The 110,776-nt window shown below is 68.1% G+C and carries 107 protein-coding genes and 3 tRNA genes (1 of these 110 cut by a window edge); 58 read left to right on the top strand and 52 right to left on the bottom strand.

From position 1 onward, the window contains the following. Positions 1 to 64, bottom strand: partial view of a glycine zipper 2TM domain-containing protein gene (locus RHOOR92_RS0100555; RefSeq protein ID WP_007508956.1) — the 5' portion only. It extends 518 nt beyond the left edge of the window; only the first 64 of its 582 coding nucleotides appear in the window; the start codon lies at positions 62 to 64; its stop codon lies beyond the left edge, outside the window. A 157-nt stretch (positions 65 to 221) separates the two neighbouring features. Between RHOOR92_RS0100555 and RHOOR92_RS0100550 the strand changes: the two genes are divergently transcribed. From RHOOR92_RS0100550 to RHOOR92_RS0100450, 21 genes are all read left to right on the top strand, one after another. Beyond that, positions 222 to 1,007 carry a TatD family hydrolase gene (locus RHOOR92_RS0100550; protein WP_027489296.1) on the top strand — a complete coding sequence of 262 codons (786 nt, stop codon included), beginning with the start codon at positions 222 to 224 and terminating at the stop codon, positions 1,005 to 1,007. 80 nt (positions 1,008 to 1,087) lie between these two features. Then, a complete protein-coding gene (locus tag RHOOR92_RS0100545) occupies positions 1,088 to 1,612 on the top strand; it encodes a MarR family transcriptional regulator (protein WP_027489295.1) in 525 nt (174 codons plus the stop codon). 11 nt (positions 1,613 to 1,623) lie between these two features. Further along, the gene (locus tag RHOOR92_RS0100540; protein ID WP_027489294.1) at positions 1,624 to 3,102 is read left to right on the top strand and encodes an efflux transporter outer membrane subunit; all 1,479 of its coding nucleotides are present in this window, start codon (positions 1,624 to 1,626) and stop codon (positions 3,100 to 3,102) included. Further along, positions 3,089 to 4,297 carry an HlyD family efflux transporter periplasmic adaptor subunit gene (locus tag RHOOR92_RS0100535; RefSeq protein WP_027489293.1) on the top strand — a complete coding sequence of 403 codons (1,209 nt, stop codon included), beginning with the start codon at positions 3,089 to 3,091 and terminating at the stop codon, positions 4,295 to 4,297. The genes RHOOR92_RS0100540 and RHOOR92_RS0100535 overlap by 14 nt, the downstream gene beginning before the upstream one ends. Positions 4,298 to 4,308: 11 nt before the next feature. Continuing rightward, on the top strand, positions 4,309 to 5,871 hold the full coding sequence (locus RHOOR92_RS0100530) for a DHA2 family efflux MFS transporter permease subunit (protein ID WP_007508967.1): 1,563 nt from the start codon (positions 4,309 to 4,311) through the stop codon (positions 5,869 to 5,871). A 76-nt stretch (positions 5,872 to 5,947) separates the two neighbouring features. After that, the gene (phaR, locus tag RHOOR92_RS0100525; protein ID WP_007508969.1) at positions 5,948 to 6,445 is read left to right on the top strand and encodes a polyhydroxyalkanoate synthesis repressor PhaR; all 498 of its coding nucleotides are present in this window, start codon (positions 5,948 to 5,950) and stop codon (positions 6,443 to 6,445) included. A 115-nt stretch (positions 6,446 to 6,560) separates the two neighbouring features. Next, on the top strand, positions 6,561 to 7,322 hold the full coding sequence (phbB, locus tag RHOOR92_RS0100520; protein WP_007508971.1) for an acetoacetyl-CoA reductase: 762 nt from the start codon (positions 6,561 to 6,563) through the stop codon (positions 7,320 to 7,322). Positions 7,323 to 7,400: 78 nt separating this feature from the next. Next, the gene (locus RHOOR92_RS0100515; protein ID WP_007508973.1) at positions 7,401 to 8,804 is read left to right on the top strand and encodes an NAD(P)/FAD-dependent oxidoreductase; all 1,404 of its coding nucleotides are present in this window, start codon (positions 7,401 to 7,403) and stop codon (positions 8,802 to 8,804) included. Beyond that, positions 8,797 to 9,204, top strand: coding sequence for a DUF3293 domain-containing protein (locus tag RHOOR92_RS0100510; RefSeq protein ID WP_007508975.1), 408 nt, complete (start codon positions 8,797 to 8,799; stop codon positions 9,202 to 9,204). The genes RHOOR92_RS0100515 and RHOOR92_RS0100510 overlap by 8 nt, the downstream gene beginning before the upstream one ends. A gap of 61 nt (positions 9,205 to 9,265) precedes the next feature. Then, positions 9,266 to 9,901, top strand: a complete 636-nt coding sequence (ccmA, locus tag RHOOR92_RS0100505; protein ID WP_027489292.1) for a cytochrome c biogenesis heme-transporting ATPase CcmA — start codon at positions 9,266 to 9,268, stop codon at positions 9,899 to 9,901. A gap of 51 nt (positions 9,902 to 9,952) precedes the next feature. Beyond that, the gene (gene ccmB, locus RHOOR92_RS0100500) at positions 9,953 to 10,639 is read left to right on the top strand and encodes a heme exporter protein CcmB (protein WP_027489291.1); all 687 of its coding nucleotides are present in this window, start codon (positions 9,953 to 9,955) and stop codon (positions 10,637 to 10,639) included. A 6-nt stretch (positions 10,640 to 10,645) separates the two neighbouring features. After that, positions 10,646 to 11,404, top strand: a complete 759-nt coding sequence (locus tag RHOOR92_RS0100495; protein WP_007508981.1) for a heme ABC transporter permease — start codon at positions 10,646 to 10,648, stop codon at positions 11,402 to 11,404. After that, positions 11,401 to 11,637, top strand: coding sequence for a heme exporter protein CcmD (gene ccmD, locus RHOOR92_RS0100490; protein ID WP_007508983.1), 237 nt, complete (start codon positions 11,401 to 11,403; stop codon positions 11,635 to 11,637). The genes RHOOR92_RS0100495 and ccmD overlap by 4 nt, the downstream gene beginning before the upstream one ends. Positions 11,638 to 11,661: 24 nt before the next feature. Next, the gene (gene ccmE / locus RHOOR92_RS0100485) at positions 11,662 to 12,111 is read left to right on the top strand and encodes a cytochrome c maturation protein CcmE (protein ID WP_027489290.1); all 450 of its coding nucleotides are present in this window, start codon (positions 11,662 to 11,664) and stop codon (positions 12,109 to 12,111) included. 108 nt (positions 12,112 to 12,219) lie between these two features. Next, positions 12,220 to 14,205: a heme lyase CcmF/NrfE family subunit gene (locus RHOOR92_RS0100480; RefSeq protein WP_027489289.1), complete on the top strand. Its 1,986-nt coding sequence runs from the start codon at positions 12,220 to 12,222 to the stop codon at positions 14,203 to 14,205. Beyond that, positions 14,202 to 14,744: a DsbE family thiol:disulfide interchange protein gene (locus RHOOR92_RS0100475; RefSeq protein WP_007508988.1), complete on the top strand. Its 543-nt coding sequence runs from the start codon at positions 14,202 to 14,204 to the stop codon at positions 14,742 to 14,744. Before RHOOR92_RS0100480 ends, RHOOR92_RS0100475 begins: the two co-directional genes overlap by 4 nt. 140 nt (positions 14,745 to 14,884) lie before the next feature. After that, positions 14,885 to 15,325 (top strand): cytochrome c-type biogenesis protein, encoded by a 441-nt coding sequence (locus RHOOR92_RS0100470; RefSeq protein WP_027489288.1) that lies wholly within the window; start codon positions 14,885 to 14,887, stop codon positions 15,323 to 15,325. Next, complete coding sequence (locus RHOOR92_RS0100465) at positions 15,322 to 16,374, top strand: tetratricopeptide repeat protein (RefSeq protein ID WP_027489287.1); 1,053 nt, start codon at positions 15,322 to 15,324, stop codon at positions 16,372 to 16,374. The genes RHOOR92_RS0100470 and RHOOR92_RS0100465 overlap by 4 nt, the downstream gene beginning before the upstream one ends. A 2-nt stretch (positions 16,375 to 16,376) precedes the next feature. Then, positions 16,377 to 17,486, top strand: coding sequence for a homoserine O-acetyltransferase (locus RHOOR92_RS0100460; protein ID WP_027489286.1), 1,110 nt, complete (start codon positions 16,377 to 16,379; stop codon positions 17,484 to 17,486). Positions 17,487 to 17,535: 49 nt separating this feature from the next. Next, entirely contained in the window at positions 17,536 to 18,117 is a 582-nt protein-coding gene (locus RHOOR92_RS0100455; RefSeq protein WP_007508998.1) for a cysteine dioxygenase family protein, read from the top strand. A 27-nt stretch (positions 18,118 to 18,144) separates the two neighbouring features. Then, a tRNA-Leu gene (locus RHOOR92_RS0100450) sits at positions 18,145 to 18,230 on the top strand. 121 nt (positions 18,231 to 18,351) lie between these two features. Here RHOOR92_RS0100450 and RHOOR92_RS0100445 read toward each other — a convergent pair. The 4 genes from RHOOR92_RS0100445 to RHOOR92_RS0100430 form a co-directional block, all read right to left on the bottom strand. Next, positions 18,352 to 21,699, bottom strand: a complete 3,348-nt coding sequence (locus RHOOR92_RS0100445; protein WP_027489285.1) for a DEAD/DEAH box helicase family protein — start codon at positions 21,697 to 21,699, stop codon at positions 18,352 to 18,354. After that, positions 21,699 to 25,016, bottom strand: coding sequence for a site-specific DNA-methyltransferase (locus tag RHOOR92_RS0100440; protein ID WP_027489284.1), 3,318 nt, complete (start codon positions 25,014 to 25,016; stop codon positions 21,699 to 21,701). Before RHOOR92_RS0100440 ends, RHOOR92_RS0100445 begins: the two co-directional genes overlap by 1 nt. Positions 25,017 to 25,019: 3 nt before the next feature. Next, positions 25,020 to 26,144 (bottom strand): Fic family protein, encoded by a 1,125-nt coding sequence (locus RHOOR92_RS0100435; protein ID WP_027489283.1) that lies wholly within the window; start codon positions 26,142 to 26,144, stop codon positions 25,020 to 25,022. A gap of 333 nt (positions 26,145 to 26,477) precedes the next feature. Beyond that, positions 26,478 to 28,412, bottom strand: coding sequence for a formylglycine-generating enzyme family protein (locus RHOOR92_RS0100430; protein WP_015448082.1), 1,935 nt, complete (start codon positions 28,410 to 28,412; stop codon positions 26,478 to 26,480). A gap of 100 nt (positions 28,413 to 28,512) precedes the next feature. Here RHOOR92_RS0100430 and rnd point away from each other — a divergent pair, with 100 nt between their 5' ends. Both rnd and RHOOR92_RS0100420 read left to right on the top strand, forming a co-directional pair. Next, positions 28,513 to 29,628, top strand: a complete 1,116-nt coding sequence (gene rnd, locus RHOOR92_RS0100425) for a ribonuclease D (protein ID WP_015448083.1) — start codon at positions 28,513 to 28,515, stop codon at positions 29,626 to 29,628. Between the two features lie 60 nt (positions 29,629 to 29,688). Further along, positions 29,689 to 29,764: transfer RNA gene (locus tag RHOOR92_RS0100420), tRNA-Ala, on the top strand. A gap of 58 nt (positions 29,765 to 29,822) precedes the next feature. Here the strand turns inward: RHOOR92_RS0100420 and RHOOR92_RS20035 are convergent. Both RHOOR92_RS20035 and ppk1 read right to left on the bottom strand, forming a co-directional pair. Next, positions 29,823 to 29,954: a hypothetical protein gene (locus tag RHOOR92_RS20035; protein ID WP_255326658.1), complete on the bottom strand. Its 132-nt coding sequence runs from the start codon at positions 29,952 to 29,954 to the stop codon at positions 29,823 to 29,825. A gap of 242 nt (positions 29,955 to 30,196) precedes the next feature. Next, positions 30,197 to 32,362, bottom strand: coding sequence for a polyphosphate kinase 1 (gene ppk1 / locus RHOOR92_RS0100410; RefSeq protein ID WP_027489282.1), 2,166 nt, complete (start codon positions 32,360 to 32,362; stop codon positions 30,197 to 30,199). A 240-nt stretch (positions 32,363 to 32,602) separates the two neighbouring features. On the opposite strand from ppk1, the gene RHOOR92_RS0100405 reads away from it, so the two are divergent. Then, a complete protein-coding gene (locus RHOOR92_RS0100405) occupies positions 32,603 to 33,853 on the top strand; it encodes an MFS transporter (RefSeq protein ID WP_027489281.1) in 1,251 nt (416 codons plus the stop codon). Positions 33,854 to 33,992: 139 nt separating this feature from the next. Here the strand turns inward: RHOOR92_RS0100405 and murB are convergent, their stop codons facing one another. The 6 genes from murB to RHOOR92_RS0100375 all read right to left on the bottom strand — a co-directional run bounded on the left by murB (position 33,993) and on the right by RHOOR92_RS0100375 (position 39,541). Continuing rightward, on the bottom strand, positions 33,993 to 35,021 hold the full coding sequence (gene murB / locus RHOOR92_RS0100400; protein WP_027489280.1) for a UDP-N-acetylmuramate dehydrogenase: 1,029 nt from the start codon (positions 35,019 to 35,021) through the stop codon (positions 33,993 to 33,995). Between the two features lie 10 nt (positions 35,022 to 35,031). Beyond that, positions 35,032 to 36,069, bottom strand: a complete 1,038-nt coding sequence (locus RHOOR92_RS0100395; RefSeq protein WP_027484210.1) for a quinone-dependent dihydroorotate dehydrogenase — start codon at positions 36,067 to 36,069, stop codon at positions 35,032 to 35,034. A gap of 3 nt (positions 36,070 to 36,072) precedes the next feature. Continuing rightward, on the bottom strand, positions 36,073 to 36,852 hold the full coding sequence (locus RHOOR92_RS0100390) for a class I SAM-dependent methyltransferase (RefSeq protein ID WP_027489279.1): 780 nt from the start codon (positions 36,850 to 36,852) through the stop codon (positions 36,073 to 36,075). After that, a complete protein-coding gene (locus tag RHOOR92_RS0100385) occupies positions 36,845 to 37,606 on the bottom strand; it encodes an SDR family oxidoreductase (protein ID WP_027484208.1) in 762 nt (253 codons plus the stop codon). The genes RHOOR92_RS0100390 and RHOOR92_RS0100385 overlap by 8 nt, the downstream gene beginning before the upstream one ends. A gap of 7 nt (positions 37,607 to 37,613) precedes the next feature. Further along, positions 37,614 to 37,916 (bottom strand): DUF4190 domain-containing protein, encoded by a 303-nt coding sequence (locus tag RHOOR92_RS0100380; protein ID WP_007509126.1) that lies wholly within the window; start codon positions 37,914 to 37,916, stop codon positions 37,614 to 37,616. 89 nt (positions 37,917 to 38,005) lie between these two features. Continuing rightward, positions 38,006 to 39,541, bottom strand: coding sequence for an aldehyde dehydrogenase family protein (locus RHOOR92_RS0100375; protein WP_027489278.1), 1,536 nt, complete (start codon positions 39,539 to 39,541; stop codon positions 38,006 to 38,008). 154 nt (positions 39,542 to 39,695) lie between these two features. Here RHOOR92_RS0100375 and RHOOR92_RS0100370 point away from each other — a divergent pair. Further along, positions 39,696 to 39,772: transfer RNA gene (locus RHOOR92_RS0100370), tRNA-Arg, on the top strand. A 47-nt stretch (positions 39,773 to 39,819) separates the two neighbouring features. On the opposite strand, the gene RHOOR92_RS0100365 is transcribed toward RHOOR92_RS0100370, so the two are convergent. After that, positions 39,820 to 41,379, bottom strand: a complete 1,560-nt coding sequence (locus tag RHOOR92_RS0100365; RefSeq protein WP_027489277.1) for a YdiU family protein — start codon at positions 41,377 to 41,379, stop codon at positions 39,820 to 39,822. A gap of 73 nt (positions 41,380 to 41,452) precedes the next feature. Next, a complete protein-coding gene (locus RHOOR92_RS0100360; RefSeq protein ID WP_155950182.1) occupies positions 41,453 to 42,112 on the bottom strand; it encodes a transglycosylase SLT domain-containing protein in 660 nt (219 codons plus the stop codon). Between the two features lie 753 nt (positions 42,113 to 42,865). Between RHOOR92_RS0100360 and RHOOR92_RS0100355 the strand changes: the two genes are divergently transcribed. Both RHOOR92_RS0100355 and RHOOR92_RS0100350 read left to right on the top strand, forming a co-directional pair. Further along, complete coding sequence (locus tag RHOOR92_RS0100355; RefSeq protein ID WP_027489275.1) at positions 42,866 to 43,456, top strand: DUF1415 domain-containing protein; 591 nt, start codon at positions 42,866 to 42,868, stop codon at positions 43,454 to 43,456. A gap of 57 nt (positions 43,457 to 43,513) precedes the next feature. After that, a complete protein-coding gene (locus RHOOR92_RS0100350) occupies positions 43,514 to 43,846 on the top strand; it encodes a YkgJ family cysteine cluster protein (protein WP_007509138.1) in 333 nt (110 codons plus the stop codon). A gap of 7 nt (positions 43,847 to 43,853) precedes the next feature. On the opposite strand, the gene RHOOR92_RS0100345 is transcribed toward RHOOR92_RS0100350, so the two are convergent. The 5 genes from RHOOR92_RS0100345 to RHOOR92_RS0100325 all read right to left on the bottom strand — a co-directional run bounded on the left by RHOOR92_RS0100345 (position 43,854) and on the right by RHOOR92_RS0100325 (position 49,165). After that, complete coding sequence (locus RHOOR92_RS0100345) at positions 43,854 to 44,555, bottom strand: pseudouridine synthase (RefSeq protein WP_027489274.1); 702 nt, start codon at positions 44,553 to 44,555, stop codon at positions 43,854 to 43,856. After that, the gene (locus RHOOR92_RS0100340; protein WP_027489273.1) at positions 44,552 to 45,622 is read right to left on the bottom strand and encodes a class I SAM-dependent methyltransferase; all 1,071 of its coding nucleotides are present in this window, start codon (positions 45,620 to 45,622) and stop codon (positions 44,552 to 44,554) included. The genes RHOOR92_RS0100345 and RHOOR92_RS0100340 overlap by 4 nt, the downstream gene beginning before the upstream one ends. Before the next feature lie 68 nt (positions 45,623 to 45,690). Continuing rightward, positions 45,691 to 46,032 carry a carboxymuconolactone decarboxylase family protein gene (locus RHOOR92_RS0100335; RefSeq protein WP_007509145.1) on the bottom strand — a complete coding sequence of 114 codons (342 nt, stop codon included), beginning with the start codon at positions 46,030 to 46,032 and terminating at the stop codon, positions 45,691 to 45,693. A gap of 151 nt (positions 46,033 to 46,183) precedes the next feature. Next, positions 46,184 to 48,187 carry an oligopeptide transporter, OPT family gene (locus RHOOR92_RS0100330; protein WP_027489272.1) on the bottom strand — a complete coding sequence of 668 codons (2,004 nt, stop codon included), beginning with the start codon at positions 48,185 to 48,187 and terminating at the stop codon, positions 46,184 to 46,186. A 90-nt stretch (positions 48,188 to 48,277) separates the two neighbouring features. Next, positions 48,278 to 49,165, bottom strand: a complete 888-nt coding sequence (locus tag RHOOR92_RS0100325; protein ID WP_007509150.1) for an RluA family pseudouridine synthase — start codon at positions 49,163 to 49,165, stop codon at positions 48,278 to 48,280. Positions 49,166 to 49,266: 101 nt separating this feature from the next. Between RHOOR92_RS0100325 and RHOOR92_RS0100320 the strand changes: the two genes are divergently transcribed. The 3 genes from RHOOR92_RS0100320 to RHOOR92_RS0100310 all read left to right on the top strand — a co-directional run bounded on the left by RHOOR92_RS0100320 (position 49,267) and on the right by RHOOR92_RS0100310 (position 50,956). After that, positions 49,267 to 49,824: a YaeQ family protein gene (locus RHOOR92_RS0100320; protein WP_007509152.1), complete on the top strand. Its 558-nt coding sequence runs from the start codon at positions 49,267 to 49,269 to the stop codon at positions 49,822 to 49,824. A gap of 6 nt (positions 49,825 to 49,830) precedes the next feature. Continuing rightward, positions 49,831 to 50,436 carry a cation transporter gene (locus RHOOR92_RS0100315; protein ID WP_027489271.1) on the top strand — a complete coding sequence of 202 codons (606 nt, stop codon included), beginning with the start codon at positions 49,831 to 49,833 and terminating at the stop codon, positions 50,434 to 50,436. 85 nt (positions 50,437 to 50,521) lie between these two features. Beyond that, on the top strand, positions 50,522 to 50,956 hold the full coding sequence (locus RHOOR92_RS0100310; RefSeq protein ID WP_007509156.1) for an FKBP-type peptidyl-prolyl cis-trans isomerase: 435 nt from the start codon (positions 50,522 to 50,524) through the stop codon (positions 50,954 to 50,956). A gap of 57 nt (positions 50,957 to 51,013) precedes the next feature. Here RHOOR92_RS0100310 and RHOOR92_RS0100305 read toward each other — a convergent pair whose 3' ends face one another. Both RHOOR92_RS0100305 and RHOOR92_RS0100300 read right to left on the bottom strand, forming a co-directional pair. Further along, on the bottom strand, positions 51,014 to 51,871 hold the full coding sequence (locus RHOOR92_RS0100305; protein ID WP_007509158.1) for a PA4780 family RIO1-like protein kinase: 858 nt from the start codon (positions 51,869 to 51,871) through the stop codon (positions 51,014 to 51,016). Positions 51,872 to 51,955: 84 nt separating this feature from the next. Further along, entirely contained in the window at positions 51,956 to 52,954 is a 999-nt protein-coding gene (locus RHOOR92_RS0100300) for an LLM class flavin-dependent oxidoreductase (protein WP_027489270.1), read from the bottom strand. 103 nt (positions 52,955 to 53,057) lie between these two features. On the opposite strand from RHOOR92_RS0100300, the gene RHOOR92_RS0100295 reads away from it, so the two are divergent. Together RHOOR92_RS0100295 and RHOOR92_RS0100285 are read left to right on the top strand one after the other, a co-directional pair. Further along, positions 53,058 to 53,780: an rRNA pseudouridine synthase gene (locus RHOOR92_RS0100295; RefSeq protein ID WP_015448098.1), complete on the top strand. Its 723-nt coding sequence runs from the start codon at positions 53,058 to 53,060 to the stop codon at positions 53,778 to 53,780. A 309-nt stretch (positions 53,781 to 54,089) separates the two neighbouring features. Further along, positions 54,090 to 55,109 carry an HDOD domain-containing protein gene (locus tag RHOOR92_RS0100285; protein WP_231378270.1) on the top strand — a complete coding sequence of 340 codons (1,020 nt, stop codon included), beginning with the start codon at positions 54,090 to 54,092 and terminating at the stop codon, positions 55,107 to 55,109. A 24-nt stretch (positions 55,110 to 55,133) separates the two neighbouring features. Here RHOOR92_RS0100285 and RHOOR92_RS0100280 read toward each other — a convergent pair whose 3' ends face one another. From RHOOR92_RS0100280 to RHOOR92_RS0100260, 5 genes are all read right to left on the bottom strand, one after another. Continuing rightward, positions 55,134 to 55,847 (bottom strand): ion channel, encoded by a 714-nt coding sequence (locus RHOOR92_RS0100280; RefSeq protein ID WP_007509168.1) that lies wholly within the window; start codon positions 55,845 to 55,847, stop codon positions 55,134 to 55,136. Between the two features lie 221 nt (positions 55,848 to 56,068). Next, complete coding sequence (locus tag RHOOR92_RS18210; protein WP_007509171.1) at positions 56,069 to 56,593, bottom strand: Ig-like domain-containing protein; 525 nt, start codon at positions 56,591 to 56,593, stop codon at positions 56,069 to 56,071. A 135-nt stretch (positions 56,594 to 56,728) separates the two neighbouring features. After that, entirely contained in the window at positions 56,729 to 57,217 is a 489-nt protein-coding gene (locus RHOOR92_RS0100265) for a GNAT family N-acetyltransferase (protein ID WP_007509173.1), read from the bottom strand. Positions 57,218 to 57,220: 3 nt separating this feature from the next. Beyond that, a complete protein-coding gene (locus RHOOR92_RS19070; protein WP_007509176.1) occupies positions 57,221 to 57,406 on the bottom strand; it encodes an oxidoreductase-like domain-containing protein in 186 nt (61 codons plus the stop codon). Between the two features lie 99 nt (positions 57,407 to 57,505). After that, on the bottom strand, positions 57,506 to 58,279 hold the full coding sequence (locus RHOOR92_RS0100260; RefSeq protein ID WP_007509179.1) for a class I SAM-dependent methyltransferase: 774 nt from the start codon (positions 58,277 to 58,279) through the stop codon (positions 57,506 to 57,508). 222 nt (positions 58,280 to 58,501) lie between these two features. Between RHOOR92_RS0100260 and RHOOR92_RS0100255 the strand changes: the two genes are divergently transcribed. From RHOOR92_RS0100255 to RHOOR92_RS0100240, 4 genes are all read left to right on the top strand, one after another. Continuing rightward, positions 58,502 to 59,908, top strand: a complete 1,407-nt coding sequence (locus RHOOR92_RS0100255; RefSeq protein WP_015448103.1) for a hypothetical protein — start codon at positions 58,502 to 58,504, stop codon at positions 59,906 to 59,908. 4 nt (positions 59,909 to 59,912) lie between these two features. Further along, on the top strand, positions 59,913 to 62,216 hold the full coding sequence (locus RHOOR92_RS0100250) for a transferrin receptor-like dimerization domain-containing protein (RefSeq protein ID WP_007509183.1): 2,304 nt from the start codon (positions 59,913 to 59,915) through the stop codon (positions 62,214 to 62,216). Between the two features lie 147 nt (positions 62,217 to 62,363). Then, entirely contained in the window at positions 62,364 to 64,370 is a 2,007-nt protein-coding gene (locus RHOOR92_RS0100245; RefSeq protein ID WP_007509186.1) for an alpha/beta fold hydrolase, read from the top strand. 209 nt (positions 64,371 to 64,579) lie between these two features. Beyond that, entirely contained in the window at positions 64,580 to 67,324 is a 2,745-nt protein-coding gene (locus RHOOR92_RS0100240) for a M14 family zinc carboxypeptidase (RefSeq protein WP_027489268.1), read from the top strand. A 21-nt stretch (positions 67,325 to 67,345) separates the two neighbouring features. On the opposite strand, the gene RHOOR92_RS0100235 is transcribed toward RHOOR92_RS0100240, so the two are convergent. From RHOOR92_RS0100235 to RHOOR92_RS0100195, 9 genes are all read right to left on the bottom strand, one after another. Next, positions 67,346 to 69,025 (bottom strand): M28 family metallopeptidase, encoded by a 1,680-nt coding sequence (locus tag RHOOR92_RS0100235; RefSeq protein WP_027489267.1) that lies wholly within the window; start codon positions 69,023 to 69,025, stop codon positions 67,346 to 67,348. Positions 69,026 to 69,153: 128 nt separating this feature from the next. Beyond that, positions 69,154 to 70,920 carry a GGDEF domain-containing protein gene (locus tag RHOOR92_RS0100230; protein WP_231378269.1) on the bottom strand — a complete coding sequence of 589 codons (1,767 nt, stop codon included), beginning with the start codon at positions 70,918 to 70,920 and terminating at the stop codon, positions 69,154 to 69,156. Between the two features lie 52 nt (positions 70,921 to 70,972). Then, positions 70,973 to 71,269 carry a hypothetical protein gene (locus RHOOR92_RS0100225; RefSeq protein ID WP_007509195.1) on the bottom strand — a complete coding sequence of 99 codons (297 nt, stop codon included), beginning with the start codon at positions 71,267 to 71,269 and terminating at the stop codon, positions 70,973 to 70,975. Positions 71,270 to 71,495: 226 nt separating this feature from the next. Then, entirely contained in the window at positions 71,496 to 73,280 is a 1,785-nt protein-coding gene (locus tag RHOOR92_RS0100220) for a GGDEF domain-containing protein (protein WP_007509197.1), read from the bottom strand. Between the two features lie 31 nt (positions 73,281 to 73,311). Beyond that, complete coding sequence (locus tag RHOOR92_RS0100215) at positions 73,312 to 73,611, bottom strand: hypothetical protein (protein ID WP_007509199.1); 300 nt, start codon at positions 73,609 to 73,611, stop codon at positions 73,312 to 73,314. Between the two features lie 88 nt (positions 73,612 to 73,699). After that, positions 73,700 to 73,966 (bottom strand): hypothetical protein, encoded by a 267-nt coding sequence (locus RHOOR92_RS0100210; RefSeq protein WP_007509202.1) that lies wholly within the window; start codon positions 73,964 to 73,966, stop codon positions 73,700 to 73,702. Between the two features lie 140 nt (positions 73,967 to 74,106). Beyond that, positions 74,107 to 74,928, bottom strand: coding sequence for an SAM-dependent methyltransferase (locus tag RHOOR92_RS0100205; protein ID WP_196801989.1), 822 nt, complete (start codon positions 74,926 to 74,928; stop codon positions 74,107 to 74,109). Positions 74,929 to 74,989: 61 nt separating this feature from the next. After that, entirely contained in the window at positions 74,990 to 75,766 is a 777-nt protein-coding gene (locus RHOOR92_RS0100200; RefSeq protein WP_027485709.1) for a slipin family protein, read from the bottom strand. A gap of 37 nt (positions 75,767 to 75,803) precedes the next feature. Continuing rightward, the gene (locus RHOOR92_RS0100195; RefSeq protein ID WP_027489264.1) at positions 75,804 to 77,183 is read right to left on the bottom strand and encodes a nodulation protein NfeD; all 1,380 of its coding nucleotides are present in this window, start codon (positions 77,181 to 77,183) and stop codon (positions 75,804 to 75,806) included. A 106-nt stretch (positions 77,184 to 77,289) separates the two neighbouring features. Between RHOOR92_RS0100195 and RHOOR92_RS0100190 the strand changes: the two genes are divergently transcribed. Continuing rightward, positions 77,290 to 77,745, top strand: coding sequence for a cupin domain-containing protein (locus tag RHOOR92_RS0100190; RefSeq protein ID WP_027489263.1), 456 nt, complete (start codon positions 77,290 to 77,292; stop codon positions 77,743 to 77,745). Here RHOOR92_RS0100190 and RHOOR92_RS0100185 read toward each other — a convergent pair. The 3 genes from RHOOR92_RS0100185 to RHOOR92_RS0100175 all read right to left on the bottom strand — a co-directional run bounded on the left by RHOOR92_RS0100185 (position 77,736) and on the right by RHOOR92_RS0100175 (position 80,657). Further along, entirely contained in the window at positions 77,736 to 78,368 is a 633-nt protein-coding gene (locus tag RHOOR92_RS0100185) for a 2'-5' RNA ligase family protein (protein ID WP_027489262.1), read from the bottom strand. The two genes, RHOOR92_RS0100190 and RHOOR92_RS0100185, sit on opposite strands and share 10 nt — an antisense overlap. Before the next feature lie 111 nt (positions 78,369 to 78,479). Next, complete coding sequence (locus RHOOR92_RS0100180; protein ID WP_027489261.1) at positions 78,480 to 79,592, bottom strand: HD domain-containing phosphohydrolase; 1,113 nt, start codon at positions 79,590 to 79,592, stop codon at positions 78,480 to 78,482. Positions 79,593 to 79,805: 213 nt separating this feature from the next. Then, on the bottom strand, positions 79,806 to 80,657 hold the full coding sequence (locus RHOOR92_RS0100175) for a DUF3014 domain-containing protein (RefSeq protein WP_027489260.1): 852 nt from the start codon (positions 80,655 to 80,657) through the stop codon (positions 79,806 to 79,808). Between the two features lie 266 nt (positions 80,658 to 80,923). On the opposite strand from RHOOR92_RS0100175, the gene RHOOR92_RS0100170 reads away from it, so the two are divergent. Beyond that, entirely contained in the window at positions 80,924 to 81,421 is a 498-nt protein-coding gene (locus RHOOR92_RS0100170) for a hypothetical protein (RefSeq protein ID WP_027485703.1), read from the top strand. An 8-nt stretch (positions 81,422 to 81,429) separates the two neighbouring features. Here the strand turns inward: RHOOR92_RS0100170 and RHOOR92_RS0100165 are convergent, their stop codons facing one another. Both RHOOR92_RS0100165 and RHOOR92_RS0100160 read right to left on the bottom strand, forming a co-directional pair. Next, positions 81,430 to 82,191 (bottom strand): ABC transporter permease, encoded by a 762-nt coding sequence (locus RHOOR92_RS0100165; RefSeq protein ID WP_027489259.1) that lies wholly within the window; start codon positions 82,189 to 82,191, stop codon positions 81,430 to 81,432. Continuing rightward, the gene (locus tag RHOOR92_RS0100160; RefSeq protein WP_027489258.1) at positions 82,188 to 83,114 is read right to left on the bottom strand and encodes an ABC transporter ATP-binding protein; all 927 of its coding nucleotides are present in this window, start codon (positions 83,112 to 83,114) and stop codon (positions 82,188 to 82,190) included. Before RHOOR92_RS0100160 ends, RHOOR92_RS0100165 begins: the two co-directional genes overlap by 4 nt. A gap of 134 nt (positions 83,115 to 83,248) precedes the next feature. Between RHOOR92_RS0100160 and RHOOR92_RS0100155 the strand changes: the two genes are divergently transcribed. Next, positions 83,249 to 84,889, top strand: coding sequence for a Na+/H+ antiporter (locus tag RHOOR92_RS0100155; RefSeq protein WP_007509227.1), 1,641 nt, complete (start codon positions 83,249 to 83,251; stop codon positions 84,887 to 84,889). Positions 84,890 to 84,955: 66 nt separating this feature from the next. Further along, a complete protein-coding gene (locus RHOOR92_RS0100150) occupies positions 84,956 to 85,495 on the top strand; it encodes a lipocalin family protein (protein ID WP_007509229.1) in 540 nt (179 codons plus the stop codon). A gap of 169 nt (positions 85,496 to 85,664) precedes the next feature. Here the strand turns inward: RHOOR92_RS0100150 and RHOOR92_RS0100140 are convergent, their stop codons facing one another. Continuing rightward, entirely contained in the window at positions 85,665 to 85,952 is a 288-nt protein-coding gene (locus RHOOR92_RS0100140; protein ID WP_027489257.1) for an asparaginase domain-containing protein, read from the bottom strand. 856 nt (positions 85,953 to 86,808) lie between these two features. On the opposite strand from RHOOR92_RS0100140, the gene RHOOR92_RS0100130 reads away from it, so the two are divergent. The 5 genes from RHOOR92_RS0100130 (at position 86,809) to RHOOR92_RS0100110 (ending at position 91,743) form a co-directional block, all read left to right on the top strand. Continuing rightward, positions 86,809 to 87,276, top strand: coding sequence for a MarR family transcriptional regulator (locus RHOOR92_RS0100130; RefSeq protein ID WP_027485697.1), 468 nt, complete (start codon positions 86,809 to 86,811; stop codon positions 87,274 to 87,276). A gap of 95 nt (positions 87,277 to 87,371) precedes the next feature. Beyond that, on the top strand, positions 87,372 to 87,797 hold the full coding sequence (locus RHOOR92_RS0100125) for an organic hydroperoxide resistance protein (RefSeq protein WP_015448116.1): 426 nt from the start codon (positions 87,372 to 87,374) through the stop codon (positions 87,795 to 87,797). 150 nt (positions 87,798 to 87,947) lie between these two features. After that, positions 87,948 to 89,330 (top strand): GGDEF domain-containing protein, encoded by a 1,383-nt coding sequence (locus RHOOR92_RS0100120; protein ID WP_037114610.1) that lies wholly within the window; start codon positions 87,948 to 87,950, stop codon positions 89,328 to 89,330. A gap of 140 nt (positions 89,331 to 89,470) precedes the next feature. Then, entirely contained in the window at positions 89,471 to 90,238 is a 768-nt protein-coding gene (locus RHOOR92_RS0100115) for an ATP-binding cassette domain-containing protein (RefSeq protein WP_027489254.1), read from the top strand. Then, positions 90,235 to 91,743: a glycine betaine ABC transporter substrate-binding protein gene (locus RHOOR92_RS0100110; protein WP_027489253.1), complete on the top strand. Its 1,509-nt coding sequence runs from the start codon at positions 90,235 to 90,237 to the stop codon at positions 91,741 to 91,743. The genes RHOOR92_RS0100115 and RHOOR92_RS0100110 overlap by 4 nt, the downstream gene beginning before the upstream one ends. A gap of 7 nt (positions 91,744 to 91,750) precedes the next feature. On the opposite strand, the gene RHOOR92_RS0100105 is transcribed toward RHOOR92_RS0100110, so the two are convergent. Beyond that, positions 91,751 to 92,095, bottom strand: coding sequence for a zinc ribbon domain-containing protein YjdM (locus RHOOR92_RS0100105; protein WP_027485693.1), 345 nt, complete (start codon positions 92,093 to 92,095; stop codon positions 91,751 to 91,753). Positions 92,096 to 92,220: 125 nt separating this feature from the next. Between RHOOR92_RS0100105 and RHOOR92_RS0100100 the strand changes: the two genes are divergently transcribed. Both RHOOR92_RS0100100 and RHOOR92_RS0100095 read left to right on the top strand, forming a co-directional pair. After that, positions 92,221 to 92,775, top strand: a complete 555-nt coding sequence (locus RHOOR92_RS0100100) for a sulfur transferase domain-containing protein (protein WP_007509248.1) — start codon at positions 92,221 to 92,223, stop codon at positions 92,773 to 92,775. 45 nt (positions 92,776 to 92,820) lie between these two features. Next, positions 92,821 to 93,786 carry a DMT family transporter gene (locus RHOOR92_RS0100095; RefSeq protein WP_051281094.1) on the top strand — a complete coding sequence of 322 codons (966 nt, stop codon included), beginning with the start codon at positions 92,821 to 92,823 and terminating at the stop codon, positions 93,784 to 93,786. A 19-nt stretch (positions 93,787 to 93,805) separates the two neighbouring features. Here the strand turns inward: RHOOR92_RS0100095 and RHOOR92_RS0100090 are convergent, their stop codons facing one another. Next, positions 93,806 to 94,477 (bottom strand): hypothetical protein, encoded by a 672-nt coding sequence (locus RHOOR92_RS0100090; RefSeq protein ID WP_007509253.1) that lies wholly within the window; start codon positions 94,475 to 94,477, stop codon positions 93,806 to 93,808. A gap of 107 nt (positions 94,478 to 94,584) precedes the next feature. Further along, positions 94,585 to 94,851, bottom strand: coding sequence for a DksA/TraR family C4-type zinc finger protein (locus RHOOR92_RS0100085; protein ID WP_007509256.1), 267 nt, complete (start codon positions 94,849 to 94,851; stop codon positions 94,585 to 94,587). A 192-nt stretch (positions 94,852 to 95,043) separates the two neighbouring features. Here RHOOR92_RS0100085 and RHOOR92_RS0100080 point away from each other — a divergent pair, with 192 nt between their 5' ends. The 6 genes from RHOOR92_RS0100080 (at position 95,044) to RHOOR92_RS0100055 (ending at position 100,604) form a co-directional block, all read left to right on the top strand. Then, positions 95,044 to 96,813 carry an acyl-CoA dehydrogenase family protein gene (locus RHOOR92_RS0100080; protein ID WP_007509260.1) on the top strand — a complete coding sequence of 590 codons (1,770 nt, stop codon included), beginning with the start codon at positions 95,044 to 95,046 and terminating at the stop codon, positions 96,811 to 96,813. A gap of 23 nt (positions 96,814 to 96,836) precedes the next feature. Further along, a complete protein-coding gene (locus RHOOR92_RS0100075) occupies positions 96,837 to 97,253 on the top strand; it encodes an OsmC family protein (protein WP_007509262.1) in 417 nt (138 codons plus the stop codon). A 157-nt stretch (positions 97,254 to 97,410) separates the two neighbouring features. After that, a complete protein-coding gene (locus tag RHOOR92_RS0100070) occupies positions 97,411 to 97,959 on the top strand; it encodes a cytochrome oxidase (protein WP_027489251.1) in 549 nt (182 codons plus the stop codon). Next, positions 97,956 to 99,443, top strand: a complete 1,488-nt coding sequence (locus RHOOR92_RS0100065; protein ID WP_027489250.1) for a cbb3-type cytochrome c oxidase subunit I — start codon at positions 97,956 to 97,958, stop codon at positions 99,441 to 99,443. The genes RHOOR92_RS0100070 and RHOOR92_RS0100065 overlap by 4 nt, the downstream gene beginning before the upstream one ends. Further along, entirely contained in the window at positions 99,415 to 100,029 is a 615-nt protein-coding gene (locus RHOOR92_RS0100060) for an SCO family protein (protein ID WP_027489249.1), read from the top strand. The genes RHOOR92_RS0100065 and RHOOR92_RS0100060 overlap by 29 nt, the downstream gene beginning before the upstream one ends. Then, positions 100,026 to 100,604 (top strand): hypothetical protein, encoded by a 579-nt coding sequence (locus RHOOR92_RS0100055; RefSeq protein WP_027489248.1) that lies wholly within the window; start codon positions 100,026 to 100,028, stop codon positions 100,602 to 100,604. The genes RHOOR92_RS0100060 and RHOOR92_RS0100055 overlap by 4 nt, the downstream gene beginning before the upstream one ends. 18 nt (positions 100,605 to 100,622) lie before the next feature. Here the strand turns inward: RHOOR92_RS0100055 and RHOOR92_RS0100050 are convergent, their stop codons facing one another. Together RHOOR92_RS0100050 and RHOOR92_RS0100045 are read right to left on the bottom strand one after the other, a co-directional pair. Further along, a complete protein-coding gene (locus RHOOR92_RS0100050; RefSeq protein ID WP_007509273.1) occupies positions 100,623 to 100,934 on the bottom strand; it encodes an AzlD domain-containing protein in 312 nt (103 codons plus the stop codon). After that, entirely contained in the window at positions 100,934 to 101,650 is a 717-nt protein-coding gene (locus RHOOR92_RS0100045) for an AzlC family ABC transporter permease (RefSeq protein WP_196801988.1), read from the bottom strand. The genes RHOOR92_RS0100050 and RHOOR92_RS0100045 overlap by 1 nt, the downstream gene beginning before the upstream one ends. Before the next feature lie 133 nt (positions 101,651 to 101,783). On the opposite strand from RHOOR92_RS0100045, the gene RHOOR92_RS0100040 reads away from it, so the two are divergent. From RHOOR92_RS0100040 to RHOOR92_RS0100025, 4 genes are read left to right on the top strand one after another with little or no spacing between them, the layout of a single operon-like run. Continuing rightward, the gene (locus tag RHOOR92_RS0100040) at positions 101,784 to 102,278 is read left to right on the top strand and encodes a MarR family transcriptional regulator (RefSeq protein ID WP_027489247.1); all 495 of its coding nucleotides are present in this window, start codon (positions 101,784 to 101,786) and stop codon (positions 102,276 to 102,278) included. Next, the gene (locus tag RHOOR92_RS0100035; protein WP_007509279.1) at positions 102,275 to 104,422 is read left to right on the top strand and encodes an FUSC family protein; all 2,148 of its coding nucleotides are present in this window, start codon (positions 102,275 to 102,277) and stop codon (positions 104,420 to 104,422) included. Before RHOOR92_RS0100040 ends, RHOOR92_RS0100035 begins: the two co-directional genes overlap by 4 nt. Then, entirely contained in the window at positions 104,412 to 104,612 is a 201-nt protein-coding gene (locus RHOOR92_RS0100030; protein ID WP_007509282.1) for a DUF1656 domain-containing protein, read from the top strand. The genes RHOOR92_RS0100035 and RHOOR92_RS0100030 overlap by 11 nt, the downstream gene beginning before the upstream one ends. Positions 104,613 to 104,624: 12 nt before the next feature. Beyond that, on the top strand, positions 104,625 to 105,626 hold the full coding sequence (locus tag RHOOR92_RS0100025; RefSeq protein WP_015448126.1) for an HlyD family secretion protein: 1,002 nt from the start codon (positions 104,625 to 104,627) through the stop codon (positions 105,624 to 105,626). Between the two features lie 3 nt (positions 105,627 to 105,629). Here RHOOR92_RS0100025 and ubiM read toward each other — a convergent pair whose 3' ends face one another. Next, the gene (gene ubiM, locus RHOOR92_RS0100020) at positions 105,630 to 106,853 is read right to left on the bottom strand and encodes a 5-demethoxyubiquinol-8 5-hydroxylase UbiM (RefSeq protein WP_015448127.1); all 1,224 of its coding nucleotides are present in this window, start codon (positions 106,851 to 106,853) and stop codon (positions 105,630 to 105,632) included. Positions 106,854 to 106,948: 95 nt separating this feature from the next. Beyond that, positions 106,949 to 107,188 carry a hypothetical protein gene (locus RHOOR92_RS0100015; RefSeq protein WP_007514864.1) on the bottom strand — a complete coding sequence of 80 codons (240 nt, stop codon included), beginning with the start codon at positions 107,186 to 107,188 and terminating at the stop codon, positions 106,949 to 106,951. 163 nt (positions 107,189 to 107,351) lie between these two features. Here RHOOR92_RS0100015 and RHOOR92_RS0100010 point away from each other — a divergent pair, with 163 nt between their 5' ends. Continuing rightward, positions 107,352 to 108,011 (top strand): glutathione S-transferase family protein, encoded by a 660-nt coding sequence (locus tag RHOOR92_RS0100010; RefSeq protein WP_015448128.1) that lies wholly within the window; start codon positions 107,352 to 107,354, stop codon positions 108,009 to 108,011. A gap of 12 nt (positions 108,012 to 108,023) precedes the next feature. Here RHOOR92_RS0100010 and cycA read toward each other — a convergent pair whose 3' ends face one another. The 3 genes from cycA to RHOOR92_RS19435 all read right to left on the bottom strand — a co-directional run bounded on the left by cycA (position 108,024) and on the right by RHOOR92_RS19435 (position 110,568). Continuing rightward, a complete protein-coding gene (cycA, locus tag RHOOR92_RS0100005) occupies positions 108,024 to 109,421 on the bottom strand; it encodes a D-serine/D-alanine/glycine transporter (RefSeq protein ID WP_015448129.1) in 1,398 nt (465 codons plus the stop codon). 158 nt (positions 109,422 to 109,579) lie between these two features. Further along, positions 109,580 to 109,870 carry a hypothetical protein gene (locus RHOOR92_RS19060; protein WP_015448130.1) on the bottom strand — a complete coding sequence of 97 codons (291 nt, stop codon included), beginning with the start codon at positions 109,868 to 109,870 and terminating at the stop codon, positions 109,580 to 109,582. Positions 109,871 to 109,944: 74 nt separating this feature from the next. After that, a complete protein-coding gene (locus tag RHOOR92_RS19435; RefSeq protein ID WP_015448131.1) occupies positions 109,945 to 110,568 on the bottom strand; it encodes a hypothetical protein in 624 nt (207 codons plus the stop codon). Positions 110,569 to 110,776: the final 208 nt, after the last annotated feature.

Here is a 110,776-nt window from a genome sequence, read left to right as displayed (position 1 = left end):
AGAGGCCAGTCGCGAGTACCGCCGCAATGGCGACATTGAGTACATTGGCTGTCAATCTGTTCATTACGATCCTCTCCTCTGTTTTTTGTTTGGCGGCATGGCGGGATGCCCCCGGCATCGCGCAATTACCTGCGTGGCCATTGAACCGTTGTTCAACTGAATCGCAGCTAGCTCACGCTCGTTACATTATCTTCACGCCACCGACGCAGGACTCTCTGCCAGTGCACGAAAAACGAACCCGGGTACCGCTCGTCGACAGCCACGTGCATCTCGACGACCAGGCGTTCGCTGGTGATCTCGAGGCGGTCATCGAACGCGCCCGCCAGAGCGGCGTCGACACGCTGGTCGTTCCTGCCGTCGATGCCCGGAGCTGGCTGGAAATCCGCCAGCTCTGCGCCCGTCATGCCGGGGTGCACCCCGCCTATGGGCTGCACCCGCTGTTCCTGTCGCAACATGCGCCGGAGCATGTCGACGCCCTGTCTTCCTGGCTGAACGAGAACCGTCCAGTGGCGGTCGGCGAGATCGGGCTGGACTTCCACCGGGACGACCTCGACCGGGAATTGCAGCGGCACTGCTTCTGGCGTCAGCTGCAGCTGGCCGGCGAGCACGACCTGCCGGTGATCGTGCATGCGCGCAGCGCGCTGGAGGAAGTCACCCTGACCTTGCGCCGCAACAGCAGGTTGCGCGGCGTGGTGCACAGCTTCTCCGGCAGCGAGCAGCAGGCGCGCCAGCTGTGGGATCTGGGTTTCCACCTCGGCATCGGCGGCCCGGTGACCTACGAACGCGCGCAGCGCCTGCGCCGGATCGTGGCGCAGATGCCGATCGAGTTCCTGTTGCTGGAAAGCGACGCGCCGGACCAGCCCGGCGCCGCCCATCGCGGCGAGCGCAACGAGCCGGCCCATGTCGTCGAAGTCCTGCGCTGCATCGCTGCGCTGCGCAACGCGCCGGAAGCGGACATCGCCGCCGCCACCAGCGCCAACGCCCGCCGCCTGTTCAGGCTCAACTGACGCCCAGGCCATCCGTCACTTGCCAACGGTGACCCCGGTTTGCTATTTTTTATTTCACTGGTGAAATATGAGTCAGTGAAATGGCACGCCTGGCAAACTGCATCACGATGATGGACGAAGGCGTCGGCCGGGTCAGCCAGATCATCCCGCAGGTACCTGCGCTCGAAGCGCGGCTGTGCCGGCTGATGCTGATGCTCGGCGACGACATCGAGGAAGAGCTCGAATTCAAGCTGAAGGCGCACAAGCTCAACCACAGCGAATTCCTGACCCTGATGATCCTGTACAGCCGCCCGGACGGCAGCTCGACCCCGGGCGAGCTGTGCGAGTACACCTCGCAGGGCGCCACCAACATGACCCGCATCGCCAACGCGCTGGTCAAGCGCGGGCTGATTACCCGCGGCGGCAGCGAAGCGGACCGCCGCCGCGTGCTGATCCGCATCACCGCAGCCGGGCGGCGCTTCGTGCAGAAGATGCTGCCGCCGATGTTCCCCCGCGTCGCCACCATGTTCGCCGGCTTCAGCGACATCGACAAACGCCATTTCGATCGCCTGCTGCGCAAGCTGGCGGGCAACCTCGACCAGTTGGGCGAAAGCCGCCTCCCATGAAGGACACCCCGATGAAACATGCCCCGCTCCGCGGTCGCACGGTGCTGGTCGCCGCGATGGTGCTGGCGCTGGCCGGCTGTGCCGCTGCACCGGCCAGGCTCGGCACACCGGCGCTGCGCGACGATGTGCCGCTGGCCGGCCTGCAGGCCCCGGTCCGTGCCGGCTGGCCAACCGCCCAATGGTGGCGCCAGTACGACGACCCGCAACTGGACGGCCTGATGGATCGCGCCATGCAGCAATCACCGGACCTGGCGCTGGCGCAGAGCCGCGTGCGCAACGCCGAGCAGTCGGCGAAGCTGGCCGCGGCGCAGCTCGGGTTGTCGGTCAACGGCAGCGCCCAGGTGACGCGCGAGCGGCTGAGCGACCACGGCCTGATCCCCAGCCAGTTCCTCGGCTTCAGCTGGTACAACCAGGCCGACCTCGGCGTGCAGTTGCAGTACGACTTCGACTGGTGGGGCAAGAAACGCGCGACGATGGAAGCCGCGCTGGACCAGGCGCACGCGGCCGAGGCGCAGCGCAGCGCCGCCGCGCTGGCAATCCAGTACGCCGTCGCCGACACCTACTTCGGCTGGCAGGCCGACCAGGCGCGGCTGCAGCTGGCCGACCGCTTGCTGGCCACGCAACAACAGTTCGCCGATATCGCCGAGTTGCGCGTGCGCCAGGGCGTGGACCTGCCCGACGAGGCGCAGAAGGCCCGGGCCCAGCTGGCTGCGGTGCGCGAGATGCGCGTGGCGCTCGACGGCTCGGCGCAGATCCGCCGCGCCGCGCTGGCCTCGCTGCTCGGCGTCGCACCGACCGAGCTGCCCGAGCTTCGGGCGCGGCCGCTGCCGGCGATCGAACGCGGCGTGCCGGCGAACGGCGGCCTGGACCTGATTGCGCGCCGCCCCGACATCGCCGCCAGCCGCTGGCAGGTCGAGGCCGCGCTGAAGCAGACCGACGCCGCGCGCGCCGAGTTCTTCCCCGACATCAGCCTCACCGCCCTGGCCGGCCTGTCCAGCATCGACATGGGCAAGCTGCTCACCGCCGGCAGCCGCACGTTCGCGCTGACCCCGGCGCTGCACCTGCCGATCTTCAACGGCGGCGCGCTCGAGGCGAATTACGGCGTCAGCAAGGCCCAGCTCGACGCGGCCGTGGCGCAGTACGATAGCGCCGTGCTGGCCGCCGCGCGTGAAGTGGCCACGCAGGCCCTGAGTGCCGAGCAGGTCGCCGCCCGCCGGCACGAGCAGCAGGCCCAGCTCGACGCCGACCAGCGCCTGCTGGCGAACGCGCAGGCGCGGGCCCGCCAGGGCGTGCGCGACCTGCGCGAAAGCCTGGGCGCGCAAGCCGCGCTGCTGCAGCAACGCGACGCCGCCGCCCAGTTGCAGGCGCAGGCGGTAAGCACCGACCTGGCCCTGATCAAGGCCCTCGGCGGCGGCTACCGCGCCACCGACGCCGCCACCTCCCCTTCCTCTTCCGTTACCGCCGGAGCCGCCCCGCATGAGCGCCACTGAATCCGCCAAGACCTCCGCCGACGCCAACGACAGCGGCATGGCCGCGAAGGATCCGGCCAAGCGCCGGCGCACGCTGCTGATCGTGGCCAGCGTGTTCATCCTCGCCGCGCTGCTGTGGTTCCTGCTGTGGTTCTTCGTGCTGTCGACCCGGGTGAAGACCGACAACGCCTACGTCGGCGGCAACCAGGTGGCGATCTCGGCACAGGTACCGGGTACCGTGGTGGCGATCCTCGCCGACGACACCCAGCACGTCGAGGCCGGTCAGGTGCTGGTGAAGCTGGACAGCACCGATGCCGACACCCGCCTGGCACAGGCGCGCAGCGCGCTGGCCCAGGCCGTACGCGGCGTGCGCCAGCAGACCAGTTCGGCGACCAGCGCCGATGCGCAGGTGGTCGCCGCGAAGCTGGACCTGAAGAAGGCCGAGGCGGACCTCAAGCGGCGCCTGCCGCTGATCGCCGCCCAGGCCGAATCGCCGGAGATCGTGCAGCACCTGCGCGACGGCGTGGAGCAGGCGCGTGCCGCGGTGAATGCCGCCGAGGCGCAGGCCGCCGCCGCGCATGCCGCGATCGAAGGCACCGACGTGGCGCAGAACCCGGTGGTGCTGCAGGCCCGCGCGAACTTCCGCGCCGCCTGGGTCGCCGCGCAGCGCAACGCGATCTACGCGCCGGTGTCCGGCTACGTGGCCGAGCGCAGCGTGCAGTTGGGCAACAGCGTGCAGCCGGGCCAGCAGCTGATGACCGTGGTGCCGCTGCACGACCTGTGGATCGACGCGAACTTCAAGGAGAGCCAGCTGCGCCACATCCGCATCGGCCAGCCGGCGAAGATCGTCTCCGACCTCTATGGCAGCGATGCCGTCTACCACGGCAAGGTGGTCGGCCTGGGCGCCGGCACCGGCAGCGTGTTCTCGCTGCTGCCGGCGCAGAACGCCACCGGCAACTGGATCAAGGTGGTGCAGCGCGTGCCGGTGCGCATCGCGCTGGACAACCAGGAGCTGGACCGGCATCCGCTGCGCATCGGCCTGTCCACCGACGTCACCGTCGACATCCGCCATGACCAGGGCAGCGTGCTGGCCAACGCGCCGACGCAACAGCCGGTGGCGCAGACTGGCGTCTACGACCAGATGGCCAGCCAAGCCGACGCGGAGGCCGACCGCATCATCCGCGCCAACCTGTCCCACGCCACCGCCGCGAACTGAGCCGGACCATCATGGCCGCCACGCCGAACGACGCCACACCCGACGCTCCGTTGAAGCCGCTGCACGGCGGCCCGCTGGCGTTGCTCACCATCGCCGTCGCGTTCAGCACCTTCATGGAGGTGCTGGACATGACGATCGTCAACGTCGCGGTGCCGCACATCGCCGGCAGCCTCGGCGTGAGCCCCAGCGAAGGCACCTGGACGATCAGCTCCTACGCGCTGGCCAGCGCGATCATGCAGCCGCTCACCGGCTGGCTGGCGCGCCGCTTCGGCGAGGTGAAGACCTTCGTCGGCTCGGTGCTGCTGTTCGTGATCTTCTCGATGCTGTGCGGCCTGGCCACCAGCATGCCGATGCTGGTGATCGGCCGCCTGCTGCAGGGCGCCGGTTCCGGCCCGATGGTGGCGCTGTCGCTGACCCTGCTGCTGTCCAACTACCCGAAGGAGAAGCAAGGCATCGCGCTGGCGCTGTGGGCGATGACCGTGGTGGTGGCGCCGATCTTCGGGCCGATCCTGGGCGGCTGGCTGACCGACAACTTCTCCTGGCCGTGGATCTTCTACATCAACCTGCCGGTCGGGCTGGCTGCGGCGGCCGTCACCTGGGGCTTGCTGCGCAAGCGCGAGACGAAGACCTTCAAGGCGCCGATCGACATGATCGGCCTGGCCTTGCTGGTGGTCGGCGTAGGCGCGCTGCAGTTCATGCTGGACAACGGCAACGACCACGACTGGTTCGCCTCGCCGATGATCCTCACCCTGGGCCTGGTCGCGCTGGTCTGCCTCACCTTCCTGATCGTGTGGGAACTGCACGCGAAGCATCCGGTGGTGGATCTGTCGCTGTTCAAGCAACGCAACTTCACTGTGGGCGTGGTCAGCCTCTCGCTGGGTATGTTCGCGTTCTTCGGCATCAACGTGGTGTTCCCGCTGTGGCTGCAGATCACCCTGGGCTACACCGCCACCTGGGCCGGGCTGGCCACCGCGCCGGTCGGCGTGCTGGCGTTCCTGATCGCGCCGGTGCTGGGCAAAAACATGCATCGGCTGGACCTGCGCGCGGTGGTGACGTTCGCGTTCCTGGTGTTCGCCGGCACCGCGTACTGGTTCTCCACTTTCGACAGCTCCGCCTCGTTCTCCGCCCTGGTGATTCCGCGCTTCGTGATGGGCCTGGCGATCCCGTGCTTCTTCATCCCGTTGAACCAGGTCTACCTGTCCGGCCTGCCGGTGGACCAGATCGCCAGCGCCTCGGGGCTGTCCAACTTCTGCCGCACGATCGGTTCGAGCGTATCTACCGCGGTCATGGTGACGTTGTGGCAGCACCGCGGCGAATCCCACCACGCCACGCTGACCGAGTACGTCAGCCCCGGCCACCCGGCCACCACCGGGTTCGTCGGCCAGCTGACGCATGGCGGGCTGTCGCACACGCAGAGCCTGGGCCTGATCGACCAGCTGCTGACGCGCGAGGCGCTGACACTGGCAGTGAACGACGTGTTCTGGGCCTGCGCGATCCTGTTCGTGCTGCTGATCCCGGTGCTGTGGTTTGCCAAACCGCCATTCGGCAGCGCCGGCGGCGCAGTGGGTCATTGAGCATGCGGACATGCTGCACCGGCGGGTGCAGCATATTGGCTGGTGCGGCGCAATATCTTCTGCTAGCGTTCGCCGCATGGCACAAACAAAGCGCACCATCAAGAAGTATCCGAACCGGCGTCTCTACGACACGGAGATCTCCAGCTACATCACGCTGGAGGAAGTCCGCCAGCTGGTGCTGGACAACGAGGACTTCGAAGTCCGCGACGCCAAGAGCGGCGAGGACCTGACCCGTTCGGTCCTGCTGCAGATCATCTCCGAGCACGAGGACAAGGGGCAGCCGATGCTGTCGCCGCAGTTGCTCAGCCAGATCATCCGCTTCTACGGCGATTCGCTGCAGGGCTTCATGGGGCCTTACCTGGAGCGCAGCCTGCAGGTCTTCCTCGACCAGCAGACGCAGTTCCGCAGCCAGCTCAACAGCCTGATGGGGCAAACCCCCTGGAACACGCTGAACGACCTGACCGAGCGCAACCTCGCGGCGTTCCAGGCGCTGCAGCGCGGGTTGATGGACACCGCCGCGCAAGTGATGCCGCCCTCCGGCGCCGGCAGCCGCAGCAGCAAGAAATCCGGCTGATCCCAGCCCGGCCGACGGCGCGCATCGACGCGCCGTCCGTTTTTTCTCCCGATCCGATCGCTGCAGCACAACACGTGCTGCCTTGCGGCATGATCGAACCATCGGATGCACAAGCATGAGCCGTTCCGCCCTCCCCACGCGCGTCGCCCTGGTCACCGGCGGCATCGGCGGCATCGGCACGGAGATCTGCCGCCAGTTGGCCCGTGCCGGCCGCCAGGTGATCGCACTGGACCTGGCTTCGCGCGAAGAACGCGTGGCCGCCTTCCGCGATGAAGTGGCCGGTTTCGGCGGTGCCATCGTGTTCGAGCCGATCGACGTCAGCGACTTCGACAGCTGCCGGCAGGCGGTCGAGCGCATCGGACAACGCCACGGCAGCGTCGACATCCTGATCAACGCCGCCGGCATCACCCGCGACGCCAGCTTGCGCAAGATGACGCCGCAGCAATGGCACGAACTGATGCGGGTGAACCTGGACGGCGTGTTCAACATGTGCCGCCACGTGGTCGAAGGGATGACTGCGCGCGGCTTCGGCCGCATCGTCAACATCAGCTCGGTCAACGGCCAGACCGGCCAGTTCGGGCAGACCAACTACTCCGCCGCCAAGGCCGGCGTGCACGGCTTCAGCATGGCACTGGCGCGCGAGACCGCGCGCAAGGGCGTTACCGTCAACACCGTCTCGCCCGGCTACTGCGACACTCCGATGGTCGCGGCGGTGCCTGTCGACATCCGCGCGCAGATCATCGCCGGCATCCCGGTCGGCCGGCTCGGCGCGCCCGCCGACATCGCCCGCGCCGTCGCCTTCCTCGCCGCCGACGACGCCGGCTACATCACCGGCGCCAACCTGCCGGTGAACGGCGGCTACTTCATGAGCTTCTGAGGAACGTTCCGGCCGTGCGGGATTGCAGTCGCGCGGCGCTTGCGGAACAGTGGGCGGGTTCCCCTGCCGGATCGCAGCATGGCGCAGCAACCCATCACCCTCATCGGCGGCGGCCTGGTCGGCGCGCTGCTGGCGCAGCAGCTGGCCGGACGCGGCTTTACCGTCGACGTCTACGAGAAGCGGCCTGATCCGCGGCTGGCCGGCTTCATCGGCGGCCGCTCGATCAACCTGGCGCTGGCCGAGCGCGGCTTGCAGGCGTTGCGCACGGCCGGCCTGGCCGAGGACGTGCTGCAGCGCGCGGTGATGATGCGCGGGCGCATGGTGCACGACCGCGACGGCCACAGCGGCCTGCAGCGCTACGGCGTGGACGACAGCGAGGTGATCTGGTCGGTCTCGCGCGGCGCGCTGAACATGCTGCTGCTGGATGCGGCCGAGGCGGCCGGCGCGCGCTTTCACTTCGGCCAGTCGCTGGTCGGCGCCGACTTCGGGCGGCAGCGCATCCGGCTCGCCGACGAAGCGGGCGTGCAGCACGAACGGGATGCCGGGCTGTTGATCGGTGCCGACGGCGCCGGCTCCACGGTGCGTGCGGCGATGAACGCGCATGCGCCGCTGGGCGAGCGCATCGAGTCGCTCGGCCACGGCTACAAGGAGCTGGAGATCCCGCCGGCCGGCGAGTTGCCGGCCGCGGTGCTGTCGCACAGCGGCGGCCGCGACCAGTTCGCGCTGGAGCCGCACGCGCTGCACATCTGGCCGCGCGGCGGCTACATGTGCATCGCCTTGCCGAATACCGAAGGCAGCTTCACGGTGACCTTGTTCCTGCCGGCACAGAGTGCCGCGCCGAGCTTCGCCAGCCTGCCCGACGCCGCGGCCGCGGCCGCGTTCTTCCGCGAACAGTTCCCGGGCCTGCTGCCGCTGATTCCGCGCTTCAATGAAGATTTCGACAGCCACCCGGTCGGCACGCTGTCCACGCTGTACCTCGAGCGCTGGCACCTGGACGGCCGCGCGCTGCTGCTCGGCGATGCAGCACACGCGATCGTGCCGTTCCACGGCCAGGGCATGAACTGCGGTTTCGAGGACACCGTGGTGCTGGCGAACCTGCTGGCCGAGGCGCCGGGCGACAGCGCCGACGTGTTCGCCGAATTCCAGCGCGTGCGCCAGCCGAACGCCGACGCGATCGCCGCGATGGCGCTGGAGAATTACGTGGAGATGCGCGACTCGGTGGCCGACCCGCACTACCTGGCCAAGCGCGAACTGGGCACGAAGCTGGCCGAACGCATTCCCGGCCACTACATGGCACGCTATCGCATGGTGACGTTCACCCACGTGCCCTACGCCTACGCGCTCGAACGCGGCCGGGCGCAGGATCACTTGCTGGAACAGCTGCTGCGCGACACGCCGCGCGTGGCGGACATCGACATCGAGGCCGCCGCGCGGCTGTTCCAGTCGACACTGGAGCCGCTGCCGCGGCTGCGCCATGGATGAGGCCCTGCTGGAGGCGTTCCGCGCCACCGCCTACCACGTCTGCCTGGACAGCGTGACATGGGCCACGATACGCGTGGACCTGCCGCTGCCGGCCGTGCTCGCCGAGGCGGTCGGTGCACGCCCCTGGGCCTTCGTCACCGCATGGAATCCGCAGGCACGCCGGCGCCCGCCGGCGGAAAACCTGGCCGCACAGCACGAACTGCTGGCCGCATTGCAGGCCCAGTCCGGCGTCGCCATCCACCCTGCCCTCGGCGTAGGCACCTCCGGCTGGAGCGAACCCAGCCTGTTCGTCGCGGGGTTGGGCGTCGATGTGCTGGACCGGCTGGCCAGAACCCACGGGCAACTGGCCTACGTGCATGGTGAGGCCGGCGGCGTCGCCCTGCTGCGGGTGCTGGATTGACCTGCGCAGCGGCAGCGCGCCGCATGGACAAGCGCCCTCGGCATTGCGGACAATCAAGGCAATGACTGCCGCCAGCACCGCCGTGCCCCTACTCGAAGCGCGGGCCCTGAGTTTCCATCGCCAGGACGAACCGGTGTTCGCACCGCTGGATTTCCAGCTGCGCGCGGGCGAACTGGCCCTGGTCGAAGGCGACAACGGCAGCGGCAAGACCACCTTGCTGCGCATGCTGGCCGGCTTGCTGCACACCAGCGCCGGGGAACTGCGCTGGCGCGGCGAGCCGCTGCAGCGCGAGCGCTGCGCCGGCGAAATCCTGTTCCTGGGCCATCAGCTCGGCCTCAAGGCCGACCTCAGCCCACGCGAGAACCTGCGCATCGCCGTCGGCCTGCACGGTGCTCGCGAGGGAGCCAGCGTGACCACGGTACTGGCCCGGATCGGCCTGCGCGGCTACGAGGACGAGCCGGTGCGCCGGCTCTCCGCCGGCCAGAAGAAGCGCGCCGCGCTGGCCCGACTGCTGTTGCTGCCGGCCAGCCTGTGGTTGCTCGACGAGCCGTACGCAAACCTCGACCGCATCGGTATCGCGCTGGTCAACGACTTGCTGGAAAGCCACACCGATGCCGGCGGCGCAGCCATGGTCACCAGTCACGGCACGGTGAGTTTCCATGGCGGCGAGCCGCGACGGATCCGCATGCATGATTGACGCACAGCACCTCATGCACAGGCTCCTCTCCCTGCCGGCGGAAGCAAGGCCATGAGCCGTCCAGGCCTCACCCCCGCCTGCGCCGCGATGCTGCGGCGCGACCTCACCCTCGCCTGGCGCCGGCGCGGCGACATCGCGATGCCGGTGCTGTACGCACTGATCGTGACCATGCTGTTCCCGTTCGCGCTGGGGCCGGAAGATACCCTGCTGCAGCGGATCGCCGGCGGCGTGGTGCTGGTCACCGTGCTGCTGGCGATGCTGCTGGCGCTGGACGCGATGTTCGCCAGCGACATCGAGGACGGTTCGCTGGAACAGCTGGTGCTTTCGCCGCAGCCGCTGGCGCTGCTGCTGGGCATGAAGATCCTCGCCCACTGGATCACCACCGCGCTGCCGCTGATCGTGATCGCGCCGCTGATGGCCGCGATGCTGCACCTGCCCGGCGCGGTGATTCCGGTGCTGCTGCTGGCGCTGGCGCTGGCCACGCCGCTGCTCAGCCTGCTCGGCGCGGTGCTGGTGGCGCTGACGGCCGGTACCCGGCGCTCTGGTATGCTGCTCGCCTTGATGTTGCTGCCGCTTTGCGTGCCAGCCGTGATCTTCGCCGCCGGCGCGGTGGCGGCTGCCCAGCAGGGCCTGCCGTGGTTGGCGCCGGTCGCCTGGCTCGCGGCCGCGTTGGTGCTGGCGGTGGTGCTGGCGCCACTGGCCTGCGCGGCGGCCCTTCGCATTGCCCTGGACGCATGACCGTTTATGTCTGACTGGATTCCGCTCTGGTTGCACAAGCTCAGCTCGCCGCCGACGTTCTACCGCTTCGCCGGCGCGCTGCAGCCGTGGGCAATGGGCCTGGCCCTGCTGCTCGGTGCAGTCGCGCTGTACGGCGGCCTGGTGCTGGCGCCGGCCGACTACCAGCAGGGCGACGCCTACCGCATCATCTTCATCCACGTGCCCAGCGCGTGGATGAGCATGTTCATCTACGCGGTGATGGGCGCGGCCTCGTTCGTCGCGCTGGTGTGGCGGATCAAGCTGGCCGAGGTGGTGGCGATGGAGTCGGCGCCGATCGGTGCCGCATTCACCTTCATCACCCTGGTCACCGGCTCCTTGTGGGGCAAGCCGATGTGGGGCACCTGGTGGACCTGGGACGCACGGCTCACCTCCGAGCTGGTGCTGCTGTTCCTGTTCCTCGGCGTGATCGGGCTGTACCACGCGTTCGAGGATCGCCGCCAGGGCGCGCGCGCCGCGGCCTTCCTCGCCATCATCGGCATCATCAACGTGCCGATCGTGCATTTCTCGGTGAACTGGTGGAACACCCTGCACCAGGGCAGCACGGTCAACCTGTTTGGCCAGTCGAAGATCTCCGCCGCCATGCTGTGGCCGCTGCTGACGATGACCCTGGCGACCAAGTTCTACTATGCCGCCAGCCTGTTCCGCCGCGCTCGCACTGATCTGCTGGCGCTGGAAGGCGGCAAGGACTGGGTGCGCAAGATCGCCGAAGACGAGGCCGACCGATGAGCGCCCTGCAACACTTTTTCGCCACAGGCGACGGTGTCGCCGCTTTCTTCAGGATGGGCGGCTACGCCGCCTACGTGTGGCCGGCCTATGCGCTGTTCTTCATCGTGCTGATCGCCGACACCCTCGCGCCACGCCTGCGCCGTCGCCGCGTGCTGGCGGAACTTCGCGCCCGCCTGGCGCGTCAGAGCGCGCGACAGGAACGCAAACCCCTTTCCACGCCAGCATCCCCCTGACCGGGGCGGTCGACCACCATGCCCATGAATCCCACCCGCAAGCGCCGGCTCACCATCGTGCTGGCCATCCTCGCCGCGGCGGCTATTGCGGCCGTGCTGGTCGCGCTGGCGCTGCAGAACAACATGAACTACCTGCTCACCCCGAGCCAGGTGCAGTCGGGCGAGGCGGCCAGCTACCACACGTTCCGCCTCGGCGGCATGGTCAAGGCCGGCTCGATCCAGCGCTCCGGCGATTCGCTCAAGGTCACCTTCACCGTGGTCGATGCCGGCGGCGCGATGCCGGTGGAGTACACCGGCATCCTGCCCGACCTGTTCCGCGACAACCAGTCAGTGATCGCCACCGGCCACATGGACGGCGCCCGCTTCGTCGCTACCGAAGTGCTGGCCAAGCATGACGAAACCTACATGCCGAAGGAACTCAAGGACGCCATGGCGAAGGCGCACGAGCATAAGGGCATCGAGAATCGGGAGTAGGAAAACGGAAAAGCTTCGCAAACCGTCCCCTGCCCACCGCGCCATCGCACATAACGCCATGCTTCCGACACATCCCGAATTCCGTATCCCGAACTCCGGCACCCAATCATGACCCCCGAACTCGGCCAGCTCGCGTTGATCCTCGCCATGCTGCTGGCGCTGGCGCAAAGCATCCTGCCGCTCATCGGCGCCTGGCGCGGCAATCGCGCGCTGATGGCGGTCGCGCGCCCGGCGGCGGCCGGCCAGGCGGTGTTCGTCGCCATGGCGTTCGCCATCCTGGCGTGGGCGTTCCTGCGCTTCGACTTTTCGGTGCAGTACGTGGCCGACAACTCGAACCTGGCACTGCCGTGGTACTACCGCATCGCCGCGGTATGGGGCGCGCACGAGGGTTCGCTGCTGCTGTGGATCCTGATCCTCAACGTGTGGACCATGGCATTGGTCACGTTCAGCCAGAAACTGCCCGAGGTGTTCGCCTCGCGCGTGATCGCGGTGATGGGGCTGATCGCGGTGGGCTTCCTCGCCTTCATCATCTTCACCTCCAATCCGTTCGGGCGGCTGCTGCCGATGCCGGGCGACGGCGCGGACCTCAACCCGGTGCTGCAGGATCCGGGCATGACCATGCACCCGCCGATGCTGTACATGGGCTACGTCGGCTTCTCGGTGGCGTTCGCGTTCTCGATCGCCGCCCTGCTCGGCGGCGAGCTGGAGCAGGCATGGGTGCGCTGGGCGCGGCCCTGGACGAACCTGGCCTGGGCCTTCCTCACCTGCGGCATCGTCGCCGGCAGCTGGTGGGCCTATGCCGAACTGGGCTGGGGTGGCTGGTGGTTCTGGGACCCGGTGGAGAACGCCAGCTTCATGCCGTGGCTGGTCGGCGTGGCGCTGATCCACGCGCAGGCCGTGACCGAAAAGCGCGGCTCGCTGCGCGCCTGGACCATCCTGCTGTCGATCTTCGCGTTCTCGCTGTCCCTGCTCGGCACCTTCCTGGTGCGCTCGGGCGTGCTCACCTCGGTGCATGCGTTCGCCTCCGACCCGCGCCGAGGCGTGTTCATCCTGGCCTTCCTGACCATCGTGGTCGGCGGCTCGCTGCTGCTGTATGCGCTCCGGGCACCGAAGGTGCTGGGCGGCAAGCCGTTCCAGGTGGTGTCGCGCGAAACCGCGCTGCTGATCAGCAACCTGATGTTCGCGGTGGCCGCGGCGATGGTGCTGCTGGGCACCCTGTTCCCGCTGATCGGCGACGCGCTGAACCTGGGCCGGATCTCGGTCGGCCCACCCTACTTCGGTTTCCTGTTCCCGCTGCTGATGCTGCCGATAGTGCTGCTGCTGCCGTTCGGGCCGTTTCTGCGCTGGGGCAAGGGCGACGCGCCGGTGCTGAAGCAGCTGGTGCTGCGTGCCGGGATTGCCGCCGCGGCCTGCGCGATCGTGGCGGCGTTCCTGGTCGACGGCCAGCCAAAGGCGATCGCCGGCGTGGCGGCGCTGGTCTGGCTCACCGTCGGCGTGCTGCTGTACGCGCTCAAGCGCTGGCGCGAGATGCCGCGCGGTCGCCGTTACCCGGCCGAGATGGCCGGCATGCTGCTGGCGCACCTGGGCGTGGGCGTGTTCGTGGCCGGCGTGCTGCTGTCCGAGTCGCTCAGCGTGACCCGCGACGTGCGCATGGCACCGGGCGAGAGCCAGCGCATCGGCAACTACGACTTCCGCTTCGACGGCGTGCACCACACCACCGGGCCGAACTGGACCGCCGACCAGGGTACGGTCACGGTCGCCCGCGGCGACAAGACGATCGCCGTGATGCACCCGCAGAAGCGCACCTACCCGCGCGGCCAGGTGCAGACCGAATCGGCGGTGGATGCCGGCGTCACCCGCGACCTGTACGTGGCGCTGGGCGAGCCGATGGACGCGAACGACATCGAGGGCGCCTGGGCGCTGCGGCTGTACTACAAGCCGTTCGTGCGCTGGATCTGGGCCGGCGGCCTGCTGATGATGCTGGGCGGCCTGGTCTGCGCCACCGACAAGCGCTTCCGACTCAAGCGCAGCGCCGACGTCGCCGCCGAGGCCCCCACGGCCGACGGCCTGCTGGTACGGGAAACGCGCGCATGAGCCGGCTGCTCCCCTTCATCGGTTTCATGCTGCTGGTCGGGCTGTTCGGCTTCGGCATCTGGTGGAACACCCAGCACGACCCGAACGCGATTCCGACGCCGCTGCTGAACAAGCCGGCGCCCGCGTTCAACCTGCCCAAGCTATATGAGCCCGCGCAGACGGTCAGCAAGGCCGACCTGCTGGGCAAGCCCTACCTGCTCAACGTGTTCGCCAGCTGGTGCATCGAATGCGGCGTGGAGCACCCGGTGCTGACCGCCGAAGGCCCGACCCTGGGCGTGCAGCTGGTCGGCTACAACTACAAGGACGCCCCGGACGACGCCAAGGGCTGGCTGGCCAAGCACGGCAACCCGTACGACCTGCTGATCGCCGACGAACCCGGCCACACCGCGATCGACTTCGGCGTGTACGGCGCGCCGGAGAGTTTCCTGATCGATGCCAGGGGCGTGATCCGCTACAAGCACATCGGCCCGCTGACCCAGGACGTGGTGGCGAAGGAACTCAAGCCGGCGATCGCGGCGATGCTGAAGGAGGCGCCGTGATGCGCCACCGCCCTTGTAGGAGCCCGCTTGCGGGCGATGCTCCTGCTTCTGCAGAGCCCGGCTCTCAACAGACTAACGTCTGGCCATCCCAAATCCCGAATCCCGTGAAGAGGGCATCGCCCGCAAGCGGGCTCCTACGGATGATCTTCGTGGTGTTGCTGGCGTTCATCGGTGTCGCGCACGCGCAGGCGATCGAGCCGATGCCGTTCCGGGACCACGCGCAGGAGCTGCGCTTCCAGCACCTCACCCACCAGCTGCGCTGCCCGATGTGCCAGAACGAGACGCTGGCCGATTCCAACGCGCCGATCGCGCGCGACCTGCGCAACCAGATCTTCCGGATGATGCAGCAAGGCAAGAGCGACGAGCAGATCAAGCAGTACCTGGTCGCGCGCTATTCCGACTTCGTGCTGTACGACCCGCCGCTGAGCGCGCGCACCTGGCTGCTCTGGTTCGGCCCGCTGCTGATCCTGCTCGGCGGGGCCGGCGTGGTGCTGGTGGCGATCCGCCGGCGCAACCGCGCCGGCAGCAGTACTGAAGCACCGGCCGACAAGGGGCCGATCGACAACGGGGACGACTGGTGAAGACCGCTTTTCTGATTGCCGCCACCGCGATGGTCGCGGTGGCGCTGGCCGTGCTGTTGCTGCCGCTGCTGCGCCAGGGACGCCAGTCCGGCCGCCCGCGCAGCGTGTTCGCCGTGGCCCTGCTGATCGCGCTGGCACTGCCGCTGGGCACCGGCGCGCTGTACCTGCTGGTGGGCACGCCGGCCGCTTTGAACGGGGTGACCGCCGAGGCCTCCTCGCCGATCAGCATGCAGCAGGCGCTGACCGAACTGCGCGCGCACCTGAAGCAGCAGCCGGACGACCTGCAAGGCTGGATGCTGCTGGCGCAGACCAGCAGCGCGCTGCGCCAGCCGGCCGAGGCGCGCGATGCGTTCGACCAGGTGCTGCGGCTGGCCCCGAACAACGCCGAGGCGATGGTCGGCTGGGCCGAGAACGACTCGATGACGCGCAGCGATCACCTGATCGAAGGCCGCGCGCTGGAGCTGCTCAAGCGCGCGGTGCAGTTGCATCCGGACAGCCAGCGCGGGCTGTGGCTGCTCGGCATCAGCGACTTCCAGCGCGGCGCCTACCGCGAGGCCGCCGCCACCTGGCGCCTGCTGCAGCCACAACTGGCACCGGGTTCGAACGTGGCCAAGGCGGTCGCCGAGCAGATCGCCGTGGCCGATGCCCGCGCCGGCGGCGCCCCCGCCGACGCGTCGAGCGCCGCCGCCGCTGCCGCGCCGCAGGGTGCCGCACTGCAGGTCCAGGTGACGCTGGCGCCCGCGCTGAAGGACAAGCTGGCACCGGGCGACGCCTTGTTCGTCTACGCCCGCGCACCGGACGGCCCGCCGATGCCGCTGGCCGTGGCCCGGCTCGACCCTGCCCAGCTGCCCACCACCGTCACCCTCTCCGACGCGATGGCGATGGCGCCGGCCTACCGGCTGTCCTCGGTCCAGCGCGTCTTCGTCGGCGCGCGGATCAGCCACAGCGGCCAGCCGGTCGCCCAGCCCGGCGACCTGGAAGGCGACGCCGGCGTGGTTGCGGTGGACAGCAAGACGCCGGTCAGGATCAGCATCGACAAGGTGCACTGACGATGGGCGACGCGCGCCGCTATTTCGCCCTGCCCTCGCCGTTCGCGATGAAACGCGGCGGCGAACTGCACGGCGCGCACGTGGCCTACGAGACCTGGGGCACGCTGAACGCGGCGCGCGACAATGCCGTACTGGTGCTGACCGGGCTCTCGCCCAGCGCACACATGACCTCCTGCGAGGAGGACCCCTCGCCGGGTTGGTGGCAGGAGATGGCCGGCCCCGGCAAAGCCATCGACACCACCCGCTGGTTCGTGATCTGCGTGAACTCGCTGGGTAGCGACAAGGGCTCGACCTGCCCCGCCTCGGTCGACCCGGCCACCGGCGAAGCGTACCGGCTGCGCTTTCCCGAGCTGGCGCTGGAAGACGTGGCCAATGCCGCGCACGGCGTGGTCGTCAGCCTCGGCATCGCCCGGCTGGCCTGCCTGATCGGCTGCTCGATGGGCGGCATGAGCGCGCTGGCCTACATGCTGCTGCACCCCGGCAGCGTGCGCACGCACATCAGCGTGGATACCGCACCGCAGGCGCAGCCGTTCGCCATCGCGATCCGCTCGCTGCAGCGCGAGGCGATCCGCCTCGACCGGCACTGGAACGAGGGCGTCTACGACGACGACAACTACCCCGACATCGGCATGAGCATCGCGCGCAAGCTCGGCGTGATCACCTACCGTTCCGCCATGGAATGGAACGGCCGCTTCGCGCGAATTCGGCTCGACCCCGAGCAGCGCGAAGACGAGCCGTTCGGCCGCGAGTTCCAGGTCGAGTCCTACCTCGAAGGCCACGCCCGCCGCTTCGTGCGCCACTTCGATCCGAACAGCTACCTGTACCTGTCGCGCGCCAGCGACTGGTTTGACATCGCCGAGTACGGCCACGGCAGCGTGCTGGAAGGTCTCAAGCGCATCCACATCGAGCAGGCGATGGTGATCGGCGTGAGCACCGACATCCTGTTTCCGCTGCAGCAGCAGGAGCAGATCGCCGAAGGCCTCGAAGCGGCCGGCGCCCGGGTGGAATTCGTGGCGCTGGATTCGCCGCAAGGTCACGACGCGTTCCTGGTCGACATCGACAACTACAGCCGCGCCATCGGCGGCTTCCTGAACCGGCTGCCGGCTTCCTGATTCCAGCGCTGCTAAGATCCATCCCGTCACGCACCATCCCGAGATCATCATGCTTACCCTGGATTTCCCCGGCAGCCGCACCCTGATCGACGCGATCGACGCCGCCGTGGTCAAGCCGACCACCCACGAGCTCACCGACAGCCTGCGCCACAGCCTGTGCAAGCTGATCCGCGACAACGCCGTCACCCTGCCCGAGTGCGTGTTCGAGGCCAACCCCGACCATTACGCCCGCCGCGAGCTGTACCGCAGCGAGGAACACGGCTACTGCGTGGTGGCGATGACCTGGGGGCCAGGCCAGGGCACGCCGATCCACGACCACGACGGCATGTGGTGCGTCGAGGGCGTGTGGAACGGCGCACTGGAAATCGTGCAATACGAGCTGCTGGAGCACGACGCGCAGCGCTACTGCTTCCAGCCGGTCGGCTCGATCCAGGCCGGCGCCGGCTCGGCCGGCAGCCTGATCCCGCCGCACGAATACCACAGCATCCGCAACCCCAGCGACAGCGCGGTCACCGTCAGCCTGCACGTCTATTCCGGCCCGATGACCCGCTGCTCGGTGTTCCAGCCGCTGCCGGAAGACCGCTGGTACGGCCGCGACGTGCGCCAGCTGGGTCTCGACCGCGTGCACTGAACCCGGCATAATCGCCTGCTCGCACATGCCGGTGTGGCGGAATGGTAGACGCGGCGGACTCAAAATCCGCTTGTGGTGACACAGTGGAGGTTCGAGTCCTCTCACCGGTACCAATGACCAAGGCCCCGTTCGGGGCCTTTGTTTTTGTCCCGCAAATCCTGTCCGCGGCACTTAACCGTCCCAGGTTCGGCCAAGACCCGGACCTCGGCTTACAAGTCGAACATACCCAGACGATCACGCAGGCACGGTCTCCGACGCCAGGCGATCCACGTAATACTCATCCTCGTCGAACAGGATGTTGCGATCGGCCATTTCCTTGGCGGTAACGCCCCAGTGCCGCGCCATCTCCGCCGCTGACGTGACCGACACGATGAAGCTGCGCAGGCTGACATTCGCGTCGCCCATGCGCGTCTCCATCTCGCGGATGGTCTGGTGGAAATCGAGCTTGGGCTCGTTCGCCCAGCTCAGCTGGCGGATGCCCTTGGGATCAACGAAGGTGATCCGTTGCTTGTCGCCGTCGATGCGCCAGACGATGAAGTCCGGATAGAAGTTACCGGCCTCGAAGAAGCCGACGCCACGACCCTTGCTCATGTTGCGCAGCAGGAACAGCGGTTTGTCCACGAACTCATCAGCATGCGCAGCGCAATAGTCCTTCAAGCGATGCACGAAGCGCATCTCGCCGTCGTTCAACGCCACAGGCTTGACGCTGATGGTCGCACCGCTGGCCTTGATCAGTGGCTCGTACAGGTGGCCCTTGAACGACAGCACTTCCAGCTTCGCCTGCGCGCCGTTGTACGCCTTGTCGGCCAGCCCCGAGCGTTTGCGCAGTTCCTCGCCCAGTTGCTTGAGCTGGGTGATCAGCGTCGCTTCGGATTTCTCCACCGACACGCGGTACACACCCTGGTCCTCGCCGATGCCGGTGCCGGCTTCCGGAAAGTTCGGATCGTCCGCGGTCAGCTCGGCGTACTCCAGGTGCGGTTCCTCCCAGCCCTTCTTGCGAAAGCTGTAATAGCGCTCGGCGTATTTCTTGAGCAGCGTTTCCGCGATCTGCTGCCACGCCATCACCTTGCTGAAATCGTCCAGCGCCAGCATCGACGCGGGAATCAGCAGCTCGTACCAGTCGTCGTCAGCCAGCAGGACTTCGACGGCACTGCGCGGAATGTTGTAGTTGTGCCAGCCACGCTCGTTCTTGTAGCTCAGCAGCTCGTACCAGGCACGATCGATGTCGAGCAAGGCGACATGCCGGGCGGTGAGCTTGCCGTGCTCCAGTGCGGCGGCGCCGTCGCCGCCGGCCAGGCCCGCCGCCTTCATCGCCTGTATCTTGGGGTACCAGTTGAGCTGCACCTTGTTGCGCAGCAGCCACAGGTCGCCCTCGTCCTGCGGCGGTGCCAGCTCGGGGATCGGTGCGAGCTGGCGGAAGGCCGTGCCGAAGGCGGTCTGGACGCCATTGATCTCCGGCTTCAGGCGAATGACCTTGAGCTTGTGCGTGCCCAGGTTGCGCAGCACCGGCAGCACGATTTGCTCGGCATCCTGATCCGGCGGCAGGCCTTCGTCTTCGAGGAATTGCTTGAACTGGGCCATGTAGCCGGCATGGATGCCGAATACATTCAAGGTCTCCAGCAGTTCGATGTGGCGCGGCCGCTCAGCGCCAGTCGGAAGCCGCAGCGCCTTGCTGCGTTTCAGGCTGTGGCCGTAGCCCTTCAGGCGCACGCCACGACCGAACAACTGGATGATCTGCGCACCTTCGCTCTGGCCGATCTTCATCAGGCCCAGCGTGCTTACACGCCAGCTGTTCCAGCCTTCGGTGAACTTGCGCGAACCGATCAGCAGGCTGATCTTGTTGTCGCGATCATTGATGCGACGGAACATCGAACCGGCGAAGTCGCGCTCCTCGGCCACCAGGCCGGGCGTGGCATCGCACAGGTCGTAGAGCTTCTTCGCGTCGCCGACGTTGATGACGCCGAAGGGATCGTTGTTGCCCAGCTTCAGCGCCAGCTCGCCGTCCGCACCCTTCAGGTACTCCACGTGCAGCGCACCACCGCCGGGGGCATTGAACAGCCGCGCGCAGATGTCGGCGAAGGCCTCGGCCGGCGACAGGTTCAGCTCCGCGAGGTAGCCGAAGCGGTTGGCGAACGGGTTCTGGCTCGTGGCGGTGGCCAATCCACCGCCGAGAATCTCGCCGATGGCCCGCTCCGACTTCGCCCGCTCGCCGGTGAACCGCGACAGGAACAGCAGGATCTCGGTGACGTCGGAGACCGTACGCCGATTCTCGGTGCGCACGGCATTGACGCTACCGCCGACAAAAATCCACAACGGCCGCGCGATGTTGAACGGCTGCAACGCGACCTGCCGATCGTCGAACAGTCGCCGTTGCTGCCAGGCTGCCAACAGGCAGGCGGTCAGGTAGCGATCCAGGCTGGACTGCTCTATGGCGTCGTCCAGGTTGAGGATCTGGTAATCCTTGCCGTAGCCGTCGTTGTAGAAGTAGCGATAGGAATAGTCGAACACGATGCTGCGCGCGTAGCGGCGCGACAGTGGCACATTGCCCTTGACCGCCTGCTTGAAGGTGGCCGAGTACTCGAACGAAAAACCCTTCTCGCAGAGCTGGTCGCGCCGGACCAGCCACTTGCCTTCCTCGCCGCCGGAGGCGCCGCGGTGGCCTTCGTCCACCAGCACCAGATTGCCGCTCTCGAAGGCATCCACCGCGACGGTCTTGTCGCCCATTTCGTCGGCCAGTTTGTGGATGTCGATGATCTCCACCGCCCTGCCGACGAACAGGCCGCGCGCATTCTTGTCGAACAGCTCGGCCTCGATGCCGGCGGCGCTGAACTCCTGAAGGTGCTGGTTGCTCAGGCCCTCGTTGGGGGTCAGCAGCAGGATGCGATTCAGTTCACCGCCGCGCCCCGCCAGCGCCAGATGATGCTGGTACTGGCGCAGGTTGACGTGCATCAGCAGGGTCTTGCCGCTGCCGGTGGCGCACCACAGCGCCAGCTTGTTCAGGCCCGGCGCGGCATCGCGGCCTTCGTCCAGCGCCGGCAGTTGCTGGCCTTCCTCCTTGCCCTCGTTGAACTTGGCGATATGGACGTTGAGTGCCTGCGCCAATGCCTGCGGATCGCGGAAGTAGCGGTCCAGATAGATCTCGACGAACAGCAGGGCCAGGTACTGGTAGTACTTCCACACCACCGGGCGCTCGCGGCGCAGCTCGCGCTGCGCGTTCATCGCCAGGGTATGGCGCACGATGTTCTGGTCGAAGGCCAGCAGCTCGTCCTTGCCGATGCCCGGCAGCTCGCCGGTGATCTGGTTGACCAATGCGTGGTGGAAGCGGTGGACGTTGTTCTCGTCCAGTCCTTCCTCGCTGTGCTCGTTGAGCTGGAAGCGCTGCTTGAACGCCTCCAGCAGCGACACCCGGCGGCCATCGAGCGTGTACGCGCCGTCGGTACTATCCAGCCCGAACAGGCTGAACAGCCACTGGTTCAGCACCAGCGACTGGGTGAACTCGATCGCCTGCGCAGCGCGGGTGCGCGGCGCGCGTGCGGCGCGTGCAGGTGTGGCGGCGGTGCCGCGTGGGCGTCCGCGTGGCATCAGTCCGTCCCCTCGAACATCAGGCGCTGGAAGTCTTCCTCGGTCAGGCGCACCTTCCAGGACTCGTCGGGCAGGCGCAGGTTTTCCAGCGTGTTGTCGCCATTGACGTAGATCAGGTCGAACTCGGTGTCGCGCACGGAGAAGGCCTGCTTGTCGCGGAACCAGGTTTCCAGCACCAGGTTGTCCTGTTCCGCGTCGCCGGTGAGCTTGCGCCAGATCACCAGGGTCTTGCGGCCTTCCGGCGTGGTGCCAGTGACGGTGCGGAACCACCACTGTTTTTCTCCCTTTCCCGCATGCGGTAGAGGGCCGGGGTGAAGGCCGCTCTTGCTTTGCTTCAACCGCCCCTTGAGCCGCAACCGCCCTTCGCTGTCGCGCTCGAACTCGGCACTGAAGCTACGCGGTGCGGCGATGTGCTGCACGGTCAAGCCCAGCAGCCAGTTGAAGGTTTCCAGCAGGTCGACGTTGACCTCGCGGCTTTCGTCGCTGCCAGGGGGCTTGACCAGCAGCTTGTAGGCGGTGGGGTCGGAGAATGCCTGGATGTCCAGCAGCGAGGCACTGCTGCGGGATTCCATGTCCAGCTGATAGCGCAGCAGGTATTGCTCGCGCAGGCCGTCGGCGCCTTGGGCAGCGTTGAAGTCCAGCGCGGCCTGTTGATGGGTGCTGCGGGACAGTGTGAGGTTGTTGAGGGTGTCTTCGTAGGATTCGAGGCGCAGGACTTTGATCAGGCGCGGGCTGCGTTCGGCTTCTTCGGCGGTGGCCGCACGAACCGGCTTGCCATCCTTCCATTCCGGCGTGAACCCCACCTTCTTTAGGCGCGGAACGAGCACGGAATCAAAGTGTTCACCCGATTCAATCAAGACAAACTTCCTTGAGCCTGCATCTTCGCGGTTCATGTTGATAATCGCGTGACCGGTCGTTCCAGAACCTGCAAAAAAATCAGCAAGTAGCGCATCTCGCGTCGTCATGAAGGGAACGACGTAAGTAATAAGCTCAACGGGCTTTGGGTTCTTGAATATGTCGCGCGCACCGAACAGTCGATCGAGATCATTTGACCCCTTTCGCGCGTCGAGCGAGAACATGCTTCGCAACGGGAACTTCACCTCCGACAAGTAGACCTTGAGCTCCGGGAGCTTTTCTTCGGTGTCTCCAAAAATAATTCGGTCTTCGACGAGCATCCGCTCCATAGTCTTTGGCGGAAACCGCCAGCCCCAATAGGGGCGCGCGCATGGCTTCTTCGTCACCGGATGTATGACGTCGTAGTCGTATCCACGCTTGCCTGGGTTATCCATATTCCTTCTGGCCGCATATGGGCCGACGTCATCAACGCGTCGATAGCGATATAGATCGCCGAGCTCTTCTCTATTCTCCGCTGCAAACTCCGCAAACTTCTCTGCAATCTCATCTACCGATGTTGCGGATTTCCGTATACGTGAATACGCATCAAGCATTAGCTCCTTTTGCTGGCTCGTTCTTGTACTCCAATGCTCATCGACATTCGTCTTGTCTTTTGCAAAACAGAGCAAGTACTCATGCTCGATAGCGATGCGCGTTGGATTATTGTCAGTTGCACCCTTCCAAACGAGCGAGCCGATGCGATTCTCTGGATTAAAATACTGATCCAAAATTAGGCTGAGACGCTCGTATTCGTGTTCATCAATATTGGAGATGAATGTCCCATTGTCCGCGAGGATGTCGTGAGTCAACACCAGCCGCGAATCGAGCATAGCCAGCCAACTCGAGTGTTGATAGGCATCCTTATACGCAAATCCGTCGCCACCGGTGTTGTAAGGAGGATCAATGTAAAAGCATTGCACTTTCTCCCGGTAACGCGTTTGAATCAGCGACAATGCCTGAAAGTTCTCGCTGCTCACCAGTACACCATCGGCCTTTTCATCGATATCACCAAACGCCTCCCTTAACCGCGCTACGAATGCGGCATCGAAGTACTGGGTATCCACCGTCAGGCTCGGATGCGCCCGCAGATACTCCGGCGTCAGCGGTTCGCTGTACGCCGGCCGGGTGAGATCCGCCGGCAGCTCATGCAACGAATGCAGCGCCCTCCATTCCTCGAGCTGCGCGGCATTCGCGCACACCTCCGGCAACAGTTCTTCCGGCACCTGCGAGATCGCTACCAGCCAGTCCGAACCGACCACGAACTTCTTCTTCAACCACAGCTTCTTCTGGAAGTTCTCCAGCTGCGCCAGGAAGTCGATGATCTTGCCGGCGATGCGGCGGATCACCTTGATCTTCGACAGGTACTGCTCGACCTTGGCCGCAGTTTCGCTTTCCACGTCATCGAGGTGCATCACCTCGTTCTTGATGTAGAAATCCAGCTCGCGGCGCAGAAAGCCGCCCAGGTCCCTGTGGATGAAGTAGTCGAAGGTGTTGCGCGCGGCATAGCGGCGCAGGTGCGCTTCCAGGCGGGTGTAGTCGGCCGGTTCGCCGTCGGCCTTGATGTGCGGCCTGGTCAGTTCATCCAGCCAGGACTGCAGCGTGCTGTGCGACGCTGCGCGTCGCACAGCGGCGACGGTCTGCGCGATCAGGTCCTTCTGCGCCGGCGGCTTCTTCTTGCCTTCGCGCTGGTCGGCGGACCAATCGTCCAACATGGCCGGACGGTATTCGTAGCGGATTTCCAGCTCGCCGTTTGCGATGCCAATGAAGTCCTCGGCCGTCAGCACGAACACCCGATCCTTGCCCTCGGCAGCCTTGACGTTGCCGTGCTCGCCCTCGGCGGCATCCACCAGCTTGAAGTGCACGCGCAGTGGGTCTTCGCCTTCGCCGGCCTCGGGCTTCAGGCGGAAGGCGTAATCGCGCAGGTATTCGCTGGTCTTGATGTAGTACTGGTCTTTGTTGGCCCAATGCAGGGTGACTTCCTCGCCCTCGTAGGGGATGGCGTACACGCCCGGCTTGTAGACGCGCTTGGCGAGAAAGTCGCCTTCGGAGTAATAGCGGCGGAAGAAGCTGTAGAGGTGGTCATAGGTTTCGTTTTCCAGCGCGCCGAGGTCGATCGCGCTCTTGAGTTGCTCGCGCAGCTCTCGCACCTTGGGCGCGGTTTCCGGATCGACGCCGGCTTCGGTGAGCTGGGCGATCATCTGCCCCAGCTTCTTCTTCAGCTCGGCACTGTCCGCCGACTGGTACTGGGCGAAGGCTTCCTTGACCTGCGGCAGCAGGTCGCGCTGCAGGAACTGGGTCACCTCGCCGGCCTTGGCGTGCATGATCCGGTAAATGCCGAAGTCCAGATCCGGCTGATCGAGCTGGAACAGCTCTTTCAGCAGGGTGACCAGCTTGTTGAACTTGGCGGGATGGGTGTCGGTCATGGATCAGTCTTTCCGGCTTGCGGTACTGCCGTAGGGCAGCACGGGATGGTCGTCGCTGGTGAGCAGGCGGACGAAGTTGGGATGCAGGAACAGCTTTTCGCGTCCGACCTTGACCTCGACCAGCATGCCCAGATCGGCCAGCTGCTTGAGGTAGACCGAGGCGGTCTGGCGTTTGGCGATGCCGCCGTCCACCAGGTTCTGGATGCGGCAGTACGGCTGCACGAACAGGGCATCGACCAGCTCGCGGCTGTAGATTTTCGGCGCGTGCATGCGCACGAAGTCCGTGGCCTGCGCGTGCAAGGCCTGGATCGCGCGGATCTTGTCGCCGGTCCAGCGCGCGGTCTGGGCGACCGCATCGAGCATGAAGGCGATCCAGTCCTGCCACGCGCCGTCGCGGGTGACGGCAAGCAGCCGGCGGTAGTAGTCGATGCGATGGCGCAGGATGTGGCGGGACAGGTACAGCACGGGTTGATCCAGCAGTCCCTGCTCCACCAACATCAGCAGGTTGAGCACGCGGCCGGTGCGGCCGTTGCCGTCGAGGAACGGATGGATGGCCTCGAACTGGTAATGCGCGACGGCCATGCGGATCAGCGGATCGATGTCCGTGGCGTCGTGGATGAAGCGCTCCCAGTTGGCGAGCTTGCCGCGCAGCAGCGCCTCGCCCTGGGGCGGGGTGTAGACGACTTCGCCGGTGGCGGCATTCTTGAGCGCGGTACCGGGGACGCGGCGGACATCCATGTCGCGGTTCTTCAAGCGGCTGCACACGCGCACGGCGGTGCCGGTGCCGAGCGGGCGCTCGGCCAGCGAATCGAATCCCTCGCGCAGGGCGGCGCGGTAGTTCAGCGCCTCCTTGGTGGCCGGATCGGCGGCCTGCTCGTCCTGGGCAAAACGGAACAGCGCATCGCTGGTGGTGACGATGTTCTCGATCTCGCTGCTGGCCTGGGCTTCCAGCAACGGGATGGTGTTGATGAGGACGGCCTGGTTGGGGATGGCGGCGCCCACGCTCTTGAGCTCGGCCAGGGCGGTGCGGGCCTCGATGCAGGCCTTGAGCAGGGGCCGCGATTCGATGTCAGCCGCCGGTGGCAGCACCGGCAGGTCGTCATGGGGCCGCTGTGGATCAAAAGGCATGTCGATGGTTCCCCTGGGTCATCGACACGTTTTGACGACATGTCGAAGGCGTCGACATTAGCCCATAAAACGTCGAAAAACAAACAATTTATCGACACATTTTGCCTATATGTCGATGGAATGGCCTGTCCAGCTTCAAACCAGGCTCCAGCGCAACAGGAACGGGGAGACGCTGCGGCTGCGCTGGTTGAGCCGGCGCTCCGGTGCGGCGATCAGGGCATCCCGCTTGGCCTCGATCGCGTCTTCGACGTCAAAGATCTCCCGCCGCTGGCGACATCCGTGGTCTCGATCATCCCTACCCGCTCCATCACGAATCAGTCCGGTTTTTCGTACCTACAGTTCGCGCACCACGCGAAAACCCACGCGGCCGCTGCGCAGGTCGCCGTCGGCGCCCTGGCGGTAGGTCGAATCCACCTGCTCCGGGGAGCTGCCCCACGAGCCGCCGCGCAGCACGTGGGAGCGGCAACCCGGGTTGATCCAGGCGCTGCCGTCGTCCGGTGCGCGGATGTAGTTGTCGTGCCAGCAGTCCAGCGCCCACTCGGAGACGTTGCCGTTGATGTCGTACAGGCCGAACGGGTTGGCGGCGAAGCTCATCACCGGCGCCGGCCCCCAGTAGCCGTCGCGGTAGTTGCGGAAGGCGTGGCTCCAGCGGCGGCCGCTGCGCGAGCGGTCGCCGGAGCCGGTCAGGTTCTCCACCGTGTGCTTCGGCGCATCGTCGCCCCACCAGTAGCGGCTGCGGGTGCCGCCGCGCAGCGCGTATTCGAACTCCGCCTCGCTGGGCAGCCGATAAGTCTTGCCGGTACGCTGGCTGAGCCAGTCGGCATACGCCTTGGCATCGTTCCAGGAGACGTTCACCACCGGCAGGTCGTCGTCGGCCTTGCGGCCGGCGTAGTCGTCCTGCCAGCTGGCCGCGCTGTCCTCGCGCAGCGCGCCGCTGCGCTCGTCGTACACGCTGGCGCCGCCCAGCCGGATCGAATCGGGCACGTAGTTGCTGGCGCGCACGAATTCGCGGAACTGCGCCACGGTCACCGCGCTGCGCGCCATCGCGAAGCCCTTGCCGATGGTGACCGTATGCTGCGGCTGCGCGGTAGCGCTGCGGTCGTCGTCGGCGGAGGCGCCCATGCGGAAACTGCCGGTGGGGATCACCACCATCGCCGGCGTCTTGCCCGGCAGGTCGACGTAGCGATCGGTGAACACCTGGCCGGGCTTGAAGCTGGCGTACAGGCGCGCGTTGGTCAGCTGCTCGTCGAACGCCGCCAGCGCCGCCAAGCCCGGGGCGATCGCGCGCACCTGCGCGGCCAGCCTGGTCGCCAGTTCGACGTTGCCGGCGTCCAGTGCCGAGTGCGCCTGCGCCAGCATGCCGTTCGCACGCTGCTCGCGCATGTCGTCCACGCGTTTGTGCACGTCGATCATCTGCTGCGAACCGGGGCGGATTGCCTGCGCCGCGGCCAGTTCGCGATCGGCTCCGGCAAAATCGTTCTGCGCCACCGCCGCCAGCGCGCGATCGAGCACCGCCCGCTGCACCTGGAAGATGCCCTGCTCGGCCACCGCGTTCTGCGGGTCGAGCTTCTGCACCTCGCGGTACAGCTCCAGCGCGCTGCCGCCGGCAGGCCGATCGGCCTTGCCCTGCTGCAGCAGGCCGGCGGCCTTGGCCAGCATCGGCCGCACCTGCTCCAGGACCTTCAGGCTCGCCTCCAGTTGCGTCACTTCGGTCTCGGCGTTGGGCAGCGTGCGCAGCGCACCGAGCAGATCCTGCGCCGCGTCGGCGTCGCCCACCGCGATGTCCTGGTCGATCTCCGCCACCAGCCGCGCATGCACGTCGAACAGGCCCTGCACCGCGCGGCGGCTGTCCGGCTTGGTCTTCAGCGCCTGCTGGAACAACGCGGCGGCGCTGTCCGCGGCACCGACCAGCCGGCCGGCATGCAGCGCGCGGGTGGCCTGCTCCAGCAAGGCCCGCACCTCCGGCGGGTCCGCACTCAGCTGCTCGGGCAGGTTCGCGTTGTGGCTGCCGCGCGCAGCAATCACCGCCGCCGGCGCCAGCGTCAGCGGCGGCCCGGCATTCAGCTCGCCGATCGCCGACAGCCGCTCCGGCTGCAGGCCGCTGGCCGGCGCCACGGTTCCCATCGACATCGAACGGCGCGGTGCCTGCGCCGGATCGACGTGGAACACCCGCGGGAAGAAGTGATACAGCAGCGCGAACCCCAGCACGAGCACCCCGAGCCCTCCGCCGAGAGCGCGTTGACGGCGCAGGATTGCGTTGTTCGGCATGGATGGGCGTCCTTGATGCGGCCTGTTATCGTGCGCTGTCCACCATAGGCAGAAACCGCCGACAGGGCAATCCGCGCCCGCGCCCTTCCAAGGAGTACCGATGTCACCACCCGAAACCGCTGCCGCCGACTGGATCAACCGCCCCGATGCGCTGCAGGCATGGCTGGCCGCGATACCCGCCGATGCCGCCGTCGGCCTGGATACCGAGTTCATGCGCCGCAACACGTTCTACCCGCAACTGGCGCTGCTGCAGCTGGGCTGGAACGGCCGCCACGCGCTGATCGACCCGCTCGCGTTCGACATCGGCGCGGCGCTGCAGCCGCTGCTTGGCGCGGACGGCGCGATGACCATCATGCACAGCGCGGGCGAAGACCTGGAGACGCTCGCGCCGCTGCTGCCCGAGGGGCCGGGCCGGCTGTTCGACACGCAGATCGCCGCTGCTTTCGCCGGCATGGGCCTGGGGCTGAGCTACCGCGCGCTGGTCGCCGAACTGACCGGGGTGGATCTGGACAAGGGCGAGACCCGTTCGGACTGGCTGCAACGCCCGCTCACCGAGTCGCAGCGCGCCTACGCCACGCTGGACGTGGTGTACCTGAAAACCCTCCACGAACGCCTGGCCGAACGCCTGCAGCGGCGTGACCGCAGCGCCTGGCACGCCGAGGACTGCGCACGCCTGAAGCAACGCGCCAGCCGCCGCGACGGCGACCCGCAGCCACAGCGTGCGCTGCGCGGCGCCGCCGACTGGCCGGTCGCGCAACAGGCCCTGCTGCGCCGACTGCTGTTGTGGCGCGAGCGCAGCGCGCGCCGCCTCGACGTGCCGCGTCCGTGGTTGCTCGACGATGCGCTGGCGCTCAACCTGGCGCAGCAGCCACCGCGCAGCCTCGGCGACCTCGAGCAGCGTGGCCGCGGCCAACGTGCGCTGCGTTCGGCCCAGCGCGGCGAGCTGTTCGAGCTGCTCGCCGCCGCCGTCGGCGACGAGGAAATCGCCGCCACCGCGCGCATCCCCGGTCACCCGCAGGGCGAGGCGAAGAAGGCGCTGGCGGCGATGAAGACGCTGATCGACCACCGCGCCGACGAACTCGACCTGCCGCCCGGCCTGCTGTGCCCGCGCAAGGTGCTGGAGGAATACGTGGTCACCGCCGAATGGCCCGACTTCCTCGACGGCTGGCGCCGCGAGGTGCTGCATGACCGCTTGCCCGGCCTGTTGCCCGGCTGAGCCCGGTACATCAGGTCTTGGCGAACCCCCTCGCACACTGCTAACATTCGCGACTTCCGTGGGGCGGTAGCTCAGCTGGGAGAGCGCCACGTTCGCATCGTGGAGGTCGTGGGTTCGATCCCCATCCGCTCCACCACGGATTTACAAAAAAGCCCTCGGTCTCCGAGGGCTTTTTTGTTGCTCCCGCGCCGGCGCTACCGGCCGTCGAAGGTGCCCGCCACGTCGGGGCCGAGACTGCGCAGGAACGTTTCGACCTCGCTGGTGTAGTCGCCGGGAGCGCCCAGCTGCTCGTTGATCTGTTCGTGCGAGAGGTCCTCGGGCAGCACCTGCGCGCGTGCCCAGTGCGACTGCCTTGTCCACGAAAGCCTGCGCCTGCGGGCAGGCGTCCGCGCGGCGGCTGGAGCACACCGCGAGGAACGGCGCGGCCGGCGCCTGCAGCTGCTGCAGCGGCGAGGCCGCGAGCCAGCCGGCGCGGTCGTCGCCGAAGGCACGGTCGTACAGCCGCCGGTGGCGCGATTGCATGATCTGCACCACGTCCAGCGCGGCGCCGTCCAGCGCCACGCGGTCTTCACTGCACGCCGCCGGCCCCCGCTCCGCACAGCTTCTCCATCAGCTCGGCCTGCACGTCGCGGACGGGTTCGCCGGCGGCCGGCGAGGGGCGCAGGTACTCGCCGTCGGACTGCAGCAACGAGGCGCTGGCGTTGTCGGTGAGATACAGCTCCAGCGCGTTGCGCACGCGGTGCTGCAGTTTCTTGCCCTCGACCGGGAAGGCGGTCTCGACGCGGCGATCGAGATTGCGTTCCATCAGGTCGGCGCTGGCCAGGTACAGCTGCGGCTCGCCGTCGTTGGCGAACCAGTAGGCGCGGCTGTGCTCCAGGAAACGGCCGATGACCGAACGCACGCGGATGTTTTCCGACACGCCCGCCACGCCGGGGCGCAGGCAGCAGATGCCGCGCACGATCAGGTCCACCTGCACCCCGGCGATGCTGGCCTTGTACAGCGCGCGGATGATCTTCGGCTCGGTCAGCGCATTGATCTTGAGGATGATCTGCGCCGGCCTGCCCGCTTCGGCATGGGCCGTTTCCTGCGCGATCAGTTCGAGCAGGGTCTTCTTCAGCGTGAACGGCGCATGCAGCAGCTTCTTCATGTGCAGCACCTTGCCCATGCCGGTGAGTTGGCTGAACAGCTTGTGCACGTCCTCGCACAGCGCCTCGTCGGAGGTGAGCAGGCTGTAATCGGTGTACAGCCGGGCGTTGCCGGTGTGGTAGTTGCCGGTGCCGAGGTGGGCGTAGCGCACCAGCTCGCTGCCTTCACGGCGCTGGATCAACATCAGCTTGGCGTGCGTCTTGATGCCGACCACGCCGTAGATCACCATCGCCCCGGCCTGCTGCAGGCGCGAGGCGAGCGAGAGGTTGGATTCCTCGTCGAAGCGCGCGCGCAACTCGACCACCGCGGTCACTTCCTTGCCGGCACGGGCGGCGTCGACCAGCGCGTCGACGATCTCGGAGTTCGCGTTGGTGCGGTACAGCGTCTGCTTGATCGCCAGCACTTTCGGATCCGTCGACGCCTGGCGCAGCAGGTCGACCACCGGCGCGAACGACTCGTACGGATGCAGCAACAGCACATCCTGCTTGCCGACGACCTCGAACAGGTCCTCGGCGTGCTGCAACGCCTTCGGCAGCGCCGGCGTGAACGGCGGGTACTGCAGCTTCGGGTAGCTGACGTTGTTGGCGATACGAAACAGCCGCGCCAGGTTCACCGGGCCGTTCACCTCGTACAGTTCCGACTCGGTGAGGCCGAACTGCTTGAGCAGGTAGTCGGTCAGTTCCTTCGGACAGTTGTCGGCCACCTCCAGCCGCACCGCATCGCCGAAGCGGCGCGAATACAGCTCGCCGCGCAGCGCCAGCGCCAGGTCCTCGACGTCTTCCGGGTCGAGCGTGAGGTCGGCGTTGCGGGTCAACCGGAACTGGTAGCAGCCGAGCACGTCCATGCCCGGAAACAGTTCCTCCGCATGCGCGTGCAGGATCGAGGACAGCAGCACGTAGTTGTCGCCGTCCTCGCAGATCTCCAGCGGCAGGCGGATCAGCCGCGGCAGCACGCGCGGCGCCGGCACGATCGCCAGGCCCGAATCGCGGCCGAACGCGTCCACGCCGTCCAGCCGCACGATGAAGTTGAGGCTCTTGTTGACCAGCAGCGGGAACGGATGGGTCGGATCGAGCCCGATCGGGGTGACCAGCGGCGCCACCTCCTCGCGGAAATAACGCCGCACCCACAGCTTCTGCTTGTGCGTCCATTGCGTGCGCCGCACGATGCGGATGCCGTGCGTGGCCAGCTCCGGCAGGATGCGCTCGTTGAGGATCGTGTATTGCCGCGCAATCTGCCGGTGCGCGATCTCGGCGATCTCGGCCAGCGCGCGTTTGGGCGCCATGCCGTCCGGACCGATCATCTCGTGGTCCAGCGCGATCTGCCCTTTCAGCCCGGCCACGCGGATCTCGAAGAACTCGTCCATGTTCGCGGAGAAGATCAGCAGGAACTTCAGCCGTTCCAGCAGCGGCGTGCGCTCGTCCAGCGCCTGGTCCAGCACGCGGATGTTGAACTTGAGCTGCGACAGCTCGCGGTGGATGTACAGGCGGCTGTCACCGAGGTCCGGGCCGGGCGTCGACGACGCGGCATCGTTGGCGGCCGGCGCGGCGGCGTCGGTCGGCAAAGTCTCGCGAATCAGGCGGCTGGTCATCGGTACACCGGGTCCGGCAAGGGGGAGGCGGCCTCCCATGGTAGCCCGCCGCGGACGGGGCCGGTCGAACGTGGCATTCGCGGCTCAGGCGGGGCTCAGCCTGCGGCATTTTCCTGACTGCCGGATGACATCGGCCGCCGACCGAACGGGTGGCACATGCTGGCCGGCGGCGGTTTGCCCTATCGTTGCCGCTCCCCACCGGCCTTCCTGGCCGAGCCCACCCCACCGAACGAACGCCCCATGCAGACTCGCGTCGAGACCGCTCCGCTGTCCCCTGTCGCCCTCACGCCGCCGACCGATGTCGCACCGGCCGGGGAACGCACCCAGTTCACGGTGCTCGGCGGGATCAGCTTCGCGCACATGCTCAACGACATGATCCAGTCGCTGATCCTGGCGATCTATCCGATCCTCAAGCACGACTTCCAGCTCAGTTTCGCCCAGGTCGGCCTGATCACGCTGACCTTCCAGCTCACTGCCTCGCTGCTGCAGCCATTGGTGGGCATGGTGACGGATCGGCGCCCGATGCCGTATTCGCTGCCGGTGGGCATGGGTTTCACCCTGTGCGGCCTGTTGCTGCTGGCGACGGCGCCGAACTTTCCGGTGCTGCTGCTCGCCGCGGCGCTGGTCGGCACCGGCTCGTCGGTGTTTCATCCCGAGTCCTCGCGCGTGGCGCGGATGGCCTCCGGCGGTCGTCACGGCCTGGCGCAGTCGCTGTTCCAGGTCGGCGGCAACACCGGCTCGTCGCTGGGGCCGCTGCTGGCGGCGTGGATCATCGTGCCGCACGGGCGCGGCAGCGTGGCGTGGTTCTCGCTGGCCGCGCTGCTGGCGATCGTGGTGCTGCTGCAGGTCGGCCGCTGGTACAGCCATCACCACGCGGTCCGTCGCAAGGCGGCGGCGGGGCATTTTGCGATACTCGCGCTGTCGCCCCGGCAGATCATCGGCGCGCTGGCGATCCTCGGCCTGCTGATCTTCTCCAAGTATTTCTACCTGGCCAGCCTCAGCAGCTATTACACCTTCTACCTGATCCACAAGTTCGGCGTGTCGGTGCAGAGCGCGCAGGTGCACCTGTTCGTGTTCCTGTTCGCGGTGGCCGCCGGCTCGCTGATCGGCGGTCCGGTCGGCGACCGGATCGGGCGCAAGTGGGTGATCTGGGTGTCGATCCTCGGCGTGGCGCCGTTCACCCTGCTGTTGCCGCACGTGGGCCTGATGTGGACCGGCGTGCTGACGGTGCTCATCGGCCTGGTGCTGGCGTCGGCGTTCTCGGCGATCCTGGTCTACGCGCAGGAGCTGATTCCCGGCCGTGTCGGCATGATCTCGGGCCTGTTCTTCGGTCTGGCCTTCGGCATGGGCGGCATCGGCGCCGCCGTGCTTGGCGGGCTGGCCGACACCCACGGCATCGACTACGTCTACCGGCTGTGCGCGTACCTGCCGCTGATGGGGCTGATCACGGTGTTTTTGCCGGATATCGAGAAGCGGGCGCCCGCGGCGTAGCTTTGCTGCAGTTTTTGTTGTTCCAATGGCAAGAGCTTTCGTGCGCCTATGGCAGACGAAAGCTCTTGCCTCTGATGCTTTTCGCTCTGAAGGCAGCGAGAGCAAGAGCATCGCCCACAGAGCGTGCTCCCGCAAAAATTCAGCGTGCGCCGATCACCACCGGCTCCGGCTCCAGCTGCACGCCAAACCTCTCGCGCACGCCGTGCATCACCTGCTGCGCCAGCGCCCACAACTGCGGGCCGGTGGCGTGGCCGTGGTTGACCAGCACCAGCGCATGCCGGTTGGAGATGCCGGCATCGCCTTCGCGCAGGCCCTTGAAGCCGGCTTTCTCGATCAGCCACGCGGCGGACAGCTTGCTGCGGCCGTCGGGTTGCGGCCAGGCAGCGAGGCCGGGGTGTTCGCGCTGCAGCGCGTTGGCCAGCGCGGCATCGACGATCGGGTTCTTGAAGAAGCTGCCGGCGTTGCCGATCACCGCCGGATCGGGCAGCTTGCGCAAGCGCAGGCGCATCACCGCCTCGGCAACGTGGAACGGCGCGGGCCGGTCCACGCCCATCCTCGCCAGTTCCTCGTCGATGCCGGCGTAGTCGGTGCGCAGTGGGCGGCTGCGCGGCAGCACAAAGCGCACCGCGGTAACCACGTAGCGGCCGGGCTCGTGCTTGAACAGCGAATCGCGGTAGGCGAACGCGCAGGCAGCACGGTCCAGCGTGGCCACTTGCCGCTCGTGGGTATCCCAGGCCTCGACGCTGTCGATGAACTCGGCCACCTCGCAGCCGTAGGCGCCGATGTTCTGGATCGGCGCGGCACCGACCGTGCCGGGGATCAGGATCAGGTTCTCCAGGCCGGCATAGCCCTGGCCCAGGGTCCAGCGCACGAAATCGTCCCAGCGCTCGCCGGCGGCCACCGCGATACGCGCGCCGTCGCCATCGCTTTCCACCTGCACGCCGCGGGTGGCCATCGCCAGCACGGTGCCGTCGAAGTCGCCGGTGAACAGCACGTTGCTGCCCTCGCCCAGCACCAGCAGGCGACCGCTGCGCACGGCGGGGAAGTCCAGCAGCTCGGGCAGTTTCGCGGCGTCGCGGATCTCCGCCAGCAGCCGCGCACGCGCGTCCACGCGCAGCGTGTTGCGCGCGGCCAGCGAGGCGTTTTCGATGAGCGCGTAGCCGCCCATGTCGACACGTTCAGACGACATTGGCGGCCTCGCGCTGGCGGCGGATCTCGTCGACGCATTCGGCGACCAGCGGCGGCCCGCGGTAGATCAGGCCGGAATACAACTGCACCAGCGAGGCGCCCAGTTCCATCTTCTCGGCGGCATCGCTGCCGTCCAGGATGCCGCCCACGCCGATCAGCGGAATGCGCCCCTGCAGCCGCTTGTGCATGCCGGCCAGCACCGCGGTGGAGCGGTCGAACAGCGGCTTGCCGGACAGCCCGCCGGCTTCGTTGCCGCGCAGGTCATCGGCCACCGCCGCATGGTCGATCGTGGTGTTGGTGCAGATCACGCCGTCGATGCCGGTGCGCAGCAGCACCTCGGCGATCGAATCCAGCTCCGCCTCGGAAAGGTCCGGTGCGATCTTCAGCAGCATCGGCTTGCGCCGGCCCTGCTGCGAACCGAGCCGTTCCTGCGCCTCGCGCAGCACCGAGATGAAACGGCGCAGCGTGGCCTCCTGCTGCAGGTCGCGCAGGCCCTGGGTGTTCGGCGAGGAGATGTTCACCGTGACGTAGCTGGCCAGCTCGTACACGCGGGTGAGGCACAGCAGGTAGTCGCTGACCGCCTTCTCGTTCGGGGTGTCCTTGTTCTTGCCGATGTTGATGCCGAGCACGCCGTGGTAGGCGGAGCGCTGCACGTTGCGCACCAGCGCGTCGACGCCGGCGTTGTTGAAGCCCATGCGGTTGATGATCGCCTCGTGCCGCGGCAGACGGAACAGGCGCGGACGGTCGTTGCCCGGCTGCGGCTTCGGCGTCACCGTGCCCACTTCGATGAAGCCGAAACCCAGCGCATCGAGCGCGTCCAGGTGCTCGGCGTTCTTGTCCAGACCCGCAGCCAGCCCGACCGGGTTCGGGAAGGTGATGCCGAACACCTTCGTCGGCAGGTCCGCCGGCGGCCGGGCGATCCAGCGGGAAAAGCCGCTGCGCTGGGCCACGCCCAGTGCGTACAGGGTGGCGCGATGCGCGGTCTCGGCATCGAGCTTGAACAGCAGCGGGCGCAGCAGGTCGTACATGGGTCAGGCCGGTTGGCCCGCGAAGATGCGGGTGTGGTAATCGAAGCTTACCGCGCCGTCCTCGGCGCAGTCGTGGAACAGTTCGCGCAGTGCGCGCAGCATCGGTTCATGCCGGGGGTGGCCCGGCTTCGGCGCGTACGAGGACGACATCAGGCGTCCGCGCAAGGCCTCGAAATCCAGCCGCTGCGCATGCTCGAAACGGGCTGCGCCGCGAAAGCCGGTGCCGAACCAGGCGCGCATGTGCGCATCGTCGGCATAGCGCTCGACCACCTTGGCGTAATCCGTGCCGTAGGTGTTGAGCAGCGCCTCGTAGCCCTCCAGGAACGGCGTGCCGGCGAGCCGGCGCGAATTCCACCAGATCGCCACCAGCCCGCGCGGGCGCAGGATGCGGGCGAACTCGCGCCGCACCGCCTCCTCGTCGAACCAGTGGAAGGCCTGCGCCACGGCGATCAGGTCCACACTGGCGTCGGGCAGGCCGCTGGCGTCGGCGCTGCCGTCGAGCGCATCGAAGCCCGGGTACGCCTGCAGCCAGTGTTCGGCGGCGGCGCGCATCGGCGCATTCGGTTCCACCGCGGTCACCCGATGACCGGCGTCGAGGAACAGCTTCGAGGAGATGCCGGTGCCGGCGCCCATGTCCGCCACCCGCCAGCTGTTGTCCACACCCTGCTCGCGCTGCAGCCAGTCCAGCAACGCCGGCGGATAATCCGGCCGGTAGCGCACGTAGTCGTCGACGCGGTCGCCGAAGCGCGCGGTGGACTGCAAGGAAGCCTTCTCGTCAGCCATTGAGCATCTGTCCGCCATCGACGACCAGGGTGTGGCCGGTGATCCAGCCCGCCCACGGCGAGGCCAGGAACAACGCGGCATGCGCGATTTCCTCCGGCTTGCCGAAGCGGCCGAACGGGATCTTTGCCAGGGTGGCGCGGTAGAGTTCCGGCTGTCCCACCCGACGGCGATCCCACAGGCCATCGGCGAACGCGATCGAACCGGGCGCGATCGCATTGACGCGGATGCGCTGCGGCGCCAGCGCCAGCGCCTGCGAGGTGGTGTACTGGCTCAGCGCCGCCTTCACCGCCGCATACGCCGCGCCGCTGGCGCGCGGGCGGAACGCGGCGATCGAGCTGGTGTGCAGGATGCAGCCGTGCGGCGACGACGCCAGATGCGGCAGCGCCGCGCGCGAGGCGCGTACCGCCGCCATCAGGTCCACGTTGAAGCCGGCCAGCCAGCCTTCGTCGCTGTCGTCGAAGCCGTAGCCGCTGGCGTTGTTGACCAGCACGTCGATGCCGCCGAGCGCCGCCGCCGCGTCCGCCATGTAGGCGTCGATGGCGCTGGTGTCGGCCAGGTCACAGCGCTGCGCATGCGTCGGCGCGCCATGCGCCGCCAGCGCCTGGCGGGTTTCCTCCAGCGCCGCGGCGCCGCGGGCGCAGATCGAGACGGCTGCACCGGCCTCGGCGAAGCCCAGCGCGATGCTGCGGCCGATGCCGCGGCTGCCGCCGGCGACGACGACGCGATACCCGGAGAAGTCGAAGGCCGCCGTCATGCGGGCGTCAGTGCCAGCCCGCAAACGCGAAGCCGAACACCAGCACCGCAATCAACAGGAACACGCCCAGCACGCACAGGGCCAGCTGCACGTAGCCGAGCACCAACCCGGCCACGGCCATGCCGTCGCCCTCGGTGCGATTGTCGAGCGGGCTGCGGCGGATCTCGCCGCGCGCCAGGTGGCCGCAGATGATCGCCACGATGGCGCCGATGAACGGCAGCACGCACCAGGCCAGAATGCCGAAAACCAGGCTCACCACGGCCAGCGAGCTGGTCGTGGTGCCCGGACGGTAGGACGGTTGGTAGCTCATCGGATCGCTCGCTCAGGCAGGAGGTGGAGGCGCCGTCGTGCACTGCCGCCGGTCGCGGGCGGCAAGCCGCCCGCGACCGGCGCATTCCGTCAGAGGTCGAACTTGATGCCCTGCGCCAGCGGCAATGCGTTCGAGTAATTGATGGTGTTGGTCTGCCGGCGCATGTAGACCTTCCACGCGTCCGAACCGGATTCGCGGCCGCCGCCGGTTTCCTTCTCGCCGCCGAACGCGCCGCCGATTTCCGCACCGGAGGTGCCGATGTTGACGTTGGCGATGCCGCAGTCGGAACCGGCCGCCGACAGGAACTGTTCGCCCGCGCGCAGGTTGTTGGTGAAGATCGACGAGGACAGGCCCTGCGGCACGTCGTTCTGCATCTCGATCGCCTCGTCGATGGTCTTGAACGGCATCACGTAGAGGATCGGCGCGAACGTTTCGGCCTGCACCACTTCGTGCGAATTCTTCAGCCCGGTGATGATGGTCGGCAGCACGAAGTTGCCCTTGCGCTCGGTCAGTGCCTTGCCGCCGGTGCGCACCGTACCGCCCGCGGCCTTGGCCTTCTCGATCGCGGCCAGGTAACCCTGCACCGCCTCGGCGCTGTTCAGCGGCCCCATCAGCGTGGTGGCCAGGGTGGGATCGCCGATCTTGCCCTCGACCTGCTGGTACGCCTTGACCAGCGTCTCGAGCACGCCGTCGAAGATCGACTCGTGCACGAACAGGCGGCGCGTGGTGGTGCAGCGCTGGCCGGCGGTACCGACGGCGCCGAACACGATGCCGGGAATCGCCAGCTTCAGGTCGGCCGTCTCGTCCAGGATGATCGCGTTGTTGCCGCCCAGCTCCAGCAGCGAGCGGCCCATGCGCTGCGCCACGCGCTCGCCGACCATGCGGCCGACCTTGGTCGAGCCGGTGAAGCTGATCAGGGCGACGCGCTTGTCGTCGACGAAGGCCTGCGCCAGGTCGCTGCCGGCGTCGTTGAACAGGAAGAACAGGTCGGGGAAGCCGCCGGCCTTCAGCGCCTCGTTGCAGATCTTCATGGTGGCGATCGCCGACAGCGGCGTCTTCGGCGACGGCTTCCAGATGCAGATGTCGCCGGCGATGGTGGCCAGCATGGCGTTCCACGCCCACACCGCGACCGGGAAGTTGAACGCGCTGATGATGCCAACCAGGCCCAGCGGATGGTACTGATCGTACATGCGATGGCCCGGGCGCTCCGAGTGCATGGTGGCGCCGTACATCATGCGGCTCTGGCCCACCGCGAAATCGGCGATGTCGATCATCTCCTGCACTTCGCCGTCGCCCTCGGGCTTGATCTTGCCCATCTCCAGCGCGACCAGCGAACCCAGTGCGTCCTTGTGCCTGCGCAGCGCCTCGCCGCACAGCCGCACCGCCTCGCCGCGACGCGGTGCCGGCGTGGTGCGCCACACCTTGAACGCTTCCTGCGCGCGCTGGACGATCACCTCGTAGTCGGCCGCGCTGGACGCGTGCACGGTGCCGAGCACCTCGCCGGTGGCCGGGTTCACCGGCTGCAGCGCGCCGGCGTCGGTGGTCTTGGACCACTCGCCCTGGCCGAGATAGCTGCCGGACTGCTCGCCGGAAAGGCCGAGCGCGCTGAGGATTGCATGGGACATGGGTGTCTCCTGGACGTGCGGTGCCCGCAGGCGCCGTGAAGGGAAGGCGGCAATTGCTCATTCTAACAGGCCGGCCGCCCCGCTCCCGCCCCGCCTGCGCCAAGTGGCCGATCTGATCGCACCGCCATGCGATCCATGCGAAAATCCCGCCGCTGCCCTCGTAGCTCAGTTGGATAGAGCGGCCCCCTCCTAAGGGGCAGGTCGGACGTTCGAATCGTCTCGAGGGCACCAGTTACCGCAAGCGAGGGCCGGCCATGCCGGCCTTCGTGCTATCCGGCTCAGGAACTGCACGACAGCATCGAGCAGCCGGCCTTGTGCCGAGCCCAGTCCGGGCGCTTCTGCGCAAATGCCTCGCGGCCAGGTTGGTCGTCGTAGGGATGGCGCAGCACGTCGAGCAGTTCGTGGATGCCGGCGACATCGCCCTGCTCCGCGCGGTCGATCGCCTGCTGCGCCAGGTAGTTGCGCAGCACGTAGCGCGGGTTGGCCAGGCGCATGCGTTCGCGGCGCTGCTCCGGCGCCAGCGGATCGTCGGCCAGCCGTGCCGCATAGCGGGCCAGCCAGTCGACAAGCTCCGGTTCGGCCGCGCGCCGCTTCGCCTCGTCGTAGAACGCCCCCTCGAACGGCGCCAGCGTGGGCGCCTGCACGTCGAGGTCAGCCAGCGCGCGGAACCACAGCGTCATGTCGATCTCGGCCTGCTGCAGCAACGCCTGCAGCGACTGCATCAGCGCCACGTCGTCGTCGCGGCACTCGGCCAGGCCCAGCTTGGCGGCGACGTTGGCGCGGTCGGCGGCGGCATAGGTGGCGGCGTAGTGCTGCAGCCCGGCTTCCAGCGGTCCGACGCCGTCGAACAGCGGCGCCAGCGCGCCGGCCAGGCAGCTCAGGTTCCACCACGCCACGTTCGGCTGCTGGCCGTAGCGGTAGCGGCGGCGCTGCGCGTCGGTGGTGTTCGGGGTCCAGTCCAGGTCGTAGTCGTCGACCCAGCCGTACGGGCCGTAGTCGAGGGTGAGGCCGAGGATCGACATGTTGTCGGTGTTCATCACCCCGTGCACGAAGCCCACCCGCATCCAGTGCGCCACCATCGTGGCGGTGCGCTCGCACACCTGCCGGAACCATGCCGCGTAGCGCACCTCACCCTCGCCCTCCAGTTCCGGGAAGTCGCGGCGGAGGGTGAACTCGACCAGTTGCCGCAGCAACGCGACGTCACCGCGCGAGGTGGGCAGCTCGAAGTTGCCGAAGCGGATGAACGAGGGCGCCGCGCGGCAGACGATCGCGCCGGGTTCCGGTGCGGCGTGGCCGTCGTAGAACATGTCGCGCAGCACCGTTTCGCCGGTGCCGACCAGGCTCAGCGCGCGCGTGGTGGGCACGCCCAGGTGGTGCATCGCTTCGCTGCACAGGAACTCGCGCACCGAGGAACGCAGCACTGCACGGCCGTCCGCGCCACGCGAATACGGCGTCAAGCCGGCGCCCTTCAGCTGCAGTTCCCAACGCTCGCCGGCTTCGTTGACTACTTCGCCCAGCGAGATCGCGCGGCCGTCGCCAAGCTGCCCGGCCCAGTGGCCGAACTGGTGACCGCCGTAGTTCGCCGCGTACGGCTGCATGCCCTCGATCAGCGCATTGCCGCCGAACACCTGCGCGAACTGCGGCGTGGCGACGTCCACCGCGCTGAAGCCGAGCGCAGCCGCCATCTCCGCCGAATGCGCCAGCAGGCGCGGCACCGCCACCGGCGTGGGCTCGACCCGCGAGTACAGCGCGCCCTCGACCTGGCGCCGCCGCGCGCCCTGCTCCGCGTCGCTGGCCAGCTCGCGCACGAACGTATTGTCGAAACGAAGATCGAACATCCGGCCACCTCAGGGAGCTATAGCCACAGCCTATATCCGGGCGCCAACGGTTCGATGCAAGGCCGCGCCGCGGCTAGCGCGCCACGGCCTGCCCGCGGTGGGCCGGGCGATGGATCGCCTGCAGCCGCTGGTAGACGGTGAGCACGGCGGTGCCGTAATCCCTGGCCAGGCTCGGCGTGTGGCTGTGGTAGTAGCCCACGCCGAGCACCCGGTCGCGGGTCTGGCGCATGCCGTCGCGCAGGATCTTCGCGGCCACGGTGATGTTGGTACGCGGATTCAGCAGGGTCAGCGGATCGCGCACCGCGTCCCGGTGCATCGGGTAGTAGACCTGCATGATGCCGACGTCCTGCACGGCCGAACCGAACTGGCTCGCCGCCGCCATCGCCAGCTGCACGTCATGGCGTTCGCCGCGCACCAGATGGTCGTCGACGCGGAACAGCCACGGCGTGGGCGCGACCTTGCCGTCCGGGTACAGCGCCTTCGATTCCACCAGGGCGACGCTGTACAGCAGCAGCGGATCGACACCGGAGGCCTTGCCGACCTGCGACCACAGGCTGTCCCGCGACGCGATGTCCAGGTCGGGCTCCTCGATCGGCATCATCAGGTCCATCGTGCTGACGTCGGACAGCAGCTTGCGACCAGTTTCCGCGGGTCCGGAACGGGCGGTCGACGAAAACGCCGATGGGCTTGCCAGCGTCGGCGCCGGCGCGGCCGGCAAGGACGCTGCGTGCATGGCCTGTACCGGCCTCGCCGGCGCAGCGGCAACCCGTGCCTGGGCTGGCGCGGCTCCTGCATGGGAATGCGGCGTGCCGATGCGCAGCAATACCAGGGCAACGCCGGCGATGGCGCCCGCGGCCACGAGTCGGTGCCGGTACGCCTTCGCCCATTCCGGCCACGAAGGCACGCGTAGCTGTGCCCACCGCGCGATCCACGTGCCGACGAGCCGGCGCATGCCGGCGGCTGCCGCCACGTGCCACCCGTCCAGCGGCCACGTGGGAGGTAGCAGCCAGCGTTCCGCCGCCGGACGCGGTGCGCGCGAGGACAGCCGGCCGGGCGCGCGCCGCGAATGGGCCCACTGCGCCGGCGCCTGCATCACGACCGGCGGGGCGACGGGACGGCGTGCCGACGAAGCCCCGGATTTCCAGCGCACCGGCGCCATCAGATACACGCGACCCGGTTTCCGCGGGATGCTGCGCACCGTCATGGGGTTCGCGGCCGGATGCCTGCCATCGACCCCCGCGTACCTGCGGCTTTCGCCGTGCGAGGTATCTGCGGTCGTCGGGGTGGAACCATCCACGTGGGAATCCTGTTCAAGGGCGCGGTCGCGGCCAGTTTGCCGGTGCCGGGGCTCGCCATTAAATCAGGTTTGCGGAACCAGTTCCCGTATCCGGCCACAGCACGTTTGCGCGCGGCCATCAGCACGGCATACCCGGACCGGTGCGCCAGCCAGCCGCTATAGTCGGCTGCCGCCACCTGCGAAAACCGCATGAACCCGACGCCTGCCAACCACCTCAACGCCGACGCGCGACCCGAGGACGCGCCCTACCTCGCCGCCACCACGCGCTGGCTGGAGCGCGCGGTGATCGGGCTGAACCTGTGCCCGTTCGCCCGCGCCCCGTACGTGCAGGGCAAGCTGCGCCTGCGGGTGAGCCACGCGCGCGACACCGACGCGCTGCTCGACGACCTCTGCGGCGAACTGCAGTCGCTCAACGCGCTGACGCCGGACGAGTGCGAGACCGGCCTATTGATCCACCCGTTCGTGCTCGGCGACTTCCTCGACTACAACGACTTCCTCGACGTGGCCGACGCCGCCGTGCAGGCGCTGGGGCTGGATGGGGAATGGCAGGTGGCGAGCTTCCACCCCGACTACCAGTTCGCCGACAGCGCGCCGGACGACGTCGAGAACCTCAGCAACCGCTCGCCGTATCCCACGCTGCATCTGCTGCGCGAATCCAGCGTCGAAAGCGCGATGGAGACGATGAGCGACACCGACAGCATCTACCGGCGCAACATCGAGACGCTGCAACGGCTGGGCGCCGACGGCTGGCAGGCACTGTGGCGCGACGACACGGATTGAACACGGCAACCCACCCGGAGTTCACATTCGCGCCGGGCGAAGCTGTCACACTGGCGGGTGAAAAAAATCCCCGACCCCTACGCCGAAAGCGTCGACCCCAGCGTGCAATGCACGACTTGCGAAGCCGTGTGCTGCCGCCTCACCGTGGTGTTGATGCCGGAAGACCGCGTACCCGCCTGGCTGGTCGATCACGACGAACACGGCATGGCGACCCTGGCCAAGGGCGAGGACGGCTGGTGCGCCGCGCTGGATCCGAACACCTTCCGTTGCACCATCTACGAGAACCGCCCCACCATCTGCCGCAAGTTCGCGATGGGTAGCCCGAGCTGCCGCGACGAGCGGCACAAGTGGTTCGGCAACACCATTCCCACCGCGGTGCATGTGATGTAGGAGCGCGCTACGGCGCGAAGATCAGCGCAACCTCGCCGGCATCGAGCGCGCGCCATTCGCCTGGCGGCAAGCCGTCCAGCGTGAGGGCGCCGATCGACACCCGCTGCAGCGTCTCCACGTGATTGCCGGCGGCGGCAAACATGCGACGCACCTGGTGGTAGCGGCCTTCGGTGACGCTGAGCCGGGCATGCCGCGGCCCCAGCAGCTCCAGCGCGGCCGGTGCCAGCGGCGTGGTTTCCCCTTCCAGCAGCAGCGTACCGCTGGCGAACAGCTCGCCTTCGTCGCCACGCAGATCCTGCGCCAGGGTGGCCTCATAGACCTTGGTCACCTGCGCCTTCGGCGAGATGATCCGGTGCAGCAACGCACCGTCGTCGGTGAACAGCAGCAGGCCGGAAGTGTCGCGGTCGAGCCGGCCCACCGTGGACAGCGCCGGCGAGCGCACGTTGTAGCGCGGCGGCAGCAGGTCGTAGACCACCCGGCCCGGGTCCTTGCGCGAGCAGGTGACGCCGAGCGGCTTGTGCATCATCAGCGTGAGCCCCGGCGGCGGATCGAGCGGCTCGTCGTCGACGCGGATGGTCTCGTACGGCACCACGTCGTCCGCGTACAGCACCTCGCCCGCGGCATCGGTGATGCGGCCAGCCCGGAACAGCTGGGCCACGTCCTTGCGGCTGCCGTAGCCCAGGCTTGCAATCAGCTTGACCAGTTTCATCCGCGCACTCCGACCGCCTCGATCACCTTGAACCCTTCCCGCACGACCAGCGTGCGCACTTCATGAAAACGCGAGGCCAGCACGGCTTCGTACGGCAGATGCCGGTTCGCCACGATCAGCAGCCGGCCATCCGGCAGCAGCGCCTCGGCCGCGCTGACGATGAACGCGCGGCCCAGTTCCGGCAGGTCGGCGCGCCCCTGATGGAACGGCGGGTTGCTGACGATGGCGTCGTAGCGTTGCGTCAGGCCGCGGGTCACGTCATACCAATGCACCGTCACGGCCACCTCGCGCCCGCATGCACGCTGCGCCCGCGCCAGGTTGAGCCGCGCCGGTTCCAGCGCGCGCGCTTCGGCTTCGTACAGGTCGAGCGCATCGACCCGCGGACAACGCGCGACGACCTGCGCGGAAAGGTAACCGTAACCGGCACCGAGATCGGCCACGCGACCGCGCAGGTCCGTCGGGAGATGTTCCGCCAGCAGTGCCGAGGCGCGGTCGATGCGGTCCCAGGCGAACAGGCCGGGGCGACTGACGTAGCCGTCGACGATCGTGCGCGGCGCGTCCAGCGCCAGCCATTCGGCCAGCAGGTCCTGGTCGACGTCGGCCGGCTGCAGCGTGCTCCAGAACGCGCGGCACTTGTGCTTGGACAGGTGCTGCACGGCGCCGGCCAGTTTCGCCAGGTCCGCCTCGCCCGACTTCGCGCCTTCGGCATTCGGCATCGCGGCCAGCAGCGTGCCGCCCGGCGCCACGTGTGTCAGCGCGCGGGCGAACAGCGCGCGTGCCTCGTCGCGCTGGCGCGGCGGCAGCAGCAACACCAGCGGAAATTTTTCATCGGCCGCCGCTTCGCCCACGCGCAGGCCGTTGCGACCCAGTTCGTCGGCGAACGGCAGGAAACCCTGCTCGCACAGCCAGCCGGGCTGCGCCATCTCGCGCAGGCCCACCCCGGCGCGCGCACGCAGGAACAGCACGCGGCCGTCCGCCGGCAGGCGCAACTCTCCGGCTTCGAACGGCACGAACAGGGCCGCCAGCGCCGCATCCGGCGCAGCCGCGAAAAACCCGCCAGCAGTCACGTCTTTCCCTCCACCTTGAAACAGTGGCGGCATTGTACGTGGCGGCAGGCCGGACCTGGCCAGTGGGTTTAGCTTCCGCTGTGCTCGTGGACCGCGTCCATCGCGCGGGCAGAGAACACCAGCGCCGCGCCGGCATTCATCGCCACGGCCACGCCCAGCGCTTCGGCGATTTCCTCGCGGGTCGCACCGTGTTTCAGCGCCTCGCCCACGTGCACCGTGATGCAGCCGTCGCAACGCGTGGTCACCGCCACCGCCAGCGAGATCAACTCGCGGGTCTTTGCGTCCAGGTGGCCGGTCTTCTGGCCGGCATCGGTCAGGGTCTGGTACCCCTTCACCGTATCCGGGCTGAGCTTGCCGATTTCGCCGATGCGGCCCAGCAGTTCCTTGCGGTATTGCAGCCAATCCAGCATGGGACTCTCCTCGCGGTCGTGGCGGCCGGGCGACGCGCTCGACCGTGGCGGGGATGCTGCGCCAGCGGATGTAAAATCCGCATGCGGGCGGTTTCCCGGCGGCAGGAAAAGCGGCGGAGCCGCCGCCACCTGCCCCGGGAACATCACCCGGTTACGCCGTGGCCGATGTCCGCCCCAGCCCGGCCACCCAGCGGTACAGCGCCACATTGACCGCGACGAAGGCGATGCCGCCGATCCAGATCGCCGCCGTGCCGAAGCCGTCGCCGACCAGCGCCAGCGGCGCGCCCTTGCCGGAGAACACCACGATCGCCGCGATGATCACGCCGATGATGCTTTCGCCCACGATCATGCCGGAGGCCAGCAGCACGCCTAGCTGCCTGGTCGACTCGGGTTTGGGGCCGCGCTCGGCACGCTTGTCGAAATACCAGCCGACGACGGCGCCGACCACGATCATCAGCGTGGTCGAGGTCGGCAGGTAGATGCCCAGGCCTACCGCCAGCGGCGGCAGCGCGGCCGATCTGGTGGTGCGGCCAAGGACGGCGTCCAGCACGATCAGCGCCACGCCGATCGCACCGCCCAGAATGATCAGGCTCCAGTCGATATTGCCCTGGATCACGCCCTGCGCCAGCGCCGAGATCAGCCCCGCCTGCGGTGCGGCCAACGCACGCGCCGGGTCGACCCCGGGCATGCCGGCGAAGCCGTACGCCTCGTTCAGCAGGTCCAGCACCGGCGGGATCACCGCGGCGCCGACCAGCACGCCGACCACCAGCGCCACCTGCTGCTTCCACGGCGTGGCGTCGACCAGCTGGCCGGTCTTCAGGTCCTGCAGGTTGTTGTTGGCGATGGTCGCCACTGCAAACACCACCGAGGTGGCGAACAGCGCGAACGCCACCAGCCCCTTGCCGGCATCGCCGGACAGCTCCGACTTCACGCCCGCCACCAGCAGCAGCAACGCGGCGATGATCACCACCAGGATGCCCACGCCGGACAGCGGACTGTTGGACGAACCGATCAGGCCCGCCATGTAGCCGCACACCGCGGAAACCAGGAAGCCCATGATCACCACGAAGACCAGGCCGCCGCCCACCAGCAGCCACAGGTGCGAACCCAGCCCGGTGGCGATGCTGAAGTCACCCAGCAGCCAGCCGATCGGCAGCAGGCAGAGCAGGCTGATCAGGCCGACGATGCCGATCGGCATGTCGTGCTCGGTGCGCGGCAGCGTGCTGCCCTGCCCCGCCTTGCGCGCCCGCGACGACGCCATCGCCGAGGAAAGCCCGCTGATCACCGGCTTGACCAGCTTGGCCAGCGTCCAGATCGCCGCCACGCCGATCGTGCCGGCGCCGATGAAGCGCACCTTGGTGCCCCAGGCCGCCTGCGCCATGTCCGCGGCGGCGCCGGTGGCTGCCGCCAGCATCGTGTAGTGCGGCACCGCCCAGCCCCAGGCGATCAGCGCGCCGAGCAGCATCGCCAGGCCGACCCACAAGCCGACCAGGTGGCCCACCGCCAGCAGTGCGAACGACAGGCTGAAGTCATAACCGCTGGCCCCGCCGCGGTCGCCGACATGGAAGTACTGCGCCACGCTGCCGGCGAATACCTTGGTGGCGACCACCACCGCGAACACCGCCGAGACGATGGTGCCGGCGGCGACGGCGAACAGGCCCGACTTGCCGCTCTCGGCCGACGCCGCGACCGCGTCGTCGCCGCCGCCCACTTTCAGCACCTCGGCACAGGCCACGCCTTCCGGGTACGGCAGGTCGGAATCGGTCACCAGCGCGCGGCGCAACGGGATCGTGTACATCACGCCGAGGATGCCGCCGGTGGCGCAGATGCCGAACGTCACCCAGAACGGGAAGCCGGTCCACCAGCCGATCATCACCAGGCCGGGCAACACGAAGATGATCGCCGACAGCGTGCCGGCCGACGAGGCGACCGTCTGCACGATGTTGTTCTCCTGCATCGTGGAGTCCTTGAACCCGCGCAGGATCGCCATCGAGATCACCGCCGCCGGGATCGAGGTGGCGAAGGTCAGGCCGGCCTTGAGGCCGAAGAACACGTTCGCCGCGGTGAACACCAGGGTGATCACGACGCCGATGATCAGGCCGCGTGCGGTCAACTCGGTGCGCGGCGTGACGCTGGACAAAGGTTTTGCACTCACGAATGGCTCTCCCCCGGATGGATGCTGCGGTGGAAGATAGCGTGGAATGGCCGCGGAGGGTTATCCCTCCGGCCGAACGGCGCCGTCGTGTCACAGCGCCAGCCGGCTCTCGAAATGCCGCCGCTCGCCGGACAGCGGATCGACGAAGGTCAGGCTGCGCGCCAGCAGCTTCAAGGGTTGCGCATGGTCGTCGGCGGACTTGTCAGCCAACGCCGGATACAACGTGTCGCCCACGATCGGCGCGCCCAGCGCGGCCATGTGTACGCGCAGCTGATGCTTGCGGCCGCTGACCGGGAACAGTGCATAGCGCCACGCATCCTCGCCGCGCCCGATCGGCTCGATCCGCGTCTCGCTGTTCGGCTCGCCGTCGACCTCGCGCATGCGGAAGAACGGTTCCCCGGCCACGATGCGCGAACGCCTCGACAGCGGGAACGCCAGCGATGGCAACGGCGGCGCCAGCGCCTCGTAGCGCTTGTCGATCCGCCGCTCGCGGAACAGCGCCTGGTACGCCGCGCGGCTGGCCGGGTTCGCCGAGAACAGCACCAGCCCGGCGGTGGCGCGGTCGATCCGGTGCAGCGGCACCAGGTCGGAATTGCCCAGCCGGTGCATCAGCCGGCGCAGCAGGGTCTGCTCGACGAAGCCGCCGGCCGGGGTCACCGGCAGGAAATGCGGCTTGTCCGCCACCACCAGATGCGCGTCCGCATGCAGCACGGCTTCGACGAACGGGATCGGCCGCTCGTCCGCCACCTCGCGGTAATAGTGGATGCACATGCCCGGGCGATACGGCGTCTGCGGCGTGATCGCGATGCCCTGCCCGTCCAGCACGCGCCCACGCGCGATGCGGTCCAGCCATTGCGCGCGATCGATCGCGCCGAATAGCGCGCACAGCCCGTCGAGCACGGTGACCCAGGCACCCGGCGGCAGGTGCACGGTGCTGGCACGGGGATCGCGGCTGAAGGATGGCGTCGAGGGGTCCATGCTGATCGCCAGTGTAAGGCGTCCGGTGAGCCCTCCTTCGGTCGGGGCAGCGGCGCGGCACGTGCGCGTAGAATGGTCGGCTGTTGTCTCAAGGCACCCCCATGGCACTCAACTCCACCATCTACAAGGTCGAACTGCAGGTCAGCGACATGGACCGGCATTACTACGCCACCCACGCGCTGACCCTGGCGCGGCACCCGTCCGAGACCGAGGAACGGCTGATGGTGCGCCTGCTCGCGTTCGCGCTGCATGCCGACGAGCGGCTCGAGTTCGGCAAGGGCATCAGCGACGAGGACGAACCGGCGCTATGGCGCAAGGCGTACACCGACGAGATCGAGCTGTGGATCGAAGTCGGCCAGCCCGACGAGACGCGCATCCGCAAGGCCTGCGGCCGCTCGCGCCAGGTGGTGGTGATCAGCTACGGCGGCAACGCCGCGGAGATCTGGTGGAACAAGAACGCCAGCGCACTGGCCCGCAACAAGAACCTCACCGTGCTCGACATCCCCGCCGCCACCGTGGCCGAACTGGTCGCCCTGCTGCAGCGTGGCATGCGTCTGCAGGCGCTGATCCAGGACGGCCAGCTGCAGCTGATGAACGAGACCGACGCGGTCGCCGTCGATCCGCTGCGGCGCATGGCGCCCACCGAAACAGTGAACTGAATGATCATGCCGGCGAACGCCGCGGACAGATCGCTGCGCCGCGTCGTGGGCATCGTGGCGCTGCTCAATCTGGGCTACTTCGGCGTCGAGTTCGCGGTGGCGCTGGCGATCGGCTCGGTCTCGCTGTTCGCGGACAGCGTCGATTTCCTGGAAGATGCCTCGGTCAACCTGCTCATCCTGATCGCGCTCGGCTGGAGCCTGAAAGCGCGGGCGCGTGTGGGCATGGGGCTGGCCGCCATCCTGCTGGTGCCCGCGCTCGCCACACTATGGGCGTTGTGGAGCAAGTTCCAACTGCCTGCCCCGCCGGCGCCGCTGCCGCTGACGGCCACCGGCCTTGGCGCGATGCTGGTCAACTTCAGCTGCGCGATGCTGCTCGTGCGGTTCCGCCACCATAGCGGCAGCCTGACCCGCGCCGCCTTCCTGTCGGCGCGCAACGACGTACTCGCGAACATCGCCATCATCATCGCCGGGGCAGCCACCGCGATGACGCATGCCGCGTGGCCCGACATGGTCGTCGGCGCAGGCATCATGCTGATGAACGCCGACGCGGCGCGCGAGATCTGGCAGGCCGCACGCAGCGAGCATCGCGAGGCGACCGGCCCGCACGCGTGAACCTTGCCGGTTCATGGCGCACGACGCCGCGCCCGGTTTGCCCGATAATCGCCGATTCGGCCACATCACTCCACGGAGTCGTCTCATGCGCTGGTTGCTGCCCCTGTTCGCCGTCTTCGCCCTCGCCGCCTGCAGCACGCCTCCGCCGGCGCACGCCAGCGGACAGGTAGACAAGCTCACCGTGATCGACCAGAAGGTCGGCAGCGGTGCCGAGGCGAAGGCCGGCATGGACGTGCTGGTGCACTACACCGGCTGGCTCTATGACGAGAACGCGAAGGACAAGCACGGCGCCAAGTTCGACAGCTCGTACGACCACGGTGCGCCGTTCAACTTCACGCTGGGCGCCGGCCGCGTGATCGACGGCTGGGATCAGGGCGTGGCCGGCATGAAAGTCGGCGGCAAGCGCACCTTGCTGATCCCCGCCGCGCTCGGCTACGGCGCCCGCGGCGCCGGCGCCGACATTCCGCCGAACGCCTCACTGGTATTCGACGTGGAACTGGTCGACGTCAGCACGCCCTGATTTTCTGCAGGGAGGGCGGGCACTGCCCACCCTACGAAGAGCCGAGGCTGTCGGCGCTCAGTCGCCCCGCGCCGCCGCCTCGCGCCCCTGCTGGCGGATGATCGCTTCTTCGCGCGCATCGATGATCGACTGCATCACGCTGTCCACGTCGGCGATGCTTTCGTCGAACTCGAAATGGCCGGTGAGCTCGCTGTCCGGGTGCAGTTCGCCCAGCTCGTACAGCGCCCACATCTCCTCGCCGTAGTGGGTGTCCAGCAGTTCCGGCGCGAAGCGCGACAGGCTGATCGTGATGTTGCCCACGTCACGGCGCAGCATCATGCGCGCATTGTTGTTGCCCGAAGCGCTGACCGCCTGCGGCAGGTCGATGATCACCGGGCCGTGCGGCCCCACCAGTACGTTGTATTCGGACAGGTCGCCGTGGATCAGCCCCACGCACAGCATGCGCGCCACCTGCTGCATCAGGAAACGGTGATAGTCGCGGGCGGTGTCGGCCGACAGCTCCACCTCGCCCAGTCGCGGCGCCGAATGGCCGTCCATATCGGTGACCAGCTCCATCACCAGCACGCCGTTGAAGTAGCCGTAGGGTTTCGGCACCCGCACGCCGGCGGCGGTGAGCTGGTACAGCGCGTCGACCTCGGCATTCTTCCAGGCAGCCTCGGCCTCCTTGCGGCCGAACTTGGTGGCCTTGCCCATCGCGCGCGCCTGCCGGCTGCCACGCACCTTGCGGCCTTCCTGGTACTGCACGCGCGCCTGGAAGCTGCGTTGCGCCATGTCCTTGTAGACCTTGGCGCAGCGGACGTCCTCGCCCGAACGCACGATGTAGACGGACGCTTCCTTGCCGCTCTTCAGCGGCCGCAGCACCTGATCGATCACGCCTTCGTCGATCAGGTCCTGCAGGCCCTTGGGGGTTTTCATGCGTGGGGGAGCTTCAAGGTTTCGTGGAATAACGCCCATTATGGCCGATCGGCGGCCTCGCCCGGGCTTTCGCGGCCACCACGCTCAGTTCGCGGCCGACAGCCGGTCGCGCACCGCCGCGGCGATCTCGAATGATTGCCGCCGCGCGGCGTGCTCGAACACGTTGGCGGTGAGCAGCAATTCGTCCGGCCGGTGCCGCGCGACGAACGCCTCGATGCCATCCTTCACCGTATCGGCAGCGCCGACCACGGCGCAGGCCAGCGCCCGCTCCACCATCAGCTTCTCCGGTGGCGTCCAGTACGACTCGATGTCGTCGATCGGCGGCGGGATCAGCCCGGGCCGGCCGCGGCGCAGATTGATGAAACTCTGCTGCTGGGTGGTGAACAGGCGCCGCGCCTCGGCATCGCTGGCGGCGGCGACCACGTTCAGGCCGAGCATCGCGTACGGTTGCTGCAACCGTGCCGACGGGCGGAAATCGCGCCGGTACAGCGCCAGCGCCTCGTCCATCGCGTCCGGTGCGAAGTGCGAGGCGAACGCGTACGGCAGGCCGAGCCGCGCGGCCAGCTGCGCGCCGAACAGGCTGGAGCCAAGCAGCCACACCGGCACCTCGATGCCGGCGCCGGGCACGGCGCGCACCGGCTGGCCGGGCTGGGCCGGCTCGAAGTAGCCGAGCAGTTCCAGCACGTCGTGCGGGAACGCGTCGGCGCTGTCAAAGTAGCGGCGCAACGCCTTCGCGGTCGGCTGGTCGGTGCCAGGCGCGCGGCCCAGGCCGAGGTCGATCCGCCCCGGATACAGCGAGGCCAGCGTGCCGAACGCCTCGGCCACCTGCAGCGGCGCGTGGTTCGGCAGCATGATGCCGCCGGCGCCGACGCGGATGGTCGAGGTGCCGCCCGCCACGTGACCGATCAGCACCGCCGTCGCCGCGCTGGCGATGCCGGGCATGTTGTGATGCTCGGCCAGCCAGTAGCGCCGGTAGCCCAGCCGCTCGGCGAGCTGGGCCAGGTCGAGCGTATTGCGGAACGCCTGGCTCGCATCACTGCCTTCGATGACCGGCGCCAGGTCGAGGATGGAAAACGGGATCATGTCGGGCTCTCGCCAAGTGGATCGCCACGATGTGGGGGCTGCCGCGCGGATTGCCACCGGCGCCTGCGCCTACAATGACCCAACTCCTTCCCGCGGCATCCCGATGACCGAACCCGTCCGCCTCGCCAAACGCGTCGTCGCGCTGACCCAGTGCTCGCGGCGCGAGGCCGAGCAATACATCGAGGGCGGCTGGGTGCGGGTGGACGGCGTCGTGGTGGAGGAACCGCAGTTCATGGTCGGCGCGCAGCACGTCGAACTTGACCCGCAGGCCAAGCTGGCACCCGCCGAACCGGCCACCCTGGTGCTGCACAAGCCCGCCGGCTACGACGCCGGCAACGGCCCGAACCCGGCCAGCGCGCTGGTCACCCCGCAGACGCGCTGGGCGGAAGACGCGTCAGGCGTGCGTCCGCTGAAACGCCACCTGCACCGGCTCGCCACGCCGTTGACGCTGCCGACCCAGGCCAGCGGCCTGCTGATCTTCACCCAGGACTGGCGCGTCACCCGCAAGCTCACCGAGGACATCGAGCGGATCGAACAGGAGTTCGTGGTCGAGGTCGGCGGTGCATTGATCCCGAACGGACTGGCCCTGCTCAACCACGGCCTGCGCTTCAACAACTACGCGATGCCGCCGATCAAGGTCAGCTGGCAGAGCGAGCAGCGCCTGCGCTTCGCGTTCAAGGTCTTGCAGCCGAGCCAGATCGAACCGATGTGCCACGCGGTCGGCCTGCAGGTGCTGGCGATGAAATGCCTGCGTGTGGGCCGCATCCCGCTGGCGAAACTGCCGCCGGGGCAATGGCGCTATCTGGCACCGCACGAACGCATCTGAACGCACGTCCCGCCGGGTTGCCCCATCATCGTCGGAACCGCTTAGACTTGCCCGCGTAACCGGTGTCGACATCGGCCAACCACAGCGCGGAGAACAGCATGAGCAAGGGCATGGATTCGAAGAAGAGCGAGAAGAAAAAGCCGGCCAAGACCATGAAGGAAAAGAAGGCCGCCAAGCAGGAAAAGAAGAAGAACAAGTAGGCCCGGACCGGTCGCCGCGCCCTCCCGGCTAAACTTTCCTCGCCGGGCGCCGATAGCCCGGGACGGGTTGCCCGGGAGTCGGCACGCGGGGACGAGGAACATGGGGAACATGTGGCGGCGCATTTTTCGCAGCCGACAGCCCGCGGCACGCGCAAGCCGCCCGCAGCCAGCCACCGCGCCATTCGCGCGGGCAGCCCCGGCCACGCCGGCGGCCCGCCCGGCGGCGCCGCTGGCGGACATCCGGGATCGCTTCCACCGCTTCGTGCTCGGCCTTGCTGACAGCCGCGCCAGCGAAGCCGATGCGGCCGAACTCGCCACGCTCAAGCAGTTGGAACTGCTCGGCTCCCGCTTCGACATGCATAGCCTGCCGCGCCTGCCGACGGTGTTGCCGCAGCTGTTGCGCGCGCTGAAGAACGACAACGCCGGCGGCGGCGAATTGGCCCGGCTGATCAGCCGCGATCCGCTGATGGTCGGCGAGGTCATGCGTGTCACCGGCAGCGTGCATTACCGTGCGGCGCAGCCGATCACCAGCCTGCAGCAGGCGGTGGTGCTGCTGGGCCAGGACGGGCTGCGGCGGGTACTCACCCAGCACGTGATGAAACCCATCCTGCAAGCCCACGCCGGCGCGTTCGGCCATGCCGCCGGCGAACGTCTGTGGCATCACGCCGAACGTTGCGCCCACGCCTGTGCCTGGCTCGGCCGCAACCACCGCTGCGATGCGTTCGAGGCCTACCTGGCGGGCATCGTCTGCCACGCCGGCGACGGCGCCGTGATACGCCTGCTGGACCGGATCGGTCCGACCGCCGACGCCGAGCCACCATCGCGCGGCTTCCTCGCCGGTTGCGACGCCCTCGCCGCGCGGCTCTCGCTGCAGGTCGCGCAACACTGGGAGCTGCCGCTGCGCGTGGTCGACGCGCTGGCGGAACGGCAGGCGGCGCCGAGGTCGGCGGCTTCGCCGCTGGGCAACGCACTGGCAGTGGCCGACCTGCTGGCGATGGCCCAGTTGCTGGCCGAACACGAGCTACTCGCCGACGACCCGGACCTCAGCCAGGGCTGGCCCGAGGTCTTTGCGCCGAACCTGGTGGCACGCTGCCGGCAGGACCTGCAGCGCCATTTCCCGGACGCCTGAGCGATCCGCGGCCCGCCGCCACGATCACTCGCCGCGACGCAGCAGGGTCAACCCGATCAGCCGCGACACCACCAGCGCGATGTACATCACTCCGGCGAACATCTCCAGGCTGGCCGCCGCGCGGGCGTGCACGGTGATCGGGATGACGTCGCCGATGCCGGTGCTGGAAAGCAGCGCGAAGCTGAGGAACAGCAGCTCGGTCCAGCTACGCGGTGCCTGCGGGTTCACCGCGGCGGCGAAGCAGCCTGGCTGCAGCGTCTGGCACAGCACGAACACATAGGTGAACGCCCACACCAGCAGGGTGAAGGTGGCGCCGGCGGCAAACAGCTCGTCGGTGGTGGCGCGGCGATCGCCCAGCATGTAGGCGATCAGGCAGCCGGCCGCATAGAAATAGAACACGGCTTCCAGCGCTGCCCACCACGGCCGCAGCGGCGGCATGTCCAGGGTCAGGTCGAGCACGTTGAGCAGCACCGCCGGCAGCGCGATGCCGGCGCTGATCCAGGCGCGCCCGCGCGTGCGCCGCACCATCGAGATCGCCAGCCCCAGCACCAGCACGCCGAACGCGCCGAACAACGCCCGCGCCGGACGGGTGTGCTCGATGAACGGGTACAGCAGCAGGCCGCTCAGCTGTACCAGCAGCAGGATCGCCGACGGGTGCCGGATGATCCGCACCAGCCAGCGCAAGCGGGTGAAGCGGGGCATCCCGCCGGCGGATGCCCCCGCGTCGATGTCGCTCATGGCTCGCTCCTTGCACCCGTCGGCACGTGACCGCTGCAGTGTAGACCGCGAAGCCGTTGCGGCGGGAGGCACTGACGCGCCTCCCGCCACCGGTTTCACTGCGCGGTGACGCTGACGTCGTCGAGCACGAACGAGGTCTGCAGGCTGGCGTCTTCCACGCCGTAGAAATTGACCTGCACGGTCTGCCCCTTGTACGCGTCCAGGCTGATCGTGTGGCCCTGCTAGCCGCTGGCGGCGTCCGTATTGGAGAAGCTGGCCAGGGTGACGTACTTGCCGCTGGAGTCGATCACCTGCACCTGCAGCTTGTCGTAGGCCGTGCTGCCGGACTCGGCGGTGTCGACGTGCAGTTGGAAGCCCAGCGTGGCATGGGACGCGCCGGCCGGGATGCTGATCGACTGGCGCACGTAGTCGCTATGCGCGCTGCCGTAGCCGTCCAGCCATGCCTTCCAGCTGCCGGCGTGGGCAGGCTCGCTGCTGTCGCTGGTGATCACGCCGCTGGTCTGCGTCCAGTTGGCCGTGCCGCTCTCGAAGCCGCCGTTGAGGATCAGCTGCACCGGCGCGCTGGCGTTGGAGACGCTGAATGCGACCGCGCTGCTGCTGCCGACGTTGCCGGCCGCGTCGTAGGCCTTGGCGACCAGGCTGTGGCTGCCGTCGGCCAGCGTGGTCGAATCCAGCGCGAGGCTGTACGGCGCGCTGGCGTCGCTGCCCTTGAGCGCGCCATCGACGTAGAACTCCACGCGGGTCACGCCGATGTCGTCGCTGGCCGTGGCAGCAAGCGTGATGCTGCCGCTGCTGCCGCTCTCGCTAGGCGACCGGTGATGGCAACGGTATGACCAAAGTTCTTAGAAGCCGCCGCGCGGGCGCCGGCGCGGGACTGCCGGTCAGTGCCGCTCCAACTGCATCGGCTGGGTCACCAGGCCGCTCTGGTTTACCGTCGGCAGCCCGCTGTCCACGAAGCCGAAGCGCCGGTACACCGGCACGGCCATGGCTGAGGCATTCAGGGTGAAGCGCCGCGTGCCGGCGCGCCGCACCGCATCACGCATCGCCCGCCGCCACAGCTGGCGCGCGATGCCGCGCCCGTGCATGCGGGTGCTGACGAAGAACTGGAACAGATGGCAGTCGTCGCGCATCGCCGCCACGCCGGCCAGGCGTCCGTCCTCCTGCCATGCTAGGTGGAAACGCTGACCGGCCAGGATCTTCTTGCGGATCACCCGTGCGCTCATGCCGTAAAGCAGGGCCGCCGCCGCGCTGGCCGGCTGCTCCGGCAGGATCCAGCGTCGCGTCACCCGGCGTGCCAGCCGGCCGATCGCGAGCGCATCGTCCGGGCTGGCGAGGCGGTAGTGGATGGCCGTGGCGTGGCGGGGAGACACGCTTCAGGGATGGCCGGCGCGCCACGCTGCCAGGGCTGTCTGGTAACGCTCGAGCGCCTCTTCGTAGGCGTCGTAAACACAGCGTACGCAGCCCTCGCCGCAGCAATCGGCGGCGTCCGGCTCGCTTGGCGGCTGCGGCGGCGGATCGGCTGGATCGGGGCTTGGCGGGGCGGGCGGTACGGGATTCACGGCACTCCGGGCACCATCGTGTTCCGGGCGGCAACCCCGCCTGGAGCACGATGGTGCCGCCGATCGCCGCCGCGACTCAAGCGGCGGCGGCGCGGCGGATCACTTCGCCGGCTTGCGGAAGCGGTAGATGAACTGGTCGGTATGGCCGCGTATCGACTTGTCGAACACCTTGATGTCGAGCGGATCGGCCGGGTTGTGCAGCGCGTCGCTTTCGCCGTCGAAGACGAAGCCGGCGGCTTCCACTTCCCGCTTCACCACGGCCGGGTCGATGCGGTGCAGGGTGTCGGTGTCGGCGAGACCGGAGCCGGCCGGGGCCACGTGGTCGATCACCACGAACAGGCCGCCCGGCTTGAGCGCATCGTAGACCTGCTTGTCGAAGCCGGCCATGTCCACCGGGCCCATGAACGGGTCGTGATAGTCGTGGTAGTTCTGCGCGGTGAACACCAGGTCCACCGGCTCCGGCGCGCTCAGCAGCGCCGCCGGCTGCTGCAACAGGGTGACGTTGGCGTAGTGCGGCGTGGCGGCCAGCTTCTGCCATTGCGCAAGGCTCTTGCTGGCGTACTTCGCCATCTCGCCCGGCCACACCGTGTAGACGTGCCCCTGCGGGCCGACGACGGCGCTGAACACGCGCGTCCAGTAGCCGCTGCCCGGCACCAGCTCCAGCACCTTCTGGCCCGGTTTCACTTCGGCGAAGGCCATCACCTGGGCCACCTTGCGGCGTGCGTCCTCGGCGCGGTCGGTCTGGCGGGCGGGATCGGCGAGCGCTTTCTGCACCGCGGTGGAAACCGCCGCCTGGTGGGGTTTCGCCGTCTGGGCCAGGGCTACGACGGGAAGGCTGGCGGCAAGCAACACGGCAAGGATGGCGGGACGCATGGTCGTACTCCTTCAGTGAGCCAAGGGTTTCCCGATTGTGCGCCCGATTCGCGCCGATGACCCCGTGCCGCTTGGCACGGGGCACCGCGGCGGTTCATGCTGCATGCTCGACCCGTGGCCACGCCCCGGGCCCGCCCGTTGCACGCACATCCGGCACGCGGCAGCCTGCGCGTGTCCCGAGACCGCCAGACGACCTCCCGAACACCGTATCCGGAGAACCCGATGCCAAGGCGCCCCTTCCTCCCCGCACTCGGCTTGGCGATGGGGCTGTGCCTCTCCGGCCAGCCGGGCCATGCGCAGTCGGCCTCGCAATGGCAGGCGGCACAGGTTGCCGCCGCGCAGAGGTCCGAGCAGATCATGCAGGAAGCGAACAAGCACAAGAGCCTGCTGGCCCAGTACCGGGTAATGCGCTATCCGTACGCCACCAACCCGGACCCAGCGTTCCACATCATCTTCGGCCAGTACCTGAGCTGGTACCAGACGTTCGTCGGCAATTACCCGGATGCCGCGGTCAGCTTTTCGATCAAGCAGCCGGCGCTGCCGGACGACCGCCCCTCGCCGCTCGGCAACCCCGACTACCGCGCCCGCCCCGCGCTGGACGCGATTCCCGAGCTGGCCAGGAACTACCGTGCGGTGTTCCTCAATGAAGCGCACAACATCCCGCTCACCCGCACGCTGACCGTGCAGTTGCTGGGCAAGCTGCGTGCGGAGGGTTTCAACTATTTTGCCGCCGAGACGCTCTATCAGACCGATACCGGGCTGCAGGCGCGCGGTTATCCGGTCGCCAACAGCGGCTTCTATACCGAGGAGCCGATCTACGCCGAGACGGTGCGCACCGCGCTGAAGCTCGGCTTCAAGGTGGTCGCCTACGAGGCGCTCTCCGCGGCCACCGGCGACGCCCGCGAAGCCGAGCAGGCGCGCAACCTCTACCGCGAGGTGTTCAAGAACGACCCGCAGGCGCGACTGGTGGTCAACGCCGGCTACGCGCACATCCAGGAATCGGGCGTCTACCTGGGCGGCTCCTCGATGGCCGAGCACCTGCACAAGCTCAGCGGCATCGACCCGCTCACGGTGGAGCAGACCATGCTGTACCCCCACCCGTCGGCCAGCGACGACCACCCCGACTACGCCCCGGTGATGCAGCAGCTGCGGCCCAGCGCGCCGATCGTGTTCGTGAACAAGCAGGGGCAGCCGTGGTCGCTGCGCCCAGGCTACGACGTCAGCGTGTTCTTCCCGCCCGAGCGAATCAAACGCGGCCGCCCCACCTGGCTGGACCTCGGCGGCAGCCGCAAGCCTTACCTGGTCAGCGGCGAACGCTGCAACCATGTCTACCCCTGCATGGTCGAAGCGCGCTACGCCGGCGAAGGCAGCGACGCGATACCCGCCGACCGCCTGGTGCTCGACCCGCTGCCGTTGAACCCCACCACCAGCGACCGCATCAGCAACGGGCTGATCGAACCCCACAGCCTGCTCTACCTGCGTCCCGGCAAGTACCGGCTGACCTACACCGATGCGGACGCCCACCAGCTGTTCGCCAACGACGTCACCATCCGCGACGGCGACGCGGCCCCGTCATCCGGCCTCGTCGACCCGCCGCCGGCGGAATCCACCACCACCCAGGGGGAATGACCCTATGACCCGATCCGCGATACGGCCTCTGCTGAGCCTGGGCTGCCTGCTGGCGACTTTCGCCGCAGCTGCCGCCAACGCCCCCGGCCACGCCGATGAGGGCACCCTGTTCGGTTTCAGCACCAGCGCAGCGACGGCCCAACAGGATCTCGAGCGGCGCTTCGACGCCCAGCTCGATCCCGCCGAACTGCGCAGCTGGCTCAAGCAGATGGCGTCGCAGCCCAATCAGGTCGGCTCGCCGCACGACCGGGCGAATGCCGAATTCATGCTGGCGAAGTTCCGCGAATGGGGCTGGGATGCGCACATCGAGACCTTCAGCGTGCTCTACCCCACGCCGAAGAAGGTGGCGCTGGAGCTGCTGGGGCCCAAACCCTATGTTGCGGCACTGCATGAGCCGGCCATCGAAGGCGACGCCACCTCCAGTCTCGCCGGCGTGCTGCCGCCCTACAACGTCTACGGCGCCGACGGCGACGTCAGCGCGCCGCTGGTCTACGCCAACTACGGCATGCCCGACGACTACCAGGAACTGGCCCGGCGCGGCATCGACGTGCGCGGCAAGATCGTGCTCACCCGCTACGGCGGCGGCTGGCGCGGACTGAAACCGAAGCTCGCGCAGCAGCATGGCGCGATCGGCTGCCTGATCTACTCCGACCCGCACGACGACGGCTACGCCAAAGGCGACGCCTACCCGCAGGGCGGCTGGCGTCCGGCGCAGGGCGTGCAGCGCGGCTCGGTGGCCGACATGCAGGTCTATCCCGGCGATCCACTGACCCCCGGCACGGGCTCCACGCCAGGCGCCAAGCGGCTGGCGCTGAAAGACGCCAGCACGATCCTGAAGATCCCGGTACTGCCGATCTCCTACGCCGACGCCACCCCGCTGCTGCAGGCGCTGAGCGGTCCGCTGGCGCCGGCCGGCTGGCGCGGCGCCCTGCCGCTGACCTACCACGTCGGCCCGAGTACGGCGAACGTGCACCTGACCGTGCAGTCGGACTGGAAGCAGCAGCCGGTCTACGACGTGATCGCCACGATCAAGGGCTCGACCGAGCCGGATCAATGGATCGTGCGCGGCAACCACCATGACGGCTGGGTATTCGGCGCCTGGGACCCGCTGGCCGGCAACATCGCCATGATGGCCGAGGCCAAGGCCATCGGTGGCCTGCTCAAGCAGGGCTGGCGGCCACAGCGCACCCTGGTCTACGCCAGTTGGGACGGGGAGGAACCGGGCCTGATCGGTTCCACCGAATGGGCCGAGACGCACGCCGCCGAACTCCAGCGCAAGGCCGTGCTGTACGTCAATTCCGACACCAACGGCCGCGGCTTCCTTGGCGCCGGCGGCAGCCACTCGTTGCAGCACCTGGTCAACCAGGTGACCGCCGGCGTGGCCGATCCGGAAACCCACGTCAGCGTGCGCGAACGCCTGCGCGCGCACATGCGGGTGGCCGGCAGCGACAAGGACGCCAAGCCGGAGGCCAAGGCCATCGCCACACTGGCGGCGGCCGGCGGCGACCTGCCGATCGCGGCGCTCGGCTCGGGCTCCGACTACAGCGCGTTCCTGGAACACCTCGGCATCGCCTCGCTGGACCTCGGCTTCGGCGGCGAAGACGACAACGGCGGCATCTACCACTCGCGCTACGACTCGTTCGACCATTACCTGCGCTTCGGCGATCCGACGTTCGAGTACGGCGTGGCACTGGCCAAGGTCGCTGGCCACGTCGTGCTGCGCAGCGCCGACGCCAATGTGCTGCCGCTGCGCTTCGGCGACTTCAGCGACACACTCGGCCGCTATGTCGGGGAGCTGCACAAGCTGGTGGACGATACCCGCAAGGCCACCACCCAGCAGCACCAGTTGCTGGACAGCCAGGCATTCGCGCTCGACGCCGATCCGACCCGGTCGGTCGCTCCGCCGGCGCGCGACTCCGACATGCCGGCGATCGAGCTCGCCCCGCTCGACCGGGCGGCGAAACAGCTCGCGCAAAGCGCCAAGGCCTACCAGGCCGCCTATGACCAGCGTGCCGCCACCGGCTTCGACCTGACCGCCGCACAGCGCCAGCAACTGGATCGCCTGATCGGCAACATGGAGCAGCGTCTCACCGACCCGTCCGGCCTGCCCGGCCGTGCCTGGTTCAAGCACATGATCTACGCCCCCGGCATGCTCACCGGCTACGAGGTGAAAACCGTACCCGGCGTGCGCGAGGCGCTGGAGTCGCGTCGATGGGACGAAGCGAACCGCTATGCCGCGGACACCGCCAAGGTACTGGATCGCTACCGCGCGCAACTCGACCGGCTGACCGCCTTGTTGAAGGGGTAACCGCCGGCGGCCGCGCCATGCGTCGAGGGTGGCCTGTTCCGGGCCACCCCCGCCGGATTGCCCCCGCTGCTCCGGGTCGCTATAACTGCTGCCGGGGAACGGGGCGGCACGCAAGCGGCAGCCCGACGATCACGACAGGGGAATCCAATGATGAAGGTGCGACGCTGGTTCGTTGCGGTCTTGCTCTTGCCGCTTGCCGCCGCGCTGCATGCGCAGCCGGTCTCGTTCGCCGAACTGGCGCGGCACGCCCAGTACGAGACGGTCAAGATCTCCCCGGACGGGGAATACCTGGCGGCCACCGCCGTGGTGAAGGAACAGACCGTGCTGGCGTTGATCCACCTGTCCGACATGAAGGGCAAGCTGGTTCGCCCGCGCGAGGACGACGACGTCACCGACTTCTGGTGGGCGTCGCCGACGCGGGTGCTGTACTCGGTCGGCACGCGCGTCGGCGGCTACGCGGCGCCGCTGGCGACCGGCGAACTGTTCGCGGTCAACGCCGACGGCAACGGCGTCGGCATGCTGTACGGCTTCCGCCGACCCGGCATGAGCACCGGCTCGCACATCCAGCGCGCCACCGCGGAATACGGCAGCGCCCAGTTCATCAGCGCGATCGCGGACGACCCCCGCCACGTGCTGGTGGCGATCAACTCGTGGGAGGGCGACGGCCACGAGCTGAGCCTGCCGGCGGTCTACCGCATGGACGTGCGCGACGGCAGCAAGCACCAGCTCATCGTCGCACCCATGCGCGGCACGCAGTTCGTCGCCGACCATCGCGGCCGGGTGCGCTTTGCCTTCGGCTGGGACAACGACGGCAACCTCAAGGTCTACCAGCACCCGGTCGACGGCGACGGCTGGCAGCTGCTGGCCGCGGAAAGCAAGAACCGCTCGATCCCGATCGCGTTCAACCGCGACGACACGGCGGCCTACTTCACCTGCCCCGCCCAGGGCGCTTTCGGCATCTGCCGGTGGGACCCGGCGAGCCAGGCGCAGACGGTGGTGTGGAGCAACCCCACCGTGGAGCCGAACTACCTGCTGCGGGGCCTGGCCGAGGACAGCGTCCTCGGCGTGGGCTTCATGGACGGACGTACCGGCACCGCGCTGTTCGACGGCCAGTCGACCGACGCCCAGACGCTGCTCGCCCTGATGAAGCAATTCCCCGGCGAGAGCGTGCGCTTCGTCTCCGGCAGCCGCGACGGCAGCCGCAGCGTGGTGCAGGTGGAGGCCGACGTCGACCCGGGAACCTTCCTGCTGTACGACGCGAAAACGCACAAGCTGACGCCCCTGCTCGCGCGCATGTCGTGGATCAACCCGGAGCGGATGGCCGCCAAGGAACCCTTCGACTTCGCCGCGCGCGACGGCATGAAGCTGCACGGCTACCTGAGCCTGCCGCCCGGCCACGAAAGCGCGAAACACCTGCCGATGGTGGTGCTGGTCCACGGCGGGCCGTTCGGCATACGCGACCGCTGGGAATACGACACCCTGGTGCAATCGCTGGCCACCCGCGGCTACGCCGTGCTGCAGGTGAACTATCGCGGCTCCGGCGGTTATGGCTACGACTACGAGCATGCCGGCTGGCGCCAGTGGGGCGGCACGATGCAGGACGACGTCACCGACGCCACCCGCTGGGCCATCGCGCAAGGCATCGCCGACCCGCAGCGCATCTGCATCTACGGCGCCAGCTACGGCGGCTACGCCGCACTCGAGGGCGTCGTGAAGGAACCGGACCTGTACAAGTGCGCGATCGGCTACGTGGGCGTCTACGACCTGCCGCTGATGTACCGCCGCGGCGACATCCCGCAGTCCAGCTATGGCGAGGGCTACCTCAAGCGGCAACTGGGCGACGACCTGGCCGCGCTGGCCCGGCACTCGCCGATCAACCAGCTTGATGCCCTGAAGGCCCATGTGATGCTGGTGGTCGGCGGCAGGGACAAGCGCGTACCGCCGGTCCAGGGACTGGACCTGCACGAGGCGTTGACGAAACGGCAGGTGGCGCACGAATGGCTGTACCGGGCCGACGAGATGCACGGGTTCTACGACGAGGCGCACACTGCCGAGCTGTACGCGAAGGTGGCGCAGTTCCTCGGCACCAACATCGGCCCGGGCGTGACCGTGACGGGCACCGCCGACGCTGGCCACACTGCAGCCGTGCACTGAGCCGCAACCCGAGCGGCCCGTGCCCGCCCGGTTCCGGCGCGGGCACGTCGGCGGGAATCGTCCAGGCGGCGGCACATCGCCGCGGCGTGCCGCGGTCGCGCGGTCGATGCCGCGGCGATCCCTACCCAACTGATGGGCTACACGCAATCGCCGCCGTTCTGGCAGAGTGCGGCGATCGGCTGCCTCGCATCTCCAGGGGAAAACTCACCATGCACCCGTCCATCCGGCTCTCGCTTGCCTTCCTGCTGGCGTCAGGCACCCTTGGTGCGTTTGCGGCGGACGCGCCCGGCGGTGCAAAACCGTACGCCCGCAGCCCGGCCCAGCCGGTCGACCAGGCGTATACGGCGCAGATCCTCAAGTTCACCACCGACCCCTCGTTCAACTCGCCGCTGACCGACTACCTGCCCGCCTCCGCCAGCGTGCCCACGCCGGACAAGGTGCTCGGCCACATCGCCGGTGCGCCGGACTACCTGCCCCACGTGGCCGACGTCCACCGCTACTTCCGCGCCCTGGCCGCGGCCAGCCCGCGGGTGAAGGTGTTCTCGATCGGCAAGAGCGAGGAAGGCCGCGAGATGATCGCAGTGGCGATCGCCGACGAAAGCCTGCTGGCCGACCTCGACGCGAACAAGGCACGCCTGGCCAGGCTGGCCGACCCGCGCCGCATCGGCATGGACGACGCCGTCGCCGACCAGTTGGTCGCGCAATCCACGCCTATCTACTACATCACCGGCTCGATCCACTCCACCGAGACCGGCTCGCCCACCGCGCTGATGGAACTGGCCTACCGCCTGGCGGTGGACGAGGCGCCGTACATCCAGCGCATCCGCTCGCACGTGGTCACCCTGATCACGCCGGTGGTCGAGGTGGATGGCCGCGACCGCATGGTCGACCTGTACAACTGGCACCTGGCGCACCCCGGCCAGGACTACCCGCGGCTGCTGTACTGGGGCCACTACGTGGCGCACGACAACAACCGCGACGCGATGGGCATGTCGCTGAACCTCACCCGCCACGTGGCCGACACCTTTGTCGGCTGGCACGCGCAGGTGCTGCACGACCTGCACGAATCGGTGCCGTTCCTGTACGACAACACCGTGGGCGACGGCCCGTACAACGCGTGGATCGATCCCATCCTCGCCGGCGAGTGGCAGCAGTTGGGCTGGGACAACGTGCAGCAGATGACCCGGCTCGGCATGCCCGGTGTGTTCGCCCACGGCGACTTCGACACCTGGAGCCCCGGCTACCTGATGTTCATCGCCGCCATGCACAACGGCATCAGCCGCCTGTACGAGACCTACGGCAACGCCGGCGCCGACACCGTGCAGCGCATCCTCGACCCGGGGGAATACCAGCGCACCTGGTACCGGCCGAACCCGCCGCTGCCGACCGTCCAGTGGTCGCAGCGCAACAACAACAATTACCAGCAGACCGGCCTGCTCACCGCGCTGGACTACTTCGCCGGCAACGGCCAGCAGTTCCTGAAGAACTTCTACCTGAAGGCCAAGCGCTCGATCGAGAAGCCGCAGCTGGCCGGTCCGGCCGCCTACGTGTTCCCGGCCGACGACAAGCGCTCCGGCTCGCGCGCCCAGCTGCTGCGCATCCTGCAGCTGCAACATGCGGAGATCAGCCGCACCAGCGCGCCGGTCACGGTGACCCTGCCGAAACCGGGCGACGACAAGAAAACCGAAACGCGCACGTTCCCCGCCGGCAGCTACGTGGTGCGCATGGACCAGCCGTATTCGCGCATCGCCGACACCCTGCTCGACCGCCAGTACTGGTCGCCGAAGGACCCGCAGCAGCACCCCTACGACGACACCGGCTGGTCGATGGGCGACCTGTTCGACGTGCAGGTGGTGCGCGTCACCGACAGCGCGATCCTCAAGGCGCCGATGCGCCTGCTCGACGCGCCGGTCGCCGTGCCGCAGGGCCTGGCCGCAGTCGACATGCCGCAGGCGAAACTGCCGCGCATCGCGCTGATGCACACCTGGCTGAGTACCCAGACCGAAGGCTGGTGGCGCATGGCGCTGGACAAGCTCGGGGTGCCGTACGACTACATCAGCACCCAGGACGTGGCCAAGGCCGGCGACCTGCGCGCGAAGTACGACGTGATCCTGTTCGGTCCCGTCGGCGACGCCAGCACGCAGCAGATCGTCGACGGCCTGCCGATGTGGGGCAAGCCGCTGCCGTGGAAAACCACTGCGCTGACGCCGAACCTGGGCCGCATCGACGCCACCGACGACGTCCGGCCCGGTCTCGGCGAGAGCGGCGTTGCCAAGCTCAAGCGCTTCGTGCAGGCCGGCGGCCTGCTGATCACCGCCGAGGACACGGCGAAATTCGCCATCGACGTGGGCCTGGCACCGGGCGCGTTCGTCACCAAGACCGACAAGCTGAAAGTGGTCGGCAGCGTGCTGCAGGCGAAATTCGCCGACCGCGGCAGCCCGATCGCCGCCGGCTACGGCCGCGACGACCTGGCGCTGTACAGCGCGGCCGGGCAGTCGTTTACCGTGTCCAACCTGGTCACCGGTGACAAGGGACTGCCGACCGCGAAGGATTTCCAGCGCCCGACCGGACGCGGCGGCCCGCACGACACGGACATGCCCGAAGGCCGCGCCTCGCTCACCCCGGCCGCGCTGCCCGACGTCAAGCCTTGGCAGCCGCTGCCGCTGAACGCCGAGCAGATGCGCAACAACCCGTGGGTGATCCCCGCCGATCAGCGCCCGCGGGTGATCCTGCGCTACGCCGACGCGAAGAACCTGTTGATCTCCGGCCTGCTCGACGGCGGCGACGAGATGGCCGAGCGCGCCGCCGTGGTCGACGCCCGCTACGGCAAGGGCCACGTGCTGCTGTTCGCCAGCAACCCGATCTGGCGCGGCGAGACCATCGGCAGCTACCCGCTGGTGCTCAACGCCATCGTGAACTTCAACAGGCTGGACACGCCGCCGGCGAAACCCTGAAGCCGGCGACGGACCCACCGGTCACTTCGACGGTGGCGCGGCCGGCTTCATCATGGCGTCGCGCGCGGCCTTGAACGGATTGCCGGCATACCACTGCGGCCACACGCCCGCATGGCTGAGGTATTGCCCCAATTCGTACAGTGCCTGGGTGTCCTGGAGGATGCCTTCCAGGTTCCAGTGCGGATCGAACACGTCGTTCGTCGTGTGATAGCGGTGCGCCGTATAGTCGTCGGCCGCCTTCTGGCCGGCGGCCCTGCCGCCATCGAGCAGGTCGAGGCCCGAGCTGGCCAGCATCGCCGGCACGCCGGCCCTGGCGAAGTTGAAATGATCGGAGCGGAAGTAGAAGCCGTTCTCCGGGGTAACCTCCGGCGAGATCACCCGACCCTGCTTGCGCAGCACGCCGGCGAGCATGTCCTCCAGCTCGGACTGGCCCTTGCCGATCACCGTCATGTCGCGCGCAGGGCCGATGACCGGCAACGCGTCGACGGCGATGTCGGCCACCGTGCGGTTCAGCGGAAACACCGGCTTCGCCGCGTAGTACTGCGAACCGAGCAGGCCCGATTCTTCCAGCGTCGGCATGAAGAACAGCACGCTGCGCTCGGGCGGCTGCGCCTGGTGTGCGAACGCGCCGGCGATCTGCAGCAGCATGCTCAGGCCGGTGCCGTTGTCGATCGCGCCGGCATAGACCTGATGGCCCTGGCGGGTCGGGTCGCTGCCCAGGTGATCCCAGTGCGCGGTGTAGACCACCACCTCGTCGGGCTTGTGGCTGCCCTCGACCATCGCCACCACGTTCTTCGATTCGATGTGGCCGATCTTGTTGTGCAGGGCGATCGAGGCCGTCGCCTGCAACGGCACCGGCTCGAAGCCCGGCTTCGCCGCGGCCCGTTCGAGTTCGGCGAAATCGAAGCCGGCGGCGGCGAACAGCCGGGTAGCCGCATCGCGCGTCAGCCAGCCGGCCACCGGCAGCCGCGGCGACGGATCGACGCTGGCCGGCAGGCTCAGCTGCGGCCCGACCGCGCCGTTCTGCAGCACGCTCCACGGATAGCCGGCCGCGGCGTCGCTGGTGTGCACGATGAAGCACGCCGCGGCGCCCTGCAGCGCGGCCTGCGCGTACTTGTACGGCCAGCGGCCGTACCAGGTCATCGCGCGGCCGTTGAACAGCTTCGGATCGCGGCTGGCGAAGCCGGGATCGTTGACCAGCACGATCACCGTCTTGCCCTTCACGTCGACATTCCGGTAGTCGTTCCAGTGCCAGGCCGGCGCATCCGCGCCGTAACCGAGGAACACCACCGGCGAGTCCTTCAGCGCGACCTCAGGTTTCGCCTGCAGGGTCTGCGCCACCATGTCGGTGCGGTAGGCCAGCTTCAGCGGCTCGCCTCGGGCAGTGACGTCCAGGGTGACGTCGGTATTCAGCAGCAAGGTGGAATCGGCCGGCACGGTCTGGTACCAGGAGCCGTGGTTGCCCGGCCGCAGGCCCATCCGCTTGAACTCGGCCACCAGGAAATCGGTGGTGCGCTGCGCACCGAGCGTGCCGGGTTTGCGCCCGCCGAACGCATCGGAGCTGAGCGTGCGGTCGAAGCGCGCGAAATCGGTGGCGTTGATCGACGGCGACCGCGCCATGTCCGCGTCGCCCGCTGCCGCCTGCAGCGGCAACATGGCCAGGCCCAGCGCCGCCAGCAGGACGAAACTCCTCACACGCATCGAAACACTCCCGGCAATGGCATCGGCGTCCTTTGTAGCGCGCGCCTGCGCGGCTGTCCACGCGAGCGGCCGCGCCCGCGATCGCCGGCGGTGGCTAACGTGCAGATGCCATTGCAGCCACAGGACAATCAGCCGCGCATGCCGGCGTCGAACAGACTGATCCGGTTGCGTCCCTCGTGCTTGGCCTGGTACAGGGCCCGGTCCGCATCGATCATCAGCTGCCGCAGCGCATAGCCGCTGCTGGCTGCGGCAGCGACGCCGAAGCTGGCCGAGATCGGGATGCCGGGCGCGTCACCGGCGACCGAGGCGGCGGCGATTGCCGCGCGCATCTGCTCGACGCTCGGCAGCACGCTGTCCAGCGTGCACTCGGGCAACAGCACGCCAAACTCCTCCCCGCCCAGGCGGCCGAACACGTCGGTGGAGCGCAGATGCGCCTGGCAGGCATCGACCGCGCGCTTCAGCACCCGGTCGCCCACCGCATGCCCATGCGTGTCGTTGACCAGCTTGAAGTGATCCAGGTCGATCAGTACCAGGCAGACATCGCGCGCCGATTTGCGGCAATAACGCAACTGCCGCTCGGCCTCGTTGACGAAGTATTGCCGATTGAAGATGCCGGTAAGGCCGTCGCGCCGCGCCAGCCGCATGAAGCGCAATTGCGAACGCTTGACCCGATAGGCCCACAGGATGATCGATGCCAGCACCAGCAGCAGCAGTGCGACATACAGCCGGCTGGTTTCTGCCGCCTTGCGATCCAGCTCGCCCTGCAGGGCCAGAACCCGGTTCTTCTTGTCGAGCCCTTCGACCTGCAGCTTCTTTGCCAGCACTATTTGCTTGACGGTCTGGTAGGCAAGTACTTTCGCGCTGAGGCGGCTCTGATAGCCATCATGGGCGGCCAAGTATTTTTCGAGGTATACCAGCGAGCCCTTGCTGTCGCCAAATTTCTTGTCGACTTGGTAAAGCACACGATAGGCACTGGCCGTCGATTGCGAATACGGCCTGTTGTCATCCGTCTTCAGAGCGCTATTGGCAAATTTCACTGCCGAGGCAAGAGCCCCACTCTTCCAGTAAGCCGTGGCCAACGTAGTCTCGAACTGGGCAACCTGGGGCGGAAAGCCTGCTCGCAACACCTTGGGATAGTTTGCTTGCAGTACACGGATTGCCGACTCGGGGCGACCCTGCCGCATGTCGAAACCCGCCAGCAAATGCTGGAAACTGAGCGAAAACAGGGTATCGCCCGCCTTTGCGCATGCTTCCGTGCCATCGTGAAGCTGATCGGCGGGCAACTGTGTGCTGCCACTTTCAAACAGCGCATCGGACTTCAAAAACCAGCCCCTGCATGCACTCTGCGCGTCGGTGCTCTCCTTGATCAGTTGATCGGCATAACGCATGGACTCATCGTACTGACCAGCCTCGGTGTACAACTGCGCTGTGGCGGTGAGGCCTTGGATGCGGACGTCGTCTTCCTTAATTTGCGGCAGTTGGTCCAGCAATGGATTGAGCCTGACAAAGGCTTCCTCAAAGCGGGATTGAGCCACCAACAGGTCGATCACGTTGGCGCTGGCGCGAAACGCCAAAACGGGATCCGCAGTTTGATCGGCAAGCGCCGTCAACAAAGGTAGCGCCCCGGCGTAGTCGCCTGCAAAGGCGATCCGCCGAGCCTCGAGATAGCGCAAATGCAGCTTTTGTTGCGGCGATAGCCGCATCGCGACCTTGTCGAGCCGACTCATCAGCTCATTGAACACGGCATGGTTGGAGGGCTCGACGTTCTCAGCTTGTCTTAGCAACTGCGCAGGATCGTCGGATACGGTCGCAATCGCAGCAACCGCATCCGCTACAGATAAAAGCAGAAGCACGCAGCACGCGAATACCAACCCGCATCTGCTCGCACGGTCCATGAACTAGTCAGCGGTCGCAAGCACAGGAGCGGCAAGTCGTGAAGCCTGGTTCTCAATCTCCATCGCTCTTCTTCTCCTTGTCCTTGTCGTCCTTCTTCTCTTCACCCTCTTCGCAGCTGCCGTCACACTCCTCTTGCTCCTCGCCCGGTTTGGCAGGACTGATCAGGCAGCAGAAAGGATCCTGCCCCAGCAACGCCTGCAGTCCCTCTTTATCCCTGGCAAGAATCGCCACGCGCAACTCCGGATCAATCTCGGCATTGGACAGCGCTGACCCTACTTCATCCCGAGATGCATGACGCAATTGCGCGTCCTGCCCCACCCTTTCCAGAAAATCGATCACATCGAACATCGATCATCCCCCTGTCAGGATGAGTAATGGCTGGCGGTCCGGTAATGACCGCGTCAAATCCGTCTGCTGATCTTTTCCCCATTTCCCACGCGTTGCGCGCCGCAAGCAGCAAGCTCCGGCCGCCCGACGGGCCCAAAGTACACCCTTCCTTCGATGTCGTGCCATCGCATTGGTGCGGGCGGCGTTGCCTTGAGGCGGCAGGCGGACGGCAGCCGTCTGGCCCGGTTTACTGCGCGCCTTCGGCCGTCACGGCAACGGCATTCAGCTGCGGCTCCGCCCGGCCGTCGCTCACGCTGACGCGGTTGCGGCCCTCGCGCTTGGCCCGATACAAGGCGTCATCGGCGTGGATCAGCAACTGGCGCAGCTCATGCCCGGAGTACCGGGTGCTGGCCACGCCAAAGCTGGCCGAGACGCAGATTTCCTCGGCAGCGTCGCCGCGGACCACCGCCACGAGCGCCTGCCGGATCCGTTCGGTCCGGCTTAGCACCTGCTCGAGCGTGCAGTCCGGCAACACGATGCCGAACTCCTCGCCGCCCAGGCGGCCGAAGATATCGGTGGAGCGCAGATGCGCCTGACAGGCGGCCACGGCACGTTTCAGCACGCGATCGCCCACCGCATGTCCGTAGGTATCGTTGACGGCCTTGAAGTGATCCAGGTCGATCAGCACCAGGCAGGCCTCCCGCCCCGACTTGCGGCAGTACTGCAATTGCTGTTCGGCCTCGTTGACGAAATGCTGCCGGTTGAAGATGTCGGTGAGCCCGTCACGCCGCGCCAGCCGCATGAAACGCAACTGCGAGCGCTTGACGCGGTAAGCCCAAAAACCGATAAAAGCCAGCACCGTAAGCAACAGCAATATGTACAGACGACTCGTCTCGGAAGCTTTTTTGTCGAGGTTTCGCTGGAGCTGCAGGATTTGGTTCTGCTTGCTCAATGTGTCTAGCTGCAGTTTTTTGGCGAGCAGTTGTTGCTGGACGATCTGGAAGGCGAGTGCCCTGGCCCCCACTTCATCCAGCCAACCGTTATTTGACGCCATATAACGTTCATGATGGTCAAGAGCGGCCCGCAGATCCCCCTGGCTCTTCGCAATAAGATAGAGAACGCGCTCGGCGACACTCAAGGATTCCGAATATTTGTTCCCTTCACTTCGAGCAACAACCTGGAGTGCCGATTGCTTCGATAAAGCAATCTGGCTGGTACCCAAATATGCCTCGGCCAATAACGCATCAACCTGAGAGAGTAACCACGAGTAACCACTCTTCTGCACTGCATCGTAATTACTCCTCAAAAGCATGATTGCCTTCTCGGAATGCCCCCGTTGCAATGCAACTCTCGCCAAATACAGGCGAATGCCATTGGCATAAAGGTCGTCGCCCACCTTCTGGCAAAGATCTATGCCCTGCTGAAGCTTTTCGTTAATTCCGTCCAGCTTGCCCGCCTTGTAAAGCGCCGCTAGTCTCGCGTAGCCCGTTTTGCACATCCAATCGTTTGGCTGCCGGGTTTCATTGGCAAGCTGGTCAGCATAATTCCAGGCAAGATCGTACTGCCCAGACTCCTCGTAGAGGAGCACGGCGACGGTGATCGCCAAGGCACGCGCATCCGGGTCAGAAACCGTATGCAGCCGCGATAGCACCAAATTCAAGCGTCGGAACGCATCCTCGTAACGGGAACGCTCTGCGAGAGAGTTCACCATGAAGGAGTCCGTTTTGAAGCGCAGAACCGAGTCCCGCGAATGGGTCAACACCGTATCGGCCAACCGATCCGATGTCGCATAATCGCCGACGTAAGCCGCCTGCCATGCTTGAAGGTAATGCAGATATTCCTGTTGCTCGGGCGACAACTTCGCAGCCTGTTTGTCGAGACGCTGCAAGAGCTCCAGGAATCTGTCGTGGTTCTGTGTTCTGCTGCTATCAGCCTCCTTGAGCAGGGAGGCGCTTTGGTCAACGACCGGGAGCACAGCCGCATAGGCAATACTCCCGGATAGTCCGAGCAATATCCACCCCGCGATCACCATCCGACGATTCACTACGGATGCGGGCATTGATTTAGCCGATCAACTCCACGGCACTCAACGCGGCGCGGCTGGTTTCGCCCTCGCGCTCAGGAGTTTCGTTGCCGCCTTCATCCTCCTGCTCTTCCTGCTCCTCGGCGGGCGCGAGCATCGCGCAATGTGTCGCAATGCCCAGCAATGCCTTCAATGTCGATGAATCCTCAGAGAGGATCGCATCCTGCAAAATCAAATCCAGCCCTGCGCTTGCCGCTACCTGCTCAAGCTTATTGCCCGATGCTCGGCTCAGCTGCGCGTCCTTCCCCATCCTTTCAAGAAACTCGACAACATCCGACATATGCATTCCCCCCGACTGTTGTTGGCTTGGTCAGCGTCTCGGGGAACACTGCCTCGCTGGCGCCATGCGCCAGCGAGGCCATTCCGGTTCAAGCACGCTGTTCGTGGTAGTACTCGTCTTCGTCGTTGATCCCGGGAACAAGCAAACACCTTACCTGTGCAGGAACCAACAAGCAGCATACATTCTGTGCCCCCACCAGCGCAGTCAGCCGTTCTTGGTCCTTGGCCAGCACAGCCTCCTTGATATCCTGATCGAGCTGGCTATGGACCAGCATGCGTTGCATGTCCCCGGCGGAAGCATAGCGCAAGCTGGCGTTCTGCCCGACGTTCTCAAGAAAATCGATAATGTTCGACATGGCGTATCTCCCGGAATAGTCAATGGATTGGAATGGCGCGACTGGCCTGATTGCGGGGTGGAAGGGTTTACCCCGCAGCGAGGCTTCAAACCGCGCCGATTCATCCTAGGGACGACGCCAACGGCAACTTGCCGACTCGTTCACAAAACGCCCGCATCCTGCTTGATTTCCACCTTGTCCAGCGCGTCCAGCCGCGCGCGCATTTCCAGGTCGGGCTGCAGCGGGCCGGCCGGCGGCAGCACCACAGTGTCTTCCATGCCGACTTCCGCCTGTGACAGCTCGGCCAGCCGGATCCGGCGGATCCGCGGCTGCTGGATCGGCAAGGTCGCGCCGCGGTAAATGGTGATCTCGTGGTCCAGCGGATACTCGCGCGCCAGCACCTCGACCAGCAGCTCGCGGTAGGCGGGGCCGGTGGAGAAGCGCGCCAGCGACTGGTCGCCGACCAGGCCCACCTGCCACAGCACCAGGTAGGCGGTCGGGTCGATCCTGCGTTTGTAGAACAGCAGCTGGCTGGCCTCGAAGTGCTGGCAGCCGTAGCGGCCCGGGTCGATGCCGAGGTCGGCGTAGAGGCAGTCCTCGGCCGAGATGCCCGGTTCCATGTGCGCCTCGTAGCCTTCGCTGCGGGCGACCTCGATCGACTTGTGCGGTGCCCAGGCGAACACGCCGGGATGGCCGTAGAACACGCCGCAGACCCGCTTGCCCGCGCGCACCTCGGTGAGGATGGCCTCGACCATCTCGCGGTAGGTCTGCATGCGCGATTTGCCTTCGCGGTAGTACGGCTGCAGGCTGCGCACGTCCGCATGCATCTTGTGCAACCACATCTCGACGATGCCGTCGGAGAGCCCGGCGAACACCACGTCGGCCTGCTCGATGTAGCTGCGCGCCAGCGGGCCGAGGTGCGAGCCCAGGGTCATGCCCAGGCCCACGCAAACCAGGCTTCCGGGGGAATGTGCTGCATCCATGATGGTCACTCGTCTTGGCGGGAAGCGGCATTATTCACCCGCCCCGGACGGCGGCGCCAGTTCAGTGGTTCGGTGCCGGATCGGCCTTCGCCGGAAACGCCTCCATCAGCGGCTTGATCAGGTCCAGCGGCAGCGGGAACACGATGGTCGATGACTTGCCGTTGTTGGACATGTCGGCCAGCGTCTGCAGGTAGCGCAGCTGCAGCGCCTGCGGCTGCTGCGACAGCATCGCGGCGGCATCGCGCAGCTTCTCGGCGGCCTGCATCTCGCCCTCGGCATGGATCACCTTGGCGCGGCGCTCGCGCTCGGCCTCGGCCTGGCGGGCGATCGCGCGCACCATGGTTTCGTTGAGGTCGACGTCCTTGATCTCCACGTTGGCAACCTTGATCCCCCACGGGTCGGTGGCCTCGTCGAGGATGGTCTGCAAGGTGTGGTTGATCGAATCGCGCTGCGACAGGATCTCGTCCAGCTCGTGCTGGCCCAGCACCGAGCGCAGCCGGGTCTGCGCCAGCTGGCTGGTGGCCTGCAGGAAGTTCTCCACCTGCAGCACGGATTTGTCGGGCTCCACCACGCGGAAGTAGACCACCGCGTTCACGCGCACCGAGACGTTGTCGCGCGAGATCACGTCCTGCGGCGGCACGTCCATCACGGTCACGCGCAGGTCGACGCGGATCATCCGCTGCACGAACGGCACCAGCAGCACCAGCCCGGGCCCCTTGGTGCCGGTGTAGCGGCCCAGCGTCAGCACCACGCCGCGCTGGTACTCCGGCAGGATCTTCACCGCGGAGAACAGCAGCAACGCGCCGAGGATTACCAGAACACCGACGAATCCGAACATGATCATCTCCTGCCTTTCATGAAATGGCCGCACCGGCTCATGCCGGCTCGACCTGCAACAGCAAGCCTTGCCGCGACACCACGCGCACCCGTGCGCCGGCCGGCAAGGCGGTATCGCAACGCACGCGCCAGCGCTCGCCGCGCACCAGCATCCAGGCCTCGCCGCCGGCGCTTACCGGCTCCAGCAGTTCGCCGGTATCCATCAGCATCGCCGCATCGCCGGTAACCGGATGGGCGCGGCGCGAACGGAACACCAGCCACACGATCAGGGCCAGCAGCCCCGCCGCGCACACCGCGATGCCGGCAATCACGCCGAGATTGACGCCATAGCCCGGCACCCCGGTGTTCATCAGCATCACCGAGCCCGTCACGAACGACACCAGTCCGCCGACGCCGAACGCACCCACACTGGGGTTGACCGCTTCGGCCACCAGCAGGCCGACGCCCAGCGCCATCAAGGCCAGCCCGGCGTAGTTCACCGGCAGCAGCTGCAGCGCGTACAGGCCCACCAGCAGGCAGATGCCGCCGGCGATGCCGGGCAGCATCGCGCCGGGGTGCATCGCTTCCAGCGCCAGCCCGAAGATGCCGGCCAGCAGCAACAGGTAGGCGATGGTGGGGTTGGTGATGATCGCCAGGAAGCGCGTGCGCGCACCGGGCGCGTACTCGCGCACGGACGCGCCCTTGAGCTGCAGCGTGACGTCGCGCTCGCCCACCCGCACCTTGCGTCCGTCCGCCCTGGCCAGCAGCTCGGCCACGTCCGCCGCCACGAAGTCGATCACCTGCTGCTGGGCGGCCTCGCTGGCGGTCAGCGTGGCCGCGCCGCGCACGGCCTGCTCGGCCCAGGCCGCGTTGCGCCCGCGCAACTGCGCCAGCGAGCGGATGTAGGCGATCGCATCGTTCATGGCCTTGTGCGATTCCGCATCGTCGGCAGCCGTCTGGTCATCCGCCGTCGTGGTGGCCGACGCCGGCTGCCGGCCGGCCTTCGGCAGCGGCATGGGCCTGCCGCCGCCCAGCGCCACCGGCGTCGCCGCGCCCAGGTGGGTAGCCGGCGCCATCGCGGCGATCTGCCCCGCATACAGGATGTAAGTGCCGGCCGAAGCGGCCCGGGCACCGGCGGGAGCGACGTACACCAGCACCGGCACCTTGCTGGCCAGCATGCCGGCGATGATCTGCCGCATCGAATCGGCCAGCCCGCCGGGCGTATCCAGGCGCAGCACGATCGCCGCCGCGCCATCGGCGACGGCGCGTTTCGAGGCGTCGTCGAAGTATTCGGCGGCAGCCGGACCGATCGGACCGTCCAGGGCGATCTGCGCCACCATCGGCCGGGCCACGGGTTGGCCGATCGCCGCCGCCAGCACCGTGAGCGCCGGCAGCATGCAGCAGAACATGATCCATGCCACCCTCGACCCGCGCTTCATCGGACCCGCCTCCCGCCGATTCGTCATCGACGCAGCCATCCTAGCGCGGACGGCGCGCGCAAACTCGTCAATCGCAACTTCCGACAGCCCTTCCAAGGAACCCGTCATGCCAAAAATCGATATAGCTACCGTCCCGGAACGCAAGGGCTCCGGCTATCCGCCGCCTTATGCAGCGTTCGCCGGCGAACGCCGCAAGCAGGCGCTGGGCGACGCCGGCGGCCTGACCGACTTCGGCGTCAACCTCACCCACTTGCCGGCCGGTGCCTGGTCCAGCCAGCGCCACTGGCATTCGCACGAGGACGAATTCGTCTACGTGCTGGCGGGCGAGCTGGTGCTGGTCAGCGACGCCGGCGAACAGTTGCTGCGCGCCGGCGACTGTGCGGCGTTTCCGCGCAACGTCGCCGACGGCCATCACCTGATCAATCGCAGCGCAGGGATGGCCGTCTACCTGGAGGTCGGCTCGCGCTCGAACGAGGACACCTGCACCTATCCCGACATCGACCTGCATCTGGAACGCGGCGCGGACCGTTTCTCGCACAAGGACGGAACACCCTACGCCTGAACTCCAGCGCTGTCGTCCTGCAGCGGCCATTCTGCCAGCACCTGGTAGTCCGGCTGACCAACCACGCCGTGAACCAGCGCGAACCGTTCGACCGGCCATGTCACGGGCGTGATCGGCGTGCTGGCCAGCCGCGCGCCCTGGCTGTAGGCGATGGTGACATGCGGGGTGAAGTGGCGTGCGACATGGCGCCCCTGCCCAGCCAGCACGAGCGCACGGCGCAGGTCATGCCACAGGCGTTGCAGCGGTTCGGGCACGCTCGCGCTGCGCAGGATGCACGGCGGTTGCCGGCCCTGGAAGCTGGCGGCCTCGTGCAGCACCCAGGCGAACGGCGCCATGCGCAGCCCGCGCGCGGCGGTCATCGCCGCGTCGACCACAGCCTGCCGCAGCAGCGCATGGTCGCCCAGAAAATGCAGCGTGGCGTGGTAGCGCGCAGGGTTCACCCAGCGCGCGCGCAGGTCCGGCTGGCCGGCCTTGAGCGCGGCCGCTGCCTGTGCCAGCCGCGCACGCGTCGCCGCATCCGGCAGCAACGCGAGGAACAGGCGATGCATCGGCACGGATCCGCCTGCGTCGCCGCCGAGCAGATCGGCCTGCAACGGGCCGGGGGAATGCGTTCGCGTGGTCATGGCGCGTGCCGGGCGTGAAAGGCGTGGCCGGGCGGAATCGACATCCTGCCCGCGTGGCCGACGAGGATGCCACAGCAGGCCCACCGCGGCGTCAATGCATCGCCGGCGGCTTCACTCGACGCCGTCCGCGCCCCACAATGCCTCCATGCCCACCGCCAACTGCAGCTCATCGAGGTCGACCACCGCGCTGACCGCATGGGCCGGCTCGTCGCCGCGCCGGCGTATCGGCACGCCGACGCGCAGACCGTCGCGGGTGGTGATCGAGGCCACCTTCGGCATGTGCCCGGTCGCGCCGCGCTGGGTGACCACGGCGATGCTGCCGTTGTACAGGCGCACGCCGGTGCCGGGGGGATACACGCCCAGCGCCTTGATGAACCGCGCCGCCAGATGCTCGTCCATGGTCGCGCCTTCGTTCAGGAACAGCCAGCGCAGCGCCACATTCGGCGGCATCGCCGGGCGCGAATCGCGGCAGGCCACCCGTGCGCAGTACACGTCCGCCAGGGACAGCAGCTGGGCCGGCAGGCCGATCGCGTCGCCCGCCTTGCCGGCGGGATAGCCGCTGCCGTCGGGGCGCTCGTGGTGATCCCGCACGATGTCCAGCCACAGGGCATCGGTCACCCCGTGCCCGCGCAGCAGCGCGACGCTGCGTTCGCAATGGCCACGGACCGCGGCCCGCTGTGCGTCGGTGAGAGGCCCGCCCTGGGCCTGCAACTGCTGCTGCAGCTGGAACATGCCGATATTCATCGTCAACGCCGCCGCCGTCGTCGCCGCCAGCTCCGCCGGAGCCAGCTGCATCGCCGCTCCCGCGATCTGGCAGGCAACCGCCACGTTGACGGCGTGGCGGATGCTGTAGAGACCCTCGCGGCGCATCAGGATCGAGGCCAGCGCCACGTCCGCGTTCAGCCTGCAGGCGCGTCGCAGCATGCCGGCCATGCGCGACACCTGCGCAGGAAAATCCGCCGGCGACGGCGCGTCGAGCAGTGCCTGCAGATGCCGTCGGACCGCGAGCACCAGCGCCAGCGGTGAGGCCCTGGCTGGCTCCTTCGCGGAAACGCCGGGGCGCGCGTCCGCCATCAGCGCCTGCCGCATCAGCTTCTCGATCTGCCCGTCGCTGGTGATCACGTGCCCCTCGCACAGCAGCAACGTGCCCTTGCCGTCGTAGGCATTGCACGGCAACGGCTGGCCCACCTGCAGTTCCGACGGATGGATAAGGCGCCTGGGCACATCGAACCTCGCGAACCGACCGGAAAGCCGTCGGACGGGGCGATGGCCTGGCGGCGCCGCTCCCGAACCCCATCGTTCCCGCAGTGCGCCCCCGCACACCGCCCGCAGGCCCCGCGGTCCCGTACATGGCAGATCGGCCGGGCGCACGGAAACTTGAGCCGAAGACCGGTTACCCCCAACCGGCGCAGATCCGCGCCGGTTCCCGCGGAGCCATCAGTCGCCGGCGGCGTTCGCCGCGGTCGGCGCGACCGGCAGCGTCTGACCGGTCAGCGCCGTGCGGATCGCACGCAGCTTGGCCTTGATCTTCACCTCGTTGGCCGGCCCCACACGCAACAGCAGCTTCTGCCCGGTCGAGCGCGCTTCCAGTGCGGGATCGACATAGACATAGAATGCCTTCGAACGCACCACGGCCAGCGGCGTGGCCGGCTCCGGCGCGGCCAGCAGGTCGTCGATCGCCACCACCAGGCGATCGTTGAAATAGCCCGTCGGATAACCCAGCTGCCGATAGGCCTGCTGGAACAGCGGATAGGCGTGCACGTACCAGGCCACCAGCGCCTGCGGATCGACGGCGTCGACGACCGGCATATACGGCGCATAGCGTGCGTAGTTCCGTTCACCAAGCAGCGTGGCGCTGCCGGCCTCGTCGACCGCGAAAGCGCCCTTCGGCACCCGCGCCGGCAGCGTGAACGCGGCCAGCCCGTCGTGGCGCGGCAGCGCATCGACGGTCGCCACGAGACGGGCAATGATCTGCTGTGGCACCAGCAACGCGGACACGTCGCCACCACCCAGCGCAGCGAGCGCGGCGGCCACGCCGGCGTCGCTGTCGTCCAGCGCCGGCAAGGCGCTGGTCGAAGCCGTTGCGGGCGCGACCTGCGCCTGTTCGATCGGATGCCGGATCGCCGGCTCGACCGGCGGCGCGGCAGCCGATGCCGAGCTTGCCGGTACCACCGGTGGTGGTGCACCGGCGTGCATGGCCTTGCGCGCGAGATAGGCCCCCGCCCCCACGACGGCCGCCACCACGACCACCGCCACGATCCAGCCGCCTGTCGATGTCTGCTTGCCCACGATGACTCCCTTGCGTCGAGTGTCCGTTATTGACTGGCCCGTGCGCGATTCGTTCATCACGGCTGTTCGCGCCGGCACGACTTACCCTAGCAGCTGGCCGGACCGGCGCTGCCGCCGCGGCCGGCGATAACAACCAGGTCACGCCGCGACAACGCCACAAACGCTAAACGATGAACCGCGCAAACTCGCCTCGCCCATGCGGATATCCCGGGCCGATCGGCGCCATCCGCGCGGCGGGCGCCATGCCGGAGGTGGAGGTACGCCCCATGAAAACCCGATGCGTATTCAGCACGCCCGACCTGACCGCGGCACGCGCCGCGATGGCGGCGGCCCGCGCCGCCGGCGTCGACGACGGCGACATCTCGCTGGTCGCCCGCGAGGACATCGAGCTGGAGAAGATCCCCGACCACCTGATGCAGGGCCGCAACGATTTCTACCCCGCCGCCGTGCGCGGCGGCGTCTGCGGCGGCGGTACCGGCCTGCTGCTCGGGCTGGCCGCGGCCGCCGTGCCGCCGCTGGGCGTGACGCTGGCCGGTGCCGCGGCGATGACCGTCGCCGGCGCCGCGTTCGGCACCTGCATCGGCGAGATGGTCGGCTTCGAGGTGCCCGACGTGGTCAGCCGCCGGTTCAAGGACGAGATCGCCGCCGGCCGCATCCTGGTGGTGATCGACGCCAGCAAGGACCAGCTCGGCGTGGCCGAGCCCGCGGTGGCGCGCACCGGTGCCACGCCGCTGCCGTTCCACGCGCATACCGTGCTGACCTGACAATCCGCTCAAGCCTTCAGCCGGTAGCCGCTGCGGAAGATCCACCACACTGCGGCCAGGCAGATCGCGAGAAACACCAGGGTCATGCCCACGCTGACGCCCACGCCGACGTCGGCGACGCCGTAGAAACTCCAGCGGAAACCGCTGATCAGGTACACCACCGGATTGAACAGGGTGACCTTCTGCCAGAACGGCGGCAGCATGTGGATCGAATAGAAGCTGCCGCCGAGGAAGGTCAGCGGCGTCACCACCAGCAGCGGCACCAGCTGCAGCTTCTCGAAGTTGTCCGCCCAGATGCCGATGATGAAGCCGAACAGGCTGAAGGTCGCCGCGGTGAGCAGCAGGAACGCCAGCATCCACAGCGGATGCTCGATCTGGAACGGCACGAACAGCCGCGCGGTGACCAGGATGATCAGGCCGAGGATGATCGACTTGCTCGCTGCCGCACCGACGTAGCCGGCGACGATCTCGAATGGCGACACCGGCGCCGACAGGATCTCGTAGATCGTGCCGACGAACTTCGGGAAGTAGATGCCGAACGACGCGTTGGAGATGCTCTGCGTCAGCAGCGACAGCATGATCAGTCCCGGCACGATGAAGGCGCCGTAGCTGACCCCGTCGATGCCGTTCATGTGCGAGCCGATCGCCGCACCGAACACCACGAAGTACAGCGAGGTGGAGATCACCGGCGAGACGATGCTCTGCAGCAGGGTGCGCCAGGCGCGCGCCATCTCGAAACGGTAGATCGCGCGGATCGCATAGATGTTCATGCGCGTTCCCTCAGCAGGCTGACGAAGATGTCCTCCAGCGAACTCTGCCGGGTCTGCAGGTCCTTGAAGTCGATGCCCGCCTCGCCGAGCCGGCGCAGCAACACGTCGATGCCGGTGTGCTCGCCCTGCGCGTCGAAGGTGTAGACCAGTTGCCGGCGATCGTCCGACAGCGCCAGCGGGTAGCCAGCCAGTGCGGCGGGGATGGCTTGCAGCGGGTTCTGCAGGTGCAGGGTCAGCTGCTTGCGGCCGAGCTTGTTCATCAGCTCGGCCTTGTCCTCGACCAGGATCAGCTCGCCCTTGTGGATCACCCCGATCCGGTCGGCCATCTCCTCGGCCTCCTCGATGTAATGGGTGGTCAGGATGATGGTGACGCCGCTGGCGCGCAGCGCGCGCACCATCGCCCACATGTCGCGGCGCAGTTCCACGTCGACGCCCGCGGTGGGCTCGTCCAGGAACAGGATCTGCGGCTCGTGCGACAGCGCCTTGGCGATCATCACGCGCCGCTTCATGCCGCCGGACAAAGTGATCAGCCTGTCGTTGCGCTTCTCCCACAGCGAGAGATCCTTCAGCACTTTCTCGATGTGCGCCGGGTTCGCCGCCTTGCCGAACAGGCCGCGGCTGAAGCTGACCGTGTTCCACACCGTCTCGAACGCGTCGGTGGTCAGCTCCTGCGGCACCAGGCCGATCTTCGTGCGTGCCGCGCGGTAGTCCCGCACGACGTCGTGGCCGTCGGCCAGCACGCTGCCCTCGCTGGGATTGACGATGCCGCAGATGATGCTGATCAGGGTGGTCTTGCCGGCGCCATTGGGGCCGAGCAGGGCGAAGATCTCGCCGCGACGGATCTCCAGGTCGATCCGCTTCAGCGCCTGGAATCCGGAGGCGTAGGTCTTGCCGAGCTGGCGAACGGTGATGATCGGCTGCATGCGATCTCCTGGGGAACGGATCGGTCGCGCGGAGCGTCGATGGTATGCCATGTCGCCGTTGGCATGTCGTCGCCGCGCCGCTCGACGCAGCGGCCACCGTGTTGCTAAGGTCACCAGCGCGCCCGGAACACCTCATGAACTCGATCGAAGTAGCGTTGGCCATGCTGCTGGCCGTGGTCGGCAGCGGCTACCTGGTCCGCATGCTGCCGTTCTCGCTGCCGCTGCCGCTGGTGCAGATCGGGCTGGGCGCGGTGATCGCCGGCGTGTTCAAGCACGGCGTGGCGCTCGACCCGGACATCTTCTTCCTGCTGTTCCTGCCGCCGCTGCTGTTCCTCGACGGCTGGCGCATCCCCAAGGACGGCCTGTTGCGCGACCGCGGCGCGATCCTGGCGCTGGCGCTGGGCCTGGTGGTGGCCACCGTGCTCGGCGCCGGCTTCCTGATCCATTGGCTGATCCCGGCGATGCCGCTGGCGGTGGCGTTCGCGCTGGCGGCGATCGTGTCGCCGACCGATCCGGTGGCAGTGTCGTCGATCACCGCGCGCGTGCCGATCCCGAGGCGGCTGATGCACATCCTCGAAGGCGAATCGCTGCTCAACGACGCCACCGGCCTGGTCTGCTTCCGCTTCGCCGTGGCGGCGGCGGTGACCGGTGGGTTTTCGCTGCTGTCCGCGTCGCTGACCTTCCTGTGGGTGGCGCTGGTCGGGCTCGGCGTCGGCGTGGCGTTCACCGTGGCGGTGAGCTTCGCGCAGCGCTGGCTGTCGCGGCACTTCGGCCAGGAGGCCGGCTCGCCGATCCTGATCAGCCTGCTGATCCCGTTCGGTGCCTACCTGCTCGCCGAGCAGGTGCATGCTTCCGGCATCCTCGCCGCGGTCGCGGCGGGCATCACCATGAGCTACGTCGAACTCAGCGGCCGCCTGCTGGCGACCACGCGGGTGCAGCGCACGGCGGTGTGGAACACGGTGCAGTTCGCCCTGAACGGCATCATGTTCGTGCTGCTGGGCGAGCAACTACCCGCCAGCCTGCAGGGCGCGGTGGCGTCGGTGGCGCAGAGCGGCCATCGCAACCCGTGGTGGCTGCTGGTGTACGCGCTGGCGATCAACGTCGGGCTGGCGCTGCTGCGCCTGGCCTGGGCCTGGATCTCGCTGCGCCTGAACGTGCTCAAGGCGCGCCATCGCGGCCACCCCGTGAGCCGGCTGCACTGGCGGTTGCTGCTGGCCACCTCGCTGGCCGGCGTGCGCGGCGCGATCACCCTGGCCGGCGTGATGACGCTGCCGCTGCTGCTGCCCGACGGCACGCCCTTCCCCGCGCGCGAACTGGCGATCTTCCTCGCCACCGCGGTGATCCTGCTGTCGTTGCTGGCCGCCAGCATCGGCCTGCCGCCACTGCTGAAGGGGCTGGAATTGCCGCCGGAACCGGCGGTGCAGCGCGAAGAAAACCTGGCCCGCCGCGCCGCCGCCACCGCGGCGATCGCCGCCGTCGAGAAGACCCAGCACGAACTGCTGGAAAGGGCTCCGGCCAGCGAAGTCGACACCTACACCAGCGCAGCCACCCGGGTGATCGCGCTGTACCAGCACTGGCTGGACGAGGACGCCTCCGGAGAGGACGAGGCGCGGCAGCTGCGCAAGGCCGACGCCGCTGAACGCGAGCTGCGCCTGGCCGCGCTGCAGGGCCAGCGCGAGGCGATCTTCGAACTGGCGCGCCACTACCAGATTTCCGACGAGGTCTCGCGCCGGCTGGTGCGCGAGATCGACCTGCAGGAAGCGCGTTACCGCTAGACCACGCGCGAGGGTTCCGCGATCCTTCGTCCTGTCCACGCCACGCACGAGCCACGGAGCCCGACCATGCACCTGTTGCACCGGCTGCTGACCACCGCGGCCCTGGCCATTGCCTGGCCCGCTGCCGCCGCCAGCCTGCCGAACCGGCCGGTGCCGTCGCTGGACCTGCATCGCTACGCCGGCCAGTGGCACGAGATCGCGCGCCTGCCGATGTACTTCGAGCGCAAGTGTCTGGACGCCGTCGTCGCCACCTACACGCCGAACCCCGACGGCACCGTCCACGTCCACAACACCTGCCGCACCAGCAAAGGCCGGATGTCCGTCGATGGCGTGGCGCGGATGAAGGACGACCAGCCGGCGGCGCTGGAAGTGCGCTTCGCGCCCGCCTGGCTGACCTGGCTGCCGATGGCGTGGGCCGACTACTGGGTGATCGAGGTGGACGCCGGCTACCGGTGGGCCGTGATCGGCAGCCCCGGGCGCAAGCACCTGTGGATACTCTCGCGCCGCCCCACGATGGATCGCGCGCTGTTCCAGACCCTCAAGGAACACTCGCGCCAGCGCGGCTACGCGGTCGACCAGCTGATCATGACCGCACCGCTGGATTGATCGCCGGGCGCATCACGAAAAACCGGCGAACGCAGCCCGCGCCTCAGTCGAGCGGAAAGATCGCCGCTGGCGCCAACCCGAGCCCCAGGCCCACGATCAGGCGCAGGCGCGCCTCGAGCGGCGACAGGTTGCCCACCGGCAAGCGCGCGCCGCACATCAGCGCGAACAGCTAGGCGGTTTCCTCCAGCGTGTCGGTGCCCTGGCTGATCACCACGCCGTCCGGCGGCTGCGCACCGGCGGCGAGCGCCTCGACGCGCTCGACCAGCTGCAGCACGTTGACCAGCGACATCGCGCGGCTCGGCACGGTAAGCGCGTCGGTCGCGGTGACTTCGATCCCCGCTGGCAGCTGCACCCCCACCAGCAGTTCGGCGGCATGGCCCGTCGGACGAAAACGGCCGACCGCGTCGGCGTGGCCGGCAATCGTTCCCCCGCAGGCAAGCAGTGTCACTCGGCGCATGTCCCACCCTGTCAGGTATTGGCGAAGCACACCATCACGCAGCGCCCCGCTTGCAGAAGCCGCACAGGTAACCCGACAAGCAGGCCTTGTCAAAGAGTGCGCCGGCGCGTGGCGAAGCTCCCGCGTAGACGGCCGGCCACTTCACCTTGCCCCGCAGGCCTGGCGCGCAGCCCAGCTTCTGCACGATCCAGCTGACCCCGACGATGCGCCAGCCGTGGCTGCCGCGCACCAGGCTGAAGCCGTCGATGCCGCAAGGGGACAGCTTGCCGTCGCAGTGGAAATCGCAGGCGCCAGACCCGGGCGAGGTTGCCCTGCACCGTCACCTGCGCAGCCCAGATGCGCTCGCGGAACGCTTCTTTGCTTGCCCTGCGCCGCCAGGTAGCCGGCGTCTGGCTCGATCCCCACCCTGCCGTCGGGCCGCACCATCACGAAACGGGCGCCAGGCAGGATCAGCCGGCGCGAGGCGCCCACGTCATGCCCGGCCTTTGCCGCGAACAACGCGTCGACTGCGCCGAACGCTTCGCGCGGCGATGTGCCGGAGGTGTCTTTCGCCGGCACGTTGGTTGCCGCCGGCCAGCATCGTGAAGGCGGCGCCCAGCGTCGCAAGGGCGGTCATCCGCAGGTTCACGCCGGGGCCTCGGTGGCTTCGGCGGCTATCGCCATCCTGTCGCCGGTGCGCCGGCAACACCATGACCGGCGCCAGGGCCAAAGCCCACGGGATCGGCCTGGACATCATTTGCCCTCGCGTGAGCCGTGCCGCGCCATCATGAGCGATGCGGCGCCACCGGCCCGTGTCGGAAGCCTTTCGATGAAAATAGCTTGCAATTGAATTGCGCGCTATGTAAATTGCGCGACCATGAGCTCCCCCCGCACATCGCCGACGCCTGCCGCAGACTCCACGCCCCGGCTGGACGCGCAGCTGTGCTTCGCCCTGTACTCGGCCGGCCTGGCGATGAACAAGGTCTACCGCAAGCTGCTCAAGCCGCTGGATCTCACTTACCCGCAATACCTGGCAATGATGGTGCTGTGGGAGCACGAAAGCCTCAGCGTGTCGGAAATCGGCGAGCGGCTGTTCCTCGACTCGGCCACGCTCACCCCGCTGCTGAAGCGGCTGGAGACGGCGGGATGGGTGACGCGGCTGCGCTCGCGCGACGACGAGCGCCATGTGGTGGTCTCACTGACCGCGCGCGGCAAGGCGCTGCAGGCGAAGGCCGGCAAGGTGCAGGAGTCGGTGTTCTGCGCCACCCGCTGCACGCCGGACCAATTGCTGCACCTGAAGCGGGAATTGCAGGCACTTCGCGGCAAGCTGTCCGATGCCGCCTGACTCGCGTATCCCATTTGTGCAGAAACATAGCGCGCTATTTCATAGCCAGCTATGCATATCGGAATACCCCGCAACCCCCAAGAAGGAGACACACCATGTCCATTGAAAAAGTCCTGTATCGCTCCAAAGCCACGGCCACCGGCGGCCGCGACGGCCGCGCGACCTCGTCCGACAACGTGCTCGACGTCCGGCTGACCACGCCGAAGGAACTCGGCGGCGCCGGCGGCGACGGCACCAACCCGGAACAGCTGTTCGCCGCCGGCTACTCGGCCTGCTTCCTCGGCGCGATGAAGTTCGTGGCGGCCCAGCAGAAGCTGCAACTGCCGGCCGATACCCGGGTGACCGGCCAAGTCGGCATCGGCCCGATCCCCACCGGCTTCGGCATCGAGGTCGAACTGACCATCTCGATCCCCGGCCTGCCTCGGGCCGAGGCCGAAGCGCTGGTGCAGAAGGCGCATATCGTGTGTCCGTACTCCAACGCCACCCGCAACAACATCGACGTCACGCTGACCATCGCCTGAGCGCCCGCGCCTTGGCCGGCCGCCAGAGGCGGCCAAGGCGCGAACGACTGCCGCGCGTGGTGCCGGGGCACGTAGACATTTCCCGCGCGGATTCCGGATAAGCTTCGAACCGGCATCACCGCCCCCGGCATCACGCTCGAACAGATACGCATGAACCAACCGCCTTCCCCGCCGGAGCCGGGCGCCGGCCTCACCTTCAGCAGCGTGATGGATCTCCTGCTCGACGCGATCTGCGTGGTGGACGTCCAGGGCCGCTACCTCTTCGTCAGCGCCGCCTTCGAGCACATCTTCGGCTACGCGCCGGAAGAGGTCATCGGGCGGCCGATGATCGGGCTGGTCCATCCCGATGACCGCGAGCGCACCCTGCAGGCGGCGGACGAGATCATGGCCGGCCAGCCCAAGCCGCATTTCCAGAACCGCTACGTGCGCAAGGACGGCCGGGTCATCCACATCATGTGGTCGGCGCGCTGGTCGGAGGCGGATCGCGTGCGGATCGCGGTGGCGCGCGACGTCACCGAGCTCAAGCACGCCGAGCGGATGCAGGCGGCCCTGCATGCCATTTCCGAGGCGGCGCACTCGGCGGAGGACCTGCTGGAGCTGTTCCGGCACATCCACCGCATCGTCGGCGAACTGCTGCCGGCCAACAATTTCTTCGTGGCCCTGTACGACGCGGACAAGGACGAGCTGAGCTTCCCCTACTTCGTCGACGAACACGACCCGCCACCGCCGACGCAGAGCCTGGATTCCGGCACGCTCAGCAGCGAGGTGATCCGCAGCGGACAGGCGCTGCTGCTGACGCCGGAGGCCCGGATGGAACTGCCGCCGCGGGTGCGCCCGATCGTCGGCCGCGATTCGCTGGAGTGGCTTGGCGTGCCGCTCGGCGGGCCGCAGGGCGTGATCGGCGCGCTGGTGGTGCAGAGCTACTCCGGCGAGCTGCGCTACAACGAGCAGGACAAGGCGCTGCTGCAGTTCGTCTCCACCCAGATCGCCGCGGCGATCGAACGCAAGAAGAGCGCGACCCGGCTGCAATACCTGGCCCAACACGACCAGCTCACCAGCCTGCCGAACCGCGGCCTGTTCCACGACCGGCTGCGCACCGCGCTGGCCAGGGCCCGCCGCGACCGGCAGCAGCTGGCCGTGCTGTACCTCGACCTGGACCGGTTCAAGCCGGTCAACGACCACCGCGGCCACGACGTCGGCGACCTGCTGCTGCGCGAGGTGGCGGCACGCATCCGCCACTGCGTGCGCGAATCGGACACGGTCGGTCGCATCGGCGGCGACGAATTCGTGGTGCTGCTCAACGACGCCGGCCACGCCGATCATGCGGTCGCGGTCGCCGCCAAGATCGGCGCCGCCCTGCGGCAGCCGTTCGAGCTGGCCGGCGGCCGGCTGCAGGTGTCGGCGAGCATCGGCATCGCGCTCTATCCGGCCCACGGCGAGGACGCCCGGCAGCTGCTGCGGCGCGCCGACGACGCGATGTACGACGCCAAGCGGCAGGGCGGCGACCAGGCGCGGATAAGCGGCACGCCATAGCAATCCGCGGCGCTCGCCGGTAGCCGCCGGTTCCGCCCTGCTGCTAGGCTCATGCGCGCACCGCGGCCGCGGCGGCGTCACCCGCCCGCCCGCGCCGTTTCCCCGCCACCGAAGCGAAGGTCGAGCTGCCATGACGCGCCATGTCCACGGCTGAGTCCGCCGGCGGCATCGCCTTCGCGCTGGTGCAGGCGAGCAAGCGCTACGGCAGGCTGCAGGCGCTCGAACAGGTCAGCCTGGCGTTCGCCGCCGGCACCACCACCGCGCTGATCGGCAGCAGCGGCTCGGGCAAGTCCACCGTGCTGCGCCTGCTGCTCGGCCTGGAGTGGCCGGACCACGGCCACGTCGAAGTCGACGGCCGCCCCCTGCAGCGCAGCGACGTGCTGCCGCTGCGCCGGCGGGTCGGCTACGTGATCCAGGACGGCGGCCTGTTCCCGCACCTGACCGCGCTGGGCAACCTGGCCCTGCTGCCGCGCCACCTCGGCTGGAAGCGCGAGCGGATCCGCCAGCGCGCGGAACAGCTCGCCGCGCTGACGCATTTGCCGACTGGCGTGCTGGAGCGCTACCCAGCCGAACTGTCCGGCGGCCAGCGCCAGCGCGTGGCGCTGATGCGCGCGTTGATGGCCGATCCCGACGCGCTGCTGCTGGACGAACCGCTCGGCGCGCTCGACCCGGTGGTGCGGCACGAACTGCAGGACGAGCTGAAGCAGATCTTCGACCAGCTCGGCAAGACCGTGATCGTGGTCACCCACGACCTCGCCGAGGCGGCCTGGTTCGCCGAGCGGCTGGTGCTGCTGCGCCAGGGTGCCGTGCTGCAGGACGGGACGTTCCGCGACCTGCGCGAGCGCCCCGCCGATGCCTTCGTCAACCGCTTCGTCGCGGCGCAGCGGCGCCTGCCGGAGGCCCCGTGATGCGCCGCCTGCTGCCCGCGCCAATGCTGCTGGGCGTTTGCCTGCTGCTGGGCGCCTGCCTGCTGCCCGCGCCGGCGCAGGCCGCACCGGTGCGGATCGGTTCCAAGCAGTTCACCGAGTCGGTGATCCTCGGCGAACTGGCGCTGGCCGGCGCGCGCGAGGCCGGCGTCGAGGCGGTACACCGGCGTGAGCTGGGCGGCACCCGCATCCTGTGGCGCGCCCTGCTCGACGGCGAAATCGACGCCTACCCCGAGTACACCGGCACGCTTACCCAGGAACTGCTGAAGGGCCTGCCGGCGAACGCGGATATCGCCAGCTTGCGCGCGCAACTGAAACCCCTGGGCATCGGCATCACCGACTCGCTCGGCTTCAGCGACAGCTATGCAATCGGCATGCGCAGCGATGTCGCCGCGCGGCTGGGCATCGCCGACATTTCCGACCTGCTGCAGCACCCCGGCCTGCGCTTCGGCTTCTCCAACGAGTTCATGGATCGCGGCGACGGCTGGCCCGGCCTGCGCCAACGCTACGGCCTGCCGCAGGCGAACGTGAGCGGCCTCGACCACGCGCTGTCGTACCGCGCGTTGGCCAGCGGCGCGGTCGACGCGATCGACCTTTACAGCACCGACGCGGAAATCCCCTACTACCACCTGCGCACGCTGCGCGACGATCGCGATTACTTTCCACGCTACGACGCGGTCTACCTGTACCGCCTGGCGCTGGAGCAGAGCGCGCCGGCCTTCGTCGGCGTGCTGCACAAGCTCGTCGGCAGCATCGACGAAGACGCGATGCGCGCGATGAACGCGCGGGTGAAGCTGCGCGGCGTGAAGGAAAACGTGGTGGCCGCCGATTTCCTCGGCATCCACGCGGACGGCCACGACGGCGGGCTATGGCCGCACCTGCTCCAGCGCAGCGTCGAACACGTCAAGCTGGTGGCGATCTCGCTGGGGCTGGCGATACTGCTGGCGATCCCGCTGGGCATCCTGGCGGCCCGGCGGCGGCGTCTCGGCCAGTGGTTGATCGGCCTGACCGGCGTGCTGCAGACGGTGCCGTCGCTGGCGATGTTCGTGTTCATGATCCCGCTGCTCGGCATCGGCACCTGGCCGGCGATCGCCGCGCTGTTCCTGTACAGCCTGCTGCCGATCGTGCGCAACACGCATGCCGGCCTGGTCGGCATTGCGCCGGAATTGCGCGAATCCGCCGCCGCGCTGGGCCTGCCGCCCGGCGTGCGGCTGCGCCGGGTGGAACTGCCGTTGGCGCTGCGCTCGATCCTGGCCGGCATCAAGACCGCGGCGGTGATCAACGTGGGCACCGCCACGCTGGCGGCGCTGATCGGCGCCGGCGGCTACGGCCAGCCGATCCTCACCGGCATCCGGCTGGACGACGTGGGCCTGATCCTGCAGGGCGCCGTGCCGGCCGCCGTGCTGGCGCTGCTGGTGCAGGGCCTGTTCGAACTGGTCGAGCGCCGGCTGACGCCGCGCGGACTGCGGCTCGAAGCGCGCCAATAGGTCCGCCTCAGGCCTTCCTCAGGAAACACACCTTCAGCACCAGGCCCTTGATCTTGTCCGAGCTGCCTTCGATGTGCTCATCGTCGCCGTCGACCAGACGGATGTTGCGGATCAGCGTGCCCTGCTTCAGCGGGATCGACGACCCCTTCACCTTCAGGTCCTTGATCACGCTCACCGTGTCGCCGCTGTTGAGCACGTTGCCGTTGACGTCGCGCACCACCAGCGCGGCATCGCCCGCATGCACACTCGCCGCGATCGGCCACTCGTGACCGCAGTCGGCGCACACGTAGTTGTCGCCGTCCGGATAGGTGTTCTCCATCGCGCACAGCGGGCAGGCGGGGATGTCGGACATCGGTCGATCCTGGTTGTTCAATCAATGGGCCGCCGATTATACGGGGCATGCGGCGCGCATCCGGCTGCAGTCGCGAGAGTCGCCGACTCGATTATCCTGAACATCCCCTCGCCGAGGTATCCGTCATGTACCGTTCCCTGCTGCTGTTGCTGGCGCTCGCCATGTCCGCATCCGTTTGCGTCGCCGCCGCGCCGGAGGAAGCCGCCATGGCCGGGCTTCCCCATGTCGCGTTCCCGGCGCCGCACCGCGTGGCCTCCGGGCGGCTGCAGGCCAGCGACATCCCCACGCTGAAGCGCGCCGGCATCCGCCAGGTGATCGACCTCAGCCTGGACAGCGAGACGCCCGACTTCGACGAAGCCGCCGCAATGCGCGCGGCCGGCATCGGCTACCACAACCTGCCGATCCGCGGCGCCGCCGACCTGAGCCGCGCCCGGGTCGTGCAGTTCGACCGCCTGCTGCGCGACGCCGGCGACCAGCCGACCCTGGTGCATTGCGCCAGCGGCAACCGGGTGGGCGCGATGATCGCCCTGCGCGCCGTGCTGCTCGGCGGCCAGTCGACCGACGCTGCGCTGGCGGAAGGCCATCGCTGGGGCCTGCAGGGTCTGGAACCGGCGGTGCGCGAGCGGCTGCAGGCATGGTCGAGCGGCGCCACGGACGTACCGGTGCCGCCCGCACACTGAAGCGGCGCCACGCTGGCGCGAAAGCCGCTGGGCAAGTGGGGTACCATGCGCACCACCCAAGCTGCGCACGGCACGGCCCTGGACCCGATCCCCGCTTCGCCGCCCGTTTCCACGCCGCTGCCGCTGCGCGCGGTGTTGCTGATGCTGGCCAGCGCCAGTTTCTTCGCGCTGATGGCGGTGACGATCCGGTTCGCCTCCGCCCAGTTGCACCCGTTCCAGATCACCTTCTTCCGCAGCACGTTCGGCGCGCTGTTCGCGCTGCCGCTGCTGCACCCGCACGGCTGGCAGCTGCTGCGCACGCCGCGGCTCGGTTTCTACGTGATGCGTTGCGTGCTCGGCATGGGCGGCATGCTGGCCGGCTTCTGGGCGATCGTGAACCTGCCGCTGGCCGAGGCGGTGGCGCTGTCGTACTCCTCGCCGCTGTTCGTCACCATCGGCGCGGTGATCTTTCTCGGCGAAATCGTGCGCCGGCGCCGCTGGAGCGCGGTGGTGGCCGGCTTCATCGGCGTGCTGGTGATCGTGCGGCCCGGCAGCGCGGCATTCACCGCCGGCAGCCTGGTCGCCCTGCTGGCGGCGGCGCTGACCGGCGCGGTGACGATCAGCATCAAGTCGCTGACCGGCAGCGAGCCGGCCGACCGTATCGTGTTGCTGACCACGCTGCTGTGGGTGCCGCTGTCGCTGCCCGCCGCGCTGGCCACGTGGCAATGGCCGCACGCCGGGATCTGGCCGTGGCTGGTGCTGTCCGGCGCGCTCGGCACCAGCGGCCACTGGTGCTGGACGCGCGCGCTGCGGCTGGCCGATGCCTCGCTGCTGGCGCCGTTCAGCTACCTGCAGTTGCTGATCGTGGCGGTGCTGGCCTGGTGGATCTTCGACGAACGGGTGGATCGCTACACGGCAGCGGGCGCGGCCATCATCATCGGCGCCAGCCTGTACATCGCCCACCGCGAGCACAGCCTGGCACGCCAGCGGCGCCGCGAGCGGCGCGCCGCGAACGCCGAGCCACAGATCTGACGGCGCCGCCCAGCGCGGCTCATTCCTCGTCGGACCATGCCGGCAGCTCCGGCAGGTTGGCCATTTCCGCCAGCAGGTCGACCGGCTCGGGCACGGCGGCCAGCGCCAGCGGCCAGCGGCCGACCACCTCGTACCTGCACTGGCCGAAGAAACTGCGGATCAGCACGAACTCGGACACGCGCCACTGGATCGCCGCGACCGACTCCTCGATGGCATCGACGGCATGGCCGTGCAGCATGGCCACGTGCGGCAGGAAGCTGGACACGCCGCTGACTTGCAGGCCCGCGCGAAGCTGCGCCGCGGCCACCGCCTTGCGCAGCTCCAGCGCCGCCGCGGTGGTGAGGCCATCCGCACACAGCACGAACGGGAACTGCCCGTCGCGGGCGCTGAAGCGCATCGCCGAATCCAGCGTGGCCACGAAACTCTGCGCGCGCACTTCGCCGGCCGCGGCCAGCAGTGCGTCTTCCAGCGGCTGGCGCAGCCGTTCGGGCTTGCCCATCGGACACAACGTCAGGTGCAGGCTGTCGACACCGACCGGCGAGCCGCTGACCCGGTGCGACTTGCGGAAACGCTCGCCCACGCCGACGATCGTGCTGCGTGCCTGTTCATCCGGCAGCAACGCGAAGAAATAGCTGATGCCGGCGGCGAGTTCGAACGGATTCGATGAAGTGGAAATGACTACCGCCTCCATGCTTCGCACCAGTAGCCGGTGGCCCCGCAGCTTGCGGACTGCCGGTAACAGGATCCGAGCTTGCCGCTTGTCGGCGGGACGCACAAGTACCCGCCCCGCCGGTCCGTTCAGCGCAGCTGGCTGTCCTTGCTGCCGCGGCGGTTGTACAGGCTGGCGCTGCGCTGCTCCGCGTCCTGCGCCTGCTGGCAGGTCACGCACAGACGCACGCCGGGCACGGCCTGGCGCCGTGCCGCGGGGATCGGCGCGTCGCACTCCTCGCAGCGCTCCAGGCCCGGACCCTGGCGCAATTGCTGGCGCGCGCGCTGCACGCCGTCGTTGACCGTGGCGTCGATCTGGTCCTGCACGGCGCCGTCGCCGGCCCAACCGGTTGCCATGGGAAATCTCCGAAGGTTTGGCGGTATGCGCTTGTCTCGGCGAGGATTTGGGTGCGTCGAAGCAGCGTTTCAAGCCGTTGCGGCGGGCCGCTGCCGGCGGCCACGCGAGGCGCCGCCGGTGCGGCGATTGGCGGCATGGCCCGACGCGGCGAAAGTGCCAGAATGCCGTATTGCCCGCCATGGAGATCAGTCATGAGTCCGTCGTCGCCCATCGCCCCCGCTTCTTCCACGCTGCGCAGCGACGACAGCGTCGCCAAGCAGCTGTTTCTGGGCAACATCGTGGAGGAGAACCTGTTCCCCTACCCGCAGATCCGCGCGCGCGACCGCGAGATGCTGGGGGCGATGACCGACGCGATCGACGAATTCCTGGCCGACAAGGGCGCCGCGCTGAAGCAGTACGACCGCGACGCCGAGCAGCCGGCCGAGTTCATCCAGGCGCTGCGCGAGATGGGCCTGTTCGGCCTGATCATCCCCGAGGCGTTCGGCGGCATGGAGCTGTCCAACGGCGCCTATGCGCGCGTGCTGGGCCAGACCTCCAGCCACGACAGCTCGGTCTCGCTGACCATCGGCGCGCACAGCTCGATCGGCATGAAGGGCCTGCTGCTGTTCGGCAGCGACGAGCAGAAGCAGCGCTACCTGCCGAAGCTCGCCACCGGCGAGATGATCGCCGCGTTCTGCCTCACCGAATCCGGCGCCGGCTCCGACGCCGCCTCGATCCGCACCAAGGCCGTGCGCAACGACGACGGCAGCTGGACGCTCTCCGGCGAGAAGATCTGGATCACCAACGGCGGCATCGCCGATTTCTACACCGTGTTCGCGCGCACCGACACGCCGGAGGGCAAGATCACCGCCTTCCTGGTCGAGGCGAAGTGGCTTGGCGTGAGCCACGGCCCGCACGAGGACAAGATGGGCATCCGCGCCTCGAGCACCACCACCGTCGCGTTCGCCGACGTGCGGGTGCCGGCGGAGAACGTGCTCGGCCCGGTCGGCAAGGGCTTCAAGGTGGCCATGAGCATCCTGAACTCGGGCCGCACCGGCCTGGGCGGCGGCGCGGTGGGTGGCATGCGCACGCTGATCCGGCTGGCCTGCGCGCAGGCGAAGGAGCGCAAGCAGTTCGGCCAGCCGATCGCCGAGTTCGGCCTGGTGCGCGAGAAGATCGCGCAGATGGCAGTGGACTGCTTTGCCGCCGAGAGCGCGGTGTGGATGGTGGCGCACCTGATCGATGGCGGCGGCAGCGACTACTCGGTCGAGGCGGCGATGAGCAAGGTGTTCGCCAGCGAAGCAGTGCAGCGCGCCTCCTACGAGGCGCTGCAGATCGCCGCCGGCAACGGCTTCATGCGCGAGTTCCCGTACGAGCAGATCACCCGCGACACGCGCATCCTGTCGATCTTCGAAGGCACCAACGAGATCCTGCGGCTGTATGTCGCGCTGTCCGGCCTGAAGGGCGTGGGCGCGGGCCTCAGCGAACTGAAGGCCGCGGTGGGCGACATCTTCAACGAGCCGATCAAGGGCTTCGGCGTGCTCGGCAGCTACACCGGCCGGCGCATGCGCGAGGCCACCGGCTACGGCATCGACCGCATCGCGCACGAGCTGTCGCCGCGGCTGCGCAAGGTGGCCGCCACCTACGAGAAGTACACGGTGGAACTGTCCAAGTCGTCCGACGCGCTGCTGCGCCGCTACGGCAAGAAGGCGGCCGACATGCAGCATGCGCAGAAGCGCCTGGCCGACATCGCGATCGACCTGTTCGTGGGCCTGTGCGTGCTGTCGCGCGCCGACAGCCTGGAACAGCAATCGCACCCGGCCGCCGGCGAGGCAGCCAGCATCGCCGAAATTTTCGCGAAGCAGGCGCGCCGGCGCATGGCACGCAACGTGCGCGGCCTGGAGCGCAACGAGGACGCGGCGATCGAGCAGCTGGCCGGCGCGGTGCTCGGGCACGACCGCTACATGTGGGACGTGATCTGAAACCTGCCGAAGGAGAACCCGCCATGAGCATCCCCACCGTCCGCACCAGCACCGGCAACGCGCCGTACGCGGTCGATTTCACCGACGACCAGGGCAACAGCTGGCACGCCGACGAGCCGCTTGAGGAAGGCGGCGCCAACACCGGCCCCGCGCCGCACCGGCTGCTGCTGTCCGCGCTGGGCGCCTGCACCGCGATCACGCTGCAGATGTACGCCGCGCGCAAGGGCTGGCCGCTGCGCCACGTCGACGTTGAGCTGAAGTTCAACCCCGACGGCACGCCGGCCGCGGGCAACGACATCACCCGCGTGATCACCCTCGAGGGCGAACTGGACGGCGAGCAGCGCGAGCGCCTGCTGCAGATCGCCAACAAGTGCCCGATCCACAAGGTGCTGACCGGCGAGGTGCGCATCGCCTCGCGGCTTGGCGGCGATTCGCCGTAACGGGCTGACGCCACGGCCGTCTGGACGGCTGTTCCGAAGCGGACTTCGGGCCGGAATCGCGGCTTCCCGCCATTTCCATGCTTCACTCGACCTTGACACCTTCACCAAGGTGGGAGTAGATGACGGGCACGTGGCGCTTCCCGGGGAGAGAACGACCATGGTCTTGCAGAACGTGATTTGGGCGATCACGCTGACCGGAATGGGGCTGGTGGCACTGGGCTTCATTTACGCCATCGCGCAGGCCGGCAAGCCGGCCGATACCGCCGAAGCGGAGCGGGCACATCGAACATCCATCAGCTTGCGCCGCGCCTTGTTCGCGGCGCTTTTGCTGTTGGGCATCGGGATCGCCTGGGCCAGCCTGCGGCCCTTCCCCATTCCGCCGCAGCACCAGCCGCTGGAGGCGGCGCAGGTGGTCGAGGTGGTCGGCCACCAGTGGACGTGGGATGTCAGCCAGACCCACCTGAGGGCAGGCGAACCGGTGGAATTCCGGGTAACCGCCAGCGACGTGAACCACGGCTTCGCGATCTATGCCCCGGATGGCCGCATCGTCATCCAGACCCAGGCAATGCCCGGCTTCACCAACAAGATCCTGTACACGTTCCACACGCCGGGCACCTACAAGATCATGTGCCTTGAATACTGCGGCGTCGCACACAACGGGATGACCGCCGAATTCGACGTGGCCGCGCGGGAGGACAAGTCATGAGCTCGCTCGAACTCTACCCGCAGGACGAGAAACTGTCGCGCCGCGAGCACCTGGCGTTCAACCTGTACATGATCACCGCCCTGCTGCTGTTCGTGCTGATGATGCTGCTGGGCCTGACCATGCGCATGACCCAGGCCGAGTGGACGCCGGTCCAGGCCGCGATGTTCTACAAGATCATGACGATGCACGGCGCCGGCATGGTCGGCACCATGAGCCTGGCCAGCACCGCGGTGATGTGGTTCTTCCTGCGCAAGTACGTGTCGCTGCACGCGTGGGCGTTCCTGAGCAACTACGTGCTGTTCATGCTGGGCGCGCTGTGCATCATCGGGGCGGTGTTCGTCGGCAACTTCGCCAGCGCGTGGACCTTCCTGTACCCGCTGCCGGTGCACTCGATGGGGCTGTGGAGCAACGGCGCAGCCGCCGTGTTCATGGTCGGCTACCTGCTGATCGGCGTGGGCATGCTGATCTTCTACCTGGACGCCGCGGCGGCGATCATCCGGCGCTACGGCAATCTCGCCCGCGGGCTGGGGTTGCAGTGGCTGTTCGGCGGCACCATCGACCCGACCCATCCCAAGGCCGTCGTTGCCGGCACCATGGTGATCATCGCCAACTCGCTGGGCATCCTCGCCGGCGCGGTAGTGCTGGTGATGTGCCTGATCAACGCCTACGACCCGGATGTCGCGCTCAACGCGCTGGTGGTGAAGAACCTGATCTACTGGTTCGGCCACATGGTCATCAACGCCACGATCTACATGGGCGTGATCGCTGTCTACGAACTGCTGCCGCGCTACACCGGCAAGCCCTACGGGATCTCGCGGCCGTTCCTGTGGTCATGGGCGGCGAGCACGGTATTCGTGATCATCGTGTTCCCGCACCACCTGCTGATGGATTACGCTGAGCCGCGCTGGATGCTGGTGATGGGCCAGATCATCTCCTATGCAGCCGGCTTCCCGGTGTTCCTGGTGACCGCCTATGGCGTGCTGACCAACATCCACCGCTCCGGCCTGCGCTGGCAGATGCCCTCGATGCTGGCCGTGCTGGCGCTGTTCGGCTGGGCCGCGGGCATCGTGCCGGCGATCATCGACGGCACCATCAGCGTCAACCGGGTGATGCACAACACGCAGTGGGTGCCGGGGCATTTCCACTTCTACCTGCTGCTCGGCGTGTTGCCGATGATCCTCACCCTGCTCTACCACGTGGTCGGCAGCCGCCGTCGCGCGCCGGTCGACGGTGGCGTGGATCGCGCCGGCCTGTTCCTGTACGCGATTGGCGGCATCAGCTTCTGCATGGTGTTCCTGTACGCCGGCCACATGAGCGTGGCTCGGCGCTTCGCCGCGCACCTGCCGGAATGGCTGCCGTACGACAGGGCCGGTTCGGTCGCCGCAATGGTGTTGATCCTGGGCATGCTGCTGTTCGCCACGCGCCTCATCGGCGGCCTGCTCAAGGCGCCGGTCGATGCCGATCCTGCGCACCCTGCTGGCTAGCACCCTGCTGCTGGCGCTCGGTGGCGCCGTGCTGACGGCCGCCACCGACGGCTTCCAGGCATTCACCAGCGAAACCGCGCGCCGCCTCGCGGTACAGCGCGACCCACCGCCGGTACCGACCGTGCTGCTGGAAACCCAGTCCGGCACCCGCCTCGACCTGACCGAGCTGCGCGGTCGCTGGGTGCTGGTCGACTTCGTCTACACCCGCTGCCTCACCTGGTGCCTGGCGCTGGGCGGCGAGTTTGCGCAATTGCAGGATCGGCTCGCCGCCCCCCTGGCCGACGGCCGGCTGGTTCTGCTCAGCATCAGTTTCGACCCGGTGCATGACACGCCTGCCGAGCTGGCGGCCTACCGACAGCGCTTTCGCGGTCGCGACCACGGCTGGATCGCCGCCCGGCCGACGAGCGAAGACGGCCTGCGCCAGTTGCTGCGCACTTTCGGCGTCACCGTGGTGCCGGACGGCATGGGCGGCTACGTCCACAACGCCGCGATCCAGGTGGTCGACCCGCAGGGGCGGCTGGTGCTGATCCTCGATGCGGGCAACCCGCAGGCCGTCGCGCAGACCATGCGGGGCAAGCTGCCATGAGGATCGGCGGCCGGCAACGCCTGGCCCTGGCCTTCGCCGCGATGCTGTTCGTGGCCCTGCTGCTGCCGCTGGCGCGAGCGTGGCTGGAAGGCCGCATGAGCCTGCAGATGCTGGTGCAGATACCGCTGCTGATCGGGGTCGGCTGGCTGCTGTCTGCCTCGTTGCCGCCACAGCTTGGCGAGGGCATCGCGCGCTGGAACCAGCACGGCATCAGCAGCGTGGTGTTGGCCAGCCTGGCCGGCATGTTCTGGATGCTGCCGCGCTCGCTCGATGCGGCCATCGGCGAACCGTGGATGGCGGTGGCGAAGTTCGCCAGCGTGCCCCTGCTGATCGGCCTGCCGCTGGGGCTGGGCTGGCCACGCATGGGCTTCGTGGTGCGCGGCGTGTTCCTACTCGAACTGATCGCCACGTTCTTCCGGCTGGGCTGGCTGTATCTGGTCTCGCCGGTGCGCCTGTGCAACAACTACCTGCTCGACGACCAGCAGCGCGCGGGCGAGACCATGCTGGTGATCGGCGGCGTGATCCTGACCGGTATCCTGGCCAAGCTGTTGTGGGGGCGCTTCAACCCGGCCTGAAGGGCTACCGGCACGACGTCAGCCGATGCCGGCCAGCCGCAGCAGCGCCGCTGCCAGCGCGCCCACGACCACCACCAGCAGGAACGGCGCGCGCAGCCACAATGCGACACCCGCGGCAAGCAGCGCGCCGAGCCGCGCGTCGAGCGCCAGCGCCGCGCCGGCGCTGAACGTGTTCATCGCGGTCAGCGAAGCCAGCAGGCCGATCGTCAGCGTGCCCGCGACACGGCTCATGTGTTCGTTCTCCAGCCAGCGCGCCGGCACCAGGTAGCCGGCCAGCTTGATCGCATACGCCGCCGCGCTGGCCAGCAGCAGCCACCCCCACAGCGCCATCAGTGGCGCTCCTGCGACGGTACGCCGGCGTCTTCGTAGCCGGCCGGATCGACGTCCGGCTCCAATCCCTCGTCCGCCGGCCCGCGGCTGAACCAGCCCCACAGCGCCGCGACCAGTGCGGCGAGCAGGATCGGCACGCCGGGCGGCACCCGCGGCAAGGCCAGCACGGTAACCAGCGCGCAAACCACGGCCAGCGCCACCGGCTCACGTGCGCGCAGGCGCGGCCACAGCAGGCCGAGGAACGCGGCCACCGCCGCGCCGTCCAGGCCCCAGCGCCGTGGATCGCCCAGCGCATCGCCGAGCAGCGCGCCGGCCAGGGTGAACAGGTTCCACAGCGCGAACACGCCCAGCCCGGCGGCCCAGAAGCCGCGGCGCTGCTCGTCGGGATCGAGCTGGCCCGCGGCGGTGGCGGCGGATTCGTCGATGGTGACCTGGGCGGCGAGCAGCCGGCGCCAGCCGCGCGGCCGGAGCATCCGGTTCATCTGCATGCCGTAGACCGCATTGCGCACGCCGAGCAGGGTGGCCGCGCCGAACGCGGCCGAACCGGCGCCGCCGCCGGCCACCACGCCGATGAAGGCGAACTGCGAGCCGCCGGTGAACATCAGCGCGCTCAGCACCACCGTCTGCCACACGCCGAGCCCGGAAGCGACGCCCAGCGCACCGAACGACACCCCGTACAGCCCGGTCGCCACGGCGATCGAGAGGCCAATCTTCACGGCGGGGGACAACGCGACGCTCACCGGCGGATCTTATCCCATCGGCGGTCCGCCCCGCGCGGGTCGCCGCTCCCTTGGTTCTTTTTGTACATTACTGTAATATCCAGTTATGGAAAACAATCACAACGAAGGCATGAGCGGCTTCCTGGCCATCGAACAGAAGCTCGCGGTCAGCACGCGCAGGCACCGCGGCTTTCCGCGCGACCAGGCCATGCTGGTGCGCATGGTGAAGCTGCTGCACAAGCTGTTCAGCGACCACGCCAACCTGCTGCTGCGCACGCATGACCTGACCCACCCGGAATACAACGTGCTGATGATGCTCGACGGCAGCGAGGGCGGCCTGAGCCCGTCGCAGCTCGGCGAGGCGACCAGCGAGAAGTCGTCGAACACCACCCGCCTGATCGACCAGCTGCTGGCCAAGGGCCTGCTCACCCGCTCGCCCAGCGATGAGGACCGCCGCATGCTGGTGGTGCAGCTCACCGACGAGGGCGAAGCCCTGATCCGGCAGGTGGTGCCGGCGGTCACCCTGCAGCTGCAGGGCTTCTTCGCCGGCATCACCGACGCCCAGCGCGGCCAGCTGGAACACCTGCTGAAGAAAGTGCTGCGCGGAGTGGAGTCGCAGGGATGAGCAGCACCGCGACCGCCGAACCGCCGGCAACGCCGCCGCTGCCCTGGCGCCAGCAGATCGCCCACGCCATGGCCGGCGAAAAGGCCGCGTGGCTGTTCATCCTCAAGACCCTGCTGGCGATCTACCTCACCGGCTGGCTGGCGATGCGGCTGCAGCTGGGCTCGCCATCGGTGGCGATGGTCACCGTGGTCGTGGTGATGAACCGGCAGTCGGGCATGGTGCTGGCCAAGAGCCTGTATCGCGGCCTGGGCACCCTGCTCGGCTGCACCGGCGCGATCCTGGCGGTGGCGCTGTTCCCGCAGCAGCCGTTGCCGCTGGTGCTGTTCATCTCGCTGTGGGCCGGGCTGTGCGCCGGCGGCGCGGTGCTGTTCCGCCACTTCCGCGCCTATGCCTTCGTGCTGGCCGGCTATACCGCGGCGATGATCGTGCTGCCGGCCATGAGCCATCCGGTCCACGTGTTCGACAGCGCGTTCGCGCGCACCTCCGAGGTGCTGCTGGGCCTGCTGGTGGCCAGCGTGGTGTTCGACGCGGTGTTCCCGATCCGCCTGCGCGGCGACCTGCGCGGTAGCGCCGACCGCAACTTCGACGGCTTCCTGGACTTCATCCGCGACAGCAGCCGCGGCGCGCTGGTCGACCACGAGGCGATGGAGCGCACGCAGATGCGCGTGGTGCGCGGCGCACTCGGCTTCGAGGATCTGCGCACCGCCGCGTTCTTCGACGACCCTTCCCTGCGCACCCGCAACGGCCTGCTGAAGCTGCTCAACCAGCGCTTCATGGTCTCGGCTTCGCGCTTCCAGTCGCTGCACCACCTGGTCGACCGCCTCCGGCGCAAGGGCTCGACCACCGCCGCGCAGGCGCTGATGCGCCTGCTGCGCCCGCTGGGCGATGCGCTGGACGAACGCGCCACGCGCGATGACCTGGACCGGCTGGCCGACCAGCTTGCCGCCTGCCATCGACGGATCGCCGCGCAGGCGACGCACGAGCGCGCCGCGCTGGAGCCGTCCTGCCGCGACGACTTCGACACCGGCCACGCGCTGCTCCGCCGCTTTCTCGACGAACTGCGCGACTACGTGCGCACCAAGGCCCATCTGGACCTGGGACGCCGCGCCGGCAAGCCCGTGCCGCAAGCGCGCGGCCGCGTCCACTTTGCCCGCACCAACGACAGCCATGCGGTGATGCTGGCAATGCTGCGTTCGGCCGCGGTGACCCTGGTGCTGTCGCTGCTGTGGCTCTGCAGCGGCTGGACCGGCGGCGCCATAGCCCTGTTCGGTCTGGTCGCGCTGATCTCGATGGCGTCGGCGGCGCCGGATCCGGTGTTCGTCTCCAAGCGCATCGCGATCGGCCACCTGCTGGCGCCGATCGTGGCGCTGCCCACCTACAGCGTGCTGCCACTGCTGCCTACCTATCCGCTGCTGGTGCTCGGTACCCTGCCGCTGCTGATGCTGTCGCTGTACCTGGTCACCCGGCCGACGCTGGCCATCATCGGCATCGCCATGAGCGTGGGCATCCTGGTCGCGCTGGCGATCGGCGAGGCACCGCACGTCGACGCGCCGATGTACCTCAACAGTGGGCTGTCGTTCGCGGTGGGTGCCTGGCTCGCGGTGGCGATCTTCAGGCTGATTCCCTCGGGCCATGGCAGCAAGGGGCGCCGCCGCCGCCTGCTGCGCCGCCTGCGCGGGCTGGTCCGGCTCGCCGCCGGCGCGCCGCTGCCGGGCCTGCTGCCGCGTTTCGAAAGCCTCGCCCGCGACCTGTTCCAGCAGATCGTGGCGCAGACCCGGCCGGGCAGCCGGCATTCGCGCGAGCTGCTGGACTGGGCCCTGATGGTGCATGAAACCGGCCACGCCCTGATCGGGCTGCGCCACGACCTGGCCGAACAGGCGCTGCCGAGCGCGCTGCACGCCGACCTCGACGCCGCGCTGGAGGCGCTGGCCCGCGTCTACGAACGGCTGGACCCGGCCGACCGCGCGGCCGCGCTCGCCCGCGTCCGCCATCTCCTGGCGCAGATCGACATCACCCGCCCGACGCTGCGCGAGCACCTGCACCTGCTGCTGGGCGCGCTGGAGGACGACGATTCCGTGCTCGCCGCCGGCGTCGCCCGCCAGCACCGTCTGCTGCGCCTGCCGGAGGCTACCCATGCCGTATGAGGTCTCCATCGGCGGCGTCTACTTTCCCAGCGTGCTGATGTTGGCCGTCCTGTTGCTGCCCGCGCTGTGGCTGCTCGACCAGCTGCTCGGCCGCATCGGCCTCTACCGCCATGCGACGCATCCGTCGCTGCTGCGCATCGCGCTGTTCACCGGCGTCTGCAGCGTGGCGACGCTCGCCCTGTTTTCCTGAGGTATCCCTGTCATGAGAAGTGCAACCCTGATCCGTGCCGGCTTTACCGCCGCGATGGTCCTGCTGGCGACGGCGGCCGCGTACATCGCCTGGCAACACTACATGTCGTCGCCGTGGACCCGCGACGCGCGCATCCGCGCCGAAGTGGTGCGCATCGCGCCGGATGTCTCCGGCCTGATCACCCGCGTCGCGGTGAAGGACAACCAGCCGGTGAAGAAGGGTGACCTGCTGTTCGTGGTGGACCGCGACCGCTACCAGCTGATCGCCGACCAGGCCGAAGCCGACCTCGCCGCCGCCGAAGCCGCCGCGGCGGCCGCCGGCGCGAACACCTCGGCCGCTGCCGCCGGCGCGCAGGCCAGCGAGGCCGAGGCCGCGATGCGCCGCCTGCAGGCGCAACGCCGCGACCGGCTGGGCGACGTGATCTCGCGCGAGGCGCGCGACGATGCCTCTGCCGCCGCCGAGGCCGCCCGGGCCAGCTGGCGTCAGGCGCAGGCGGGGCGCAGCGCCGCCAGTGCCAGCCAGCGGCGCGCGGTTGTCGCGGTGCGCCAGGCGCGCATCGCGCTGGAGCGCGCGCAGCTCGACCTGGCCCGCACCGAAGTGCGCGCGCCCAGCGACGGCAGCATCACCAACCTCGACGTGCGCGCCGGCGACTTCGCCGAGGCAGGCAAGCCGCGCATGGCCCTGGTCCGGCGCGACGACATCTGGATCTATGGCTACTTCGAGGAAACCAAGCTGCCGCAGGTGCACGTCGGCGATCCGGTCGACATCCGCCTGATGGCCGGCGGCGTGCGCCTGCGCGGCCGCGTCGACAGCGTCGCGGTGGGCATCGCCGACGGCGCCAGCCCTGCCAGCGACAACCTGCTCGCCCAGGTCGAACCCACCTTCAACTGGATCCGCCTGGCCCAGCGCGTGCCGGTGCGCGTGCGCATCGACGCGTCGTCGATCCCGCGCGGCGCGGTGCTCGCCGCCGGCATGAGCGCCACCCTGGTCGTCCAGGGAAACCGCCGGGACTGATCGTCAGGCCGGCCGTGGCCGGCGCAGCAGCCGCAACGGCGCGGGCATGCCGCCGTGCTCGGCAGTGAGGCCGGACATCACCAGCCGCCGGAACGGCGAGAGCCGCGCGCCGGCGCCCAGTGCCAGCTTGCGCAACACGCGCGCCGGGCGGCGGTCGTCGGTGTACAGGCCGGCCAGGGCGTTGGTGGCCAGGTACAGTGGCCGCGTGGCCAGCCGCAGCCGGCGCTCGTAGCGCGCCAGCAGCGCCGGCGCGGCGATGGACTGGCCGGCGGCCTGCGCGGCGCGCAGCTCGCGCGCCAGCAGGTCCTGCCCGAGCAGGCCGAAGTTGAAGCCGTGCGCGGTGACCGGGTGCATGCCCACCGCGGCGTCGCCGATCAGCGCGAAGCGCTCGGCCACGAAGCGCTGCGCGTACACGCCCACCAGCGGGTAGGCACAGCGCGGGCCGGCCACGGCCATGCTGCCCAGCCGGTGCCCGAAGCGTTCGGCCATGGCCGCTTCCAGCGCCGCATCGTCCAGCGCCAGCAGCTCGCGCATCGCCGGCGGGGTCAGCGTCAGCACCACCGACGAGGTGTGCGCATCGTGCAGCGGCAGCAGGGCCAGGGTCTGACCGTGGCCGAACCACTCCCACGCCACCTGCTCGTGCGGCACCTGGTGGCGCATGCGCAGCACCAGCATGGTCTTGCCGAAGTCGCGCATCTGCGCACCGATGCCCATCGCGCGGCGCGTCTCGGAGAAGCGGCTGTCCGCCGCCACCACCAGCTGCGCGCGCAAGGTGTCGCCGTTGTCGAGGTCGACCTCGGCGCCGGCGGCGCTGGTGCGCACCGCGCCGACCCGCGCGCCGGTGATGCGCTCGACCTCGGGCAGCGTCATCACCTCCTCATACGCGACGCGACGGATCGCGTGGTTCGACAGCAGCCAGCCGAGCTGGTCGGTGCCTGCTTCATCGTGGCGGAACATCAGGCCGGCGTGGTCGTCGCCGTCGAGTACCATCGCGTCGCGCAGGGTGCCGACCTCCTCCTTGCGCAGACGCGTCCACAGGCCCAGTTCGCGCAGCAGGCGCTGCGAACGATGGGTGATCGCGATCTCGCGGCCGTCGTCGGCCGGCGCGGCCAGCGCGGACTCTTCCTGCCGCTCCACCAGCGCGATGCGCAGGCCGCTGCCGGCCAACGAACGGGTGAAACACAAGCCGGCCGGGCCGGCGCCGATGACCACGATGTCGAACGACATGGGCAGAACGCTCCTGGAGATGATCGTCGGCAAGCAACGGGTTGCGACACCGGCTCGTGCTGATGCCGGCGGGGAAACCGCCGGCGGTTGCCCCGTCAGCCGCCGCAACCGCCGCAGCAGATCGACGGCAGCTGTACCACCTGCTTCGGCGCTACCGTCCAGCCAACCTGGCGCAGCACCTCGATCAGGTCCGCCGCCGTCGCCGAGGCGGATACGCGCATCACCAGGCCGCTCATGTCCAGGTCGGCCACCGCGGTGGGGTCGACATTGAACAACGCGTCCTGCACGACGGCAGGATCGGGGGCGGCTTCGGTCAGGGCAATATGGAATTCCATTGGATTTCCTCGATTCATGGACACTGTCACGGTGTCGTCCACACCGATATTCGGCACCGGCGCCACCAGCCGCCTTGACCCCGGTCAAGCGCGGGGCCGGCCATGTCGATCCAGTCAGCATCCATTCGTCGCATGGACAACCTCCTGCAAAAGGCGATCCGCCATGCCGCTCCAGCTCTACGCCCACCCGTTCTCCTCCTATTGCCAGAAGGTGCTGATCGCGCTGTACGAGAACGGCACGGCGTTCGAATGGCGGGTGCTCACGCCGGACGACGCGGCCACCAGCGCCGAGTTCACCGCGCTGTGGCCGATCCGCCGCATGCCCCTGCTGCGCGACGGCGAACGCACGGTGATGGAGTCGAGCATCATCATCGAATACCTTGGCCAGCATCACCCCGGCCCGGTGCGCCTGATGCCCGCCGACGCCGGCGCCGCGCTCGAGGCGCGCCTGCTGGATCGCTTCTTCGACAACTACCTGCAGACGCCGCAGCAGAAGATCGTGTTCGACAGCCTGCGCCCCGCCGCCGACCGCGACCCCTACGGCGTCCGGGAAGCGCGTGCCATGCTCGACACCGCCTACGCCTGGCTCGACCGCAAGCTCGCCGGCCGCACCTGGGCTACCGGTGGCGACTTCAGCCTCGCCGACTGCGCCGCCGCGCCCGCGCTGTTCTACGCCGACTGGACCCACCGCATCCCGGCAACTTGCAGCAACGTCATCGCCTATCGGCAACGCCTGCTGGCGCGGCCCTCGTTCGCGCGCGCGGTGGACGAGGCGCGGCCGTACCGCTCCTACTTCCCGCTCGGCGCGCCCGAGCGCGATTGAGCCGAAGACGCCCTACTCGGCCGGCAGGGCCACGCCACGGCGTGCCCGGCGTCCCTTCCACAGGTAGCCGATGCCCAGCAGCACGAACCACACCGGGCTGGCGATCAGCGCCTCGCGCGTATCCGGCTGCAGGCTCAGCAGCACCAGCACGAACACGAAGAACGCCAGGCAGGCCCAGCACATGAATACGCCGCCGGGCATCTTGTAGATCGACGCCTGATGCAACTGCGGCCGCTGGCGCCGGTAGGCGATATAGCCGAACAGGATCAGCGACCACACGAACATGAACAGCACCGCGGACAGCGTGGTAATCAGGGTGAACGCGGTGATCAGGTCGGGGATCAGGTAGATCATCGCCGCGCCCAGCAGCAGGCAGAAGCAGGAGAACAGCAGGCCCAGCGACGGCACCGCCGCGCGCGACAGCCGCGCGAACGTCTTCGGCGCATGCTGCTCCTCGGCCAGGCCGTACAGCATGCGGCTGGTGGAGAAGATGCCGCTGTTGGCCGAGGAGGTGGCCGAGGTCAACACCACGAAGTTGATCAGGCTGGCCGCGGCCGGGATGCCGGCCAGCACGAACAGTTCCACGAACGGGCTCTTGCCCGCTTCCACCAGGCGCCACGGCGTCACCACCATGATCGCGATCAGGGCCAGCACGTAGAAGATGATGATGCGCACCGGGATCGAGTTGATCGCCTTGGGCAGGTTGCGCTTCGGGTCGGCCGTCTCGGCCGCGGTGGTGCCGACCAGCTCGATGCCGACGAAGGCGAACACCGCGATCTGGAAGCCGGCGAAGAAACCGCTGAGGCCCTTCGGGAAGAACCCGCCGTCACTCCACAGGTTGGCCAGCGAAGCCTTGTGCCCGCTCGGCGAGGTGAAGCCCCAGGCAACCAGCGCGAAGCCGGTCGCGATCAGCGCGACGATCGCCACGATCTTGATCAGCGCGAACCAGAACTCCAGCTCGCCGAACAGCTTCACCGTGACCAGGTTCAGGCTGAGCAGCAGCAGTACGCACAGCACCGCGGGAATCCACGGTGCCAGCCCGGGGAACCAGAACTGCGCATAGGCGGCGATCGCGATCACGTCGGCGATCGCGGTGATGACCCAGCAGAACCAGTAGGTCCAGCCGCAGAAGAAGCCGGCCCACGGCCCGAGCAGGTCGGTGGAGAAGTCGATGAAGGACTTGTACTCGAGGTTGGACAGCAGCAGCTCGCCCATCGCCCGCATCACGAAGAACAGCATCACGCCGATGATCAGGTAGACCAGCAGGATCGACGGCCCGGCCAGGCTGATCGTCTTGCCCGAACCCATGAACAGGCCGGTACCGATCGCGCCGCCGATGGCGATCAGCTGCAGGTGCCGGTTGGAAAGGCTGCGCCTCAGGTGCTCGGGGTGTTCCAGCGATGCGGTCATGCGGCGCGCCTTGGCGATGGGAAGGGGTCAACATACAGAAAAGCGCCCGCGGCATCCACGCGGCGCGCCACGCGCCACCTTCCCGCCGGCAACCGCTAACCCTGCCCGCGCGGCTTCGCCGGCAGGCCGCGGGAGTAGGCGTACAGCGCGCCGACGTGCTACGGACCCCAATAGTCGAACTTGAAGATGCTTTGCGCGGGAATGGAAAATGAAATTTCCCCACCGCATTTGATGACATGATATCCGGGCTCTATTTGACCACGCGCACCGATGGGGTGAGGCCAAATCTTGCCATCGACTGTCAGCGGGCCACATTGACCACCATTGTCATCGGCGAGGATCAGATAGGTGAGGCCATCTGGCGAGCGCGAAACTGAGCCACGAAGATCGCGATGACTACAAGCAGCGCAACCGATTGCCAGAATAGCCAAGACGATCTGCCGAATCATGGCCGCGAACTTCCCTTGCCGGCTAACACCTGAATTAAGCCGAGCCGCGAAGCGGCTTCGGCTTGAATGAATTGTTAGGGCACGTACTTTGCGATGAATGGAAATTCATGTGAGCAGCCGCCCTTCAGGTTTGCTGCAATGTTCTCATCACCACTCGCATGTGGCGAAATACTCAGGTAGTAATTTTGACCATTCTCTTTGGCGAAAATGATCCATTCACCGGTCAACTTGCCGGCTGAGCCACGGTCAACAATGGATTCCTCGACCACCCGACGGGAGAGTTCCCTGACCATTTCGCTCGTTACAACATCACTCTGAGCCGAATCAAAAACGTTATTCACGAGCTTTTCAAGCCCATTCTTGCCGAAGTGATTAATGATGTTGTGAGCAAAAGTGCTTGGGAGTATGGGCAAGAAGTGCTTGTGCCATAGGCCCTTTAGCACGCTTCCCTTGAACTCAGTTGCTTCCTTTGTCTGTAGGGAAGGGCCAAGACCCTCCAGATGTTTGATTTCTGAAATCACCTGATGGGGATCGACGCCGCTCACCTTGTCTAGTAGGTAAAGATTTACGATAAAAAGGGAGCTATACCTGCCAGGTGCTAGCAGATCAAGTTCATATAGACGTGCCAACTCTACAATTCTTGCGGGCTCAATCTGCTCGATTTCGGTACCGTTGTGAACTCGAAATCCTGTCTGCACGTTGCGATATCCTTGAATTAGGGCCCTAACGCTGGAATTGAGCGGCGGCGGAGCCGTCCGCCTCGAATGAGGTGTTAGGCATCCGTGGCGAGGATAAGCCTTTGGTTGGACAAAATGCAGGATAGCCGGCTATGTCTGCGCACAGCGACCTACAGATTGTAGAGCACGACATATACGACGAAGGCGGCGAAGACGGAAAAAGCGATCC

Origin of the sequence: Rhodanobacter sp. OR92, assembly GCF_000427545.1 — a bacterium.
GTDB classification, from domain to species: Bacteria; Pseudomonadota; Gammaproteobacteria; order Xanthomonadales; family Rhodanobacteraceae; genus Rhodanobacter; species Rhodanobacter denitrificans.
The sequence above is the reverse complement of the archived record's forward strand: the minus strand, read 5'-3'. Positions and strand labels throughout refer to the sequence as shown.

Bases quoted from the DNA above. Each gene is read 5' to 3' on its own strand.
- RHOOR92_RS0100335 (WP_007509145.1), bottom strand. From the start codon at position 46,032: ATGCTGGATTGGCTGCAATACCGCAAGGAACTGCTGGGCCGCATCGGC.
- RHOOR92_RS0100190 (WP_027489263.1), top strand. From the start codon at position 77,290: ATGCCAAAAATCGATATAGCTACCGTCCCGGAACGCAAGGGCTCCGGC.
- RHOOR92_RS0100075 (WP_007509262.1), top strand. From the start codon at position 96,837: ATGAGCATCCCCACCGTCCGCACCAGCACCGGCAACGCGCCGTACGCG.
- RHOOR92_RS0100165 (WP_027489259.1), bottom strand. From the start codon at position 82,191: ATGAACATCTATGCGATCCGCGCGATCTACCGTTTCGAGATGGCGCGC.
- RHOOR92_RS0100215 (WP_007509199.1), bottom strand. From the start codon at position 73,611: ATGTCGGATGTTGTCGAGTTTCTTGAAAGGATGGGGAAGGACGCGCAG.
- RHOOR92_RS0100460 (WP_027489286.1), top strand. From the start codon at position 16,377: ATGGGCGACGCGCGCCGCTATTTCGCCCTGCCCTCGCCGTTCGCGATG.
- RHOOR92_RS0100105 (WP_027485693.1), bottom strand. From the start codon at position 92,095: ATGTCCGACATCCCCGCCTGCCCGCTGTGCGCGATGGAGAACACCTAT.
- RHOOR92_RS0100080 (WP_007509260.1), top strand. From the start codon at position 95,044: ATGAGTCCGTCGTCGCCCATCGCCCCCGCTTCTTCCACGCTGCGCAGC.
- RHOOR92_RS0100540 (WP_027489294.1), top strand. From the start codon at position 1,624: ATGAAACATGCCCCGCTCCGCGGTCGCACGGTGCTGGTCGCCGCGATG.
- RHOOR92_RS0100445 (WP_027489285.1), bottom strand. From the start codon at position 21,699: ATGCCACGCGGACGCCCACGCGGCACCGCCGCCACACCTGCACGCGCC.
- RHOOR92_RS0100095 (WP_051281094.1), top strand. From the start codon at position 92,821: ATGCGCACCACCCAAGCTGCGCACGGCACGGCCCTGGACCCGATCCCC.
- RHOOR92_RS0100510 (WP_007508975.1), top strand. From the start codon at position 8,797: ATGGATGAGGCCCTGCTGGAGGCGTTCCGCGCCACCGCCTACCACGTC.
- RHOOR92_RS0100255 (WP_015448103.1), top strand. From the start codon at position 58,502: ATGCCAAGGCGCCCCTTCCTCCCCGCACTCGGCTTGGCGATGGGGCTG.
- RHOOR92_RS0100050 (WP_007509273.1), bottom strand. From the start codon at position 100,934: ATGGCGCTGTGGGGGTGGCTGCTGCTGGCCAGCGCGGCGGCGTATGCG.
- RHOOR92_RS0100010 (WP_015448128.1), top strand. From the start codon at position 107,352: ATGCCGCTCCAGCTCTACGCCCACCCGTTCTCCTCCTATTGCCAGAAG.
- RHOOR92_RS0100185 (WP_027489262.1), bottom strand. From the start codon at position 78,368: ATGACCACGCGAACGCATTCCCCCGGCCCGTTGCAGGCCGATCTGCTC.
- RHOOR92_RS0100360 (WP_155950182.1), bottom strand. From the start codon at position 42,112: ATGCACGCAGCGTCCTTGCCGGCCGCGCCGGCGCCGACGCTGGCAAGC.
- RHOOR92_RS0100390 (WP_027489279.1), bottom strand. From the start codon at position 36,852: ATGGCTGACGAGAAGGCTTCCTTGCAGTCCACCGCGCGCTTCGGCGAC.
- RHOOR92_RS0100205 (WP_196801989.1), bottom strand. From the start codon at position 74,928: ATGGATGCAGCACATTCCCCCGGAAGCCTGGTTTGCGTGGGCCTGGGC.
- ccmE (WP_027489290.1), top strand. From the start codon at position 11,662: ATGAATCCCACCCGCAAGCGCCGGCTCACCATCGTGCTGGCCATCCTC.
- RHOOR92_RS0100130 (WP_027485697.1), top strand. From the start codon at position 86,809: ATGAGCTCCCCCCGCACATCGCCGACGCCTGCCGCAGACTCCACGCCC.
- RHOOR92_RS0100120 (WP_037114610.1), top strand. From the start codon at position 87,948: ATGAACCAACCGCCTTCCCCGCCGGAGCCGGGCGCCGGCCTCACCTTC.
- RHOOR92_RS0100535 (WP_027489293.1), top strand. From the start codon at position 3,089: ATGAGCGCCACTGAATCCGCCAAGACCTCCGCCGACGCCAACGACAGC.
- RHOOR92_RS0100435 (WP_027489283.1), bottom strand. From the start codon at position 26,144: ATGCCTTTTGATCCACAGCGGCCCCATGACGACCTGCCGGTGCTGCCA.
- RHOOR92_RS0100455 (WP_007508998.1), top strand. From the start codon at position 17,536: ATGCTTACCCTGGATTTCCCCGGCAGCCGCACCCTGATCGACGCGATC.
- RHOOR92_RS0100495 (WP_007508981.1), top strand. From the start codon at position 10,646: ATGTCTGACTGGATTCCGCTCTGGTTGCACAAGCTCAGCTCGCCGCCG.
- ppk1 (WP_027489282.1), bottom strand. From the start codon at position 32,362: ATGACCAGCCGCCTGATTCGCGAGACTTTGCCGACCGACGCCGCCGCG.
- RHOOR92_RS0100245 (WP_007509186.1), top strand. From the start codon at position 62,364: ATGATGAAGGTGCGACGCTGGTTCGTTGCGGTCTTGCTCTTGCCGCTT.
- RHOOR92_RS0100230 (WP_231378269.1), bottom strand. From the start codon at position 70,920: ATGGACCGTGCGAGCAGATGCGGGTTGGTATTCGCGTGCTGCGTGCTT.
- RHOOR92_RS0100365 (WP_027489277.1), bottom strand. From the start codon at position 41,379: ATGTTCGATCTTCGTTTCGACAATACGTTCGTGCGCGAGCTGGCCAGC.
- RHOOR92_RS0100515 (WP_007508973.1), top strand. From the start codon at position 7,401: ATGGCGCAGCAACCCATCACCCTCATCGGCGGCGGCCTGGTCGGCGCG.
- RHOOR92_RS0100210 (WP_007509202.1), bottom strand. From the start codon at position 73,966: ATGTCGAACATTATCGATTTTCTTGAGAACGTCGGGCAGAACGCCAGC.
- RHOOR92_RS0100470 (WP_027489288.1), top strand. From the start codon at position 14,885: ATGATCTTCGTGGTGTTGCTGGCGTTCATCGGTGTCGCGCACGCGCAG.
- RHOOR92_RS0100160 (WP_027489258.1), bottom strand. From the start codon at position 83,114: ATGCAGCCGATCATCACCGTTCGCCAGCTCGGCAAGACCTACGCCTCC.
- RHOOR92_RS0100065 (WP_027489250.1), top strand. From the start codon at position 97,956: ATGAGCTCGCTCGAACTCTACCCGCAGGACGAGAAACTGTCGCGCCGC.
- RHOOR92_RS19060 (WP_015448130.1), bottom strand. From the start codon at position 109,870: ATGATTCGGCAGATCGTCTTGGCTATTCTGGCAATCGGTTGCGCTGCT.
- RHOOR92_RS0100030 (WP_007509282.1), top strand. From the start codon at position 104,412: ATGCCGTATGAGGTCTCCATCGGCGGCGTCTACTTTCCCAGCGTGCTG.
- RHOOR92_RS0100295 (WP_015448098.1), top strand. From the start codon at position 53,058: ATGACCGAACCCGTCCGCCTCGCCAAACGCGTCGTCGCGCTGACCCAG.
- RHOOR92_RS0100140 (WP_027489257.1), bottom strand. From the start codon at position 85,952: ATGCGCCGAGTGACACTGCTTGCCTGCGGGGGAACGATTGCCGGCCAC.
- RHOOR92_RS0100380 (WP_007509126.1), bottom strand. From the start codon at position 37,916: ATGAGCTACCAACCGTCCTACCGTCCGGGCACCACGACCAGCTCGCTG.
- RHOOR92_RS0100055 (WP_027489248.1), top strand. From the start codon at position 100,026: ATGAGGATCGGCGGCCGGCAACGCCTGGCCCTGGCCTTCGCCGCGATG.
- RHOOR92_RS0100235 (WP_027489267.1), bottom strand. From the start codon at position 69,025: ATGCGTGTGAGGAGTTTCGTCCTGCTGGCGGCGCTGGGCCTGGCCATG.
- RHOOR92_RS0100035 (WP_007509279.1), top strand. From the start codon at position 102,275: ATGAGCAGCACCGCGACCGCCGAACCGCCGGCAACGCCGCCGCTGCCC.
- RHOOR92_RS0100305 (WP_007509158.1), bottom strand. From the start codon at position 51,871: ATGAAAACCCCCAAGGGCCTGCAGGACCTGATCGACGAAGGCGTGATC.
- RHOOR92_RS0100155 (WP_007509227.1), top strand. From the start codon at position 83,249: ATGAACTCGATCGAAGTAGCGTTGGCCATGCTGCTGGCCGTGGTCGGC.
- RHOOR92_RS0100315 (WP_027489271.1), top strand. From the start codon at position 49,831: ATGCCGGCGAACGCCGCGGACAGATCGCTGCGCCGCGTCGTGGGCATC.
- RHOOR92_RS0100310 (WP_007509156.1), top strand. From the start codon at position 50,522: ATGCGCTGGTTGCTGCCCCTGTTCGCCGTCTTCGCCCTCGCCGCCTGC.
- RHOOR92_RS0100125 (WP_015448116.1), top strand. From the start codon at position 87,372: ATGTCCATTGAAAAAGTCCTGTATCGCTCCAAAGCCACGGCCACCGGC.
- RHOOR92_RS0100260 (WP_007509179.1), bottom strand. From the start codon at position 58,279: ATGCGTCCCGCCATCCTTGCCGTGTTGCTTGCCGCCAGCCTTCCCGTC.
- phaR (WP_007508969.1), top strand. From the start codon at position 5,948: ATGGCACAAACAAAGCGCACCATCAAGAAGTATCCGAACCGGCGTCTC.
- RHOOR92_RS0100280 (WP_007509168.1), bottom strand. From the start codon at position 55,847: ATGAGCGACATCGACGCGGGGGCATCCGCCGGCGGGATGCCCCGCTTC.
- RHOOR92_RS0100480 (WP_027489289.1), top strand. From the start codon at position 12,220: ATGACCCCCGAACTCGGCCAGCTCGCGTTGATCCTCGCCATGCTGCTG.
- RHOOR92_RS0100300 (WP_027489270.1), bottom strand. From the start codon at position 52,954: ATGATCCCGTTTTCCATCCTCGACCTGGCGCCGGTCATCGAAGGCAGT.
- RHOOR92_RS0100375 (WP_027489278.1), bottom strand. From the start codon at position 39,541: ATGTCCCATGCAATCCTCAGCGCGCTCGGCCTTTCCGGCGAGCAGTCC.
- RHOOR92_RS0100325 (WP_007509150.1), bottom strand. From the start codon at position 49,165: ATGGACCCCTCGACGCCATCCTTCAGCCGCGATCCCCGTGCCAGCACC.
- RHOOR92_RS0100395 (WP_027484210.1), bottom strand. From the start codon at position 36,069: ATGTACGACCTGCTGCGCCCGCTGCTGTTCAAGCTCGATGCCGAGACC.
- RHOOR92_RS0100285 (WP_231378270.1), top strand. From the start codon at position 54,090: ATGTGGCGGCGCATTTTTCGCAGCCGACAGCCCGCGGCACGCGCAAGC.
- RHOOR92_RS0100085 (WP_007509256.1), bottom strand. From the start codon at position 94,851: ATGGCAACCGGTTGGGCCGGCGACGGCGCCGTGCAGGACCAGATCGAC.
- RHOOR92_RS0100530 (WP_007508967.1), top strand. From the start codon at position 4,309: ATGGCCGCCACGCCGAACGACGCCACACCCGACGCTCCGTTGAAGCCG.
- ccmD (WP_007508983.1), top strand. From the start codon at position 11,401: ATGAGCGCCCTGCAACACTTTTTCGCCACAGGCGACGGTGTCGCCGCT.
- RHOOR92_RS0100345 (WP_027489274.1), bottom strand. From the start codon at position 44,555: ATGAAACTGGTCAAGCTGATTGCAAGCCTGGGCTACGGCAGCCGCAAG.
- RHOOR92_RS0100225 (WP_007509195.1), bottom strand. From the start codon at position 71,269: ATGTTCGATGTGATCGATTTTCTGGAAAGGGTGGGGCAGGACGCGCAA.
- RHOOR92_RS0100100 (WP_007509248.1), top strand. From the start codon at position 92,221: ATGTACCGTTCCCTGCTGCTGTTGCTGGCGCTCGCCATGTCCGCATCC.
- RHOOR92_RS0100545 (WP_027489295.1), top strand. From the start codon at position 1,088: ATGGCACGCCTGGCAAACTGCATCACGATGATGGACGAAGGCGTCGGC.
- phbB (WP_007508971.1), top strand. From the start codon at position 6,561: ATGAGCCGTTCCGCCCTCCCCACGCGCGTCGCCCTGGTCACCGGCGGC.
- RHOOR92_RS0100430 (WP_015448082.1), bottom strand. From the start codon at position 28,412: ATGCCGAACAACGCAATCCTGCGCCGTCAACGCGCTCTCGGCGGAGGG.
- RHOOR92_RS0100115 (WP_027489254.1), top strand. From the start codon at position 89,471: ATGTCCACGGCTGAGTCCGCCGGCGGCATCGCCTTCGCGCTGGTGCAG.
- RHOOR92_RS0100070 (WP_027489251.1), top strand. From the start codon at position 97,411: ATGGTCTTGCAGAACGTGATTTGGGCGATCACGCTGACCGGAATGGGG.
- RHOOR92_RS0100250 (WP_007509183.1), top strand. From the start codon at position 59,913: ATGACCCGATCCGCGATACGGCCTCTGCTGAGCCTGGGCTGCCTGCTG.
- RHOOR92_RS0100220 (WP_007509197.1), bottom strand. From the start codon at position 73,280: ATGGTGATCGCGGGGTGGATATTGCTCGGACTATCCGGGAGTATTGCC.
- RHOOR92_RS0100405 (WP_027489281.1), top strand. From the start codon at position 32,603: ATGCAGACTCGCGTCGAGACCGCTCCGCTGTCCCCTGTCGCCCTCACG.
- rnd (WP_015448083.1), top strand. From the start codon at position 28,513: ATGTCACCACCCGAAACCGCTGCCGCCGACTGGATCAACCGCCCCGAT.
- RHOOR92_RS0100475 (WP_007508988.1), top strand. From the start codon at position 14,202: ATGAGCCGGCTGCTCCCCTTCATCGGTTTCATGCTGCTGGTCGGGCTG.
- ubiM (WP_015448127.1), bottom strand. From the start codon at position 106,853: ATGTCGTTCGACATCGTGGTCATCGGCGCCGGCCCGGCCGGCTTGTGT.
- RHOOR92_RS0100355 (WP_027489275.1), top strand. From the start codon at position 42,866: ATGAACCCGACGCCTGCCAACCACCTCAACGCCGACGCGCGACCCGAG.
- ccmA (WP_027489292.1), top strand. From the start codon at position 9,266: ATGACTGCCGCCAGCACCGCCGTGCCCCTACTCGAAGCGCGGGCCCTG.
- cycA (WP_015448129.1), bottom strand. From the start codon at position 109,421: ATGACCGCATCGCTGGAACACCCCGAGCACCTGAGGCGCAGCCTTTCC.
- RHOOR92_RS0100440 (WP_027489284.1), bottom strand. From the start codon at position 25,016: ATGACCGACACCCATCCCGCCAAGTTCAACAAGCTGGTCACCCTGCTG.
- ccmB (WP_027489291.1), top strand. From the start codon at position 9,953: ATGAGCCGTCCAGGCCTCACCCCCGCCTGCGCCGCGATGCTGCGGCGC.
- RHOOR92_RS0100195 (WP_027489264.1), bottom strand. From the start codon at position 77,183: ATGAAGCGCGGGTCGAGGGTGGCATGGATCATGTTCTGCTGCATGCTG.
- RHOOR92_RS0100170 (WP_027485703.1), top strand. From the start codon at position 80,924: ATGAAAACCCGATGCGTATTCAGCACGCCCGACCTGACCGCGGCACGC.
- RHOOR92_RS0100200 (WP_027485709.1), bottom strand. From the start codon at position 75,766: ATGTTCGGATTCGTCGGTGTTCTGGTAATCCTCGGCGCGTTGCTGCTG.
- RHOOR92_RS0100040 (WP_027489247.1), top strand. From the start codon at position 101,784: ATGAGCGGCTTCCTGGCCATCGAACAGAAGCTCGCGGTCAGCACGCGC.
- RHOOR92_RS0100015 (WP_007514864.1), bottom strand. From the start codon at position 107,188: ATGGAATTCCATATTGCCCTGACCGAAGCCGCCCCCGATCCTGCCGTC.
- RHOOR92_RS0100320 (WP_007509152.1), top strand. From the start codon at position 49,267: ATGGCACTCAACTCCACCATCTACAAGGTCGAACTGCAGGTCAGCGAC.
- RHOOR92_RS0100090 (WP_007509253.1), bottom strand. From the start codon at position 94,477: ATGGAGGCGGTAGTCATTTCCACTTCATCGAATCCGTTCGAACTCGCC.
- RHOOR92_RS0100240 (WP_027489268.1), top strand. From the start codon at position 64,580: ATGCACCCGTCCATCCGGCTCTCGCTTGCCTTCCTGCTGGCGTCAGGC.
- RHOOR92_RS0100025 (WP_015448126.1), top strand. From the start codon at position 104,625: ATGAGAAGTGCAACCCTGATCCGTGCCGGCTTTACCGCCGCGATGGTC.
- RHOOR92_RS0100150 (WP_007509229.1), top strand. From the start codon at position 84,956: ATGCACCTGTTGCACCGGCTGCTGACCACCGCGGCCCTGGCCATTGCC.
- RHOOR92_RS0100060 (WP_027489249.1), top strand. From the start codon at position 99,415: ATGCCGATCCTGCGCACCCTGCTGGCTAGCACCCTGCTGCTGGCGCTC.
- murB (WP_027489280.1), bottom strand. From the start codon at position 35,021: ATGGGCGGCTACGCGCTCATCGAAAACGCCTCGCTGGCCGCGCGCAAC.
- RHOOR92_RS0100385 (WP_027484208.1), bottom strand. From the start codon at position 37,606: ATGACGGCGGCCTTCGACTTCTCCGGGTATCGCGTCGTCGTCGCCGGC.